93 protein-coding genes, 3 tRNA genes and 1 rRNA gene (1 of these 97 only partly in view) are annotated in these 85664 nt (G+C 70.2%); 54 read left to right on the top strand and 43 right to left on the bottom strand.

All coding sequences use genetic code 11. The annotated features are described in order from the left end of the window. Window positions 1-77, top strand: a 5S ribosomal RNA gene (gene rrf / locus J2754_RS10370); the annotation flags it as partial. A gap of 258 nt (window positions 78-335) precedes the next feature. Here the strand turns inward: rrf and ppk1 are convergent. Next, window positions 336-2885: a polyphosphate kinase 1 gene (gene ppk1, locus J2754_RS10365; protein WP_188879339.1), complete on the bottom strand. Its 2550-nt coding sequence runs from the start codon at window positions 2883-2885 to the stop codon at window positions 336-338. Between the two features lie 181 nt (window positions 2886-3066). Between ppk1 and J2754_RS10360 the strand changes: the two genes are divergently transcribed. Further along, window positions 3067-4116 carry a CNNM domain-containing protein gene (locus J2754_RS10360; RefSeq protein WP_211087361.1) on the top strand — a complete coding sequence of 350 codons (1050 nt, stop codon included), beginning with the start codon at window positions 3067-3069 and terminating at the stop codon, window positions 4114-4116. Between the two features lie 58 nt (window positions 4117-4174). Here J2754_RS10360 and J2754_RS10355 read toward each other — a convergent pair whose 3' ends face one another. Both J2754_RS10355 and J2754_RS10350 read right to left on the bottom strand, forming a co-directional pair. Then, the gene (locus tag J2754_RS10355) at window positions 4175-5590 is read right to left on the bottom strand and encodes a sensor histidine kinase (protein ID WP_211087360.1); all 1416 of its coding nucleotides are present in this window, start codon (window positions 5588-5590) and stop codon (window positions 4175-4177) included. 106 nt (window positions 5591-5696) lie between these two features. After that, window positions 5697-5885 carry an HVO_2922 family protein gene (locus J2754_RS10350; protein WP_188879342.1) on the bottom strand — a complete coding sequence of 63 codons (189 nt, stop codon included), beginning with the start codon at window positions 5883-5885 and terminating at the stop codon, window positions 5697-5699. A 260-nt stretch (window positions 5886-6145) separates the two neighbouring features. Between J2754_RS10350 and J2754_RS10345 the strand changes: the two genes are divergently transcribed. Genes J2754_RS10345 through J2754_RS10340 form a run of 3 tightly spaced genes read left to right on the top strand, consistent with a single transcriptional unit; the run spans window position 6146 to window position 7519 of the window. Continuing rightward, the gene (locus J2754_RS10345; RefSeq protein ID WP_188879343.1) at window positions 6146-6937 is read left to right on the top strand and encodes a DUF7260 family protein; all 792 of its coding nucleotides are present in this window, start codon (window positions 6146-6148) and stop codon (window positions 6935-6937) included. Further along, on the top strand, window positions 6937-7059 hold the full coding sequence (locus J2754_RS16465; protein ID WP_268238708.1) for a hypothetical protein: 123 nt from the start codon (window positions 6937-6939) through the stop codon (window positions 7057-7059). Before J2754_RS10345 ends, J2754_RS16465 begins: the two co-directional genes overlap by 1 nt. Before the next feature lie 58 nt (window positions 7060-7117). Next, window positions 7118-7519, top strand: a complete 402-nt coding sequence (locus J2754_RS10340) for a metal-dependent transcriptional regulator (protein ID WP_188879345.1) — start codon at window positions 7118-7120, stop codon at window positions 7517-7519. 46 nt (window positions 7520-7565) lie between these two features. Here the strand turns inward: J2754_RS10340 and J2754_RS10335 are convergent, their stop codons facing one another. The 3 genes from J2754_RS10335 to J2754_RS10325 form a co-directional block, all read right to left on the bottom strand. Further along, window positions 7566-7991: a GtrA family protein gene (locus J2754_RS10335; protein WP_211087359.1), complete on the bottom strand. Its 426-nt coding sequence runs from the start codon at window positions 7989-7991 to the stop codon at window positions 7566-7568. Next, a complete protein-coding gene (locus tag J2754_RS10330; protein ID WP_211087358.1) occupies window positions 7992-9419 on the bottom strand; it encodes a sulfatase in 1428 nt (475 codons plus the stop codon). Between the two features lie 188 nt (window positions 9420-9607). After that, window positions 9608-10720 (bottom strand): pyridoxal-phosphate-dependent aminotransferase family protein, encoded by a 1113-nt coding sequence (locus tag J2754_RS10325; protein WP_211087369.1) that lies wholly within the window; start codon window positions 10718-10720, stop codon window positions 9608-9610. Window positions 10721-10837: 117 nt separating this feature from the next. Here J2754_RS10325 and J2754_RS10320 point away from each other — a divergent pair, with 117 nt between their 5' ends. From J2754_RS10320 to J2754_RS10285, 8 genes are all read left to right on the top strand, one after another. Continuing rightward, the gene (locus J2754_RS10320; RefSeq protein ID WP_211087357.1) at window positions 10838-12646 is read left to right on the top strand and encodes a DUF7408 domain-containing protein; all 1809 of its coding nucleotides are present in this window, start codon (window positions 10838-10840) and stop codon (window positions 12644-12646) included. After that, complete coding sequence (locus J2754_RS10315) at window positions 12643-14991, top strand: VWA domain-containing protein (protein ID WP_211087356.1); 2349 nt, start codon at window positions 12643-12645, stop codon at window positions 14989-14991. Before J2754_RS10320 ends, J2754_RS10315 begins: the two co-directional genes overlap by 4 nt. Next, the gene (locus J2754_RS10310; protein ID WP_188879355.1) at window positions 14988-15587 is read left to right on the top strand and encodes a chromosome partitioning protein; all 600 of its coding nucleotides are present in this window, start codon (window positions 14988-14990) and stop codon (window positions 15585-15587) included. Before J2754_RS10315 ends, J2754_RS10310 begins: the two co-directional genes overlap by 4 nt. 2 nt (window positions 15588-15589) lie before the next feature. Then, complete coding sequence (locus J2754_RS10305; protein WP_211087355.1) at window positions 15590-16579, top strand: DUF7502 family protein; 990 nt, start codon at window positions 15590-15592, stop codon at window positions 16577-16579. Beyond that, the gene (locus tag J2754_RS10300) at window positions 16576-17541 is read left to right on the top strand and encodes an AAA family ATPase (RefSeq protein ID WP_211087354.1); all 966 of its coding nucleotides are present in this window, start codon (window positions 16576-16578) and stop codon (window positions 17539-17541) included. Before J2754_RS10305 ends, J2754_RS10300 begins: the two co-directional genes overlap by 4 nt. Further along, entirely contained in the window at window positions 17538-18416 is an 879-nt protein-coding gene (locus J2754_RS10295; protein WP_211087353.1) for a DUF58 domain-containing protein, read from the top strand. The genes J2754_RS10300 and J2754_RS10295 overlap by 4 nt, the downstream gene beginning before the upstream one ends. 115 nt (window positions 18417-18531) lie before the next feature. Next, window positions 18532-19329, top strand: coding sequence for a DUF7260 family protein (locus tag J2754_RS10290; RefSeq protein WP_211087352.1), 798 nt, complete (start codon window positions 18532-18534; stop codon window positions 19327-19329). Between the two features lie 107 nt (window positions 19330-19436). Beyond that, on the top strand, window positions 19437-20468 hold the full coding sequence (locus tag J2754_RS10285) for a DHH family phosphoesterase (protein WP_211087351.1): 1032 nt from the start codon (window positions 19437-19439) through the stop codon (window positions 20466-20468). 76 nt (window positions 20469-20544) lie between these two features. Here the strand turns inward: J2754_RS10285 and J2754_RS10280 are convergent, their stop codons facing one another. Together J2754_RS10280 and proB are read right to left on the bottom strand one after the other, a co-directional pair. Then, window positions 20545-21903 carry a glutamate-5-semialdehyde dehydrogenase gene (locus tag J2754_RS10280; protein ID WP_211087350.1) on the bottom strand — a complete coding sequence of 453 codons (1359 nt, stop codon included), beginning with the start codon at window positions 21901-21903 and terminating at the stop codon, window positions 20545-20547. Beyond that, window positions 21896-22738 carry a glutamate 5-kinase gene (gene proB, locus J2754_RS10275; RefSeq protein ID WP_211087349.1) on the bottom strand — a complete coding sequence of 281 codons (843 nt, stop codon included), beginning with the start codon at window positions 22736-22738 and terminating at the stop codon, window positions 21896-21898. Before proB ends, J2754_RS10280 begins: the two co-directional genes overlap by 8 nt. Window positions 22739-22879: 141 nt before the next feature. Here proB and J2754_RS10270 point away from each other — a divergent pair, with 141 nt between their 5' ends. Further along, the gene (locus J2754_RS10270) at window positions 22880-24142 is read left to right on the top strand and encodes an outer membrane protein assembly factor BamB family protein (protein WP_211087348.1); all 1263 of its coding nucleotides are present in this window, start codon (window positions 22880-22882) and stop codon (window positions 24140-24142) included. A gap of 146 nt (window positions 24143-24288) precedes the next feature. Then, a complete protein-coding gene (locus tag J2754_RS10265; protein WP_211087347.1) occupies window positions 24289-25482 on the top strand; it encodes an outer membrane protein assembly factor BamB family protein in 1194 nt (397 codons plus the stop codon). A gap of 9 nt (window positions 25483-25491) precedes the next feature. Here J2754_RS10265 and J2754_RS10260 read toward each other — a convergent pair whose 3' ends face one another. The 4 genes from J2754_RS10260 to J2754_RS16600 are packed head-to-tail and all read right to left on the bottom strand — an operon-like array spanning window position 25492 to window position 29338. Continuing rightward, window positions 25492-26502 (bottom strand): presenilin family intramembrane aspartyl protease PSH, encoded by a 1011-nt coding sequence (locus J2754_RS10260; RefSeq protein WP_188879365.1) that lies wholly within the window; start codon window positions 26500-26502, stop codon window positions 25492-25494. Window positions 26503-26538: 36 nt separating this feature from the next. Continuing rightward, complete coding sequence (locus J2754_RS10255) at window positions 26539-26763, bottom strand: H/ACA ribonucleoprotein complex subunit GAR1 (RefSeq protein WP_245332968.1); 225 nt, start codon at window positions 26761-26763, stop codon at window positions 26539-26541. Next, a complete protein-coding gene (srp19, locus tag J2754_RS10250) occupies window positions 26760-27041 on the bottom strand; it encodes a signal recognition particle subunit SRP19 (RefSeq protein ID WP_211087345.1) in 282 nt (93 codons plus the stop codon). Before srp19 ends, J2754_RS10255 begins: the two co-directional genes overlap by 4 nt. Window positions 27042-27094: 53 nt before the next feature. Beyond that, entirely contained in the window at window positions 27095-29338 is a 2244-nt protein-coding gene (locus J2754_RS16600; protein ID WP_211087344.1) for an ABC transporter substrate-binding protein, read from the bottom strand. Between the two features lie 59 nt (window positions 29339-29397). Between J2754_RS16600 and J2754_RS10240 the strand changes: the two genes are divergently transcribed. The 3 genes from J2754_RS10240 to J2754_RS10230 all read left to right on the top strand — a co-directional run bounded on the left by J2754_RS10240 (window position 29398) and on the right by J2754_RS10230 (window position 32709). Next, window positions 29398-30417, top strand: coding sequence for an iron chelate uptake ABC transporter family permease subunit (locus J2754_RS10240; protein WP_211087343.1), 1020 nt, complete (start codon window positions 29398-29400; stop codon window positions 30415-30417). Next, window positions 30418-31581 carry a heme ABC transporter ATP-binding protein gene (locus J2754_RS10235; RefSeq protein ID WP_211087342.1) on the top strand — a complete coding sequence of 388 codons (1164 nt, stop codon included), beginning with the start codon at window positions 30418-30420 and terminating at the stop codon, window positions 31579-31581. Window positions 31582-31650: 69 nt separating this feature from the next. Beyond that, entirely contained in the window at window positions 31651-32709 is a 1059-nt protein-coding gene (locus J2754_RS10230; protein ID WP_342590117.1) for a thermonuclease family protein, read from the top strand. Window positions 32710-33521: 812 nt separating this feature from the next. Here J2754_RS10230 and J2754_RS10225 read toward each other — a convergent pair. Continuing rightward, entirely contained in the window at window positions 33522-34766 is a 1245-nt protein-coding gene (locus J2754_RS10225) for an orc1/cdc6 family replication initiation protein (RefSeq protein WP_211087341.1), read from the bottom strand. Window positions 34767-35452: 686 nt separating this feature from the next. On the opposite strand from J2754_RS10225, the gene J2754_RS10220 reads away from it, so the two are divergent. Beyond that, window positions 35453-36121 (top strand): glycerophosphodiester phosphodiesterase, encoded by a 669-nt coding sequence (locus J2754_RS10220; protein WP_188879374.1) that lies wholly within the window; start codon window positions 35453-35455, stop codon window positions 36119-36121. A gap of 91 nt (window positions 36122-36212) precedes the next feature. Here the strand turns inward: J2754_RS10220 and J2754_RS10215 are convergent, their stop codons facing one another. The 3 genes from J2754_RS10215 to J2754_RS10205 form a co-directional block, all read right to left on the bottom strand. Further along, on the bottom strand, window positions 36213-37607 hold the full coding sequence (locus J2754_RS10215) for an NAD-dependent succinate-semialdehyde dehydrogenase (protein ID WP_211087340.1): 1395 nt from the start codon (window positions 37605-37607) through the stop codon (window positions 36213-36215). Between the two features lie 250 nt (window positions 37608-37857). Continuing rightward, window positions 37858-37930 (bottom strand) — tRNA-Thr (locus J2754_RS10210). Between the two features lie 232 nt (window positions 37931-38162). After that, entirely contained in the window at window positions 38163-39146 is a 984-nt protein-coding gene (locus tag J2754_RS10205) for a class I SAM-dependent methyltransferase (RefSeq protein ID WP_211087339.1), read from the bottom strand. A gap of 116 nt (window positions 39147-39262) precedes the next feature. Here J2754_RS10205 and dph5 point away from each other — a divergent pair, with 116 nt between their 5' ends. Next, entirely contained in the window at window positions 39263-40072 is an 810-nt protein-coding gene (dph5, locus tag J2754_RS10200; RefSeq protein WP_211087338.1) for a diphthine synthase, read from the top strand. Window positions 40073-40147: 75 nt separating this feature from the next. Further along, window positions 40148-40444 carry a helix-turn-helix transcriptional regulator gene (locus tag J2754_RS10195; protein WP_188879380.1) on the top strand — a complete coding sequence of 99 codons (297 nt, stop codon included), beginning with the start codon at window positions 40148-40150 and terminating at the stop codon, window positions 40442-40444. A gap of 30 nt (window positions 40445-40474) precedes the next feature. Here J2754_RS10195 and J2754_RS10190 read toward each other — a convergent pair whose 3' ends face one another. From J2754_RS10190 to J2754_RS10180, 3 genes are all read right to left on the bottom strand, one after another. Next, entirely contained in the window at window positions 40475-41260 is a 786-nt protein-coding gene (locus J2754_RS10190) for a VOC family protein (RefSeq protein WP_188879381.1), read from the bottom strand. 48 nt (window positions 41261-41308) lie between these two features. Then, window positions 41309-41836: a DUF8050 family protein gene (locus tag J2754_RS10185; RefSeq protein WP_483420143.1), complete on the bottom strand. Its 528-nt coding sequence runs from the start codon at window positions 41834-41836 to the stop codon at window positions 41309-41311. 84 nt (window positions 41837-41920) lie between these two features. Further along, window positions 41921-43036 (bottom strand): OBG GTPase family GTP-binding protein, encoded by a 1116-nt coding sequence (locus J2754_RS10180; protein ID WP_211087336.1) that lies wholly within the window; start codon window positions 43034-43036, stop codon window positions 41921-41923. 107 nt (window positions 43037-43143) lie between these two features. On the opposite strand from J2754_RS10180, the gene J2754_RS10175 reads away from it, so the two are divergent. Further along, window positions 43144-43344, top strand: coding sequence for a VNG_1110C family protein (locus J2754_RS10175; protein WP_188879386.1), 201 nt, complete (start codon window positions 43144-43146; stop codon window positions 43342-43344). Between the two features lie 73 nt (window positions 43345-43417). Next, the gene (locus J2754_RS10170) at window positions 43418-43897 is read left to right on the top strand and encodes a 50S ribosomal protein L11 (RefSeq protein WP_188879387.1); all 480 of its coding nucleotides are present in this window, start codon (window positions 43418-43420) and stop codon (window positions 43895-43897) included. Window positions 43898-44013: 116 nt separating this feature from the next. Here the strand turns inward: J2754_RS10170 and J2754_RS10165 are convergent, their stop codons facing one another. The 4 genes from J2754_RS10165 to J2754_RS10150 all read right to left on the bottom strand — a co-directional run bounded on the left by J2754_RS10165 (window position 44014) and on the right by J2754_RS10150 (window position 45701). After that, on the bottom strand, window positions 44014-44352 hold the full coding sequence (locus J2754_RS10165; protein ID WP_211087335.1) for a CHY zinc finger protein: 339 nt from the start codon (window positions 44350-44352) through the stop codon (window positions 44014-44016). Next, entirely contained in the window at window positions 44352-44966 is a 615-nt protein-coding gene (gene folE / locus J2754_RS10160; RefSeq protein WP_211087334.1) for a GTP cyclohydrolase I, read from the bottom strand. The genes J2754_RS10165 and folE overlap by 1 nt, the downstream gene beginning before the upstream one ends. A gap of 82 nt (window positions 44967-45048) precedes the next feature. Beyond that, window positions 45049-45330 (bottom strand): DUF7521 family protein, encoded by a 282-nt coding sequence (locus J2754_RS10155; protein ID WP_188879391.1) that lies wholly within the window; start codon window positions 45328-45330, stop codon window positions 45049-45051. Window positions 45331-45335: 5 nt separating this feature from the next. Continuing rightward, window positions 45336-45701: an ArsR/SmtB family transcription factor gene (locus tag J2754_RS10150; RefSeq protein WP_211087333.1), complete on the bottom strand. Its 366-nt coding sequence runs from the start codon at window positions 45699-45701 to the stop codon at window positions 45336-45338. A gap of 137 nt (window positions 45702-45838) precedes the next feature. Between J2754_RS10150 and J2754_RS10145 the strand changes: the two genes are divergently transcribed. Next, window positions 45839-47233 (top strand): MFS transporter, encoded by a 1395-nt coding sequence (locus tag J2754_RS10145; protein ID WP_211087332.1) that lies wholly within the window; start codon window positions 45839-45841, stop codon window positions 47231-47233. A gap of 29 nt (window positions 47234-47262) precedes the next feature. Further along, window positions 47263-47493, top strand: coding sequence for a DUF7120 family protein (locus tag J2754_RS10140; protein WP_188879396.1), 231 nt, complete (start codon window positions 47263-47265; stop codon window positions 47491-47493). Between the two features lie 65 nt (window positions 47494-47558). Here J2754_RS10140 and J2754_RS10135 read toward each other — a convergent pair whose 3' ends face one another. Together J2754_RS10135 and J2754_RS10130 are read right to left on the bottom strand one after the other, a co-directional pair. Further along, on the bottom strand, window positions 47559-48704 hold the full coding sequence (locus tag J2754_RS10135) for a pyridoxal phosphate-dependent aminotransferase (RefSeq protein ID WP_188879398.1): 1146 nt from the start codon (window positions 48702-48704) through the stop codon (window positions 47559-47561). Further along, complete coding sequence (locus tag J2754_RS10130; RefSeq protein ID WP_188879400.1) at window positions 48701-49192, bottom strand: Lrp/AsnC family transcriptional regulator; 492 nt, start codon at window positions 49190-49192, stop codon at window positions 48701-48703. The genes J2754_RS10135 and J2754_RS10130 overlap by 4 nt, the downstream gene beginning before the upstream one ends. Before the next feature lie 109 nt (window positions 49193-49301). Here J2754_RS10130 and J2754_RS10125 point away from each other — a divergent pair, with 109 nt between their 5' ends. Further along, window positions 49302-49607: a putative quinol monooxygenase gene (locus tag J2754_RS10125; RefSeq protein ID WP_211087331.1), complete on the top strand. Its 306-nt coding sequence runs from the start codon at window positions 49302-49304 to the stop codon at window positions 49605-49607. An 86-nt stretch (window positions 49608-49693) separates the two neighbouring features. On the opposite strand, the gene J2754_RS10120 is transcribed toward J2754_RS10125, so the two are convergent. After that, window positions 49694-50128, bottom strand: a complete 435-nt coding sequence (locus J2754_RS10120; protein WP_211087330.1) for a GNAT family N-acetyltransferase — start codon at window positions 50126-50128, stop codon at window positions 49694-49696. An 87-nt stretch (window positions 50129-50215) separates the two neighbouring features. On the opposite strand from J2754_RS10120, the gene J2754_RS10115 reads away from it, so the two are divergent. The 4 genes from J2754_RS10115 (at window position 50216) to J2754_RS10100 (ending at window position 54851) form a co-directional block, all read left to right on the top strand. After that, window positions 50216-50386 carry a DUF7837 family putative zinc-binding protein gene (locus J2754_RS10115; protein WP_188879406.1) on the top strand — a complete coding sequence of 57 codons (171 nt, stop codon included), beginning with the start codon at window positions 50216-50218 and terminating at the stop codon, window positions 50384-50386. 39 nt (window positions 50387-50425) lie between these two features. Beyond that, complete coding sequence (locus tag J2754_RS10110; RefSeq protein WP_211087329.1) at window positions 50426-52006, top strand: Hvo_1808 family surface protein; 1581 nt, start codon at window positions 50426-50428, stop codon at window positions 52004-52006. 232 nt (window positions 52007-52238) lie between these two features. Continuing rightward, a complete protein-coding gene (locus tag J2754_RS10105) occupies window positions 52239-54581 on the top strand; it encodes a glycoside hydrolase family 3 N-terminal domain-containing protein (RefSeq protein ID WP_211087328.1) in 2343 nt (780 codons plus the stop codon). Window positions 54582-54656: 75 nt separating this feature from the next. Next, complete coding sequence (locus tag J2754_RS10100) at window positions 54657-54851, top strand: cold-shock protein (RefSeq protein WP_211087327.1); 195 nt, start codon at window positions 54657-54659, stop codon at window positions 54849-54851. Between the two features lie 60 nt (window positions 54852-54911). On the opposite strand, the gene J2754_RS10095 is transcribed toward J2754_RS10100, so the two are convergent. After that, window positions 54912-55301, bottom strand: a complete 390-nt coding sequence (locus tag J2754_RS10095) for a hypothetical protein (RefSeq protein ID WP_211087326.1) — start codon at window positions 55299-55301, stop codon at window positions 54912-54914. Window positions 55302-55380: 79 nt separating this feature from the next. On the opposite strand from J2754_RS10095, the gene J2754_RS10090 reads away from it, so the two are divergent. Together J2754_RS10090 and J2754_RS10085 are read left to right on the top strand one after the other, a co-directional pair. Next, entirely contained in the window at window positions 55381-55830 is a 450-nt protein-coding gene (locus J2754_RS10090) for a DUF7964 domain-containing protein (RefSeq protein ID WP_211087325.1), read from the top strand. Window positions 55831-55865: 35 nt separating this feature from the next. Beyond that, on the top strand, window positions 55866-56240 hold the full coding sequence (locus tag J2754_RS10085) for a universal stress protein (protein WP_188879415.1): 375 nt from the start codon (window positions 55866-55868) through the stop codon (window positions 56238-56240). On the opposite strand, the gene J2754_RS10080 is transcribed toward J2754_RS10085, so the two are convergent. The 4 genes from J2754_RS10080 to J2754_RS10065 form a co-directional block, all read right to left on the bottom strand. Next, window positions 56241-56798 carry a sugar O-acetyltransferase gene (locus J2754_RS10080; protein WP_211087324.1) on the bottom strand — a complete coding sequence of 186 codons (558 nt, stop codon included), beginning with the start codon at window positions 56796-56798 and terminating at the stop codon, window positions 56241-56243. It abuts the gene before it with no gap. Between the two features lie 136 nt (window positions 56799-56934). Beyond that, the gene (msrB, locus tag J2754_RS10075; RefSeq protein WP_211087323.1) at window positions 56935-57357 is read right to left on the bottom strand and encodes a peptide-methionine (R)-S-oxide reductase MsrB; all 423 of its coding nucleotides are present in this window, start codon (window positions 57355-57357) and stop codon (window positions 56935-56937) included. Between the two features lie 84 nt (window positions 57358-57441). Beyond that, window positions 57442-58851: a hypothetical protein gene (locus J2754_RS10070; RefSeq protein WP_245332967.1), complete on the bottom strand. Its 1410-nt coding sequence runs from the start codon at window positions 58849-58851 to the stop codon at window positions 57442-57444. Next, window positions 58848-59666, bottom strand: coding sequence for an ABC transporter ATP-binding protein (locus J2754_RS10065; RefSeq protein WP_342590118.1), 819 nt, complete (start codon window positions 59664-59666; stop codon window positions 58848-58850). Before J2754_RS10065 ends, J2754_RS10070 begins: the two co-directional genes overlap by 4 nt. A gap of 136 nt (window positions 59667-59802) precedes the next feature. Between J2754_RS10065 and J2754_RS10060 the strand changes: the two genes are divergently transcribed. After that, the gene (locus tag J2754_RS10060) at window positions 59803-60096 is read left to right on the top strand and encodes a hypothetical protein (RefSeq protein WP_188879420.1); all 294 of its coding nucleotides are present in this window, start codon (window positions 59803-59805) and stop codon (window positions 60094-60096) included. 3 nt (window positions 60097-60099) lie between these two features. Here J2754_RS10060 and J2754_RS10055 read toward each other — a convergent pair whose 3' ends face one another. Next, window positions 60100-60762, bottom strand: coding sequence for a helix-turn-helix domain-containing protein (locus J2754_RS10055; protein ID WP_211087321.1), 663 nt, complete (start codon window positions 60760-60762; stop codon window positions 60100-60102). A gap of 95 nt (window positions 60763-60857) precedes the next feature. Here J2754_RS10055 and J2754_RS10050 point away from each other — a divergent pair, with 95 nt between their 5' ends. Both J2754_RS10050 and J2754_RS10045 read left to right on the top strand, forming a co-directional pair. Then, window positions 60858-61622, top strand: a complete 765-nt coding sequence (locus J2754_RS10050; protein WP_188879424.1) for an endonuclease/exonuclease/phosphatase family protein — start codon at window positions 60858-60860, stop codon at window positions 61620-61622. Between the two features lie 132 nt (window positions 61623-61754). Next, window positions 61755-63140: a dihydrolipoyl dehydrogenase gene (locus J2754_RS10045; protein ID WP_211087320.1), complete on the top strand. Its 1386-nt coding sequence runs from the start codon at window positions 61755-61757 to the stop codon at window positions 63138-63140. A 125-nt stretch (window positions 63141-63265) separates the two neighbouring features. On the opposite strand, the gene J2754_RS10040 is transcribed toward J2754_RS10045, so the two are convergent. The 9 genes from J2754_RS10040 to J2754_RS10000 form a co-directional block, all read right to left on the bottom strand. After that, the gene (locus J2754_RS10040; protein ID WP_211087319.1) at window positions 63266-63826 is read right to left on the bottom strand and encodes an FAD-dependent oxidoreductase; all 561 of its coding nucleotides are present in this window, start codon (window positions 63824-63826) and stop codon (window positions 63266-63268) included. Window positions 63827-63878: 52 nt separating this feature from the next. Next, window positions 63879-64358, bottom strand: a complete 480-nt coding sequence (locus J2754_RS10035; protein WP_188879434.1) for an SRPBCC family protein — start codon at window positions 64356-64358, stop codon at window positions 63879-63881. A 40-nt stretch (window positions 64359-64398) separates the two neighbouring features. Continuing rightward, window positions 64399-64794 carry a thioredoxin family protein gene (locus tag J2754_RS10030; protein WP_188879435.1) on the bottom strand — a complete coding sequence of 132 codons (396 nt, stop codon included), beginning with the start codon at window positions 64792-64794 and terminating at the stop codon, window positions 64399-64401. Further along, window positions 64791-65219 carry an HTH-type transcriptional regulator LrpA1 gene (gene lrpA1, locus J2754_RS10025; RefSeq protein ID WP_188879437.1) on the bottom strand — a complete coding sequence of 143 codons (429 nt, stop codon included), beginning with the start codon at window positions 65217-65219 and terminating at the stop codon, window positions 64791-64793. The genes J2754_RS10030 and lrpA1 overlap by 4 nt, the downstream gene beginning before the upstream one ends. Before the next feature lie 47 nt (window positions 65220-65266). Continuing rightward, window positions 65267-66199, bottom strand: coding sequence for a thiamine pyrophosphate-dependent enzyme (locus tag J2754_RS10020; RefSeq protein ID WP_211087318.1), 933 nt, complete (start codon window positions 66197-66199; stop codon window positions 65267-65269). A gap of 3 nt (window positions 66200-66202) precedes the next feature. Then, window positions 66203-68092 carry a 2-oxoacid:acceptor oxidoreductase subunit alpha gene (locus J2754_RS10015; RefSeq protein WP_211087317.1) on the bottom strand — a complete coding sequence of 630 codons (1890 nt, stop codon included), beginning with the start codon at window positions 68090-68092 and terminating at the stop codon, window positions 66203-66205. Between the two features lie 135 nt (window positions 68093-68227). Continuing rightward, on the bottom strand, window positions 68228-69268 hold the full coding sequence (locus J2754_RS10010) for an Mrp/NBP35 family ATP-binding protein (RefSeq protein ID WP_211087316.1): 1041 nt from the start codon (window positions 69266-69268) through the stop codon (window positions 68228-68230). A gap of 218 nt (window positions 69269-69486) precedes the next feature. Further along, window positions 69487-70677, bottom strand: a complete 1191-nt coding sequence (locus J2754_RS10005) for an ABC transporter substrate-binding protein (RefSeq protein ID WP_245332966.1) — start codon at window positions 70675-70677, stop codon at window positions 69487-69489. 49 nt (window positions 70678-70726) lie between these two features. Beyond that, window positions 70727-71653, bottom strand: a complete 927-nt coding sequence (locus tag J2754_RS10000) for an NAD(P)/FAD-dependent oxidoreductase (protein ID WP_211087315.1) — start codon at window positions 71651-71653, stop codon at window positions 70727-70729. Window positions 71654-71774: 121 nt separating this feature from the next. Here J2754_RS10000 and moaA point away from each other — a divergent pair, with 121 nt between their 5' ends. The 15 genes from moaA to rpsB all read left to right on the top strand — a co-directional run bounded on the left by moaA (window position 71775) and on the right by rpsB (window position 80346). Continuing rightward, window positions 71775-72761, top strand: coding sequence for a GTP 3',8-cyclase MoaA (gene moaA, locus J2754_RS09995; protein WP_211087314.1), 987 nt, complete (start codon window positions 71775-71777; stop codon window positions 72759-72761). Window positions 72762-72848: 87 nt separating this feature from the next. Then, the gene (locus J2754_RS09990; RefSeq protein WP_211087313.1) at window positions 72849-74156 is read left to right on the top strand and encodes an APC family permease; all 1308 of its coding nucleotides are present in this window, start codon (window positions 72849-72851) and stop codon (window positions 74154-74156) included. Between the two features lie 119 nt (window positions 74157-74275). Further along, window positions 74276-74359 (top strand) — tRNA-Ser (locus J2754_RS09985). Between the two features lie 20 nt (window positions 74360-74379). Next, entirely contained in the window at window positions 74380-74898 is a 519-nt protein-coding gene (locus tag J2754_RS09980; RefSeq protein WP_211087312.1) for a 30S ribosomal protein S13, read from the top strand. After that, on the top strand, window positions 74898-75416 hold the full coding sequence (locus J2754_RS09975; RefSeq protein WP_211087311.1) for a 30S ribosomal protein S4: 519 nt from the start codon (window positions 74898-74900) through the stop codon (window positions 75414-75416). The genes J2754_RS09980 and J2754_RS09975 overlap by 1 nt, the downstream gene beginning before the upstream one ends. 4 nt (window positions 75417-75420) lie before the next feature. After that, window positions 75421-75813, top strand: coding sequence for a 30S ribosomal protein S11 (locus J2754_RS09970; protein ID WP_188871777.1), 393 nt, complete (start codon window positions 75421-75423; stop codon window positions 75811-75813). 9 nt (window positions 75814-75822) lie between these two features. After that, window positions 75823-76569, top strand: a complete 747-nt coding sequence (locus J2754_RS09965; protein WP_211087310.1) for a DNA-directed RNA polymerase subunit D — start codon at window positions 75823-75825, stop codon at window positions 76567-76569. 147 nt (window positions 76570-76716) lie between these two features. After that, window positions 76717-76801 (top strand) — tRNA-Leu (locus tag J2754_RS09960). 36 nt (window positions 76802-76837) lie between these two features. Beyond that, window positions 76838-77191 carry a 50S ribosomal protein L18e gene (locus J2754_RS09955; protein ID WP_020221569.1) on the top strand — a complete coding sequence of 118 codons (354 nt, stop codon included), beginning with the start codon at window positions 76838-76840 and terminating at the stop codon, window positions 77189-77191. Continuing rightward, window positions 77188-77625: a 50S ribosomal protein L13 gene (locus J2754_RS09950; RefSeq protein WP_211087309.1), complete on the top strand. Its 438-nt coding sequence runs from the start codon at window positions 77188-77190 to the stop codon at window positions 77623-77625. The genes J2754_RS09955 and J2754_RS09950 overlap by 4 nt, the downstream gene beginning before the upstream one ends. Continuing rightward, entirely contained in the window at window positions 77619-78017 is a 399-nt protein-coding gene (locus J2754_RS09945; RefSeq protein ID WP_188879460.1) for a 30S ribosomal protein S9, read from the top strand. The genes J2754_RS09950 and J2754_RS09945 overlap by 7 nt, the downstream gene beginning before the upstream one ends. A gap of 10 nt (window positions 78018-78027) precedes the next feature. After that, a complete protein-coding gene (locus J2754_RS09940; RefSeq protein ID WP_188879462.1) occupies window positions 78028-78228 on the top strand; it encodes a DNA-directed RNA polymerase subunit N in 201 nt (66 codons plus the stop codon). After that, window positions 78228-78398 (top strand): DNA-directed RNA polymerase subunit K, encoded by a 171-nt coding sequence (locus tag J2754_RS09935; RefSeq protein WP_211087308.1) that lies wholly within the window; start codon window positions 78228-78230, stop codon window positions 78396-78398. Before J2754_RS09940 ends, J2754_RS09935 begins: the two co-directional genes overlap by 1 nt. Beyond that, a complete protein-coding gene (gene eno / locus J2754_RS09930) occupies window positions 78398-79597 on the top strand; it encodes a phosphopyruvate hydratase (RefSeq protein WP_188879466.1) in 1200 nt (399 codons plus the stop codon). Before J2754_RS09935 ends, eno begins: the two co-directional genes overlap by 1 nt. Next, a complete protein-coding gene (gene rpsB / locus J2754_RS09925) occupies window positions 79594-80346 on the top strand; it encodes a 30S ribosomal protein S2 (protein ID WP_188879467.1) in 753 nt (250 codons plus the stop codon). Before eno ends, rpsB begins: the two co-directional genes overlap by 4 nt. A 72-nt stretch (window positions 80347-80418) precedes the next feature. Here the strand turns inward: rpsB and J2754_RS09920 are convergent, their stop codons facing one another. Beyond that, entirely contained in the window at window positions 80419-81231 is an 813-nt protein-coding gene (locus J2754_RS09920) for a VOC family protein (protein ID WP_211087307.1), read from the bottom strand. A gap of 87 nt (window positions 81232-81318) precedes the next feature. On the opposite strand from J2754_RS09920, the gene mvk reads away from it, so the two are divergent. Together mvk and J2754_RS09910 are read left to right on the top strand one after the other, a co-directional pair. After that, window positions 81319-82302 carry a mevalonate kinase gene (mvk, locus tag J2754_RS09915; RefSeq protein WP_211087306.1) on the top strand — a complete coding sequence of 328 codons (984 nt, stop codon included), beginning with the start codon at window positions 81319-81321 and terminating at the stop codon, window positions 82300-82302. A gap of 49 nt (window positions 82303-82351) precedes the next feature. Next, window positions 82352-83086: an isopentenyl phosphate kinase gene (locus J2754_RS09910; protein ID WP_211087305.1), complete on the top strand. Its 735-nt coding sequence runs from the start codon at window positions 82352-82354 to the stop codon at window positions 83084-83086. Between the two features lie 12 nt (window positions 83087-83098). Here the strand turns inward: J2754_RS09910 and J2754_RS09905 are convergent, their stop codons facing one another. Next, complete coding sequence (locus J2754_RS09905) at window positions 83099-84058, bottom strand: AEC family transporter (protein WP_211087365.1); 960 nt, start codon at window positions 84056-84058, stop codon at window positions 83099-83101. Between the two features lie 211 nt (window positions 84059-84269). On the opposite strand from J2754_RS09905, the gene J2754_RS09900 reads away from it, so the two are divergent. Next, entirely contained in the window at window positions 84270-85592 is a 1323-nt protein-coding gene (locus J2754_RS09900) for an MBL fold metallo-hydrolase (protein WP_211087304.1), read from the top strand. Continuing rightward, window positions 85589-85664, top strand: the 5' end (the start) of a protein-coding gene (idsA3, locus tag J2754_RS09895) for a geranylfarnesyl diphosphate synthase (RefSeq protein WP_211087303.1). It continues 971 nt past the right edge of the window; only the first 76 of its 1047 coding nucleotides appear in the window; the start codon lies at window positions 85589-85591; the stop codon falls past the right edge of the window. The genes J2754_RS09900 and idsA3 overlap by 4 nt, the downstream gene beginning before the upstream one ends.

The raw sequence follows: 85664 nt of genomic DNA, 5'->3' as shown, positions 1-85664 counted from the left end.
ACGGAAGTTAAGCTCACCTGCGTATTGGGTAGTACTGGAGTGCGCGAGCCTCTGGGAACACCGATTCGCCGCCTCGCTATTCATAATCGGAGAGTCGGAGGGATGCTGGCGGATTCCGCCGACTCGTTCATTCGGTATTCGTTTGCCCGGAGAGCCATAGCGCTCTCGGCGGCGAGCGATCGCGGTCGGAACCGATCCTCGGGAGCGTGTGTCTTTCGAACCCCGGGTGACGGTTGGTTGTCCGTCACCTCGGGGCGGCGTAGTCGACGTCCGCCGAGCACCGACACCGGTCCGTCGCGTTCCGACTCGTGCTGATCGCGGCGCTCTCGTGGGTTCTACTCGTACTCGATGCGGAGGCGCTCGCGTGCACCTTCGCGCGTCTTGAAGTAGCGTCGGTCGCCGTCCGCCGTGCGGACCGCCCACCGGTACGTCTCGCTCTCGGGGCGGTACCAGTGGTCGGCCTGTCGCTCGAAGATCGAGTCGGCGTCGGTCTCGGGCCGCGTCGAGCGCGCCGCGTCGTTCGCAGCGTCGATGGCCTCGGCGTGGTCAGTGGCATGCTCCGTCGTCTCGACGACGCCGGTGTCAGGAGCGTGTCCCACGTCGTCCGGGTCCGCGACGGACGCGGTAGCGGCGGGTCCGTCGGCGCCGTCGAGTTCCCGGCTACCGTCGTCGACCGACGTCGCGTCCGGCCGCGTCTCGGGGGCCGGCTCGATCAGGAGCTCTCCGTCGATCAGCTCCTCGTCGACCTCGAACCCCGGGCCGTAGCCGCTCTCGACGGCGTCGGTGGCCGCTCGCATCAGCGTCTCTTGGAGGTCGCACACCGCTTCGTCCGCCCCCGGCGTGGCCTGTTCGTAGCTCCCGTCGCTCTGCATCACCCATCGACGGCGGTTGTCGCGCAGCGAGAGTTCGAGGATGAAGCGGAGTTGCGCGCGGAGCGCGGGGGTCTCGACGGGCGTGACGGCCTCGACGCGGTAGTCGAGGTTGCGGGTCATCCAGTCGGCCGAACCGATGTACCACTCCGGTTCGCCCGCGCCGTCTGCCGCGTGCGGGTCCGTAGACCGCGCCCCGTTCTCGAAGTAGAAGACGCGCGCGTGCTCGAGGAATCGCCCGACGATCGAGTGAACCGCGATGTTTTCGCTCACGTCGTCGAGCCCCGGCCGGAGCCGACAGATGTCGCGCACGATGAGGTCGATCTCGACCCCGGCCATCGAGGCCCGGTAGAGTTCCGCGACGATCTCCGGGTCCTCCAGTCCGTTCACCTTCGCCACGATCCGGGTCGGGCGACCGTTTCGGGCGTGTGCGGCCTCGCGGCGGATCATCTCGACGAACCGTTCGCGCATCGTGACGGGCGCGATCAGGAGTTTGCGGAACTGATCGTCGAGCGTTGGTCCCGTGAAGAAGTTGAAGACCTTCGTGAGGTCCTGACCGATGTCCCGGTCCGCGCTCAGCAACCCGAGGTCGGAGTACCCCTTGGCGGTCTGCGAGTGGTAGTTGCCCGTCCCGACGTGCGAGTAGAGCTGAACGCCGTCGGCCTCTTGGCGGACGACGAGCGCGGTCTTCGTGTGGGTCTTCAGCCCGACCGTCCCGTACGCGACGTGGATCCCCTCCTCTTCGAGGCGGCGGACCCACTCGAGGTTGTTCTTCTCGTCGAAGCGAGCCTTGAGCTCGACCATCACCGCGACCTGTTTGCCGTTGTCCGCGGCGTCAATGAGGCTCTGGATCACCTTCGAGTCGCTCGCCGTCCGGTAGATCGCCGCCTTCACCGCGAGGACGTTCGGATCGTTCGCCGCGGCGTCGAGGAAGCGTTGGACGGTCCCCTCGAAGGAGTGATAGGGGTGGTGGACGAGGATCTCGCCCTCGCGGATCTCCCGGAAGATGTCGAGTTCGTCGTCGGTCGCGTCGCCGGCCGACGGCCGGAGTCGGGGGTGTGGCTTCGGCGTCCACGGGTCGAGTTTGAGGTCCGGGCGGTCCAGCTCGGTGAGCTCGAAGAAGTCCTCGAAGTCGAGGGGGCCCTCGCGGTAGAAGACCTCGCGTTCGCTGACGTCGAGGTTCTCTTTGAGGATGTCGACGGCGCGCTCTGGCATGTCCGCGTCGACCTCGAGGCGGACGACGGTGGCGAACCGGCGCTGGTCGAGGACGTCCTCGATGATGTCGATGAGGTCCTCGGCCACCTCCTCGTTCCGTCTCACCTCGGCGTTGCGCGTCACCCGGAACTTCGAGACGTCGACGACGTCGAGGTCGGGAAGCAGGACGTCGAGGTTCGCCTCGATGACGTTCTCGATGAGGACGTATCGCCCGGTCGTGTTCGGGACGGCGACGAGCCGCGGTTGGTTCGACGGGATCTTGATCCGGGTGAACGTCTCCTCGCCGTCCGCCCCGCGCGAGAGGACGGCGAGAGAGAGCGAGAGATTGGAGATGAACGGGAACGGGTGAGCGGGGTCGAACGCGAGCGGCGTCAGCGTCGGGAGGATCGACTCCTCGAAGTGCGCTCGGAGCGCGTCGCGCTCGTCGTCCGCCAAGTCGTCGCAGTCGACGACTTCGATGCCCGCGTCCGCGAGCGCGGGGCGCAGCTCGGTCAGCCAGTAGTCGGACTGACGCTCGAAGAGCGGACGGGCGGTTTCGAGGACCTCCTCCCACTGCTCTTCGGGGGTGCGTCCGTCCGGCGTCGTCTCGGTCACGCCCGCGTCCATCTGTTGTTCGAGACCGCCGACGCGCTTCATGAAGAACTCGTCCGTGTTCTTCGTGAAGTACGCGAGAAAGCGCAAGCGTTCGAGCGGTGGGTTCCGCTCGTCCAGCGCCTCGCTCAACACGCGCTCTTGAAACGCCAACTCGGAGAGCTCCCGATTGAGATAGTACGTCGGGTCTGCTAGATCTGGCTCAGTCATCTCGTGCCTCGCGTCCATATCGCGACGGAACCGCGATAAACCCCCAGAATGTAGCGGTACGAGCGGATATATACCTCCCAGTACCCGGGTTTCGGTGAACGATCGGTCGGAAGAGGACGGGAGCGGACGCGGACGCGTCGGCCCCGATTTTTTTTGATCGCGTTCCCGGTACGTCCTCGTGATGACGCCCCCCGAGATCGTGATACGCCTCCTCGCCGGGGTCGGTCTCATCCTGGCGAACGGGTTCTTCGTGGCGATCGAGTTCGGGTTGACGCGCGCCCGCCAGTTCAGCGAGTCGGAGTTCGTCGACGGGAACCCCGCGCTCGAACGCGCGTGGGAGATGACCAACGATCTCGAGATCTATCTGACGACCTGTCAGGTCGGGATCACCGCCTCCAGTATCGCGGTCGGGATCGTCGCCGAGCCCGCGCTCGCCGCGCTCTTCGAGCCGTATTTCGCGGGGACGGGGCTCGCCTCGGTGGGCGCCGGGGCGATCCTCGCCTTCGCGATCATCAACCTCCTCCACCTGACGCACGGCGAGCAGACGCCGACCTACCTCGGCGTCGAGCGCTCGCGCACCGTCTGTCGCTACGGCGCGACGCCGCTCTACTGGTTCAACGCGCTCATCTCGCCGCTCATCACGCTCGGTGACGCAGTCGCCAAGGGGACGCTCCGGCTCTTCGGCGTCGAGATGACGGGCGCGTGGCTCGAAACCGAGGCGGACGTCCTGGAGTCGCGGGCGGACCTCCGCAATCGCCTCGACTCGCTTCTCGCACGCGGGGAGCTCCCCGAGGAGCGTCGCGAGGAGGTGCTGAGCGCGCTCGATGCGGACGAGCTCGAGATCAGCGAGATCATGGTGCCCGCGGCGGAGATCGTGGCGATCTCGGTGTCGGCGGACGTGGAGGAGAACCTCGATCGAATCCGCAGCAGCCCGCACACGCGGTTCCCCCTCGTCGGCGATGGCCTCGCGGACTTCCGCGGGATCGTCTACTCGCCGTCGATCATCGACCACTACGAGGGGCTGAAGGCGGGGACGACGTCGTTCGAGGAGATCGCGGCACCGCCGATGACGCTCGCCGCGGACACGAGCGTCAGCGACGCGTTCGATCAGTTCCAGGCCGAAGATCAGGAGATCGCGCTCGTCCTCCGCGGCGGGAGCGTCGTCGGCCTCCTCACCGCCACGGACGCGCTCGAAACCGTGATGGGGAACTTGGAGGACCCGCTCGACTGAGCCGGCTCCCGCCGTCGCCCCCCGTCGTCGTCCCGTTGCCGTCGCACCGCCCGGCGTGCTACGCGTCGCCGACGACGATCTCGAAGCGCGCGCCGCCGGCCGCGCTCTTCCGGGCGTCGATCGACCAGCCGTGGCCGTCGATGATCCGCTCGACGATCGCCAGCCCGAAGCCGCTCCCGCTCTTCGCGGTCGTATAGCCCTTCTCGAAGATCTGTTCGCGTTCGATCGCGGGGATCCCGGGACCGTCGTCCTCGACGTAGACGCCGCGGTCGTCCGCGAGGACACCGGCGGTGATGGTCACGTCGCTCGGGCCGTGCTCGGCGGCGTTCCGGATCAGGTTCTCGAAGGCCTCCATCACCCGCGCGGCGTCGCATTCGAGCCCGATGCTTCCCGTGACGTCGAGCGAACTCCCCGGCGCGTGGACGTTCTCGTAGCTCCCGGTGACGAGCTCCGCGAACTCGACGCGGGACCGCTCGCCGACCAGTTCGCCCGCGCGGGCGCGTTCGAGTAGGTCCTCGATCAGCACGTCCATGCGATCGAGCGCGGAGAGCACCGTTCCCAAGCGCTCGTGATCGTACTCGTTCGCCACGAGACGGACGTTCCCGTCCGCAACGTTCAGCGGATTCCGGAGGTCGTGCGCGACGGTGCCCGCGAACTCCTCCAGTTGGTCGACCTTCTCGACCAGCTCGCGCTGGTACACCTTCCGGTCGGTGACGTCGCGCGAGAGGCCGACGATCGACGTGACGGCTCCGGTGTCGTCCCTGATCGGACGACAGCGGGACTCGACCCAGAGCTGGACGGCCTCGGACTTGTCGACGCGGTACTCGACGACCTGCGGTTCGCCCGCGGACGCGTGCTCCATCGCCACCGTCACGCGCTCGATGTCTCCCTCGTGGACCCGATCCAGGAACGACGTCGGATCGTCGCGGAGGGTGTCGGTCGACTGGCCGAACAGCGCCTCGTGTCTGTCGTTGATGAACTGCAACTCGCTCCAATCCGCCGAGAACACCCACAGCGCCTGCTCGGTGACGGAGACGATCTCGCGGAGTCGTCGATCCGTCCGCTCGGCCCGGCGCTGCGCGCGGCGGTGATCAACGTAGGTGACGATCTTCCGCGCGAGCAGCGGCGCCTGGTTCCCCACGGCCTCTTGGATGACGTAGTCGGTGACGCCGGCCTCGATGCTCTCGCTGGCGACCGTCTCGTCGCCCGTCTCCGTGAAGAGCAGGAAGGGGAGGTCCGGGTACTCCTCGCGGACGTCGCGCAGGAACGCGACGCCGTTGGACGCCTCGAGGTGGTAATCCGAGAGGACGCAGTCGATCTGCGTGCCGTCGAGGATCGCCCGCCCCCCGGCCACCGTCTCGGTGGTGACGATGTCCAGTCGCGGCTCCTCCATGCGCAACTGGGTACTGAGCAGTTCTAGAAGCTGCGGATCGTCGTTCACGTACAGGACGGTGATCCGATCCTCGTCCGCCATGGTCGTCCTTTGGGGGAAAGCGAGGATAACCGTTCCCATGCGGCGTGACGCGAGCGCCGACGCCGCGCGGGATGACGCTCGGACGGGTCGAGCGCGCCAGTCTCCCCTACCCGTCGACGTCCACCACCTCGGCGTCGGGCGCGTTCCCTTTCACGCTCTCGATCCCTTGGGTCGCCTTCTGCCGGGAGGCGTATCCCTCGCCGGAGTCCGCGATGACGTTCCCGTTGTCGTGCACGAGTCGCCAGCGCCACTGTCCCGCCGCGTCCGTGTACACCTCGAAGGTCGCGTTGCTCATCGGTCCCACGTACCAACCCAGTCGGTAAAACGGTTCGGGGCCGGGTCGCCGCGCGCCGCGGCGACGCGCGGCCCGCACCCCGGTCGTTCGAACGCGCCGGATGACCGAAGTAATTATGTGTTTTTAGGACAGCCTAAAAATTATGTGTGGCACTGTCGCGGGGAGCGGGTCGACACGACGCGGCCGCGCCCCGACCGGCGAGGTGTTCCTCGCGAGGGAGCAACCCGACGACTGCGCGGGTGGCGGGTGAGCGCGTGCCGATGGACGAGACACACATCGAGCGCGCGCTGGCGCGAGTCCGGGGCGAACGCGAGCGCGTCGACGCCGAACGGACCGCCCTCGATCGCTTCCGGAAGGACGTCGAGTCGATCGAGCCGGCCGCCGCGACGCGGGCCGCGGCGGACGGCTCTGCGAACGCTGGGACCGCTGTCGCGGCTGGAACGCCGAACGAACCGGCGTCGTCCCCGGAGTGCCGTCGCGTCCGCGAGGCGTTCGTAGACACCGCCCACGACGCCGTTACGGCGCCGGACGAGGACCGTTCTGTCTCGGAGACGATGCGGGAGGAATTGGGCTGGGAGGTCGCGCGCGCCGTCTCGCCGGGGACGACGACGGCGTTCACGACCGGGATCAAGCGGGCGGTGCTGTCCGCCGTCGACGAGCGCCGCCGGGAGCTACGGACGCTCGCGGGCGCGCTCGACGTCGAAGCGCGGTCGCTCGACGAGAGCCGCGAGGCGATCGAGGGGGTCGCGGAGGCGCTCGTCCGGGCGGACGGGACGTCGCCGGCCTCGCTCGGCTTCGACGGCCTGCGTGAGCGCCACGACGCGCTCGCGGGCCACCGCGAGACGTGCGATCGGGTCGGCGAGGAGCGACAGGCGGTGCTCGCCCGCTCGACGAACCGGGGGCTCGTCGGCGTCGAACAGCGGGCCCTCGCCGCGACCCTCTACGAGCCGCTGTCCGTCGACTACCCCGCGTTGGCGACGGTCGCGCGACTCGACGCCGTGCTCGACGAGCGACAGCGAACCGTCCGCGACCACCTCCTCCGACGGGGATGATGGGGCGACGCCGCCGGAACGGGCGACTCTGGGCCGCGCTCTTCTGTCGGCTGTTCGGCGACGGTGAGCGCGACGGCGACGACGACGGGACGCCGGCAGCGACCGCGGGTGATGCCGAGTGAGTGCGATCGGCGCCGACGCGGCGCGTCGAGACCGAGCGATTCGATCGGGTGCGTGCACGTGACGGTCTCGACGCGCTATCTGCTGGCGGTGTACGAACTCGCGGAGACGACCGACGAGCGCGTCTCGACGACCGCGATCGCCGACGCCGTCGATCGCTCCCGACCGACGACGACGGAGGCGATCCAGCGCCTCGACGACCACGGCCTGGTCGATTACGAGGCGTATCAGGGCGTTCGGCTCACCGACGACGGCCGCGAGCGGGCGGCGTCGCTCCACGAGGAGTACGAGGTCCTCAACCGGTTCTTCGACGACGTCTTGGGCGTCGAGGGGGCGGCCGAGGAGGCGGCCGACCTCGTCGGGATCGTCAGTCCCACCGTCCTCGGACGCCTCGACGAGACCGTGATCGCACCCGTCGCGGACCGCACCGACGCCGAGGAGACGATGCAGTCGTCTGAGTGACCGACGGGACATCGTTCACGGCCGAGACCGCCGGCCCGGACACCCGTCAGACGCCGCGCCACGTCAGCCGCGTGTCGAGGACGTAGCGGTAGAGGCCGCTCACGAGGATGGCGACGACGTTCGCCCACAGGTAGGGAACGCCGTAGAGTTCGACGAGCGCGGCGAGAACGCCCAGTTGGATCGGGATCGCCGTCCCGCGAATGACGTTCGTCGTGAGGAGTCCACGGACGTACTCGCGCGGCGTGGTGTGGCGGTGGTCGCGGAACGTCCAGGCGTTGTTGAGGATGTACGTGAGGATGATCGTGCACTCGATGGCGACGGTCGCGCCGGCGAGGTAGTGCCAGGCGAGGACGTCGACGAGCAGCCACAGCAACGCCAACTGGACGCCGGCGGTGGCCGTGCCGACGGCGGCGAACCGGCGGAGGCGGACGGCGCGTGGCCCCTTCGTAAGCGCGCGGAGGAGCGCGCGCATCTATCGGTAGCCGAGTGCTTCGAGGTGCGCTTCGAGGTCCGCGTCGGCGTCGTCATCGCCGCCGTCGTTTGCCGTGTCGGTCGCCTCTTGGAGCGATGCGGCGTGGTCGTCGACGGCGGGGGCGAGTCGCTCGATCGCGTCGGCGGCCTCCGGGGTCGGGTCGCCGTGCAGGTCGTCCTGCTGATCGGGGTCCGTGGGCCGGTGGTAGAGCTCCGCGGTCTCGGCGTCGACGTTTCGGACGTACGTCCAGTCCCGATCGCGCGCGCTCACGAGCAGGTCGCCGTCGTCGAGCGAGCGCGGGATCGGTTGGCTCGTGACCTCCTCACCCCGGACGGCGACGGAGACAACCGGATCCGCGCGGGGCGACTCGCCGTCGGCGACCGCCGGGACGAGGGAGTCGCCGGTCCACGCGGGATCGGGGTCGGCGTCGAGGAGGTCCGCGACGGTCGGCGGGATCGCGTCGAGACCGACGTGCTCGGCGACGCGCCCGCCGTCGACGCCGGGGACGTCGACGACGAGCGGGACGTGGACGAGCTCGTCGTAGAGCTTCGGATAGTGGGCGAGGTGGCCGTGCTCTTGGAACTCCTCGCCGTGATCCCCGGCGACGACGACGGCGGTGTCGTCGTAGTGACCGGTCGCCGCGAGCGTCTCGCGCAGGCGGCCGATGCTGGCGTCGACCTGCCGGACCGCGGCCTGATAGAGCGTGCGGAGTTCCGCGAGGGTGCGCTCGTCGACGTCGAGGCCGAGGCCGGTGCGGACGTGCGCGTGGAGCATCCGGTGCGTCCCGACGCGGTCGCCGGACACTTCGCGGATGTAGCGCGGGGCGGGGACGTAGGGCGTGTGGGTGTCCATGTAATGGACCCAGCAGAAGAAGGGGTCGTCGGCGTCCGCGATGAACGACGTCGCGGCGTCCTCGACGGCGAAGAGCCGCGAGGCGTCGAGAAAGGGCCGGTCGTCGGCGTCGCCGGCGGTCCACGCCCGGAGGCGGCGGAGGGGCGACGTGGCGAGTTGGATCCACGCCTCGACGGTCGGGTGCGTCGCGAGATAGCGGTTGTATCGCCCGCTCCCGACGCCGGTGACGAACGCGTCGAACTCGTCGAAGCCGCCGTCGTATCCCCAGTGTTCGGTGAGGAATCCGTTCGCGGCGTTGAATCCGCCCGTGGCGACCCCCTCGTCGGCGAGCGTCGCAGCGAGCGTCGGCGACCCCGTGACGCCGATCGACCCGGTGTCGGCGAAGACGGGCCGCGAGGCGAGAAGCGACGGGAAGGAGAACGGCGTCCAGTTGCCGGTGGCGAACGCGCGCTCGAAGACGGTTCCGTGAGCGGCGAGATCGTCGAGAACCGGCGTATGCCGTCGGTCGTCGTACGGGCCGATCGCGTCGGCGCGCAGCGAGTCGACGGTGACGAGGAGGACGTTCGAGATGGACATGATCGACGGTCGGACGGCGCCGGCATCGAGGCCCACCGCCCCGATCCCCGCTCGCGTGATACGTTCGGCTACTCGACAAGCGAGTTTATACCGTCCGGTTTTCCCCGAGCGGGCGCGGGAGGCGTGCGCGCGACGGCGCTCGCGGGACGCGGCGCACGGCTACGAACGGGACGGCGGTGCGGGCGGCCTCAGAGGCCCGCGACGTCCTCGATGGCGTCCGTCAGCGCCCGGATGCTCTCGACGTCGTGCTCGCCCATGTGGCCGATCCGGAATGTCTTCTCGCCGAGCGCGGAGCCGTAGCCGTTCGAGAAGACGTAGTCGTACTCCTCCGACACCGCCTCGATGGTCGCAGCGACGTCGATGTCCGCCGTGTTCTCGATGCAGGAGACAGTCTGGGACTCGTAGCCGTCCTCGGGGAAGACGTCGAAGTGCTCCATCGCCCACTCGCGGGTGTACTCGCCCATCTCGCGGTGGCGCTCGCTGCGGGCCTCGTGGCCCTCGTCGAGCATGTGTTTCATCTGCTTGCGGTAGGCGAGCATCACGGGAATGGCGGGCGTCGAGTGCGTCTGCCCCTTCCGGTCGTAGTAGTCGAGCGAGCGCTGGAAGCCCCCGTACCACGACGCCTCGTCCTTCTCCAGCTCGCGCTCGTAGGCCGCGTCGCTGACGACGCAGACCGCGAGGCCGGGCGGCATGGCGAAGGCCTTCTGCGTCGAGGCGAAGATGACGTCGATGCCGTGCTCGTCGATGTCGACGTAGTCGCCGCCCAGCGCCGAGACGGCGTCGACGACGAAGTAGGTCTCCGGGTACTCCTTGAGGACATCGCCGATCTCCTCGATGGGGTTGCGAACGCCCGTCGAGGACTCGTTCATCACGCAGGTGACGACGTCGTAGTGTTTGTCCGTCGAGTCGAGGTGCGCGCGGATGTCCTCGGGCTTGATCGCCTCGCCCCACTCGTACTCCAGTCGATCGACGTTCTTCCCGAGTCGCTCGGCGACGTTCGCGTGGCGCTCGCTGAACGAGCCGCAGGTCGGCACGAGGATGTTCTCGTCGACGAGGTTGAGCGTCGAGGCCTCCCAGAACTCCGTGCCGGAGGCCGTGAGGACGATGACCTCGTTGTCCGTGCCGAGGAACTCCTTCGTGTCCTCGACGACGGTCGTGTAGAGATCGGTCATGCGGTCCATCCGGTGGCCGAACATCGGCTGGGCCATCTCGTCGATGACGTCCTCGCGGACTTCGGTCGGGCCGGGGATGTACAGCGTCTTGTCGGGATAATCGCCCGTGTATTCGCGTTTCTCGGTCACGAGATCCACCTAGTGACCGGAACTCCGGCGGCCCGGAGTATGGTAGTTGTGATTGGGGCGGACAGTGGCGACGCGGACAGTGGACACGCTCAATAGCCGGCAGGCCGACGTGTCCGTATGGCCCTCGCGGACGTCCTCCTCGCCCCGATGGGGTTGCTGGCGCTACTGGCCCTCCTGCCGGTCGTCGTCCTCTACCTCATCAAGCCCGATCCCGCCGAGCGGGATCTCCCGACGCTGCGCTTTCTCGTCGCGGGCGAGCGCGACGCGGAGACGCGAGCGCGTTTCGAGCGTCTCCGTCGCAACCTCCTCCTGTGTCTCCAACTGCTCGCGCTCGTCGCGATCGCGGTGGCGCTCGCCGCGCCGTACGTCACCGTTCCCGCGGACGCGACCGTCGAGCAGACCGTGCTCGTCGTCGACGCGAGCGCGAGCATGGCGACCCAGACAGACGGGTCGACGCGCTTCGCCCGCGCGGTCGCGGCCGCCCGCGCCGACGTCACGGAAACGACGTCGCTCGTCGTCGCCGGCGGCGGGAGTCGCGTCGAGCTCCGCCGCGGCGGATCGACGGCCGCACGCCGGAGCCTCGGAGACCTCCGGGTCACGGACGCCCCGTGCGATCTCCGGAGCGCGATCTCACAGGCGGCGGCGATCGCGGACGCCGACGCCCGAGTGGTCGTCTACAGCGACTTCGCGGGCGACTCGGAGTGGGCGGACGCGGTCGAGTCGGCGCGTGCGCGCGGGCTCGCGGTCGACCTCCGGCAGTTCGGCGGCGGCGGGGAGGCGAACGTCGGTATCGTCGAGCGGGCCTTCTCGGGGCAGAACGTCACGGTGTCCGTGAAGAACTACGCGGACGCGACCGTCCAGCGGACGCTGACGCTCGGCGAGCAGCGCCGGACATTGACGCTCGCGCCCGGCGACGTGCGGAGCGCGACGTTCGCCGTACCGGGCGGCGGCGGGACGCTCGCGTTGACGCCGGGCGACTCCTTTCCGACCGACGACGCCGTGCCGATCGGCGCGCCCGCCGATCCGACGATCGACGTCCTCCTGTTGACGAACGACGAGGACGAGTACCTGACGACGGCGCTCTCGGTCAACGATCAGGTGGCGCTGACGGTCGATCGGCCGCCGACGGCGATCGAGGGCACCTACGACGTCGTGATCTACGGCGGTCTCCAGCCCTCGCGTCTGCTCGAAGGCAACGTTCAGGCGGGGCGGGAGACGCTCGCGCGCGGCGGCGGCGTCGTCGTCCGCGCGCAGTCGTCGAACATGCCGGTCGAGAAGTACGGCGACCTGCTCCTCCTCGCCCCGAACGGGACGTCGCGGAACCCGACGCTCGCGCCGACCGCCGAGAGCGAACTGACTCGCGGGCTCTCCTTCCCGCCGCCCGAGCGCTATCTGACTGGGGGCCTCCGAGAGGGGCGGGCGCTCGTGGCGACGAGCGACGGCACGCCGCTCGTGGCGACCGCCGAGCGCGGCCCGGGCCGCATCCTCTACGACGGCTACCTGTCCGACGCCTCGGCGTTCAAGTACGACTACGAGTACCCCGTGTTCTGGAAGCGCGCGATCGCGCACCTCGCGGGCCGCGAGAGCCTCGCCGCGTCGAACCGCGAGACGGGGACGCGACTCGCCTTCGAGACGCCGACCGCGGTCGAGACGCCGACGGGGACGGTGAACGCGACGAGCGTGCGTCTCGACCGCGCGGGCTACTACGTCGTCGGCGACCGGCGCTACAGCGCGGCGCTGACGAGCGAGTCGGAGTCCGCCGTGGCGACGACGCCGCTCGACGCGCGGAGCGGTGACGACGCCGCGCCGCCGACGCGCACCGATCGGAGCCCCGTCCCGCGACCGCTCACGGGGTACGTCGCGCTCGCCGCGCTCCTCGTCTGTCTCGGTGAGCTCGTCTACCTCCGGCGGGAGGGCGATCTGTGACCGTCACGGTCGCCGGCGTCACCGCCGGGCTGACGACGCCGCTCGCGCTCCTCGCCGCGCCGGTCGCGCTCGTCGCGCTCTGGGGCATCGTCGCCTACCGGGCGGACGGCACGGCGTCGCGGCGGAGTCGTCTCACGCTATTGACCTCCCGGGCCGTGATCGTCGTCCTCCTCGTCGGCGCGGCGGCCGGGCCGTACACCGTGGCGAGCGCGGAGACCCCGGGCGACCCGCACGTGACGCTGCTGACCGACCGCTCCGACAGTATGAACGTCACGGAACCCGTAGACGGGCTCACGGATGCGATCGAACGGGAGGGCGTGCCGGTGACGACCGCGACGGTCGGCGAGGGCACCCGCTCGCGGATCGGCGACGGGGTCGCCGCGAACCTCCAGTCGAACGGCAGCGTCGTGGTCGTCTCCGACGGGCAGGTGACGGGCGGGCGGAGCCTCGCCGCCACCGCCGAGCTCGCCCGATCGCTGAACGCGACGATCAGCGCCGTCGACGTCACGCCGACGCGCACGGAGCGCCACGTCCGAGTGAGCGGTCCGGCGAAGACGAGCGTCGGCGTGGAGAACAGCTTCCTCGCCAGCGTCGACGGCGTCGAGACCGACGGCGACGTCGCGCTCCGCGTCACGGTCGACGGGACGGAGGTCGTCTCGCGGACGCTCGATGGCACCGGAACCGTCTCGTTCTCGCATACCTTCGAGACGACGGGCTCGCACCGCGTCACGGCGACGATCGATGGAGAGGACGTCTACGACGTCAACGACGCCTCTCGGCGCTCGGTGTCCGTCGTCGAGCGCCCCCGCGTGCTCTACGTCTCGCGGGGCGACTACCCGCTCCGGGACTACCTCGGGACGCTCTACGACGTCCAGACGGCCTCGTCGGTACCGTCGAACCTCGATCCCTACTACGCCGTCGTGGTACAGAACCTCGCGGCGGACGACCTGGGGAACACGGAGGCGCTCCAGCGCTTCGTCATCGACGGCGGCGGCCTCGTCGTCGCCGGCGGCGACCGCGCGTTCGAACACGGCGACTACGCGCAAAGCGCGTTCGGATCGATGCTCCCCGTGACGGCCGGGGCGGCCGGCGGGTCGAGCGCGAACGTCGTGCTCGCCGTCGACGTCTCAGGGAGCGCGCAGGGCGGTCTCGGCACCCAGAAGGCCATCGCGCTCGACGCCCTCTCGCAGCTCGGCGACTCGAATAGCGTCGGCGTCGTCGCGTTCAACAGTCAGGCGTACCGGATCGCGGACCTCCGGCCGCTCGGGGAGAGCCGCGCGGAGACGGCGACGCTGATCCGCCGGCTCACCGCGGGCGGCGCGACGGACATCGCCGCGGGACTGCGCGGCGCGGACGAACTGCTCGGCGAGGAGCGCGGCACCGTCATCCTCGTGAGCGACGGCTTCGCCGACCGGGAAGCGGCGGTACGCGCGGCGTCGGCGCTCGGCGACGCGGGCACGCGCGTCATCAGCGTCGGCGTCGGGGAGTCGACGGACGAGGGCACGCTCCGCGGGATCGCGGACGCCTCCGGCGGGACGTACTACCGGGCCGACGAGACGAACCGGCTCAGCCTCCAGTTCGGCGACGCCGCCCGCCGGTACCGCGGCTCGGGACTGACGGTCGTCGATCCGAACTCGTTCGTCACCGCGGGCGTCACGCTCCGCTCGAACCCCGGGCGGGCGAACGCCGTCTCGGTCAAGCCCGGCGCGGACTACCTCGTCGCCACGGCCGACGGGACGCCCGCCGTCGCGGCGTGGCGATACGGCCTCGGGCGCGTGCTCACGATCACGGCCCACGACGCCGACAGTAGCCTCGACGGCCTGCTCTCCCGGCCGGACTCGCTGCTCGTGACGAAATCGATCAACTACGCCATCGGCGATCCCGAGCGCAAGCGCGGCGGCGTCACGGACGTCGCGGACACGCGCGTCGGCGAGCCGACGACCGTCACCTACCGCGGGGCCGAGCGCCCGCGCGCCGACGGTCTCGACTTCCGCGCGGTCGGCGACGGCGTCTACCGCGCGACGGTGACGCCGAGCGAACCGGGGTACGAGAGCGTGCTCGGCGCGACGTACGCCACGAACTACCCCGCAGAGTACGGCGCGTTCGGGCCCGCACCCGCGCTCTCCGCGGCCGTCGACGCGACCGGCGGGCGGACCTTCGAGCCGGACGAGGCCGCCGCGATCGCGTCGTTCGCCCGCGAGCAGTCCACGCAGGTCCGCTCCGTCCGGACGGAGTGGGGGTGGCTCTGCCTCCTCGGCGCGCTCCTCGTCCTCACGGGCGAGATCGTCGTCCGCCGGCTGCTCGTCTACCGGGGTGCCGCGACGAACCGGGGTGGGCTGCCGTGACGGCGATCGGGAGCACGCTCAACGTCGCGCTCGTCGGGCTGCTCTGTCTCTCGATCGCCGGGACGGGCGGGGCGACGCTGTTCTTCCAGCACTCCGCGGCCGACCTCGCGGCGCAGAACGACCGCCTCGAAACGCAGAACGAGCAGCTCCGTGAGAACCTCAGCGAGACGCGCGCGGCGCTCGGCGAGACGCGCGAGCGCCTCCGATCGCTCAACGAGAGCGTCGAACGCGCCCGCGGCGATGTCGAGCAGGTCTCGGGCGAGCTCGAGGACACGGAGTCGCAGCTCTCGAACGTGCGCGATCAGCTCTCCGAGACGCGCGCCGACCTCCAGCAGGCGAACGCGCGCGTGAACACCCTCCGGAACGAAGTCGACGACCTGGAGGAGACGAACGAGGAGCTCGCGGACGAGAACGACGACCTCCGCGCGGAGAACCGGAACCTCCGGGCCGAGAACGAGGACCTCCGCGAGCGCGTCGAGGAGCTGAACGACCGCATCGACGCGCTGAACGACCAGATCGAGCGGCTCAACGACCGCATCGACGAACTGGAGAGCCAGCGGACGGCGCGGCTCCGCGCCCCCGCGGGGGCGACGTGACGATGGCCGCCGACGGACGCGACGAACCCAAGGCGGCGCGTGCTCCCGACACCGACACCGACACCGACACCGACACCGACGCGGACGGTGCCGATCGAGATCGCGCGGCGGCGAGCGACCGGCCGCGCGACGAGCGCGGTGAAGCGCGCGAGCGAATGGCCGCGGCCCTGCGCGCCGTCCGGCGCGAGGGCCGGAAGGTCGCGGCGATCTACGCGACGGTCGACGCCGTCCTCCTCGGACTCCTCGCGGACCTCGCGTGCGCGACGATCGCCGCCGTTCCGGCGCGCGTCGCGCTCCCGGCGGCCGCCCCGATCGCCGCGCTTCCCGTGCCGACACTCGCCGCGGCGGTCGTCGGCGCGCTCGTCTTCGCCACCGAGTACGGCTACCGGACGCGTCGGCCGCTCGTCGAGCAGTTCGAGGCCGCGAACCCCGGGGTACGCGAGGCGCTGCGGACCGCGCGCGACGCCGTTGACGCCGGCAGCGACACGCGGATGGCCGCACGCCTCTACGAGCGCGTGCTCGACGACCTCCGCGAGACGTCGAGCGTCGCGCTCCTCGACGCCCGCCGCGTCGCCGTCACGGTCGTCGCCGTCGTCGTCGTGAGCCTGCTCTGCGTTCACGCCGCGATCGCCGGCATCGCCTTCGACGTCGGCGGCGGCCCGGGTCCCGCGACCGCGGGTTCCGGCGGCGGTGGCGGAGGCGGTGGCGGCGGCACGAGCGACGAGTACGGCGGCCTGCAGAACGGCTCGGGCGTGCTCGGCGACCCGACGGACGCCCGAGCGGGCGACGACGCGCTCAACGCCTCCGTGGACGCGAGCGGCGGCGGCCCGGGCGGCGACGATCCCGAGTCGTACGACGCGGGCGGCTACACCGGTGGCTCCGACGCCGCGATCGAGAGCCAGCAGGCCGGCTACGACGACCCGACGGGGATCGAGGACGCCGAGCTGATCCGCGAGTACACCCTCCGAATCCGATCCAACCAGAGCCAATGACCGAGGACGACCCCGACATCGAGACCGACATCGACGAGCTCCAAGACCGAATCGACGCGGTCCGCGCGGAGATCGGGAAGCAGATCGTGGGCCAACGGGAGGTGATCGACCAACTGCTCGTCTGCGTGCTCGCGGACGGCAACGCCCTCCTGGAGAGCAACCCCGGGCTCGGCAAGACGTCGCTGGTCCGGGCGCTCGCGGCGGCGAGCGACCTCTCCTTCTCGCGCGTCCAGAACACTCCGGACCTGATGCCCTCCGACATCACGGGGACGGAGATCATCCGCGAGAGCGGGACGGGCCGCGAGTTCGTCTTCGAGGAGGGGCCGATCTTCGCCAACGTCGTCCTCGCCGACGAGATCAACCGCGCGACGCCGAAGACGCAGGCGGCGATGCTCGAAGCGATGCAGGAAAAGCAGGTGACGGCCGCGGGCGAGACGTACGCCCTCCCGGAGCCGTTCTTCGTGCTCGCCACGCAGAACCCGATCGATCAGGAGGGGACGTATCCGCTCCCGGAAGCGCAGACCGATCGCTTCCTGCTGAAGATCGTCGTCGACTATCCGGAGAGCGAAGCGGAGCGCGAGATCGTCCGACGCTACACGGGCGACGTCCGTCCCGACCCCGTCGAGCGCGTACTGACGGACGAGCAGATCCGGGCGATCCAGTCGCTCGTCCGCGGCGTGCCGATCGCGGACGACCTCCGCGATCGCGCGATCGACCTCGTTCGCGCGACCCGCGAGGCCGACGAGATCGAGTACGGCGCGAGCCCGCGGGCGAGCATGGGGCTCGTTCGGACCGCGAAGGCCCGCGCCTTCCTCGCCGGGCGCGCGCACGTGAGCTGGGACGACGTCGAGGCGATGGCCCGACCCGTGCTCCGCCACCGCATCCGGCTGGACTTCCGCGCGGAACGCGAGGGCGTGACGCCCGACGACGCCGTCGGTCGCCTACTGGACGAGCGCGAATGATCGACCCCGCCTTCCTCGACGAACTCGCGCGCTTCCGGGCGTCGCTTCGACGCGAGACGTCGGCGCGCCGGCAGGGCGAACAGCGCTCGCCGTACGCTGGCGAGGGGCTGACGTTCGCCGACTACCGTCGCTACGCGCCCGGCGACGACACCCGCCTCATCGACTGGCGGCTGTTCGCGCGCACCGAGGAGCTGTTCGTGAAGGTCTTCGAGGCCGAGCGCAACCTCACCGTCCACGTCCTCCTCGACGCGAGCGCGTCGATGGACTACGGCGACGGCGACGCGCGCAAGTTCGACTTCGGCGCGAAACTCGGCCTCGGCTTCGCCTATCTCGCCGCCGAGGAGCACAACGACTTCCGGTTCTCCCTCTTCCGCGAGCGCCCCGAGCGAATCGACGCGGGTCGCTCGACGCGGAGCGAACTCCTCGCGCTCGTCGATCGGCTGAACGACACCGCGCCAGCCGGCGAGACGGCGTTCGTCGACGCCCTCGACGACTACGCGGCGACGATCGGCTCGAAGTCCCTCGTGATCGTCGTCAGCGACCTCCTCGTCGACCCGGACGCCGTCGCGTCGGGCGTCGCCGCGCTCTCGCGCAACGACGTCGTCCTCCCGCAGGTGCTCTCGCCGGCCGAGCTCGACCCGGAGCCGACCGGCGACACGATCTTCCGCGACCTCGAAACGGGGGCGACGGAGCGGGCGTACTTCGGCGGGCGACGCACCACACAGTACCGCGAGCGCCTCGACGGGCACGTCGCCGCCGTCGCTCAGCGCGCCCGTGATCTGCGGGCCGACCACGCCCTGATCGACACCGGGCAGGACTTCTTCGACGCCTTCGCCGCGCTCCGAGCCGAGCCGGACGCGGCGGCGCGACGCTGAGACGGGACGGCGACGCGTGGCTCGCGCGGGCGCGAACCCACCCCTCGTGAGCGCTATTGAGACCGCTATACACCTCCTAGCAAGGTACTCGGGTGCCACCGTCGTCGCTGGGCGTATGGCGACGCTCGCAGACAGACGCGGGACGCGGGGCGGCCGAGAGCCGACCGGAGACGGGTTCGAGAGCGCGCGGCGGGCGATCGAGCGCGAACGCGAGGTCCTCGACGCCGAGCGCGACGCCTTCGGCGCGTTCGCCCGGCGCGTCGACGCGCTCGGGACGACCGACACCGCCGGCGACCCCTACGGCGGACTGCTCGCCGGCCGCGGCGACGGGCGGGCGAGCTCGGGGGTCCGCGAGGCGTACGCGGAGACGGTGATGGCCGTCCCGCACTACGACGCGGAGTACGGCGAGTCGTACCGCGAGCACCTCGCGGCGGAGTTCGGCCCCGCGCTCGCCGCCGCGCTCCGCGACGAGCCGGGACTCCCCGCCTTCCTCCAACAGCAGGTCGTCGCCGCGGCTCGCGACGCCGAGGAGAGCCGTGCGGCCGTCGTGGTGGCGCTCGATCGCGAGCGCGACGCCCTCGACTCCGCGGCGGCCGCCCTCGCCGATGTCGAGACGGAGCGCGCCGTCGTCGACTCCCGGCCCTTCGCCTCCTGCGAGCGGGCAGCGCTCGTCCGCCTGCGCGACGACCTCGACGACCTCGCGGCGCGCTGCGAGTCGCTCGCGGAACGCCGACAGGCGGGTGACCTCCGTCCGGAGCGACAGGTCCCCGCGTCGTTCGACGCACCGGGCTTCGAGGAGTACGTCTACGGCGAGACGGGGACGACGTACCCCGTCCTCTCGGCGATCGCGCGGGAGAGCGAGCGCGTCGAGCGAACGCGCGCGGCGGTCGATCGGGCGCTCGACTCGCGCTGACGGGCGAGCGACGAGTGACCGAGAGCCGGCGAGCGACCGCCGTCGCCCGCGCCCACACCGCCCGGCGGCCACCCACCACTATGCGTCCCGGCCGTGAACGAACCCGCATGACCGCCGCGGATCTCCGCGACCTGCTCGCCGAGGCGACGGACCTCACGATCGTCTGTCACAACAACCCGGACCCGGACTGCCTCGCGAGCGCGCTGGCGCTCGGGCGCATCGCCGCCGCGGCGGGGGTCGACGAGCGGCGCATCCTCTACAGCGGCGATATCTCCCACCAGCAGAACCGGGCGTTCGTCAACCTCCTCGACGTCGACCTCGCGTCGCTCGATCCGGCGACCGTCCTCGACCGCGAGACCGGATCGCTCCTCGCGTTCGTCGATCACGGCGTCCCGGGACGGAACAACCGCGTCCCGGAGGGCACGCCGGTCGACATCGTGATCGATCACCACCCCCACGAGGCGCTCGACGCGCGCTTCGTCGACCACCGCGAGGACGTCGGCGCGACGGCGACGATCCTCACCGAGTACGTCCGCGAGCTCGACGTCGAACTCGACGCGACGCTCGCCACCGCGCTCCTGTTCGCCATCCGCCGCGAGACGCTCGGTTTCCTCCGCGGCGTGACGCGCGCCGAGTACGAGGGCGCGGCGTTCCTCCACGAGCCGGCGGACGCCGATCTCCTGCGCCGTCTCGCCTCTCCCGCGGTCACCGGCGCGACCGCCGACGCCATCGCCACCGCGATCGAGAACCGCTCGATTCGCGGGTCGACCCTCCTCTCGAACGTCGGCCGGACGAGCGAGCGCGACGCCCTCCCGCAGGCCGCCGACTACCTCGCCACGCTCGAAGGCGTCGAGACCGCGGTCGTCTTCGGGATCGTGGACGAGCGCGTCCAGCTCAGCGCCCGCTCGACGGACTCCCGAGTGCACGTCGGGGACGCGCTCGCCGACGCCTTCGACGACGTCGGGAACGCCGGCGGCCACCGCGAGATGGCGGGCGGCGAGATCCCGCTCGGCATCTTCGCGGACCCCGCCGCCGACGGCGAGACCCTCTGCGATCTCGTCGAGACGGTCGTCGTCGCACGCCTCGCCGACGCATTCGGGCTGAGCGACGTCGAAGGCGAGGCGGAAACGGAGGAGTAGGGGCTCGGCCGGCGCGGCGCGAGGAGACGGCCGGGCGCGCTCGCTCCGCGGTGTTCGCGCGCCGTGCGGGACGACGCTACGAGTCGGACAGGTGTCCGGGCACCCACTCGCCGTCGAACTCCTCGTGGAGGAACGGCTTCGGGTTCTCGCCGGCGTAGGAGGCGACGAGCTGGCCGTCGCCTTCGAGGTAGTACTTGTAGGTGGTGAGCCCGTCGAGACCGACGGGACCGCGGGCGTGTATCTTGCCCGTGCTGATGCCGACCTCCGCGCCGAGGCCGTAGCGGTAGCCGTCGGCGAAGCGCGTCGAGGCGTTGTGGAAGACGCTCGCGGCGTCGACCCGGCGCATGAAGTCGCCGGCGCGATCGGCGTCGTCGGTCAGGATCGACTCGGTGTGCTTCGAGCCGTTGGCGTTGACGTGCGCGACCGCGTCGTCGAGCGAGTCGACAACCTTCACGGCGAGGACGAGGTCACCGTACTCCTGCGTCCAGTCGGCCTCGCGGGCGGGTGCGACGTCGACGTCAGTGTCGGCGTCGGCGGCGATCTCGCGGGTTCGGTCGTCGCCGCGGAGCTCGACGCCGGCGTCGTCGTAGCGCGCGAGCACGTCCGGGAGGAACTCGTCGGCGACCGACGCGTGGACGAGCAGCGTCTCGACGGCGTTGCAGACCGCGGGGTACTGGACCTTCGCGTCCAGGGCGACGTCCGCGGCCGTGTCGAGGTCGGCGTCGCGGTCGACGTAGACGTGACAGACGCCCTCCGTGTGCCCGAGGACGGGGATCTTCGTGTTGTCCTGGACGTATTGGACGAAGGCCGAGCTCCCGCGGGGCATCACGAGGTCGACGGACTCGTCCATCCCGAGGAGGGTGTCGACGTCCTCACGGGCCTCGATGAGCTGCGCCCAGCCGTCGGGCATCTCGTCGGTGGCGTCGCGGATGAGCTCGTAGAGGACGCGATTCGAGTGCGTCGCCTCGCTGCCGCCCTTGAGGATGACCGCGTTCCCGGACTTCAGGGCGAGCGCGGCGATCTGGACGAGCGCGTCCGGCCGGGACTCGAAGACGGTGGCGACGACGCCGATCGGGACGCCGACCTTGTAGAGTTCGAGCGCCTCGTCGAGCCGTCTGGCCTCCAGAGTCTCACCGAGCGGGTCGCGTTGGTCGGCGACGCTGCGCACCATCTCGGCGATGCTCTCGACCTTCGCGGCGTCGAGCGTCAGCCGATCGACGAACGACTGGGTGTAGTCCCCCGCCGCGAGTTTCTCCTCCGCCGCGGCGACGTCCGTCTCGTTCGCGTCGAGGATCTCGTCCGCGGCGTCCTCGATGGCGTCCGCGACGGCGCGGAGCGCGGCGCTCCGGTCGTCGTCGGAGACGTTCGCGAGGTCGAGCGCGGCCGCCTCGGCGGCCTCGACCTTCGTCTCGGTGGATGGCTCACTCTCACGCATCGTCGTCACCGTCGATCGGGAGGAATATCGTTCCCACGGGTTCGCCGCGGGCGACGCGTTCGAGGACGTCGGGGGCGTCCGAGGCCGCGATGATCGCGGGCGAGCCGTGTTCGGCGACCTGTCTCGCGCCCTGTACCTTCGTCCGGATGCCGCCGAAGGCGTCCGTCGAGCTGTCCTCGACGAGGTCCTGGATCTCGTCGTAGTTCTCTCCGACCGCCGCGACGCGTCGCGCCCCGTCGTCGCGCTTCGGGTTGCCGGTGTAGACGCCGCCGACGTCCGTGAGCGTCACGAGGAGGTCGACGTCGATGCCGACCGCGAGCGACGAGGAGAGCATGTCGTTGTCGCCGATGCGGATCTCCTCGGTGGCGACCGCGTCGTTCTCGTTCACGACCGGGACGACGCCCCACTCGAAGAGCGTCTCGATCGTGTTCTGGAGGTTCGTGTAGCGCTCGGGGTCCTCCAGGTCGTGTTGGGTGAGGAGGAGCTGGGCGACCTGCGTGTCGTAGCGCCCGAAGCTCTCCGTGTAGCGGTGCATCAGACGGCCCTGTCCGACCGTGGAGAGCGCCTGCGACTCCTCGACGGTCTCGCGGTCCTCGTCGATGTCGAGCATCCCGATCCCCGCGCCGACCGCGCCCGAGGAGACGAGGAGAACCTCCTTCCCGCGTTCGCGCAGCGCCGCGATGTCGTCGACGAGCTTGTCGAGCTTCGCGTCGTCGAGGTTCGAATCGTCATCCGTGAGCGAGTTCGTCCCCGCCTTCACGACGACGCGCTCGGCGTCCGCGGCGAGCCGGCGCGCCGTCGTCGCGTCCGGCCCGGTATCGACGGCGTTAGACACGCCCGCTCACCCCGGCGTCGGTGCGGTCCGTGTGCGTCATTACGTCGAACCACGCGCCGAAGCGCTCATACACCCTTTGGTTCCGCGCGTCGGCGCGTGCCGGCCGAAGACACTTACCCAATCCGGGTGAAGCGGGCGGACATGGAACGGCCCCGAACGCGACGCCGCGCCCTCCACGCGCTCGGTACCGGTCTCGTCGCGGCCCTCGCCGGCTGTCTCGACGGCGGAGGGAGCGAGGAGACGACGAGCACCGAGACGACGCGAACGACGTCCCGCGGCACCGGTGCGGGCATCGACGAGCGCGAGACCGCGACGCCGCCCGGCGAGCCCGCGCTCTCCCCGACGGGCGCGTGGCCGCGACCGCGCTTCGACGCCGCGAACACCGCCGCGAATCCCGACGGCGCGGGCCTGCGCGACGGCGAGCAGTACTGGCGACTCGACGCCGGGACCGCCGCCGTGCTCGCCGACGGCACGCTCTACAACACGTATCGGCGCGGGCAGGACCGCACCGACCTGACGCGGCGCGACCCGGCGACGATGGCCGTCTCGTCGCGCACGGCGCTCGTCGACTACGGCGTGGACGGGCCGCCCGTCGTCGGGGACGGCCGCGCGTACGTCTCGACCTTCGACGAGGTCATCTGTCTCGCCGCCGAGCGCGACGCCGTGCTGTGGCGCGGCCCGAAGATGGACGGGATCCAGTGTCCGCCGGCCCTCACGGACGGCGTCGTCTACGTCAACAGCGGCGGCTTCGAGCGGACGCCCGCACACCTCCGCGCGTTCGACGCCGCGGACGGCGCGGAGCGCTGGCGCTACGACACCGCCGCGGAGTCGAAGGGGACGCCCGCGGTCGCGGCCGGGACGGTGTACGTCGCGGCGCGCGACGGCCTCCACGCCGTCGATGCCGAAAGCGGCGAGCGGGTCTTCCGCCAGCCCGCGGTCTCCGAGCCGTGGTCGACGCCGGTCGCGGCGCACGGCGCGGTGTACGCGTTCGGCGGCGACGAGAACGAGTCGCTCGTCGCGGTGGATACGGCGAGCGGCGACATCCGGTGGCGGACGGCGCTCCCGCGGATGGGGAACGCCCCGCCGGTCGCGGACGCGTCGCATCTCTATGTCGGCACCGAGTCGGGGGTCGCGGCGCTCGATCCCGAGGACGGATCGGTCGCCGCGCGCCTCGGTGGCGGTGGCACGCCGGCGGCGCTCGCCGGCGACATCGTCTACGCGGCCGATCGCGGGACGCTCCGCGCGCTCGACCGCGAGGGGAGCGGCGAGCTGTGGTCGCACGAGACGGAGCGAGTGCAGGTGACGGACGTGCTCTCGCAGTCGATCCACGGCGTCACGCCCGTCGACGGCGGGGTGTACGTGCACGCCGCGGACGGCTTCCACGGTATCGGGCCGACGCGCTAGACGGGGGACTCAGAAGTAGGGGCCGAGACCGAGCGCCGAGACGAGCGAGAGCCCGGCGGCGAGCGGTCTCTCCCGGGTCAGGAAACCATTCGGTACCGGCCGTGCGCACCCGAAGACACTTGTCCGCGGCAACTGCAGGCAGATGCGTGACACGTCCCCGAACGCGACGCCGCGCCCTCCACGCGCTCGGTACCGGTCTCGCCGCGGCCCTCGCCGGCTGTGGTGGGGACGGCAGCCGGACGGACGAGAGTGGCTCAACTGGGCCTCCCGGGTCGCCCGCCCTCGATGCCGACGGGACGTGGCCGAGTCACCGGTACGACGCCACGAACGCCGCCGTCGTCGCGGACGGCACCGGCCTACTCGACATCGAGACGTACTGGATACTCGACGCGGGCGGCGTGCCTGTCGTCTCGGACGACGCGCTCTACAACTGGACACCCGATGCATCGCGGACGACACTCACGCAGCGGAGGCCGGGGACCGCCGCAGCGACCGGTCGGGTTTCTCTCGCCAGCGCTGGCGCGAAAGGCTCTCCGACGGTCGCCGACGGTGGTGTCTACGGAACGGATGCGGAACGGGCATACCGATTCGATATCACGGCTGATGCGACCCGATGGCGTGGCCCCACGATGCCCGGGATCGAGGTGCCGCCGACGGTCGCCGGCGGCGTCGTCTACGTCCGTACCGGCGGCGGTGAGCGTACCCACCCGCACCTTCGCGCGCTCGACGCCCAGTCGGGTGAAACGCGCTGGCGTCACGAGACCGCAGGGGAGACCGGTGCACCGATCGCCGTGTCGGACACCACCGTCTACCTCACGGACGGTGACGGACTGCACTCGCTCGATACGCGGAACGCTGAGACACGATGGCATCGCGCACTTTCAGGTGTCGGATGGAGCACACCGGTCGTGTCGCACGGCTCGGTGTACGTCGTCGACGACACTGCGGGCCTCGTCGCGTTCGACGCCGGGACGGGCGAGGAACGGTGGCGGGCGCTCGGCGAACGCGACATCGTCGACCCGCCCGTCGCCGCGGAGGACGCCGTACACGTCGGCGGCGATCGTCTCGTCTCACTCCATCCGAACGACGGGCGCGTCGTTACCGAATTCGAGGAGTCAGGAGACCCAGTCGGACGTCGCGGTGACACACTCTACGCCGTGGACGGGGACACGCTTCGGGCGTTCGACGTCGGCGACGGGCGCCAACGGTGGTGGTACGCGACGGGGTCAGCGACCGACGGAGACACGATCGTCCGCGGGATCCACGGCGTCACGCCTGTCGACAGCGCGGTGTACGTGCACGCCGCGGACGGACTCCACGGTATCGGGCCGACGCGCTAGACGGGAGAGCTAGAGGTAGGGCCCGAGGCCGAGCGCCGAGACGAGCGAGAGCCCGGAGGCGAGCGCGCCGACGAGGTAGCCGCCGATCGCGCCGCCGTTGAGGAGCGGGAGGCCGGCGTGCGCGCGGCCCTGCAGGACCATCCGCAGGAGGACGAGGAGGCCGAGCGTCGTGCCGACGATGGCGGTCGCGGCGGGGAGCGGGACGCCGGCGACGTGCGGGACGTCGGTGACGAAGAAGGCCGCGGAGGCGACCATCACGGTCGGCATCACGGCGTCCCCGAGGCCGATCATGATGCTGTCGCGGCCCTCCTCGCCGTGCGTCTCGGCCTCGCCCTCGCGCTCGCTGGCGGCCGTGCCCTCGTCGCTCTGTCCGTCGGCTTCCGCAGCCACGTCGTCGTCGCGCGCGGCGACCTCGGCGGCACGTTCGCGGAAGGAGTAGCCCCGGACGGTCGGGTAGACGAGGAGGACGGGGACTTTGAGCTCGACGACGCCGGAGGCGAGCGTGAGCATGTGTTCGGTGCCGTAGACGCTGATCGCGTCGTAGACGGCGAGCGCGCCGAGGAGGACGATCGCGGGGAGGACGCCGAAGCTGATGCCGAAGAGCGCGCCCGCGCCCGCGCCCATCACGACGCCCGCGAGGTCGATCACCCACCACTCCGGGTAGGCGTAGAGGGCGACGACGAGGACGCCGGCAGCGGCGTAGGGGAGGACGTTCACGCCGCCGACGACCACGCCGGGGAAGATGCCGACGACGTAGGCGGTGATCATCCCGCCCGTGAGGACGATGAAGGCCCGGAGAATGCGTTTGCCGCCGTACTTCAGGGCGACGAGGATGGCGGCCGTGGCGACGAGCAGGACGCCGACGTACACGACGCTGTTGACGGGGTTCTGGGGGTCCGGTACGGTCTGATAGCCCGCCTGCTTGAACGGCTCGACGAGCGCGAGCGCGCCGAGCTGGACGGCGAGGAAGGTGACGACGATGCCCGCGCAGGCGGCGAGCACGCCCTGTCGCTGAGTCATACCGGCGAAACCCGCGCCCGGTCCTTCGCCCTTTCGCTACCGGACGTAGAGTTTCGCGCCGAGGAGTTCCGCGGGCGTCGCGTCGTCTGGCGTCACCGCGAGATAGGGCTTCGAGACCGGCCCGAAGACGTCGACGACGCGCCCGACGTCGGTGAGTCGCTCGTCGACGACTTCCGCGCCGATGTCGGGATGTTCGTCGTCGGGACAGCGGACGATGGCCAGCCCCTGCGCGCTCCTGACGACGTCGCCGGCGCGCTTCATTCGCGGAGGGTGGCGACGTACGCGCCGACGGCCTGCAGGAGGTCGGACTTCCCGGCGTCGTCCGCGCCCTTCACGAGGACGCGCCCGGACTCCGTCCATCCCTGTCGGGGATAGGACTTCTCACGTTCGATGACGGCGTCGTAGCCGACCTGCCCGACGGCCTGCGCGATCTCGTCCACCGTCGGATCCTCGACGGCGAGCGAGCGCGGGACGCGGCGGCCCTCACGACGCGAGAGAGTGGCATCGAAGTAGGCGGGCCAGATGACGTTCTCGACCATACCGAGGCTAGTCGACGCCGTGGGTAAAACGTGTCGGAGGCGCGCGTCGCGCGTCAGCGCCGCCGCAACAGGTACGCGGCGAGCGCGAACGCCAGCGCCGCGACTGCTGGTCCGAAGCCGGGCGACGATCCCGACGACGTGCTCGTGGAGCTCGCGGTGCTCGTCACGGTCGACGTGGTCGTCTCGTTCGTCGTCGCGGTCGTGACCGTCGCGGTACCGTTGTGCGACTCCGACGACGTGCTCGTCGTCTCGTTCGCCGTCGTTTCGCTCGCGTTCTCCGCGGCCGTCGCGTTCGTCGACCCGATGGCGAACGCGGAGAAGCCGGGAGTCGTCGCCGCGTACGCGCTCCCGTTCAGATGCTCCGTCGGGAGCGCGCCCCACGACGCGTCGTGGTAGCGGTAGAGCGCGACATCCGAGGGTCCGGTGCCGTTCGGGAGGTCGACCGGCGCGACACGGAAGCGGATCGTCGCCTCGCTGACGTTCGCGTCGGAGACGCCGGTCGCGTTCAGGACGAAGTAGCGCATCGCGCTCGCGTTCGCAGCGTCGAGCGGAGCGGTCCCGTTCGGGGCCGCGCTCGTGGGATCACCGACGGAGAGCGTCAGGTTCCCGGGCCGCGCGTCGTTCGCGAGCGAAACGGTCGCGCCCGTGACGGCCGTCGTGTTCGCGGTAGCGTTCACAGTAGACGCGTTCGCGGTGGCGTTCGCAGCGGACGCGTTTGCGGTCGACGCGGTCACGTTGACGCTCAACGCGTTCTCCACGCCGAGCGTGGCGTTCGCGAAGTCCACGCTAACGTTGCCAGTCGCGTTGCGGACTGTCGCCGTGACGGACGCGTTCGCGCGGGTGACCGACACGGTGGTGTTCGGCGTCGCGTTCGTCGCGGAGGCCGTCGTCGTCGGAGTGACGATGTGGTCGTGGTCGTGAGAATCGCTGTCGAGCGGGCCACTAGACGGGACCGACGAGCCGGTGACGGCGTCCCACGCGTCCGGGTGGATCGCACGCGTGATGTTCTCGATGGCGTAGACGACGCGCGGGGCGGGCTGCGAGAGGTGATTCGCGTTCACTTTCACGACGTTCCCGTTCTGGTAGGCCGCCGTGTGCGTCACCGTCTGCGTCTGCGGGAGGAGGTCTTTCGCGTCCTTGGACTTCGTCGCGTCCGTGTACGTCCCGAGGAGCCAGTCGGGGTTCTGCTGGACGACGAACTCCTCGCTCGGACGGGGGTAGGACGTACTGAAGTCGCCGTCGAGCGCGATGTTATGCGCGCCCGCGAGACCCATGACGTCCGAGATGAATGAACCCGGACCCGGCGTGTAGCCCCCGGTCTGGGGGTAGTAGATCGTCGGCGTGTCGTCGGCGCGCTCGTGGACCGCCTCGACGGTGTTTAGGTGCTCCTCCATCAGATCGACGGTGTCGTCCGCCTCGTCGCACGTCCCGATCAGGTGCCCGACCAGTCTCGTTTTCGACTCGATGGCGTCGATGCTCGCCGCCTCGTCGAACTTGTAGACCGTGATTCCGGATTTGCGGAGCGTCGTGGCGGTCGAGTTCTCCTGAATGTTAGCGAGGAGGACGAGGTCGGGCGACTGCGCGATGACCCTCTCCGTCTTCGCTTTCCCCCTCGACCCCGTGACGGTCGGCTTCGCGCTCGCGTTGTCGAGGTACGAGGTGTAGGAGGAAATCCCGACGACGCGATCCTGCGCGTCGAGCTCCCAAACAGTCTGCGCAGTGCTCGCGCCGACGACGACGATGCGCTCCGGCGCGCCCTCGACCGTGACGCTCGTTCCCGTCGCGTCCGTCGAGGTGAACGGGTACGAACACGTCGAGGGGACCGTCGAATACGTCGTATTGGTGTCGGTCGTGCTGTCGTTCGTCGTGGTGGTGGTGGTGTCGTCCGTAGTAGTGGTGTCGTTGGTCGTCGTAGTGCTGCTCGTCGTGGTGGTGTCGTCCGCAGTCGTCGTAGTGGTGTCGTTCGTCGTCGTGGTGGTGGTGTCGTCCGCAGTCGTCGTAGTGGTGTCGTTCGTCGTCGTGGTATCGTTGGTCGTCGTCGTCGTGGTATCCGTCGTCGTGGTGGTGTTGTCCGTAGTAGTATCGTTGGTCGTCGTTGTCGTGGTATCCGTCGTCGTGGTCGTAGTGTCAGTAGTCGTCGTGGTGTCTGTCGTCGTTGTCGTGCTGTCGTTCGTCGCGGCCGTCGGGACGTCGATGGCCGACGGCGCGTCGTCCGGCGTCGCCGCGAGCGCTCCGCCGGTCGACCCGGCGAGCGCCGCGACGAGGACGAGCACGACGAGGAACGGTGCTCGGTTCACGTTCTCCCGTCACCGCCTGTTCAATAAGTATTTACCTACTGCAAGTCGACTTGTCACCGATGCCCCTGGGTCGGCTCCGCGTCGCAGCGTGGACGAGCGCCCTCGCCGTTCTGCTCGTCGCCGTCTGCGTCGCCGGGGCCGCGATGGGGACCATCGACATCCCGCCGCGATTCGTCGTCGCCAGCGTCCTCCACGCCGTCGGCGTCTCGACGGGCGTCAGCGTCCCCGACCCGTACCCCTTCGTCGTCATGGTCCTCCGAATGCCCCGCGTCGCCCTCGGCGCGGTGGTCGGCGCGGGCCTCGCCAGCGCGGGCGCCGTGATGCAGGGATTCTTCCGCAACCCCATGGCCGACCCCGCGATCATCGGCGTCTCCTCCGGCGCGGCCGCGGGCGCCGTGCTCGTCATCGCCGCCGGCGTCGCGCTCCCGCTCATCCTTCCGCTCGCGGCCTTCTGCGGCGCGCTCCTCGCCGCGTTCGGCGTCTACACCATCGCCACCGAAGGCGGCCGGACGCCCGTCGCCACACTCCTTCTCGCGGGCGTCGCCGTCCAGACCTTCCTCGGCGCGGTCGTCAGCCTCCTGCTCGTCCGCACCGACGATCACAGCCTCCGCGAGGCCATCGTCTGGCTGATGGGGAGCCTCCGCAACACGATGTGGAGCGAGGTCGCCGTCGCCCTCCCCGTCGTCCTCGTCGGCGTCGTCGTCCTGTTCGCCTACGCCCGCGACCTGAACGTCCTCCTGCTCTCCGAGGAGGACGCCCACGCGCTCGGCATCGAAGTCGAGCGCACCAAGCGCGTCCTCCTCGCCGTCTCGGCGGTCGTCACCGCGGCGTGCGTCGCGTTCGTCGGCATCATCGGTTTCGTCGGCCTCGTCGTCCCTCACGTCATGCGCCTCCTCGTCGGCCCCGACCATCGCATCCTTCTCCCGACGAGCGCACTCGCCGGCGGCGTCTTCCTCGTCGCCGTCGACACCGCGACGCGCCTCGGAGCGACCAGCCTCCCCGTCGGCGTCGCCACCGCGTTCGTCGGCGCGCCCTTCTTCCTCTACCTCCTCCGGAAACGCGAGGTGCACGAGCTCTAAATGGACGCGACCGACCTCGTAGTCTCTCTCGGCGGGGCGACGGTCCTCGACGGCGTCTCGCTCTCGGTCGAAGCGGGCGAGCTCGTCGGTCTCGTCGGACCGAACGGAGCGGGCAAGACCACGCTCCTGCGCACGCTCGCGGGCTACCTCACCCCGGACGCGGGGTCGGTGCGCGTCGACGGCGACGACGTCCACGCGCTCACGTCGAAGGCCGCGAGCCGCCGCGTCGCCGTCGTTCCCCAGTCGAGCGCGTTCTCCTTCGACTTCGCCGTCCACGACGTGGTCGCCATGGGTCGGCACCCGTATCGCTCGCGCCTGCGCCCCGCGGACGACGCGGACGGTGCGGCGCGCGTCGAGGCGGCGCTCGAACGCTGCGAGCTCACCGACCTCGCGGACCGACCGGTCACCGCGGTCAGCGGCGGGGAGCGCCGGCGCGTCCTCCTCGCCCGCGCGCTCGCGCAGGACACGCCCGTGACGCTCCTCGACGAACCCACCGCGGGGCTCGACGTCAACCATCAGATCCGCACGCTCGACCTGATCCGCGACCTCGTCGACGACGGACGGCGGGCCGTCGCCGCGATCCATGATCTCGGACTCGCCGCGCGCTACTGCGATCGCCTCGTCGTGCTCTCGGGGGGGTGCGTCCACGCCGCCGGCCCGCCGGCCGAGGTGGTGACCCGCGACGCGCTCCGCGACGCCTTCGACGCGACGACCGCCGTCGGCACCGATCCCGTGACCGGCACCCCCTCGGTCACGCCGCTCACGCATCCCGCGAATCGGGACGCGCACGTCCACGTCCTCGGTGCCGGCGACGCCGCCGTCGGACTCCTCGAACCGCTCGTCACCGCTGGCTATCGCGTCACCGTCGGCCCCGTCGTCGACGGCGGCCTCGATCACGAGGCCGCGCGTCGCCTCGATCGCCCCGCGGTGACGACGCCGCCCTTCGGGGCCGTGAGCGACGACGCGTTCGAGCGGGCCGCCGCGTACTGCCGGGGCGCCGACGTGGTAGTCGTCCCCGACGACGCGCGGGCCGTCGGTACGAACGCGCGCCTCGTAGCCGTCGCAGACGAAACCGTGATCGTCGACGACGCTCACGCGGCGGTCCGGGGTCTCGTCGCCGACGCGCTCCGCCGGTCGGGCACGACGTCGGCGTCGGCCGAGTGAGGTGGCGGCGGTGATCGGGGTCGTCCGAGCGGCCGAGGACGTTAAGGGACGAGGCCCGAAACGACCGCCGTGAGACGCGAAACCGGACTCGCGATCGCCCTCTGTCTGCTCTGCGTGCTGTCCGGGTGCGCGACGGGTGGCGCGGGCGGTGCGGGGACGACGGCGATCGGCGGGAACGCGAGCGAGGCGACGACCGCCGGCGCGGGCGACACCGGGAGCGGACCGTCGGAGGCGGAGAGTGCGGCGGCGTTCGCGGGGACGCTGAACGCCACCGTCGTCGACGTCGCGGACGGAGACACCGTCGACGTCCGCTTGGCCAACGGCACCGAGGAGACGATCCGACTGGTCGGCGTCGACACCCCTGAGGTGTGGGTGACGAACACGCCCGGGGAGTTCCGCGGGCTGGCGAACACGTCCGCGACCCGCGACTGCCTCCGCGGGTGGGGGCACGAGGCGAGCGACTACACGACCTCGCGGCTCGCGGGGGCGAACGTCACGCTCGCGTTCGACCCGAACACCGACCGTCGGGGGTACTACGGTCGTCTGCTCGCGTACGTGTACGTGAACGGGACGAACCACAACGCGGCGCTGATCGACCGGGGGCTCGCGCGCGTCTACGACGACAGCGACTTCTCGCGCGAGCCCGCGTTCCGGCGGGCCGAGACGGCCGCCTACGAGAACCGGACGGGCCTGTGGACGTGCGCGGCCACCGCGACGGGCGGGGCGAGCGGGGCGAACGCCGGCGCGACGGGCGGCGAAACGGGTCACGACGCGAACACTGCGACGAGTCGGACCGACGGCCCGATCACTGTCGACGTCCACGCCGACGCCGCGGGTCCGGACACCGAGAACCTGAACGACGAGTACGTTGTCCTGCGGAACGCGGGCGACGCGACGCTCGACCTCGGCGGAACGCGAGTGAGCGACGCCGCCGACCACGCGTACACGGTTCCCGACGGGGTGACGCTCGCACCCGACGCGTCCCTCAGGCTCCATACGGGCGCGGGCACTGACGGACGCGGCGACTACTACTGGAACGCCGGATGCCCCGTCTGGAACAACGGCGGCGACACGGTGACCGTCCGTGCCGCGAACGGCACAGTGCTCGCCACCCGCACGTACGAGTGACGCGTCGACGGCGCGGTCGAGGGGAGGGGGAGCGCGTTCGAGTCGGACGGTGCGAGTGAAGCGGGCGGTACGATCGTCGGGTGGTGTTGTGGCGCACACACCCCACCGTTGCAAGTGTTCTCGGGTCCGGGTCGCTCCGCGTCCGTGAGCGGTGTGGCGATCCGAGTCGACGGGGGGACACCACCGTTGCAAGTGTTTCGTGGATCAGCGACGGGTGAGACGAGCGGGTCTGCGATCCCCCACACACCACTGCTGCAAGTGTTTCGAGAAGCGGCGTGGGGGAGGGGGACGGGATCGATGACGGCGTCGCCGGTGGCTCCGTGTAGATCCACCATCGGTACCGTGTCGTCTCACGGGGCGTACAGCCGGTACGCGACGGTCCACGTGGGTAGAACGGAGGGACGCGCGGCAACGAGAACGCCGTCGAGACGAGGGGCCGTGACGACACGAACGCCACGACGACGCGATCCCGACTCTCCGCCTGACTCCCTCAGCCTCCCTTCTCGACCCTCCATCTTCCGTCCGGACCCTCTCTGTCGCCCTTCTTGACCCCCCCGTCTCGTCACGCGCTCTTTCCCTCGACTCACCCGAACTCTCCCTCTCACTTCTAGCTAGACGCTAGCTAGAGCTAGTAGTAGTAACAATTGATCCTATCACAAGGAATATTGGTACTCATAGTCGCGTCGGAGTGACTCGGATACGGACGAAAGACGAGCTACGCCGTTTCTTCGGGCCGTGCGCCGGTCGGTCTCGACGGGATACGTGGGTTGGGCGTCGCTCACCGCTCGGCGTCGCCGTACCGATCGGTCGCGTCAGGACGAGTCGATGAGGCCCTGTCGCACCGCGGCGCCGCGGAGTCGGTCGGTATCGAGGTTCCCGGTGATGGCGAGGCCGTCGAGCGTCGTGACAACCGCGTCGAGGTCGACGCCGAGCTCGTACTCGTAGTACGCGCCGCCGCTGCGTCCCTCGTTGCGCTCGTGGCGTTCGAGGATGCCGAGCATCACGAGGTCGGAGAGGTGGGCGTGGAGGCTCCGCATCGCCAGCGGGTCGTGATCCGTGCTCGTCGCCACGTCCTCGTAGCGATCGTAGATCGTCTGCCGACGGACCGGCATCTCCTCGCCGAACACCGTCAGCGCGGTGATCGTGTAGAGCGTGAGGTGGTCGTGGCTCGTCAGGTCCTTCATCGACTCCTCGATCTGGCGCTTCTCCAAGCGTGCTCGGGCGTTGCGGACGTGGTGTTCCGTGACGCTCTCGTCGCCGTTTCGCCGCGCGAGGTCGCCCGCCTCGAAGAGGAGGTCCAGCGCCTGTCTGGCGCTCCCGCGGTCTTGGGCGGCGAGCGCCGAGCAGAGGGGCACGACGTCGCTGGACAGCACGCCGTCCTCGAACGCGAGCGCCGAGCGCTTCTCCAGGATGTTCCGGAGTTCGTTCCCGTCGTACGGCGGGAAGTGGATCTCGCGCTCGCAGAGCGTGTCCTCGACGCGCGGATCGAGTTGTTCGCGGAACTTGAAGTCGTTCGAGATGCCGATGATTCCGACCTTCGCCTCGTGGAGGTTTTCGTTCGAGCGCGCCCGCGGGATCTGGTAGAGGAGGCTGTCGTCGTCGCCGATGTAGTCGATCTCGTCGAGGACGACGAGGATCGTCCCGCCGACGTTCTCCAACTCCGCCCAGAGCATGTCGTAGACCGCGTCTCGCGGGTACCCCGTCGTCGAGATCTCCTCGCCCTCCTCGCGGAGCTCGTTTACGAGGTTGACGGCGACGCGGTAGGAGGAGGTGAGGTGTTCGCAGTTGAGGTAGACGGTCGTGACGTCGAGGTCGTCGTAGCGCTCGGCGTCGCGTTCGAGGTGCGAGAGCAGGTATTTGGTAGCGACGGTCTTCCCGACGCCGGTCTTGCCGTAGAGGAAGATGTTCCGCGGTTGCTTGCCGTTGATCACCGGCTGGAAGTACGCCTTGTACTCCTCTAACTCCTCGTCGCGCTCCTCGATCCGCTCCGGCTGATAGTCATCGCGGAGCACGTCTTCGTCGTCGAAGATCGCGTGAGTCCGCTCGAACACCGTCATGCCACGACGGAATCACCCGGTCGGCTAAAACCCACCGATGCAACTGTTACAAGTGTCGCACTTGTTTCGTCCGTTCTCGACTCCCCGATTCGCTTCACCTCCGCCGTCCCTCGCTCCGTCCGTGCTTCCTCGCTTCATCTACCCTCCCACTCACTCACTCACTCACTCATTTCCCATCGATATACACACTCCCTCCCCTTCCCCCGGGCCCACTCGACCTATCCTGCCCCGCTCTACTCACTCTCTCCCACCGTACGTCCACCCCGCCCCCACCTCCACTCCCCGCGCCGAAACACTTGCAACGGTGGTGTGTGGGGGTGGTGTCTCGCCCGCGCCGCGACGTCAGCCCCTCCACCCGGTCGCCCCTTTTCGGTCCACCCTTCGATCTACTCCACTTCCCCTACCGTACCCCCGCCCCCATCCACCCGACCTCCCGAGAACACTTGCAGTAGTGGTGTGTGGGGGCCGCCGACCCGGCCGTCCTCACCCGATCGCGGCGGGGCGAACCGTAGCCGGTCCCGCGACTGTCCACCGTCCCGAGCACTCCCGAGTGCTCCCTATCGCTTCGGAGCGCTCCTAGTAACCGTCAACCGTCGCGGGCTACTCCCGACCGATATGCGCACCGCAATCTCCGTGTGTCCGTCCCGCGACCCCGATCACACCCGACCCGGAGCGCGCGTGCGCCCATGAGTGCCGTTCGGACCATCGCCCACCGCGGCTGCGCCGAGCAGTACCCGGAGAACACCGTCCACGCGATCCGACGAGTCGCCGCTCACGTCGACGCCGTCGAAGTCGACGTCCGCCGCTGTGCCAGCGGCGAGCTCGTCGTCGTCCACGACGCCACGATCGACCGCGTCGCGGACCGGTGTGGTCGCGTCGCCGACCTCACCTACGCCGACCTCGCCGATTGCGACGTCCTCGACACCGGCGACGGCGTCCCGACCCTCGAAGCCGTCTTCGACGCCGTCCCGTCGGACCTCGCGCTCAACGTCGAGCTGAAAGAGACCGGGCTCGCCGACGACGTCGCGGCGCTCGCGGGCGGGCACGATCACGACGTCCTCGTCTCCTCGTTCCTCGTCGACGCGCTCCACGAGAGTCGAGGCGTCGCGCCCGCTCTCGACCGCGCGCTCCTCTTCGACGACGACCGCGAGACGCCGCTCGACGTCGCCGCCGAAATCGAGTGCACCGCCGTCCACCCGTCCGTCGCGCGCTGTCTCGCCACCCCGATCGTCGAGCGCGCCCACGAACGCGGCTTCGACGTGAACGCCTGGACCGTCCGCACCGTCGCCGACGCCGAACGCCTCGCCGAACGCGGCGTCGACGGCATCATCGTCGACCGCCGCGATCTCCTCTAACGGACGGCTCCGCGAGCGGCGGGAAAACCGCACGCCCGCCGGCGTCTCCTCCGCTGACAGTCCGTCCTCCCGCGGGAGTCCGTCGCCCTCGCTACTCCCCGGCGGGCCCGTCCTCCGGCATCTCGGCGTCCTGCACCCAGATCGTCTTCCGATTGACGAACTCGTGGATGCCCATCTCGCCGAGCTCGCGCCCGTAGCCGGAGTCGCCGATGCCGCCGAACGGCAGGCGCGGATCCGACTTCGTGAGCTCGTTCACGAACACCGCACCGCTCTCGATTTCGCGGGCGACGCGCGTCCCGCGTTCGCGGTCCGCCGTCCAGACCGATCCCCCGAGCCCGAGGTCGGTATCGTTCGCAAGCGCGATCGCCCCGGCCTCGTCGGCGACCTCGAACACCGGCGCGACCGGCCCGAAGACCTCCTCGTCGGCGACCGCCGAGTCGCGCGGGACGTCCGTCAACACCGTCGGCGGATAGAAGAAGCCGTCCCGATCGAGGGGGTCGCCGCCGAGCTCGACGGTCGCGCCCGCCGCGACGCTCCGCTCCACCTGGTCGTGGAGGTCGTGCATGAGGTCCGCACGGGCCTGCGGGCCGAGGTCGACGTCGTCCGTCGGATCGCCGACGTCGAGGGCCGCCATCTCCGCGACGAAGGCGTCGACGAACTCGTCGTAGACGGCCTCGTGGACGATGAAGCGCTTCGCGGCGATGCAGGACTGTCCCGAGTTGATCGTCCGCGCACGCGCGCCGGTCTCGGCCGCCGCCGCGATGTCCGCGTCGTCGAAGACGACGAACGGATCGCTCCCGCCGAGTTCGAGAACGGTCTTCTTCAACTCCGCACCGGCGGTCTCCGCGACGGCTCGTCCCGCGTGCTCGCTTCCCGTGAGCGTCACGGCCTTCACGCGCTCGTCCTCGATCACGTCGTCCACGGCGTCCGAACCGACGAGGAGAGTCTGGAAGACGCCGTCCGGATAGCCGGCCTCGCGGAAGACGTCCTCGATGGCCGCGGCACAGCCCGGGACGTTCGAGGCGTGTTTGAGGAGCCCGACGTTCCCCGACGTGAGGTGCGGCGCGGCGAATCGGAACACCTGCCAGAACGGGAAGTTCCACGGCATCACGGCGAGGATCGGGCCGAGGGGCTCGTACGCGACGAACGAGTCGACGCCCGGCTCCGCCCCGATACGCTCGTCTTGGAGGTGTTCACTCGCGTGCTCGGCGTAGTAGTCGCACACCCACGCGCACTTCTCCACCTCCGAGCGCGCCGCCGCCAGCGGCTTGCCCATCTCCGTCGTCATGAGCTCCGCGTACTCGTCTCGGTTCTCCCGGAGCACGTCAGCCGCGTTCGCGAGCAGTTCTTCGCGCTCCGAGAGCGGCGCGTCGCGCCACGACGCGAACGTCTCCTCGGCCGTCGAGAGGGCCTCCTCGACGGCCGTCTCGTCGTCCGCCTCGATCGGATCGAGCGCCTCGCCGGTCGCCGGGTTCACGCGTTCCATGCGCGGGACAACGGCGTCCCGACAGTTGTAGATACGGGCTGGACGCGGTCCGTCGTCCACTCGGCCCGACCGGGCCGCGCCGGCCCCTCGGTCGTCGCCCGTCGTTTCGTCCGTGATACGCCCCGGGACGCGAACGGCGGCCCGATCTCCCGTCGCGTCGCTCAGGACGGTACGAGCGGCGATCGCCGATCGATGACCGAGCCGAAGAGTGAGATACGGACGTCGCTGCGAAGTCGGACGCCGAGAGGAGAGCCGGAGGAGGGATTTGAACCCTCGACCTATTCCTTACGAAGGAATCGCTCTGCCAGCTGAGCTACTCCGGCACACGTCGCCCGGGTCGGGCGCTCGTACTCATTCTCTCGTAGCCGCATGGGAGGAATAAGGCTTGCGAATCGGGGGCGGTCGGCGAGGACGTTCTCACGCTACGGGGTCGCACCGCGGCGGCTCCGCGCCCCGGCGCGCTCGCGTCACGTCGGTCCGAGCGGGGCGCTTCGCCCGTTTCGCTCCGCGTGGCCCGCGGGCTCACTGGGTTCCGCGCTCCCGTTTCGGCCCTACTCAGCTCCGCGTGAGTCGCACGTCGAGGCAGACGTTGTACTCGTGTGGCGCGTACGAGCGGACGGTGTGGCGCGTCTCGATCGTCACGTCGTACGCCGGCTCGGCGGCGTCGCGGATCGCGGCCTCGCCGGGCGCGTAGCGCTCGTCCTCGTGTTGAATGTCGTAGTAGTGGAGGACGCACTCCTCACCGGCGAGCGCGACAGCGGTGTCGAGGAACTCCTGTGCCGTGTGCGGGAGGTTCATCACGAGGCGCTCGGCCCACCCCGCGTAGTCGTCGGCGATCTCCCGGACGTCGCCCGCGTACGCGGTGATCCGGTCGGCCACGTCGTTGCGCTCGGCGTTCTCTCGGAGGTAGTCGATCGCGCGGTCGTTGATATCGGTGGCGACGACCTCGGCGCCCGCTCTCGCCATCGGAATCGCGTACGGGCCGACGCCGGCGAACATGTCGACGGCGCGTTCGCCGTCCGCGACCTGCTGGACGACGCGATGGCGCTCGGTGGCGAGGCGGGGGGAGAAGTACACCTCGGCGATGTCGAGGACGAACTCGCAGCCGTACTCGCGGTGGACGGTCTCCGTGCTCTCGCCGACGAGGACGTCCCAGTCGCGGACGCGCGTCTCGCCTTTCACCTTGGAGGCGCGGTTGACGACGGTCTCCGCGCGGACGTTCGACTCGACGATGGCGTCGGCGATCCGCGCGGCGCGCGCCGGGTCGTCCTCGTCGAGGATGACGACGTCGCCGAGGCGCTCGTACGACGGCTCGAACCCCAGTAGGTCGGCGGGCGACGTCGGCGTCTCGCGCTCGGGCACGTCGCGCTCGACGACCCGGAGGCCGTCCGGGACGGCGTCCTGACCGGTGACGGGGATGTAGAGCGCGCCGTCCTCGACGACGATGTCGAGCGACTCGTCGACGAGGTCGGCGTCGGCGAGTCGGCGGCGCGTCGCTTCGCCCTCCTCGGTCGGGACGCGGACGCAGGGCGCGTGCATACGTGGGACTGCGCGCCGTGCGGCCTTACGGCTGGCGTTTCGGCGGGCCGCGGGACCGTCGACCGACGACCGCGCGCAACGAAACCCGTATCCACGCCGCGGCCCCACGCGTACGCATGCTCACGTTCGTCGGACTCGGCCTCTACGACGAGTCCTCCATCACCGTCGAAGGACGCGAGGCGATCGCCGACGCGGACGCCGGCGCGGTCTTCGCGGAGTTCTACACGAGCCACCTCGTCGGCGCGGACGTCGCCGACATCGAGGCGTACCACGGCGTCGAGATCGACGTGCGGGATCGCGCGGGCGTCGAACAGCGCCCCGAGCCGATTCTCGACGCCGCCGAGTCGGGCGACGCCGTCTTCCTCACCGCCGGCGACACGATGATCTCGACGACCCACGTCGACCTCCGTCTGCGCGCGCACGAGCGCGGCGTCGAGACCCGCGTCGTCCACGCGCCGACGGCCGAATCAGCCGCCTCCAGTCTGACCGGGCTCCAGAACTACCGCTTCGGCAAGGCGACGACGCTCCCCTTCGAGTGGGCGCACGGCGCGGACGTCGTGCCCGGCTCGGTGATCGAGACCATCGAGGACAACCGATCCCGGGGATTGCACACGCTGTGCTATCTCGACATCAAGGTCGGCCGGGGTCCCGAGGGCCCCGACCCCGACTTCGAGGCGTACATGAGCGCGGACTACGCCGCGGATCTGCTCGCGGAGGCGTGGGATCCCGACGCGCTCGGCGTCGTCGTCGCACGCGCCGGGAGCCCCGACCCCGTGGTGCGTGCGGATCGGCTCTCCGCGCTCGCGGACGCCGACTTCGGCGGCCCGCTCCACATGCTGATCGTCCCCGGCGACCTCCACCACGTCGAGGCGGACGCCCTCCGCGGACTCGCCGGCGCGCCCGACGACCTCACGACGCCCGAGTGACGAGCGGGTGCGGGTCGGTCGACCCCGACCCGGATCACAATAAGTTGATAACACCTCCCGCAAAACTGGCAGCCGATGCGGACACTCCACGCCCTGCAACGTGAGATGCTCGTGCTGGTCGTCGACTACGGCGATCCGTGCGGGCAGGACATCAAACGGGAACTGGAGGCGTACCACGACGCCGAGATCAGAAGCGAGCAACTCTACCACCACCTCGACTCGCTCTGCGAACGCGGCTTCGTCGAAAAACGCCACGCCGACGGTCGGACGAACGCCTACGTCGTCACCGAGGCGGGGAGCCGCTGGCTCGAACGCCAGCGCCACTGGGTCGCCGAACACGTCGGCCCGGCCCCACTCGACGAAGGGAGCTAGTCGGTCGCCGATCGCCGGCCACCGCGACCGTCAGTCGTCCATCACGTCGGTGTCGGGCGTCACGACTTCGATCTCGTGACCGTCCTGATCCTTCGTGAACGCGTAGTTCCAGTCGCAGGACTCGGGGTCGCGGTACTCCGCGGCCTCGCGCTCCATCAGTTCGTCCCACGCCTCACCCAAGTCGTCGGCGCGCACCGCGAGGTGACCCCACCCGTCGGCGTCCTCGTAGCGGCGCCCGTCGTAGTTGTAGGTGAGTTCGACGGTCATCGCGCGCTCGCTCGCTCCCGCTGGCTTCATGAAGTAGTTGGCGAACGTATCGGACTCCCAGCGGCCGTCGGGCTCGTACCCGAACTTCCGCGTCCAGAAGCCGAGCGCCTCGTCGGCGTCCTCGACGCGGATCATCGTGTGATCGAGGCTCCACTTCTGACCGTGGTCGCGCTCGACGATCTCCACCTCGTGGCCGTCCGGATCCGTCACGAACGCGTAGGACCCCCCGCAGGATTCGGGGTCGCGGTAGTCCTCGACGCCCTCCTCCATCAGCTCCTCGTAGGCCGCCGCGACGTCCTCGACGCGCACGGCGATGTGGCCCCACGCGTCGCCCATGTCGTACTCGCTCGTGTCGTGATTGTACGTCAGCTCGAGGACGGCGTCCTCCTCCTGTCGGTCCTCGGGGCCGAGGTAGACGTTCGTGAACGTCTCGGCCTCCCAGCGGCCGTACTCGACGTAGTCGAGGTGGCCGGTGTACCAGTCGAGGGACTCCTCGAGGTCGCCGACGCGGATCATCACGTGATCGAGCACGTAGTCGCTCTCGCTCATGGCCGAGATGTGAATCGCGGAGGCGTTAAGCGTACCGGCGTCGGCGGATCAGGCCTCTGCCGGGCGGAGGTAGACGAGGCGTCGCAGGCCGTCCCGATAGCAGAGCAGGGCGACGGCCCAACAGAGCAGCGGCGCGACGGGGAGCACGAGGAGGTCCGAGCGCGACCCCGCGAGCCCGACCGCGTAGAGCAACTCGGCCCCGCCGCTCATGACGAGCAGGCCGGCGGTGACGCGGCGGTCCTCGCGGCCGACGAGCGCGAGCGCGGCGCTCCCGAGCGCACACGCGAAGAGGAACGCCCCGGTCGGCCACGCCTGTCGCCAGTAGGTGTCGACCACCGCCACCGCGAGGTAGCGCGGGAGGAGCATGAACCGCTCGCCGAGCGGACCGCTGAGCGGGCCGAGCCCGTACGCGAAGAACGCCCCGTACTGTACCCCGGCGCTTCCGGTCCAGCGGATGATCGTCCACGGGAGCGCGCCGACGACGCAGAGGAGGAGGAGGATACGAACGGCGCGGCGACGCGACATACGCGGCCTTCGGGCGCGCCCGTCGAGGGTTTTTCGGTCGGGGGAGACGATCGACGCGACCCTCGTCGTCGATCTCCCATTCTCGAACGCCCCGCCGCCGAACCGAACCGAACCGAACGAGACGGGTCGGGGCGTCTATCTGCGGACGATGAGCCGGAGGACGTCCTCGTCTTCGAGCCCGTGGTCGCGGCCGACCTGCTGGTCGTCGTGTTTCGCGGAGGGGCCGGTGACGCGCGCGAACCGGAAGCGCTCGTCCATGTCGCCGCCGAGCTTGTCGAGGGCGTCGTCGACCGTCTCGCCACGTCGGAGGATGAGCGGCTCGTCGTAGTCGACGCCGCGGCCCGGTTTGTCCATGTAGACCCTGATCAGGTCGAGTTCGTCCCAGAAGCGCTCCTTGAGGGCGTCGAGGCCCTTCTCCTCGTGTGCGCTGATGAAGACGGCGTCCTCCTCGGGATCGATGTCGCGCGCGCGGAGGTTCTCCTTCACCGTGTCGACGTACGACGGCTCGATGAGGTCGACCTTGTTGACGACGGTGAGCGAGGGGAGGTAGACGCGGTTGTCGAGGACGCCGTCGACGAGTTCGTCGACGTCCGGGTTGCCGCGGATCGTGACGTCCGCGTTCACGTACCCTTGCTCGCGCAGGACCTGTCGGACGGTGTCGTGATCGAGTTCGAGGTCGCCCGACGTGTTCACGTCGATGCCGCCCTTGATCTTCTTCGAGATGCGGACGTGGGGCGGTTCGGTGTCGAGGCGGATCTTGTTGTCGTAGAGCTCGTCGTAGAGCCGATCGTACTGGTCGATCTCGAAGGCGGAGAGGACGAAGACGATCAGGTCGGTCGAGCGGATGACGGAGAGGACTTCGCGCCCGCCGCCGCGCCCGCCCGCGGCGCCCTCGATGAGACCCGGGACGTCGAGGATCTGGATGTCCGCACCGCGGTATTTCAGCATCCCGGGGTTGACGTCGAGCGTGGTGAACTCGTACGCGCCGACTTCGCTGTCGGCGTTCGTGAGCGCGTTGACGAGCGTGGACTTGCCGACCGAGGGGAAGCCGACGAGCGCGACGGTCGCGTCGCCCTGCTGTTTGACGGAGTATCCGCCGCCGCCGCCGGAGCCGGCCTGCTGGGCTTCGAGCTTCTCCTTTTTCTCCGCGAGCTTCGCCTTCAGCCGGCCGATGTGCGCTTCCGTGGACTTGTTGTACGGAGTGTTCGCTATCTCCTCTTCGAGCTCCTCGATCTCCGCCTCCAGTCCCATTGGCCGAACGTGGGCCGTCTCGCCGGAAATCACTTTCGTCCGGGCGTCGCGCGCGTCTCTCACGATCTTCGACACGTTTATTCAGCAGCTCGGGAGACAGGATCGGTATGGGTGATCCGTCGCGCTACCGGGACAGCACGCAGATCGTCCTCCCGGCCGGGGCGCTCGACGGCCTCGACGCGCCGCTCGACGAGCGGTTCACCGTGACGCTGTTCGAGCGCGACGGCGTCGTTCGGATCATCGGGAGTCCGGTCGAGATCCGGGCCGCGAGTGATTACCTCGCCCGACAGGGCATCAGTCTCCCGTGAGGGGGCGGCCCGCGGGCCGCGGCGATCGCCGGCTTTCGAACGGTTTAAATCCGCCGCGCGATTGCGTCCACGCATGGCTGATACCATCGAAGTGCTCGTCCCCGGCGGGCAGGCCAACCCCGGCCCGCCCCTCGGCCCGGAGCTCGGTCCCACGCCCGTCGACGTGCAGGCGGTCGTCGAGGAGATCAACGACCAGACCGCGGCCTTCGACGGCACGGAAGTCCCCGTCACCGTCGAGTACGAGGAGGACGGCTCCTTCTCCATCGACGTCGGTGTCCCGCCGACGGCGGAGCTCATCAAGGACGAGGCCGGCTTCGAGACCGGGTCCGGCGAGCCCCAGAAGGACTTCGTCGCGGACCTCTCCATCGAGCAGCTGAAGTCCATCGCGGAGCAGAAGAAGTCCGACCTGCTCTCGTACGACACGAAGAACGCCGCGAAGGAAGTCGCGGGCACCTGCGCCTCTCTCGGCGTCACCATCGAGGGCGAGGACGCGCGCGGCTTCAAGGCCCGCGTCGACGACGGCGAGTTCGACGACGTACTGGCTGAGGCGTAAGCCGAAGTCAGTGCGAGCGGGACCTCCGGTCCCGCCTACGTTCTCGCCGAGGCCTGACGAGGCGAGTGCGGCCCCCCTTTCATTCACTTTCTCCGCTCGCAGAGCCGCCCGTGTCGCTATCGCTCGGCGAAGTACCTGCACCAGTGGCGTTTACAGCCGGGGTTGAACGCGTGGCCGCAGGACGGGCACGCGTCGTCGCAGTCGGCGTACTCGCGGACGGTGAGCGCCGCCCCGCAGGCCCCGCAGAGGACCGCCGGGTCGTCGAAGGCGTCGCGCGGGACCGCCCGGTGCTCGTGGTCGGCGACGGCGTCGTGGCAGGCGCGACAGGGATAGTAGGCGTCACAGCACGCCGCGCGGATGGCGATCACGTCGCGGGCGGCGTCGTAGTGCGCACAGCGGGTCTCGGGGCCGACGTCGAGGCCGCGGACGGTCGTCCCGGCGACCGTTCGCTGCATCAGTGCTCGGCGGCGATGGCGTCGCGGAACCGGTCGCGCTCGTCCGCGCTGAGGTCGCCCACGGTGGCCCGCGAGGTCGTCGTGGTGTGCGCCTCGACGCCGCGCATCGCCTCGCAGAGGTGGGTCGTGGAGAGTTCGACGGCGACGGCGTCGGCCGCGACGGCCTCATCGAGGCCCTCCGCGATGTCGCGGGTCAGACGCTCTTGGACGGTGAGCTTCCGGGACGCCCACTTGACGTAGCGCGCGAGCTTCGAGAGCCCGACGACTTCTCCGTCCGGTCGGTAGGCGACGTGTGCGACCCCGTGGAACGGAAGGAGGTGGTGTTCGCAGAGCGAGTAGACGGGGATTCCGGTCTTGACGACGAGGTCGTCGGTGTCGGCGTCGAAGGTCCGCATCGTCGGGCGCTCGTCCTCGCGGTAGCCGCGCGTGAGCTCCTCGTAGGCGGCGGGGACGCGACGCTCCCACGTCTCGACGAGTCCGTCGCGGCTGGGGTCCTCGCCGATGGCGTCGAGGAGGAGGCGGGTCGCGTGCGCGAGTTGGTCGCGGTCGACCGGGCCGTCGTGCTCGTCGTCCGTCTCGTCGCTCTCGTCGTGGGTGGGCGTTCCGTCGGTCATGTCCGTGGCGTCCGCGTTGTGCCGCGTTCGTCCTTCGCCGGTGAGAAGCCGTCGATTCCGGCACGGACGTGGCCAGTCCGGCTCAGTCCTCCACGTAGAGCGAGTAGAGGATGACGGCGAAGCCGACGCCGGTGAACCCGCTCTCGATGACGAGCGCGAGCATCGGGTCGACGTGGAGGAGCGTGTCAACGAAGCCGGCGAAGAGCGCACCGAGGGTGACGACGCCGAAGCCGAGCGCGAGCAGGCGGATCGAGCGCGAGTGCGTGCGGATCGACGCCTCGTAGGCGAAGTACGTGATCGCACCCCCGAGGAGGAGCGTCACCGTCTTCAGGATCGTCACGAGGGTCGCGAGTCCGATTCCCATCGGGGTCACGTCTCCTTTTGCACCTCCGCCCAGATGTCCGCGAGGCGTTCGGAGGGGCCGCGCGCGGGTCGCTCGACGTCGAAGTCGAGGTCGTGGTCGTCGTCGAACGCGACTTCGAGGGAGTCGAACGCCGCCCGATAGCGCGAGCGGTGTCTGCCGTCCGATCGGACCTCCGTCTCCTCGTCGACGAGCGTCGCGTCGGTGAGCAGTTCGAGTTTCCTGTAAGTCGTCGAGAGTGGCACGTCGCACGCCTCCGAGAGTTCGTTCGCCGTCATTGGTTCTTCGAGCGCATCGAGGAAGGCCCGACAGTCCGCGTCGTTGAGCGCATCCAGAACGCGCGCGAGGTCGAGGTCGTCGTCGGATGCACTCATGCTGTCCCCGTGCGGGTCGTCACCGGGCGTATGCGCTCGACCCTTAGATATCGTCCGGTTCGCGCTGCCGCGGTCGCAACCGACTTGCCGCCGGCGCTTGCACGGCGCGGTATGCACGACCGGGACGGGGGACCGCGGTGAGCGACCCCGAGGCGACGAGCGCGGACGCGGGCGGCGAATCCGACGGTGATGCGCCCACCGGACTCGATCGGCCGCGGCGCGCGCTCGCCACCGTGATCGCCATCGTCTTCATCGACCTCCTCGGGTTCGGCATCATCATCCCCATCCTCCCCTACTACGTCCGGAGCTTCGGGGTGAGCGACGTCTACATCGGCCTGCTCGCGGCGTCGTACTCGCTGTTGCAGTTCGTCTTCGCGCCGCTTCTCGGTCGCCTCAGCGACGAGCACGGCCGCCGGCCGGTGCTGATGCTCTCGGTCGCCGGGAGCGCCGTCGCGTGGACCGTGTTCGGCCTCGGCGCGGAGTTCGAGGCCCTGTTCGGCGTCGCGGGCGGCGTGGGCGCCCTCTTCGTCGCGCGGATGATCGCCGGCGCGATGGGGGGGAACGTCGCCACCGCACAGGCGTACATCGCGGACGTCACGACGCGGGAGGAGCGCGCGGGGGCGCTCGGCCTCATCGGCGCGGCCTTCGGCCTCGGCTTCGTCTTCGGACCGGCGCTCGGCGGCCTCCTCGCTAGCGACCCCGTCGTCGCCGAGGCCCGCGCGGCTTTCCCCGCGTTCGTCCCCGCGACGCGGTTCAGCCTCCCGAGCTTCGCCGCCGCGGGTCTCTCCGCTTTGGCTTGCGTCGCCGCGTACGCCTTCCTCCCGGAGCCCGCGCGTCACCGCGGCTCCGCGCGCCGCACCGGTGTCGTCTCGGGCTTCCTCGGGGCCGCGCGCTCGGCGGCGCTGCGCCCGTACGTCGCGACCTTCCTCCTCGTCTCGGTCGCGTTCTCCGGGATTCAGGTCGTCTTCGTCCCGTTCGCGGCCGACACCTTCGACTACGGGGAGGCCGAGACGGCGCTCCTCCTCACGTACATCGGCGTGCTCGGCGTGGTGAATCAGGCGGTCGTCGTCGGACGGCTCTCCCGTCGGTACCGCGACGACGCGCTCGCCGTCGTCGGCGCGCTCGCGCTCGTCGGTTCGCTCGCCGCCGTCCCGTTCACCCCGGTCATCGGCGAGGCCGTCGTCCCGCCGTCCCTGCTCGCCGGCGCGCCACCGTGGTTCACGCCCGCGTTGGTCGCCCTCCTCGTCGTCCTCGCGGTGCTCTCGTTCGGGAACGGCCTGTTGAACGTCGCCCTCTCGACGCTCGTCTCCGCGGCCGCGCCGCCGGACGAGCAGGGCGCGGCGTTCGGTATCACGCAGAGCGCGGGGAGCCTCGGACGGACCGTCGGGCCGCCGGCGATGACCGCGCTCTACGTCGTCTCGCCGTGGCCGCCCTTCGTCCTCGGCGCCGTCCTCGCCGTGGGCGTCGTGGCCGTCCTCGTCGGCACCGTCTACGGGAACGCGGGCGACGCGAGCGCCGGGCCGCAGGGTTGAAACGTCCCGCGCGGAAACCACCCCCCACGATGCCTACCGCCGAAGTCGACCTCCCGAGCGATCTCGAAGTCGAAATCGACCGCCTCGTCGACGATGGCGAGTTCTTCAACCGCAAGGAGGCGGTCGAAGAGCTCCTCTCGACGGGGTTGAACGTCTACGACGCCACGTCGGGGAGCGACGAGGAGGCCGAGATGGGGGAGTTCGAGGCGGACATGCGCGAGACGAGCGAGCGCTCGCTCGGCGACGAATACGAGTTCTGATCGGTTCGCGTCGCGCTCACCGGATTTTCCGGATCGGCCGTCGCCGCGACGGTTCGCGCCCGCGCTCAGCGGTGCTCGGCGAGGAAGTCCTCGATGCGGTTCGTGGCCTCGCGGAGCTCGGGGAGCGATCGCGCGTACGAGACGCGGACGTGACCCTCGCCGCCGTCGCCGAAGACGCGCCCGGGGACCACGGCGACCTCCGCCTCGCGGAGGAGCTCCTCCGCGAACCGCTCGTCGTCGCCGGGGACCGACGGGAAGACGTAGAACGCCCCGCGCGCCTCGAAGCACTCCAGACCCATCTCCCGAAAGCGCGAGAGCACGAAGCGCCGACGCCGGTCGTACTGTTCGCGCATGTCGACGACGGCGTCGTCGCAGGAGTGCAGGGCTTCGAGCGCCGCGGCCTGCGCGGTCGTCGGCGCGGAGAGCATCGTGTACTGATGGATGCGGTTCATCCCGTCGATGACCTCGGGGGGACCCATCGCGTACCCCAATCGGAGGCCGGTCATCGCGTACGCCTTCGAGAAGCCGTTGAAGACGACGGTGCGCTCGCGCATCCCCGGCTGGGTGGCGATGCTGTCGTGTTCGCCCTCGTAGGTGAGCGCCGCGTACACCTCGTCCGAGAGGACGAAGAGGTCGTGTTCGCGCGCGAACGTCGCGACCTCCGCGAACCCCGAGGCGTCCATCACCGCGCCCGTCGGATTGTTGGGGTAGCAGAGCACGAGGAGGTCGGCGCGCTCCGCGCCGGCGCGCTCCAAGGCGTCGTACGTGAGTCGAAACTCGTCCTCGGCCCGCGTCGGCACGCGGAGGACCTCCCCGCCGGCGAACGAGGCGTCCGGTCCGTAGGAGATGTAGGCGGGTTCGGCGACCGCGACGACGTCGCCGGGGTCGACGAGCGCGCGCATGGCGAGGTCCATCGCCTCGCTGACGCCCGTCGTGACGAGGATCTCCTCGTCCGCGTCGTACTCGTGCCCGTAGCGCGTCACGTGGGCCTCGATGGCCTCGCGGAGGTCGCGCCGGCCGCGATTCGACGTGTAGGAGGTCTGTCCGCGCTCCAGGGCGTCGATGGCGGCCTTCCGGGCGGGCCACGGCGCGCTGAAGTCGGGTTCGCCGACGCCGAGCGAGACGACGTCGTCCATCTCCTCGGCGATCTCGAAGAACCGCCGGATGCCCGACGGCGGCGTTCGCTCCGCGCGCTCGGAGAGGCGGCTCATGGGGAGTACGAGAGCCGGTCGTCCGTCTCGCCGTCGTCGAACTCGATCCCGTCGTCCTTGTAGGTCTCCATGACGTAGTGCGTGACCGTCTGGGTCACCTCGGGGATCGGGGCGATCTCCTCGGAGACGAAGCGCGACACCGCGTTCATCGTGTCGGCGCGGACCTCCAGGGCGAAGTCGTAGTCGCCGCTGACGAGCTGGAACGCCGTCACCTCGGGGAACTTGGCGATGCGACGGGAGATGTCCTCGTATCCCGTCTCGCGGTCGAGCTCGACGTTCAACTCGACTTTCGCCTCGACGATTCCGTCGTCGAGCGCCGCCCAGTCCACGACCGCGGTGTAGCCGCGCACGACCCCGGCGTTTTCGAGGGCCTCGACGTGCGCCTCGACGTCCTCCGGGGTGAGGTCGAGTTGTCGGGCGACGTCCTCCGCCGTGTACCGGGCGTCCTCGCACAGGAGGTCGAGGACGCGTCTGCGCTCGTCGTCCATACTCGCCCGCACGTCGCGTCCGTTCTTAGTGCTGTCCCTCCGGACTCGGTGACGGCTACGACTACCGCCACCCGACGGCTTTTGCGGTGGGTCGTCCTAGGCGCCCGTGATGATCGTCGTGCACGCGACCTTCCCGATCGACCCGGATCACCGCGAGGAAGCGCTCGACCTCGCCCGCGACGTCGTCGCGGCGTCCACCGAGGAACCCGGCGTCATCGACTATCACGCCGCGGTCGACGTCGAGGACGAGACCGTCCTCCGGTTCGTCGAACGCTACGAGGACGCCGCGGCCGTCGAGGCCCACGAGGAGAGCGAGCACTTCCAGGCGTTCGTCGCCGGCCTCTCCGACGTCCTTGCGGGCGACCCCGAGGCGACCCGCTTCGCGGTCGACTCCGCGACCGACGTCGAACTCTGAGACGCGGGGATCGGGTATCGGATCCGTCCCGGCGGCGAGCGCGGCGGCAGACGATCCGCGGCCCGGCGACCGGTTCGCGTGGCCCCCTACTCGTCGAGCGGACGCTCCATCGTGACGTGCGGGATCCCCGCCTCGTCGAAGACGCCGCCGACCCGCTCGTAACCTCGCGCGGCGTAGAAGCCCGCGGCGCTCGTCTGGGCGTCGAGGACCGCGCGGTCGTGTCCCGCCTCGCGGGCGCGGGCCTCGGCCGCGTCCATCAGGCGCGCGCCCCATCCCTCGCCGCGGTGGGTGTCGCGGACGGCGACGCGCTCGATCTTCGCCGCGCCCGACTCGGCCGTCCGGTAGCGTGCGGTGCCGACGGCCGCGCCGTCGACACGGGCGAGGAAGTGCGTCGCCTCGGCCTCGTGGTCGTCCACCTCGACCGACGCCGGGACGCCCTGTTCGTCGACGAAGACGGCGTATCGGACCGCGAGCGCCTCGCGGAACGCCGCCGCCGTCTCGACCACCTCCACGCCGTGCATACCCGCGGGCAGGCGACCGCCACGGAAGACCCTTCCCCTCCCCGCCGAACAGTTATGGCCGTTCGGTGACTCGTATTCGATACGGGAATGACTGACGCCGACGGTGCCGACGGGACCGACGGGGCGCTGGGTCGCTGTCCGGAGTGCGGGGCCGACGTCCCCGCGACCGCGGTGCTCATCGAGTACGAGGACGACGACGGCGAGGCCGCGTACGCCGCCTGTCCGTCGTGCGATACCGTCGTGAAGCCGCGCTCGTAACCCACAGGGACTTTGCCGGGCCGCCCGAAGAACCGGTAGATGCGCACACGACTGCGAACGCTTCTCGTCGTCGTTCTCCTCGTCGCGTCGAGCGCGGCGACGGCGAACGCGACAGCCGCCGGCGCGTCGGGCGTCGATCGGGGGAGCGCGAGCGCGAGCGCGACTGCGCCCGCGACCGACACTCCCGCGCCCGCACAGGCCGACGACGCGACCGACTCGAACCGATCTATCGGCTACGTCGACGGCTATCGGTACGACACCGCGATCGACGTCGATCAGTCCGACGGGCTGAGCGACGCGGAGATCCGCGCGTACGTCCGGCGGACGATGGCGCGCGTCGAACGCCTCCGCGGGCACGACTTCGAGACGCCGGTCCCCGTGAACGTCATGTCGCGGGACGCGTACCGCGCGAACCGATCGAACGCGCCGACGAACGCGACGTACGCGCGGTGGAACCAACAGGTGTGGGAGGCCGCCCTGATCGTCGGCGACGAGACGAACCTTTCCTCGGCGACGTCCTCGTACTACTCGAACAGCGTCCAAGGGTTCTACTCGCCGAGCGACGACGCCATCGAGATCATCGTCCCCTCCGGGAAGCGGGCGTACATCGACCGGGCGACGCTCGCCCACGAGCTGACCCACGCCCTCCAAGATCAGACCTACGACCTCGGTGCGGCGAAGTACGGCGGCGAGACGCAGGACGCGCAACTCGCCACGAGCGGGCTCATCGAGGGCGAGGCTCGATACGTCCAGCGACAGTACACCCGGCGCTGTACGAACGGGACGTGGCGCTGCGTCGCCACGCCGTCGAGCGACGATTCGTCGTCCGACTCCCTGGCGTCGACCGACCCGTCGCCCCCTCAGAGCCTGCAGTACACGCTCTACTTCCCGTACGCGAGCGGGCCGGGATACGTCAACGAGCTTATCGAGCGCGGCGGCTGGGCGGCTGTCGACGCCGCGTGGCGCGACCCGCCGACCACGACGAGCGAGGTCATCCACGGTGACGCCCCCGCGGTGACGGACGTCGCCGTCGATCGCGACGCGGCGACGAACGGCTGGCGGACGTATCCGAGCGTCGGCGTGAACGGGACGGACACGCTCGGCGAGGCCTCGATATTCATGGGGCTCTGGTGGCAGAGCGCGCGCTACGACGCGGGCGTCGTGCCGACGGACATCCGCGCGGACGACGGCTATCGGACGTTCCGCTACGCCGCGCCGGCCTCGGCGGGGTGGGCGGGCGACGCGGTGCTCCCCTACCGGAACGGCGACGCGGACGGCTTCGTCTGGAAGACCGCGTGGGAGACCGAGACCGACGCGGGCGACTTCGCGGCCGGCTACGTCGCGGCGCTGAAGGCGCACGGCGCGACCCGCGAGGACGGCGTCTGGATCGTCTCCGGGGACGACGGCTATCGGGGCGCGTACCGCGTCGTGCACGCGAACGAGACGGTGACGGTTGTGAACGGCCCGGACGTCGCCGCGGTGAACGACATCCGTCCGTCGCTCGCGGGCAGCGAGAGCTCCCCGGGGACGTCCGGCGGCTCGTCGCCCGGGTTCGGCCTCCTCGCGGGCGCGCTCGCGCTCCTCGGCGCGCTCCTCGTCGTCCTCGTGCGACGCCGGTGACGCCGGCTCGCCCGGCCGCCGTCGGACGGACGACCTGAACGCGGACGAGACCGTGGCCTGACTCTTTGAGCGCCCCGTAGCGAACGCGTTCGCGACGCGCGAGTCGACGACGACACGAACACGACGCTCGCCGACTGGCCGTCACCGGCGCGCCGCCGCGGTATCTTTGACTATCGTTACGTACATAGATAGTAATGTTTTTACATCACGTACGATCAATTCGCGGTGAAACATGTCGGAAAAGATCACGCATTCGCGTCGACGGTTCCTCCAGGCGACGGGCGCGCTCGGTGCGGCCGCCGTCGCCGGCGGCTCCGAGGGGGTCAGTGCCCGGGAGATGCAGGCGTACGGGGACGGATCGCGACCAGCGCCACCGGAGACGGACGTCGAGGCGATCCTCGCGGAGATGAGCGTCGAGGAGAAGATCGGGCAGATGATCCAGGCGAACGTCTCGACGGTCGACGCGAGCGAGATCGCGTCGCTGTTCACCGACTACCACGTCGGTTCGCTCCTCACCGGCTCGGCCTACCCGCCGTCGCGCGATCCCGTCGAACTCGCCAAGGGCGTCAACGCCCTCCAGGAGTACGCGATCGGCGAGGGAAACGGCGTCCCGTTCGTCTACGGCCTCGACACCGTCCACGGGAACGTCACCGTCGAGGGGGCGACGGCGTTCCCGCACAACGTCGGGATGGGCGCGACGCGGGACCCCGAGCTGATGGCGACTGCGGCGAGACACACCGGTGACTCGGCGTCCGCGATCGGCGCGCACTGGGGGTTCGCCCCGACGAGCGGGATCGCCCGCGACCCCCGCTGGGGACGCTTCTACGAGACGCTCTCCGAGGACCCGCACCTGACGGGCGAGCTCGGCGCGGCGGCCGTTCGCGGCCTCCAGGAGGGCGACGCGGAACACGGCGGCGTCGCCGCGAGCGTGAAGCACTTCGCCGCGTACAGCGAGCCGCAGAACGGCGACGACCGCAGTCCCGCCCGCATCCCGGTCCGCGACCTCGTGGAGAACCACTTCGTCCCCCATCACATGGGTCTCCAGGAGGAGCCCCTCACGGTGATGATCAACAGCGGCTCCGTCAACGGCGTCCCCGCCCACGCCTCCTCGTGGCTCCTCACCGACGTCCTGCGCGACCGGATGGGGTTCGAGGGCCTCGCCGTCTCCGACTGGAACGACTTCCACCGGATGGTCGAGATGCACGAGTACGCCCCCGACCTCCGGGCGGCCGTGAAGGCGGGCGTCAACGCCGGCGTCGACATGGCGATGCTCTCCGACCTGACGCACGTCGAGGAGTTCTACACGGCGCTTCGCGGCCTCGTCGAGGCCGGCGAGGTATCCGAGTCGCGCATCGACGAGGCCGCGCGGCGCTCGCTCGAACTGAAGGCCGAACTCGGCCTCCTCGACGACCCGTACGTCGACCCGACGCGCGCCCCGGACGTCGTCGGCGGCGCGAAGGACGCCGCCCGCGAGGCCGTCCGCGAGTCCCTCACCCTCCTGAAGAACGAGGGCGACGCGCTCCCGCTCGCCCCGACGCAGAACGTCGTGCTCGCCGGCCCGAACGTCGACGACGTCCGCGCGCAGTGCGGCGGGTGGACCATCGGCTGGCAGGGCCTCCACGCCGACGACGCGAAACCGTGGGCGACGACCATCGCGGAGGGCGTCCGCTCCCGGGCCATCGGCGGCGTCGCCGTCCACGAGACCGGCTACGCGTTCAACCGCTGGAGCGACGACGAGTGGTCGCTCGACGCCGAGACGAAGGCCGCGATCGTCGCGGACGCGAAGACCGCCGACCGCGTCGTCCTCGTCCTCGGCGAGGGACCGTACGCCGAGGGGTTCGGGAACACGGACGAACTCGCCCTCCCGGCCGCCCAGCGCGAGCTCGTGGACGCCGTGGCCGACCTCGACACGGAGGTCGTCGGTCTCCTCGTCGCCGGCCGGCCGCGCGGGACGAGCGAGACGCTCGCCAAGCTCGACGCCTTCGTGATGGCGTACTATCCGGGGAGCGCCGGCGGCGCCGTCGCGGACGTCCTCTACGGCGACGCCGACCCCGGCGGACGCCTCGCCTTCCGCTGGCCGGACGGCGTCGGGCAAGTGCCGAACTACTACAACCAGTACCACCCCGCGAAGGACAACGCGGACGCGCTCTTCGAGTTCGGCGCGGGGCAGAGTTACACGGAGTTCGCGTTCTCCGACCTCACCGTCTCGCCGTCCACGGTCGCGGACGCCGCGAGCGCGGGCACCGCGACGGCGAGCGTGACCGTGACGAACACCGGCGACCGGACGGGCACCGCGCTTGCCGAGGCCTGCTACACGGAGGCGTACGGCTCCGTCCAGTACCCGCGGCGCAAACGCCTCGGTTCCGAGAAGGTCGAACTCGCGCCCGGGCGCTCGCGGCGCGTGACGGTCGAGTTCCCGCTCGCCGCGCTCGCCGTCGTCCCCGGCGAGGTACCGGGGGACGCCGATCCGGTCGTCGAGGCCGGCGACTTCACCGTCGAACTCGGCGGGGAGACGACGACGCTCACGATCGCCGAGACCGTCCCGCTCGATCCGACGCCCGGCGCGAGCCGGTGAGCGCCGCGGGCTGACACCCGTGCTATCGGGCGCCGCGCAAGCCTCATGGTCGCGTCCGTCCTACTCTCGTCCGTAATGGCACGCGGAACGGTTGACTTCTTCAACCAAACTGGCGGTTACGGATTCATCGAGACTGACGACGCGGACGAGGACGTCTTCTTCCACATGGAAGACGTCGGCGGCGCGGACCTCACCGAGGGCGAGGAGATCGAGTTCGACATCGAGGCGGCCCAGAAGGGCCCGCGCGCGACGAACGTCACGCGTGTCTAATCCCGGCACGAACGAGCGAACGCGTTTTTTCGAGCGAGTACGCGCGAGCGAAGCGGACGCTCACGTCCCCGAGCGGGTGACGTGTCCGTCGAGGCGGTGTGCGGCCGCGAGCAGGAGGCCGAGGAGGCCGCCGGCGAGCGTCCAGACCCCGGCGACGACGAGCGACGCGTCGAGCGCCGTCCACGCGAGCCCGGCCGCGCCGAGTCCGCAGAGCGTGCCGCCCGCGAGGAGCGGCGTGGAGCCGTCGGCGCGTCCCACCGCCCAGCGCGCGATCGGTACGAGGAGCGCGCCGAGCGTCACGCCGAGTCCGAGGCCGAGCGCGACGCCGACGCCGACCGCGCTCGCCGCGTCCGCCGCGTCGAGGAATGCCGCGGCCGCCCCGGCGCCCACGCCGACGCCCGCGCCGAGCGCGATCCCGACCCCGATCGACCGCCGGCCGTCGAGTGACACGGCCGAGAGGGCGTCCGCCGGTCGCATAAAGCCGCCCGGAACCGCCCGGCTCTTCTTCCTCCGACGCGTCCCGTGAGCCATGGCGATGGACTCACTGCCGTCTCGACCGCTCACGATCGCGGAGGGGCGCGCGCTCCACCGCAGCGACGCCTTCCGGATGGTCGCGCCGGCGAGCGCGCACACCGCCCGCGGCGAGGACGAACGCCTCGTCTCCGCGCTCGTCCTCGTGCGCGACAGGAGCGTGCAGGGCGTCGGCTACGACCTCGGTACGGACGAGTGGACGGTCGTCTACAGCGAGTCGTTCGAGGCCGCGGACGACGGAGAGCGGGCCGCCGCCGACGGCCTCGTCACGGCCGCGGAGGAGCACGCGCAGGCGGCGAACGAGGCGCTGCGGGAGTGGGCGGGCCACGAGGACCGGGAGTTCGAGGCCGTCGAGGACTCAGCGGTCGAGGCCGAAGCGGGCGAGAGCGAGCGCGCCCGCGCGCTCTTCGAGCGGTACCGCGCCGTGACCGACGCGGACGCGGAGTGACGTGGCTTTTTGCCGGCGGCGCTTGAGGACCCCGTATGACGCGTTTCCTCGTCGCCACCGACTCCGTCCACACGACCGCGGCCGCCTGCGACTACCTCGGTCCCCGGCTCGACGCCGGCGACTCCGTTCGCGTCGTCGGCGTCACCGAGGACGGCTCGCGCGACGCCGGCGACGCCGTGAACGTCGCGTCGGCGCGCCTCACGACGCCGACCGTCGAGACCGCGGTCCGCGACGGCGAGGCCGTCGACGAGATCCGGGAGGAACTCGAACGGGGCGGCGTCGACGAACTCGTCGTCGGCGCGCACGAACCCGGTCCCGGCGCGGAGTCCGGCCTCGGCCGGACCGCGCGCGCGCTCGTCGGCCGCGTCGAGGTCCCCTGCGTGGTGTTGCCGCCCGTCGGGCTGGAGTAGCTACTCGATCTCCGTCGCGACGCGCGCCGGGTTCCCGCGCACGACGACGCCCTCCGGGACGTCCTCGGTGACGACGGCTCCCGACGCGACGACGCTGTCGTCGCCGATACTCACGCCCGGGTTCACGACGGCGCGCCCGCCGAGCCACACCCGATCCCCGATCGCCACCGGTTCCCCGTACTCCTCGCCGGCGGCGCGCTCGGCCGGGTCCAGCGGATGCGTCGCCGTGTAGACGTGGGCGCCCGGCCCGAGCAGGCAGTCGTCCCCGATCTCGACCCGGCAGACGTCGAGGATCACGCAGTCGACGTTCGCGTAGAAGCCGTCGCCGACGTGGACGTGCTCGCCGTAGTCGCAGTGGAACGGCGGCTCGATGGACACGTCCTCGCCGACGGAGCCGAGCAGCCTTTCGAGGATCTCGTGTCGCTCGCCGTCGGCGCCCGGGGCGGTGTCGTCGTAGCGCGCGGTCAACTCTCGCGCCCGCTCGCGCGCCGCGACCAGCTCGGGATCGCTCGGGTCGTACCGCTCGCCGGCCACCATCTTCTCCCGTTCACTCGTCACGTCCGGGAGTCGACGCGCACGACGATAGGGGTGGCGGGTCACCGCGGCGTCCCGCTCCGGTCGCCGCCGCGTTCGTCGTGGCGGCACCGACGTCCTCACGGGTCGCGCCACGCCCGCTCGGTTCTCCGGCGCTTTCCTACCGGTCGGCGTCGCCGTCCTCGTCCGCGAAGTCGAGCGCGCAGGAGTTGATGCAGTAGCGTTCGCCGGTCTCCGTCGGGCCGTCTTGGAAGACGTGACCGAGGTGGCCGCCGCAGTTCGCACAGACGACTTCGGTGCGAACCATCCCGTGGCTGGTGTCCTTTCGGCGCTCGACGCTGCCCTCGATGGCGTCGTCGAAGCTCGGCCACCCCGATCCCTCGCCGTCGAACTTCGTCTCGGAGTCGAAGAGCGCGGCGTCGCAGCCCGCACAGCGGTAGACGCCGTCGTCGTCCTTGCCGATGAACTCGCCGGTGAACTTCGCTTCCGTCCCCCGCTCGCGGAGGACGCGGTACTCCTCGTCGTCGAGGCGTTCTCGCCACTCGGCGTCGCTCTGCGGGAGGTCCCCCTCGGCGTCACTCATACGCGATCGAAGGGGCGCCGCGGCTTTAGGGGTGACGACGGCTCGGGACGACGGCTCGTGTCGAGGCGAGGGCGACCCGGGCGGTCACTCCCGATAGCGTTCGCGCCAGCGCGGCACGGCGCGGCCGTAGAGGACGTGACCGACGCCGGCGAGCGCGAGCCCCGCGACGACGAGCGCCGCGGCCAGCGGCGCGCTCAGCGGTGCGGCGACGAAGCCGACGACGAGTACCGGAACGAGCGGGAGGGCGACGCCGAGCGTGAAGCCCGCGAACAACACGGTGTCGAAGAGGAACTCGTTCGGCCGGGTACCGGCGAGCGCGACCGTGAGGCCGAACAGGTAGGCCTGCAGACCGACGCAGAGCGCGAGGCCGGCGAGCGCGTCGAGGGGGGCGGTGCCACGCCAGAGCGCGGCGGCGGCGTAGCACGCCACCCCGGTCGGGAGACCGAGCACCGCGAAGGCGCGGCGCTTCGCGTCGAAGACCGCGCTCGTATCGATCGGGAGCGTCGCGTACGTCGTCGGGTCGTCGAACTGCGTGAGCCAGTTGTACGTCGTGAACGCCGTCAGCCCGAGGATCGACCCGAACGCGACGCCGGGGAGGACGCGGAGGCCGACGACGGACTCGGCGAGGGAGACGAGGAAGGCGCTCACGGCCACCAGGATGCCCGCGGAGAGGAGCACCTTCCAGTAGCCGCCGGCGGAGCGCGAGACGTCCAGCATCGTCTTGACGAAGACCGGGTCGTCCCACGCGGGGACGCGGCGCCGCCACGCGCGGTAGGCGTTCTCGGCGGTGCGCGCCGGCGGTTCGTGCTCCGGGTCGTAGGCGAGCGCGGCGACGGCGAGGAGACAGAGCGGCGGGACGGCGGCCGCGACGGCGCTCGTGAAGCCGGGCGCGACGAAGAGCGCGTAGGGCGTCGCCGCCGCGACCGGGAGACCCGCGACGGCCGCCGCACCGATCGCGCACGCGACGAGCGCGGCGACGACCTTGCCGGGGCGGCCGCGGGTGGCGAGCGACACCGCCGCGACCGTCGCGCAGAGGCCGAGACCGAACGTCCAGACGAGCGTCAGCCAGAGGAGCGCGAGCTCGGCGAGCGGGAGGAGCGGCGCGAACGCGACCGCGAGCGGCAGGAGGAGGAGGACGGCGTAGTAGCCGACGTCCTTCAGGAGGAAGAGCCCGAGGAGCCGGCGCTGGCGCAGCGGGAGCGTGTGCGCGCTGAAGACGACGAGCGTCGTCTCGCCCAAGAGCCCGCGCATCGCGTCGCGGCCGACGAGGCCGACCGTGCCCGTCTGGAGGCCGAAGAGCGCGACGAGGACGTGCGCGCCCGCGACGACCGTCTCCGTCCCCGTGCCGGTCGTCCCGAGCGCCCACGCGGTCAGCCCGCCGACGAGCGCGACGAAGACGGGGAACGCGGCGAAGCGACGCCCGCCGAACAGCCGACTGTGGAGTCGCCACTCCTCGCGGACCATCGCCGCGAGCACCGCGCGGTCGGCGCTCATCGCCCCGCGTCCGCGTCGGCGTTCGACTCCGCACCGGCGTCCGCGTCCGCACCCGCGTTCACATCCGTGTCGCGGCCCGCGCCCGCGTCAGCCCCGACGCTCGCGTCCGCACCGACCTCGCGGAGGAAGACGTCGAGCAGTCGGTCGCCGTCGAGCGCCGCCGGGCGGCGCGTCGCCACCAGCTCACCCTCGTGGACGATCCCGACCCGATCGCAGAGGTCGGCCGCGACGTCGATGTCGTGCGTCGAGAGGAAGACCGTGTTCCCGGCGTCTCGATACTCCCGGAGGAAGCGTTTTACGGCCTCCTGCACGATCGGGTCGAGGTTCGCCAGCGGCTCGTCGATGAAGACGAGGTCGGGGTCGTGGAGGAACGCCGCGGTGATCATCACCTTCTGCTGTTGGCCCCGCGAGAGGTCGGTGTGCATCGTGTCAAGCTTCGCCCCGTAGGCGAGCCGGTCGGCCCACGTCTCGACGCGCTCGTTCACCGTCGCGGCGTCGAGGTCGCGCACCGACCCGACGAAGTCGAAGTACTCGCGCGGCGTCATGAAGCTCGGCGGGGACTCCTGCTCGGGGAGGATCCCGACGCGCTCGCGGACGCCGATCGGATCGGCGGCGGGATCGACGCCGAGGACGGACGCCGTGCCCGCGTCGGGGCGGAGTTGGCCGGTGAGGATCCGGATCGTGGTGCTCTTGCCCGCGCCGTTCGGTCCGAGGAGACCGAACAGCTCGCCGGCGGGGACGTCGAGCGTCAGCCCCGCGAGCGCCGTGAGGTCGCCGTACGACTTGCGGAGATCCGCGGTGGCGATCGCGTTCACGTCACCGGCGTCGCCCGCCGCCGGCAAATAGCCTCGCGTCGCGGCGACGGCGAGGAGACGGCGAGAGGACGGCGCGGCGACGCCACCGCCCGCCGCGGTGGGCACGTTTTTGTCCGCGCCGCGCGGATCACGACCCATGTCGCTCCCCGGTCCCGCCGCGTTCGCCCGCCGCTGTCTCGCGTCGCTCGTCCGTCGCCCCGCGGACGCGCTCGCGCCGTACCTCCACGAGTCCTACTCGGAGCGTCCGACGCTGAGCGAGGAGTGGCTGACGATCACCGCGGGCGCGGGCTCGTCCGTCGTCGTCGCCGCCACGACCGCTCTCGCGCTCGCGCTCAGCGCGGCCTACGCGCTCCTGTACGTCGGGCTTCGGGTGCTTCGACGCGGCGTGAGCCGTGTCGGTGCGGGCGCGCGATCCCGACTCGGGCGCTGATCGTCAGCCGGGAGGGTCGACGCAGTCGACGGCGTCGCGCGCGAGGGACTCCAGCCCGCGGCGCAACCGCTCGGAGGCGGCCTGCCGGGAGACGTCGAGCGCCCCGGCGACGTCCGCCAGCGTCGCCTCACGCGGGACCGAGAAGTAGCCGGCGTCGACCGCCGCAGCCAGCGTCTCGCGTTGCTTTCGCGTCAGTCGCTCCGCCTCCGCGTCGCGGCTCGCCCCGAGGGAGCGGGTCGTGACGTCGATGCCGACGTCGACGAGCGCCTCGCGGAACGCGACGAGCGCGTCCCGGTCGGGGAACCGGAGACGGAACGACGCGTACTCCGGGGTCGCGCCGACGTCGAGGACGGGCGCGCCGACGTCGAGCGCGGTCTCGTAGACCGACGGCGTCGACGGCGCGAGTTGGACCCGATACAGTCGCTGGTCGCCACCGACGTCGTCGCCGTCGTCGAGACAGTTGATCCGCGCGGTGTCGTCGGCCGACGCGAGCGCGTCCGCGAAGCGATCGAGCTCCCGACCCCTCGCCCACACGAACAACACCGGACGGCTCGGATCCGCCGCCATCGTCGCCTCCACCTCGACCGTCGTTGAGGGGGCGGCGGCCAACGCCGTGACGAGCGAGAGGTCCGCACAGTGGAGGTGTAACGTGGCGACGAGCGTCATCGCTGTCCGTAGGCCGTTGACGAATAAGAGCCCGCGGATCGACGCTCGTCGTTCGTCTCAACCTTTTTTACCCGCCGCGCGCGAACGCTGTGGTGATGGATCCCGTGCGCGCCATGACGTACAACGTCCGCGTCGACACCCCAGAGGACGGCGAGGACGGCTGGCCGTACCGGCGCGACGCGGTCGCCGGGACGATCCGCTATCACGATCCGGACGTCCTCGGCCTCCAAGAGCTCCTCGCCGGTCAGCTCGCGGACGTCCGCGAACGCCTCGATCGATACCGGTTCGTCGGGCGCTCGCGCGGCGCCGGCGAGGCGACCGACGAGTACGTCCCCGTCGGCTACGCCCACGACCGCTTCGAGCTCGTCGAGTCCGAGACCTTCTGGCTCTCCGAGACGCCGACCGTCGCCGGGAGCGTCGGCTGGGACGCCGCCCACCCTCGCGTCTGTACGTCCGCGCGCCTCCGCGAGCGCGCGAGCGGCGAGCAGTTCGTCGTCTACTGCATCCACCTCGACCACGAGGGCCGGACGGCCCGCAAGCGCGGCGCCGAACTCGTCCGGGCGCGCGTCGCCGCGAGCGACGCCCCGGCGATCGTCCTCGGCGACTTCAACTGCGAGGCGGGCGACCCCGCCCACGACGCCCTCACCGAGTCGCTCCGCGATTCGCGCGCCGCCGCGACGTACGACCACGGCCCGAACACCACGCGCAACGATTATCGAACCCTCCACGCCGACTGGACGATCGACCACGTCCTCCTCAGCGACGCGTGGGCCGTCGACGCCCGCGCCGTCTGTAGCGATCAGTACGCCAACGGGCGCTATCCCTCCGATCACCTCCCCGTCGTCGTCGACCTCTCCTGAACGCCGTCCCCCCTCCACCCTCGTCCTCTCCCCCCGCTCGCGCCTCTCGGTTCGGTCGGCGCTCGCTTCGGGCGGGGGCGGCGCGCTCGACGTCTCCGAAGCTATTCCCCGCCGGCGGTCGAAGCGCCGCGTATGCAGGACTTCGATCTCGTCGTCGTCGGCTCGGGCTCCGGACTGGACGTCGCCTCGGTCGCCGCTCGGCAGGGACAGGACGTCGCCGTCGTCGAGGACGGCCCGCTCGGCGGTACGTGTCTCAATCGCGGCTGCGTCCCCTCGAAGATGCTCGTCCACCGCGCCGACGTGAAACGCGGCGTCGACACCGCGGACGAGTTCGGCATCGACGCCACCGTCGAGGACGTCGACTTCTCGGGGATGGTCGCGGAGGTCTCCGACCACGTCGATCGGGACAGCGCGTCGATCCGCCGCGGGATCGAGGCCTCAGAGAACCACACGCTCTTCGACGACACCGGTCGGTTCGTCGACGAGCGCACCCTCGCGGTCGGCGACGAGACGATCCGCGGCGAGGCGGTCGTCGTCGCCGCCGGCACCCGACCGGCGATCCCGGACGTCGAGGGCATCGAGGACGTCGACTACTGGACAAGCACCGAGGCGCTCCGCGCCGACGCGCCCCCCGAGCACCTCGTGATCGTCGGCGGCGGCTACGTCGCCGCGGAGCTCGCCCACTACTTCGGGACGTTCGGAAGCGACGTGACCATCGTCGGTCGCCGCGGCGCGCTCCTCCCCGGCGAGGACCCCGCGATCGCCCGGCACTTCACCGAGCGCTACGAGCGGCGCTTCGACGTTCGGACGGGCTTCGAGGCGAGCGCGGTCCGCGAGACCGGCGACGGGATCGCGCTCGACGCCGAGGCCGTCGATGGCGACGACGCCGCGACCGTCCGCGGCGATCAGCTCCTCGTCGCCGCCGGCCGCGTCCCGAACACGGATCGCCTCGACGCCGCGGCGGGCGGGATCGAGACGACGGACAGAGGGTACGTGGCGACGAACCGCTACCTCGAAACGAGCGCGGAGAACGTCTGGGCGCTCGGCGACGTCGTCGGGCGCTACCCCTACAAGCACGCCGCGAATCACGAGGCGAGCACGGTCATCGCGAACGCGCTCCGCGACGAACGCGACGCCGTCGACTACACCGCGATGCCCCACGCCGTCTTCGCGGACCCCCAAGTCGCCGCCGTCGGCGTCACGGAGGCCGACCTCCGCGCCGAGTCGCGCGAGTATCGCGTCGGCGGCTACGAGTACGCCGACACCGCGATGGGCTCGGCGATGGGCGACCCGCCCGGCTTCGTCAAGGTCCTCGTCGCGCCCGACGGCGAGATCCTCGGGACGCACGTCGTCGGCCCCCACGCCTCCCAACTCGTCCACGAGGTCTGCGTGGCGATGCGGGCCGGGAGCGGCACCGTCGCCGACATCCGCGACACGATCCACGTCCACCCCGCGCTCAACGAGGTCGTCGCACGCGCCTTCGGCGGCCGGTTCAGCGACCCCGACGAGCGCCGATAACGACGCGGTCCACGCTCACTCTCCCACCGATCGTGCTGACGCTCGCCGGGAGCTTCTTCACCGTCTACAACCTCCGTCTTTTGCTCGCCTGACGGCACCGAACGACGTCCACGCCCCGTCCCGCCTCAGACGTCGGCGGGCGTGTCGAAGTCGTGGTAATGCTCGCCCTTCTCCTTCGTGAGGATGTTGAGCGCGGCGGCGGCGCCGTCGCCCGCGGAGATGACGGCCTGCCACTCCTCGGCGCGCACCATCGCGCCCGTCGCGTACGCGTCGTCGACGCTCGTCTCCATCGTCACGTCGACGTCCACGACGTCCTCGTCCGTGAAGTCGCACCCCAGCTCCTCGGCGAGGTCGCGGTTCGCCCCGGTCGCCAACACGAGGTAGTCCGCGGTGTGCTCCTCGCCCGCGGTGACGACGAACCCCTCCTCGTCCGCCTCGACCGCCGTGACTTCCGTCTCCTCGTGGAGCGTGACGCCGTGGTCGGCGGTCGCCTGCTCGCGCGCCCGGTCGAGGAAGACGTCGCCGTCCATCGAGCGGATGCCGAGGTAGTTGAACAGGTGGGCCTTGTGCATCCACGTCGCGTCGGTGTCGAACGCGACGGCGTCTAGCCCGTTCTTCGACGCGAACAGCGCGGTGCTGAGGCCGGCGGGACCGCCACCGACGACGATGACGTCCGTCTCTGCCATGTCGCGACGTGCGTTCGCATACCGGATAAGCGTTCCCGCCGGGACGGCCCGCCTACTCGACGTGCGCCGGGAGGCGGCGGTGACGGTACCGGAAGAAGGCATCGAGGCCGACCTTCGCCGCCTCGTCCGCGACCGGCGCGAGCGGCCCCGTCGGCGTCCGATAGCGCACCCGGTCGCGACAGCGCGTGCGCTCGCCGTCCGCGTAGAAGAGGTGGGTGTGTTCCCACTCCGGGAACGGCCCCTCGGTCATGACGTCGCGGAAGTACGCGACGCCGTCGCCGCGTTTCCGCTCGACGATCTCTGACGTCCACGCCTGCCGGGGGCCCACGCCGAAGGGGCGGACCGAGAGCTCGACCCGCGATCCCGGATCGAGGACGTCCGGGTCGGGCTCGCCGTCGGGTCCCGTGACGCGCTCGACGCGCATGTTCACCCACGAGGGCGTGAGCGCGACCAGCCCGCCGACGCCCGAGTGGAACGACCACACTCGATCGAGCGGCGCACGCACCCACGACTCGCGTTCGTAAACGGCCATGTGGTGCGTACGGGCGGGGAGTGGAAAACCACTCGGGTCGCTAGCGGTACTCATCGGGGAGGACGTCGCGGTTCGCATCGAGGTGCTCGGCGAGAAACGCGAAGACGGCGTCGGTGCCCTGGAACCCCTCGGCGAGGCGGCCGACGAGCTCGCCATCGACGAAGAGGAGGAGCGTCGGGACCGAGCGGATATCGTAGTCGTCGACGACGTCGAGGTCGCGTTGGGGGTTGCACGTGGCGACGGCGACGCCCGAGGCCTTCGCCACCGCGCCGACGATCGGCTCGATGGCGTCGCAGAGCGTACAGCCCGGCCGGTAGACGTCGACGAGCGCGACGTCGTTGGCGGCGACGAAGGCGTCGATGTCCGCACCGGTCTCCACCGCGACCGGCGTCGTCGGCGTATCGGATCGCTCGGCGAGGGTGCGTGCGTCGCTCACTTCAGGCGCTCCTGCAGGAACGAGGGGTGGGCGGCCGTCACGCCGTCGATGTCGAGGATGTCCTCGCTGATGACGTCGCCGAGAGCGTTCCCGTCCTCGGCGCGGACCTCCGCCATCAGCATGTGGTCGCCGGAGGAGGTGTAGAGCGATCGGATGGAGTCGAGATCCTTCAACGCGCGCGTCGCCTCGACGTACCGCTCGGACTCGACGTCGATGCCGACCATGGCGATGGACTGCCCGGAGAGCTTCTTCGGATCCACCTCCGCCGAGTAGCCAACGATGACGCCCGCCTCCTCCAGTTCGTTCACGTACTTCCGGACGGTCGGCTTCGAGACGTCGGCCCGCTCGGCCAACTCCGCGTACGAGGCCTGCGCGTCCTCCTCCAGCGCCGCGAGTATCCGTTTCTCGGTCGAATCACTGCTCACGCAGTATCGTTTGGTACCGCGGAAAAAATATCTTCCGAATCCGAAGATCAGGCGTGCCGGTCGATGAAGTCGTAGGAGCGCTCCCACTCTCCGTCTTCGAAGTAGCGCTCCGCGAGGCTTCCCTCCGGCATGTCGCCGCGCGCGCGCTTCTCCTCCTGGTAGGAGGGACGTTCGTCGTCGACGAAGTAGCGACCGGTGAGGACGGTCCCCTCGTAGAGGGCGTTCTCCGTCTCGTACATCGCCTCCTGGGCGGCCTGCCGGTCGTGAACGTCGTGACCGTACTCTTCGGAGTCCTGGATGTCGACGTACGGGACGTACTGCTTCGCGTCCTTGTTCCACGTCGGACACTGCGTGAGGAAGTCGACGTGGCTGAAGCCGTCGTGCTGGACGGCCTCTTTGATGATCTCCTTCGCCTGGTTCGGGTTGACCGCAGCCGTCCGGGCGACGTAGGACGAACCGGCCGTCAGGCTCAGCGAGAGCGGACGCAGCGGCGTCTTCGCGTTGCCGTTCGGCTGGGTCTTGGACTTGTGGCCCTTCGGGGAGGTCGGCGAGGTCTGGCCCTTCGTCAGGCCGAAGACCTCGTTGTTGAACACGATGTACGTCATGTCGTGGTTCTCCCGGGCCGTGTGGATGAAGTGGTTCCCGCCGATGCCGTAGCCGTCGCCGTCACCGCCCGCCGCGATGACCTCGACGCCGTCGTTCGCGAGCTTCGCCGCGCGGGCGACCGGCAGCGAGCGGCCGTGGATCGTGTGGAACCCGTAGCTGTCGAAGTAGCTGTTGAGCTTCCCCGAGCAGCCGATCCCCGTCGCGAGGAGGATCTCCTCCGGGTTCTTCCCGAGCTCCGACATCGCGCCCTTCAGGGCCTTCAGCACACCGTAGTCACCACAGCCCGGACACCACGTGGGCTGGGGCTCGATGCTGGGCGTGAACTCGTCCTGTTCTACCTCTCGTTCCTCGCCGATTGCGCTAAACGCACTCATGATTTAATCACTACCTGCCGCGGCTTCGAACCGCGTGTTCGAGGAGAGCTCCTCGCCGCTCCCGTGTTCTTCGACCGCCTCGACGATCTCGGCGGGTTCGAACGGGTTGCCGTCGTACTTCAGGAGCGAGGAGAGCTTCTCGCCGTACTGCCCGAGGTTCTTCTGGATCACGCCGTGGAACTGCGCCGTCGAGGACATCTCGACGACGAGCACGTCGTCCACGCTCTCGATGAACTCCGTCAGGAGGTCCGTCGGGAAGGGTGCCATCTCGGAGACGCTGAGCCCCTTGACCGGGTGGCCGTCGGCGTTCAGACGCTCGACGGCCTCCTCGACGGTGCCCGACTGGCTGCCCCAGGAGATGACGCCGTAGTCGGCGGACTCGTCGCCGTAGACCTCCTGGCGCTCGTCGGCGTCGAGGGCCTCGCGGATCGCCGCGAGCTTCTCGTTACGCCGATCGACCTGCGCCTTCCGGTTCGAGGGGCTCTCGCTGATGTGCCCCTCGGGGGTGTGCTCGTTCCCGGTGGCGAGATACCGCCCGCCCTTCTGCCCGGGGATGGAGCGCGGACTGACGCCGTCTTCGCCCTCGTGCTGGAAGCGGTGATAGATCCCCGTCTCGCCGTGGGGCTGGTCCTTCAGCTCCTCCTCCGTGAGGACGCTCCCGAGGTCCGGGTTGGGCTCCTCGTCGAAGGTGCTCTTCGGGACGTTCCGGTGTTCCCCGGAGAGCTTCTGGTCGTAGATGACCATGACCGGGATCTGGTAGTCGTAGGCGATCTGGAACGCCGTCCGCGTCTGCTCGTAACACTCCACCGGGTCGGAGGGCGCGAACACCACGCGGTGGCTGTCGCCCTGACTCGTGTAGAGGACGTGTTCGAGGTCAGCCTGCTCGGGCTTCGTCGGCATCCCCGTGGAGGGGCCGGCCCGCATCGACTCGACGAGCACGAGCGGCGTCTCGGTCATCTCCGCGAGACCGAGGGGTTCGCTCATCAGCGAGAAGCCACCGCCGGAGGACCCGGACATGGCCTTCACGCCGGCGTGCGAGGCGCCGACGGCGAGCGCCGCCGCCGCGATCTCGTCCTCGACCTGCTCGCTGATACCGCCGACCTCGGGCATCAGGTTCGTGAGGATGGTGAAGACGTCCGTCCAGGGCGTCATCGGGTAGCCCGCGATGAACCGACACCCCTCGTCGAGGGCGCCGTACGCGATCCCGTGGCTCCCGGAGACGAGGACCTGTTCCTCGTCGTGCTCGCCGGTCGGGACGGTGACGTCGTGGGCGTCCGCGTCGTACTCCTCCTGGACGTGCTCGAAGGCGTCGTGGAGCACGTTCAGGTTCGCCTCCAGGATGTCGCCGCCCATCGCTTCGCCCATCAGATCCTCGATGTACGTGGTGTCGAGGCCGGTGAGCGCGGCGGTGACGCCGACGCCGGCGGTGTTCCGCATGATCTCGCGGCCGTGCTCCTTGGCGATGCCGCGGAGGTCGACGTCGTAGACGTGCCAGTCGTTCTCCTCGACCCGCCGGTCGAAGTTCTCGATCTCGTCCGTGTCGAGGAGCCCGGAGTCGTAGACGATGACCCCGCCCTCGCGGAGCTCGTCGAGGTTCTCGGCGAGGGGCTTGACCTCCTCCTCACCGTAGTAGGCGTTCTCCTTCGGGTTCCGGGCGAACGAGTCGCCGAGCGCGACGAGGAAGTTGTAGCCGTCGCCCCGGGACGTGACCTCCTCCGACGATGCGCGGATCTCCACGTACGTGTGGCCGCCGCGGATGCGCGAGGGGTAGTGCCGGTGAGTGAATACGTTGAGCCCCGAGCGCATCAGAGCTTTTGCGAAGTTCTGGCTCGTCGAGTCGATTCCGTCACCGGAACCGCCCGCGATTCGCCAGATGAGTTCGTCGTCAGTCATAGTGTATATCCTGGCCCCCTGCGTGGGACGCTAGGAAAATTTTCGCACGGCACTCACTAAATCGTTTGCTATCCATTACCAAGGAAAAATTATGAAAGATACCCTCTCGGCGAGATCCGCCGCTAGCCGACGCCGTCAGTCCAGCGCCCGGCGGTTGAGGATCCCGGCCATATCGGCCGCGTTACCGGCGAGGTCGCGGAACGACGCGCCGACGTCGCTCTCCTCGTCGAGCGCGACCGGCGCGCCCCGGTCCCCGCCCGCGCGGACGGAGGGATCGAGCGGGATCGCGCCGAGGAAGGGGAGGTCGTTCTCCGCGGCGAACGCCTCGCCGCCACCGCTCCCGAAGACGTCGTGTTCGGACCCGCAGTCGGGACAGACGAACGTGCTCATGTTCTCGACGATTCCGAGCACGGGCGTGTCGTGGGTGCCGAACATCTCCAGGCCCTTCTGCGCGTCGTCGATCGCCACGTCCTGCGGCGTCGTCACGACCACCGCGCCCGTCACCGGCATCGTCTGGAGGACGGTGAGTTGCGTGTCGCCCGTCCCCGGCGGGAGGTCGATGACGAGGTAGTCGAGGTAGCCCCACTCGACGTCCTCGACGAGCTGGGTGAGGACCTTATGCACCATCGGGCCGCGCCAGATCACGGGGTCGTCCTCCCCGCCCGTCAGGAAGGCCATGCTCATCAGCTTCACTCCGAACTTCTCCGGGGGGATGAGCGTCTCCTCCTCGGTGGCCTGCGGGGCCTCGTCCGCCGACACCATCCGCGGGACGTTCGGCCCGTAGACGTCGGCGTCGAAGAGCCCGACTCGCGCCCCGCGATCCGAGAGCGCCGCCGCGAGGTTCACGGCGACCGTCGATTTCCCGACGCCGCCCTTCCCGGACGCCACCGCGATGACGTTCTTCACGTTCGGGAGGACGTCGTCCTCGGCGCCCGAATCCTGCTCGGGGTGGTAGGCCGAGAGCTCCGGTTCGAGGCCGAGGTCGCGGATCGCTTCGCGGACCCGATCGGCGATCGTCGACTCCGCCGGCGAGTACGGCGTCCCGAGGGCGAGCGAGACGTGCGCGACGCCGTCCTCGACCGACACCTCGTTGACGAGCCCCGCGGTGACGATGTCCTCACCGAGGTCCGGATCCGCGACACCGCCCAGCGCCTCCTCGACGTCCGCTTCGTTCATGGGGCCGTTAGGCGCCGTCGCGTGAATAAGGGTTGTGACGCCCGGTCGCGCCGCCGCTTTCGGGAGTCTGGTCGATAGACTACGTCGAGGTCGGGCGCGCGACTCCCGGTGGCCGTCGTCAGCCCGAACGGCGAGGACTCCTCGCCGTTCGAGACGACGGTATCGAGACCGCGACGCGCCGCGAAGGCGCCGGCGGTCGCGATCGCTCGTGTCCGCTCTCAGAGCTCACCGTTGACGACGTCCGCCACGCGCTGACGGTCGAAGAGGCGCTCGTCCTCGGGGACTTCGTCGATGGAGCCCGGCCATTCGCCGAACTCCTCGGGGTAGAGTTGCTTCGCGGTGGCTTCCGCGGAGAAGAGGTCCACGATGGGGCCCATGCGCTTCCCGCCGGTGCGGACGAAGTTCCCCTCCTGCACCGCGCGAAGCGTCCCGACCGTCTCGTGGCTCTGCGCGCTCTGGATCATCTGCTCGAACTCCGCCTCGCTCCGGTAAGAGAGGTCACCGATACAGCCGATGTAGTCGGGGTCGAGTTCGAGAAGCTCCTCGTAGCCGATTGCGGCGTTCGGAACGTACTCGCCCGCCGGGAGCGCGTCTTCGACGCCGAGCAGACGGAGGCTCCGCGTATCGTTACGCGGCGCGTAGACGTTCGCCGCATGGAACTTCCCGTCGTCGGGGGCGAACTGGAAGTTGAACGCCGCGACGGTCGGCGTCTCATCGGGGACGCGCGACCGGATCGTCGCGTACACCTCCTCCTTGAGGTCGACCCACGCCTCGTACTGCTGGCGCCGCTGGAAGATCTCCGCGGCCTTCTCGAACGCCTCGTAGAGCGAGTAGTAGGGGTCCCGTCCCCCGTAGGGAAAACGGATGAACGAGCCGAGGATCGGGCCGACGTTCGCCTCGATCTCGTCGAGGTCGCCCTCGTCCCACCCGGAGTAGCGCTTGAGCAGTCGCGGGTCCATGAGGTGGACATCGGCGTCGATCTCGTAGAGCACCTCCTTGTCGTAGCTCCCGCTCTCGCCGTCGGTGCCGAACGTGAGGACGTCGTCGGCGTCGAACTCGACCCCGGGGAGGGCGTCGTAGTAGTCGAGGGAGATGCGATTGAACGACGCGACCGCTTTCGGCGGAATGCCGAACCCCATCGCGAGATCCATCCAGACGCCGGGGATGGTGGCGTACGTCTCGGGCAGGTCGTCGAACGTCCCGGTCCCGCCGGGTCGGACCGTCACCTCGTAGGGGTCGACGTCCTCCGTCGTCGCGCCGTCGCTGGTCGCCTCGGCCGTCGCGGTCGCGTCCGGCTCGCGACGGCTCGAACTGCACCCGGCGAGCAATCCGCCGCCGAGAACGGCGCTCCCGCCCTTGATAGCGTCCCGTCGCGTCGGTGCGTGGTTGGTGTCGCTTCCGCACCCCATGATTTTAGGCTAGCCTAAAACACTATAGGTGTTTCTGTGACACTCGTTCTCACTCGATCGCGCCGAGCCCACGCTCACGAGCGTATACGTCGATGACGTCGTCGTCCAGTGTCGCGAGGAGCGCCTCGTCGTCGAGGTGCGCGGCGAGTCGACGCTGTCCGCGTTTCGTGCGCGCCTCTATCGCTGCGTCGTCGAGGCGAGCGGCCGCGACGAGCGTGAGTTCGCGCTCGCGGACGCGCTCGACGCGCTCCGCGTCCATCCCGTGCTCGCCGTCCGGGAGGCGGTGATAGTCGAACCACTCGTCCCAGTCGCGCTCCTCCTCCCAGTCGTCGTCCGCGTCCGGTATCCGGCGCAACCAGTCTTTGTGCGGGAGTGCGGCCTCCCAGTAACCGAACTCGCGGCGCGCCCCGTGGACGAGCCGCCGGCCGACGCGCATCCCGTCCGCGGCCGCGAGCAGGACCTGATCACCCCGGCCCGCCAATCCCCCGGCCACGGAGAGCCCATCGATGGGCGTCCGCCCGTCCGCGTCCGCGTACGTGCCGTCGAAGCGCTGGTGTGTCCCCGTCTCGCGAACGTGCGTGGAGAACATCGCCACCTCGTCGTCGAGGCCGCGGAGGTAGTCCGCGTCGAGAGGTGTGGCCGCGACGACGCGCTCGCTCGCCACGGTGCGCCCCGCCGCGGTCTCGATCCGGAACCCGCCCTCGGAGTCCGTGACGTCCGCGACGCGCTCGCGCACGAGGCGCGCGTCCGCCGTCTCGACGTGCGCGCGGAGGAGTGCGCGAAGCGTCGGCACGTCGATGCCCGCCGGAAACCCCGGGTAGGTCTCGACGTACGCACAGCGTTCGATCGAGGCGTCGCCGCCGTCGAAAACGACGGTATCGAGGCCGTCACGTGCGGTGCAGAGCGCCGCCGCACAGCCGGCGGGCCCGCAGCCGACCACGGCCACGTCGACGGACGATTCGGTCCCGTTTCCCATGCGTTTCTTAGGCGGACCTAAAAGCATAAGCGGTTCGCAACGCCGGCGCGCGCACCGGGACATAGCGCGCACCGCCGCCCCTACCCGCGTCCTTATCCGTCCGGACGTGCCATATCCCCGCATGCTCGAGGATGGGTTCGGTCGCGAAGTGACCGGGGTCCGGGTCTCGCTGACGGACCGCTGTAACTTCGACTGCGTCTACTGCCACAACGAGGGGCTCGGCGACACCCGCGGCCCGATGGCGGCGCGCGACCACGAGATGAGCGCGGACGACGTCGTCCGCTTCCTCGACGTCGTCGAGGGGTTCGGCGTCGACGCCGTGAAGTTCACGGGCGGCGAGCCGATGCTTCGCGACGACCTCGAGGAGATCGTCCGCCGGACGCCCGACTCGATGGAGGTCTCGCTCACCACGAACGGCACCTTCCTCCCGGAGCGCGCCGACGCGCTCGTCGAGGCCGGCCTCGATCGCGTGAACGTCTCGCAGGACGCACTCGACGAGGAGGCGTTCCGCGAAGTCACTCAATCCGGCGCGTACGGCCGGGTCATCGAGGGCGTCAAGGCCGCCGTCGAGGCCGGTCTCGACCCCGTGAAGCTCAACATGGTGCTCTTCGAGGAGACGAAGGGGTACGTCCCGGAGATGGTCGACTACGTCGCCGAGAACGACGGGCTCCAGCTCCAGCTCATCGAGTTCATGCCCGAACTGGTGGGAAAGCCCGAGTGGGCGGTCGACATCGACGCCGTCCACGACTGGCTCGCGGGGCGGGCCGACCGGGTCGAGAGCCGGGAGATGCACGACCGCAAGCGCTACTGGGTCGACGGCGGGATGATCGAGATCGTCGACCCCGTCGGCAACGAGGAGTTCTGCGCGAACTGCCATCGCGTGCGCGTGACACACGAAGGATACTTGAAGGGGTGTCTGAACCGCAACGACGACCTGCGCTCGATGGGCGAGATGACGCGCGGGGAGATCGCATCGACGTTCCGCGAGACCGTGCGGAACCGCGTCCCCTATTACGGCGAGTACATGATCGAGGACGGCGACGGCGGGTGGACGGTGAACGAGGAGTACATCGACGCGCCCGCGGACGTCCCGATCGCGGACGACTAGGTCGGCGCCCCGCCGGACGACCGCCTCCGCCGTTTCGCACCCCCGACGACCCCGGGTTCTTTGGTGTCCGCCGACGCGTCGGCGAGTATGGGCGAGACGATCGGCTTCTCCGAGTCCGTGTCGCTCGCCGTCGGCGGAATGGTCGGGGGCGGCATCTTCGCCGTTCTCGGCGTCGTCGCGGCGAACGCGCGCACGGCCGCGTGGCTGGCGTTCGTTGCGTCGGGCGCGCTCGCGCTCTGTGCGGGCTACTCCTTCGTCCGCCTGATCGCGGAGAGCGACGACGCCGTCGCCAGTCCGGTCGACCACGTCGCGGAGTTCACCGGGAAGCGGTGGCTCGCCGGCGTGATCGGGTGGGTGTTCACGTTCGGCTACGTCGGCACGATGGCGATGTACGCCTACGCCTTCGGGAGTTACGCGCTCCAGCTCGTCGGTGTCGAGACCGTCCTCGGCATACCCGCGCGACCGCTCGTGTCCGCGCTCGGCGTCGTCGCCTTCGTCGGCCTGAACGTCGTCGGCGCGCGGGCCTCGGGCCGGGCGGAGGACGCGCTCGTCGCCACGAAGGTCGCCATCCTGCTCGTCGTCGGCGTCGCCGGCGTCTACTACGGCTACACGCAGGGCACCCTCCGGAGCGGGCTCCACCACGTCGGCGGCGGCGTCGTCTCCGCGGCCGCCCTCTCGTTCGTCGCCTTCGAGGGGTGGGAGCTCCTCACCTTCGACCTCGACAGCATCGAGGACCCGGAAGCGACGGTCCGGAAGGCGATCTACGTGAGCATCGTGTTCACGACGCTCCTCTACGTGCTCGTCGCCGTCGTCACGACGAACCTGCTCTCCGCGGAGACGATCGCCGCACACGCCGAGACGGCGCTCGCGTACGCAGCGCGTCCGGTCTTCCACGAGGTCGGCTTCGCCCTGATCGCCGTCGCCGCCGTGCTCTCGACGGCCTCGGCGCTGAACGCGACGCTGTTCTCCGCCGCCCGCCTCAGCCAGCAGGTCGCGGACGCCGCGCACAACGTCCCCAAGACTGGCGATGACGAGCGTGTGGCAGCGTCGGTCGGCCACCAGCGGAGCGCGGACCCGGGGACGGAGTCGCCCGTGCGTGCGCTTCTCGTTCTCGGGACGCTCACGGCAGTTCTCACCGTCTACGGGAGCCTCCAGTCGATCACGAGTTTCGCCTCGGGGGCGTTCATCAGTATCTTCGGCGTGATCTCGGCCGTCGCGTACACCAGACGCGACTCGCTCGTGAGCGCGGTCGTTCCGGCCGTCGGCGCGCTCGGCGCCGCCGTCGCGCTGATCGCGCTCTTCTGGCACCTCCACCGCACCGATCCCGACGTGCTCGCCACCGTCGCGACCATCTGGGCGGTCGTCCTCGCCGTCTACTGGCTCCCCCGTCGCTAGCTCACACGGTTCCGGCGTTTCGTGATAGTTAAGTAGGGTCGGGGGCTCGGTGTGAGTGTAGTCACTGTAGGGACGCCGGGTCCCGAGTCCGCTGAGGGCGACAGTAAACCACCGAGCGGGTCGTGGTAGCCTAGCCTGGTCAAGGCGCAGGGTTGCTAACTCTGTGGCTCACCGCCTCCGGGGTTCAAATCCCCGCCACGACGCCTCTCCACACGAGACAATCATGAGCGAAGAACAACAAGAGGAGCCGGACGAGGAGGAGGAGGACATCCGATACTTCGTCCGGATCGGGCAGACGGACCTCGACGGGACGAAGACCGTCGAGCGTGCCCTCTCCGAGATGGACGGCATCGGCCGCCGGGTCTCCCGCGTGGTCGCCGCCAACGCCGACGTGGATCGAACAGCCACGCTCGGCCGTCTCGACGACGAGCCCATCGAGCGCATCGTCGAGGCCGTGGAGAACTTCGCCGACGAAGCTCCAGAATGGCTGGCGAACCGCCGGAACGACTTCTACACCGGCGAGACAGAACACATCACGGGTAACGACGTTTCCCTCACACGGAATCAGGACGTCAATCGGATGCGAATGATCCGATCCTACAAGGGCGTGCGCCACGAGCGCGGACAGAAGGTCCGCGGTCAGCGCACGAAGTCCACCGGACGTACCGAGGGCACCATCGGTGTCAACGTCGAGGCCCTGCAAGAAGAGATGGAAGAAGAAGCCGAGGGGGAGGGTGAATAATGGCGCTTCCCGGTGAGAACACCAAGTTCTACGAGACGCCGAACCACCCCTATCAGGGCGAGCGGATCGCCGAGGAGTCCGATCTCCTCAGCCGCTACGGCCTGAAGAACAAACAGGAGCTCTGGCGCGCGCAGTCCGAACTGCGCTCCTACCGCCGCGAGGCTCGCGAGCTCCTCGGTCGCGTGACCGAGGAGGGCGACGAGGGCGAGGAGTTCGTCGCCCGCCTCCGGCGCTACGGGATCCTCGGTGACGCGGACGAGCTGGACGCGGTCCTCTCGCTCGACGTCACCGACGTCCTCGAACGCCGCCTCCAGACGGTCGCCTACCGCAAGGGGCTGGCGAACACGCCGCAGCAGGCGCGGCAGTTCGTCACCCACGGCCACGTCATCGTCGGCGAGAGCCGCGTGACCGCGCCGTCGCGGAAGGTCGCAGTCGCCGAGGAGGACGACGTCGCGTTCGACGAGACGAGCCCGCTGGACGACGAGCTCCACCCGGCTCGCGCCGACAACCAGGAGTAATCCAATGGCAGAGAACGAAGCCGACGACAAGTGGGGCATCGCACACGTGCACGCCTCGTTCAACAACACGCTGCTCACCGTCACCGACGAGACGGGCGCCGAGACGCTGGCCAAGTCCAGCGGCGGTGCCGTGGTGAAGCAGAACCGTGACGAGGCCTCGCCGTACGCCGCGATGCAGATGGCCGAACAGCTCGCCGAAGACCTCAAAGAGCAGGGTATCGAGGGCGTGCACGTCCGCGTGCGCGGCCCCGGTGGCAACCTCCAGCGCAGCCCGGGTCCGGGCGCGCAGGCCACGATCCGAGCGCTCGCTCGCGCGGGCCTCGAGATCGGCCGCATCGAGGACGTCACCCCGATCCCCCACGACGGGACCCGCCCGCCGAAGAACAGCGGATACTAACCACACCACATGGCAACGGACTTCGACGTCGAATTCATCGAAGACACGGAGCGCGAGGCGCGCTTCCTCGTCAGAGGGATCACGCCCGCGTTCGCCAACGGCATCCGCCGGGCCATCCTCGCGGACGTCCCGACGCTCTCCATCGATACGGTGCGGTTCGTGGAGAACTCGAGCGTCCTGTTCGACGAGGTGCTCGCCCTCCGCATGGGGCTCGTTCCGCTGACGACCCCCGAGGGCGAGTTCGACGAGGACGACACCGTCACCCTGGCCATCGACGTGGAGGGACCGGCCACCGCGTACAGCGGCGACCTGGTCTCGCCGGACCCACAGGTCGAACCCGCCGACGAGAACATCCCCCTCATCGAGCTGAAGGACGGACAGCGTCTGGAGGCCGAGGCCGAGGCGAAGCTCGGCCGGGGACGCGATCACGCGAAGTTCCAGGGCGGTGTGGCCGTCGGCTACCGGCACCTCCAGCACGTCGAGGTCGGTGACGACGCCTCGGAGTACGGTGAAGACGAAGCGCAGATCGTTCGCGGTGTCATCGAGGACGGCGACGAGCTCGTCGCCACCTCCGAATTCGATCACGACCTCACGAACCGGTATCCGGGGAAGGAGGTCACGGTCGAGGACGTCCCGAACGCCTTCGTCTTCCACGTCGAGTCCGACGGGTCGATGCCCGTCGACGAACTGGTCCTCCGTGCCGTGGGCACGCTGTCCACGCGCGCGGACGAACTACGCGAGAAGGTCAGTCTGTAAGACGATACATGTCCCGCCACCCCACGCCGACGGACGCCGGCCGCACGCGAGTAGCGTCGGCCACGCCCGCGGCGGGGATCGAAAGTCCCTTTACGGGGCGGCGGGAACCATGTGTTGTCGGTAAGACCGCGCCTTCTCAGTGGGCGTGCAGGGATAGCCAAGTTTGGCCAAAGGCGCAGCGTTCAGGGCGCTGTCTCGTAGGAGTTCGCAGGTTCAAATCCTGCTCCCTGCACTCCACACCCCTATACTCTCATCAGGAGCCAGAAGCATGAGCAAGACGAGCCCGAGACTCAGTAGTCTCATCGCCCAACTCAAGTCCGTCGCCCGCGATTCGGGTGCGGACGTGTGGCATGACGTCGCAGACCGGCTGGAGAAGCCGCGATCGACGCACGCTGAGGTGAATCTGAGTCGCATCGAACGGTACGCGAACGAGGACGAAACGGTCGTCGTCCCGGGCAAGGTGCTCGGTTCGGGCGCCCTCCGGAAGTCCGTGACCGTCGCCGCGGTGGACTTTTCGTCCAGCGCGGAGACGAAGATCGAGCACGCGGACGGCGACGTCGTCCAGCTAGCACAGGCAGTCGAACAAAACCCCGAAGGATCCAACGTCCGGGTGATCCGATGAGCGCCGCAGAGTTCGACGCGGACGTCGTCGTCGACGCCCGTGACTGCATCATGGGCCGCGTCGCATCGAACGTCGCGGAGCTCGCGCTCGACGGCCAGACGGTGGCCGTCGTCAACGCGGAGGACGCGGTCATCACGGGCACCGAGGAAGACGTCCTCGGGACGTACCGCAAGCGCGCCGAGCTCGGCTCGGACAGCGGGCCGTACTACCCCAAACGCCCCGACCGCATCTTCAAGCGCGCCGTGCGCGGGATGCTCCCGTACAAGACGGACCGCGGGCGCGAGGCGTTCGAGAACGTCCGCCTCTACGTCGGAAACCAGTTCGACGAGGAGGGCGAGGTGCTTGATGGCACCTCGCTCGATCGCCTCTCGAACATCAAGTTCGTCTCCCTCGGCGAGATCTCCGAGGAACTGGGTGCTAACAAGACATGGTAACCAACACGAGCGGCAAGAAGAAGACGGCCGTCGCCCGCGCGACGGTCACCGAAGGCGAGGGTCGCGTGCGAATCAACTCGACGCCCGTCGAGCTCGTCGATCCCGAGATGTCGCGTCTCAAGATGCTGGAGCCGTTCCGCATCGCGGGCGAGGACATCCGCGACGAGATCGACGTCGACGTCAGCGTGAGCGGCGGCGGCTACGCCGGTCAGGCCGACGCCGTCCGCACCGCCATCGCGCGCGGCATCGTCGAGTTCCGCAACGACGCCGAGCTCCGCGATGCGTTCATGGAGTTCGACCGTCAGCTCCTCGTCAACGACGCGCGGCGTAAGGAGCCGAAGAAGTGGGGCGGGCCCGGTGCGCGGGCGCGCTACCAGAAGTCCTACCGCTGAGGGATCGATCATGATGGTACCAGTCCGGTGTTTCACGTGCGGCACCGTCATCGGTGAACACTGGGAGGAGTTCAAGGCGCGCGCGGCGAGCAAGGAGGGCGACGAGGATCCCGCAGCGGTCCTCGACGACCTCGGCCTCGACAGACACTGCTGTCGGCGCATGTTCGTCTCGCACCAGGACCTCGTCGACGTGGTCTCACCCTACCAGTAATGCCCGAGTTCAACCGCTACGAGAAAGCACGCATCATCGGGGCGCGAGCGCTCCAGGTCTCCTACGGCGCGCCCGTACTGGTCGACACCGACCAGACGGAGCCGATCCTGATCGCCGCCGAGGAGTACGACGCGAACGCGCTTCCGTTCACCGTCCGGAGGGAACAGTAATGACACGCATCGAAACGGTTCGCCTGCGCGCGGTCCTCGACTCGCGCGGCAACAAGACCGTGGAAGCGGACGTGCTCACCGAGTCCGGCGGCTTCGGCCGCGCGGCCGCGCCCTCCGGGGCGTCCACCGGTGAGTACGAAGCCATCGAGCTGCCCGTGAACGAGGCCATCGCGGCGGCCCGCGAGCACGCCGTCCCCCGACTCGAAGGGCGCGTCTACGCCGGCGATCAGCGCGAGGTCGACGAGACCCTGCGCGCGGCCGACGGCACCGCGGACTTCTCGGAGATCGGCGCGAACTCAGCGGTCGCCATCAGCATGGCGGCCTCCAAGGCCGGGGCGGACGTCCTCGGCGCACCGCTCTACCAGCACCTCGGCGGCGCCTTCCGGGGCGGGAACTTCCCGATTCCCCTGGGGAACGTCGTCGGTGGTGGCGAGCACGCCCAGGAGGCCACGGCGATCCAGGAGTTCCTGAGCGCACCCGTCGGCGCGCCGAGCGTGAAGGACGCGGTCTTCGCGAACGCGCGGGTCCACGGCGAGATCGGCTCGCTGCTGGAGGAGCGCGGTACGCCCGCAGCGAAGGGCGACGAGGGCGCGTGGGCCCCCTCGATCTCGGACGCGGAAGCGTTCGAGCTCGTCGAGGAGGCCGTCGAGACGGTCGCGGACGACGTCGGCTTCGACATCAAGTTCGGTCTCGACATGGCGGCGGCAGAGACCTTCGAGGACGGTGAGTACGTCTACGGTGACGAGGTCCGCTCTACCGAGGAGCAGATCGACTACGTCGCCGGACTGGTCGACGAGTACGACCTCGCGTACGTCGAGGACCCGCTCGACGAGGACGCCTACGAGGCGTTCGCGGACCTCACCGACCGCGTCGGCTCGCAGACGCTGATCTGCGGCGACGATCTGTTCGTCACGAACGTCGAGCGCCTCGAAGCGGGGATCGACGTCGATGCGGCGAACAGCATCCTCATCAAGCCGAACCAGATCGGCACTCTCAGCGACGCCTTCGACGCCATCGAACTCGCCACCCGGAACGGCTACGAGACGGTCGTCAGCCATCGGAGCGGCGAGACGGAGGACACGACGATCGCACACCTCGCCGTCGCGACCGACGCCCCGTTCATCAAGACGGGCGCGGTCGGAGGCGAGCGCACTGCCAAGCTGAACGAACTCATCCGCATCGCGGACGAGGCACTATGAGCGAGCACGAAGACAGCGAGGCCGAACTCGAGGACGCCCCCGAGGCGGACGCGGAGTCCGAGGCGACCGACGTCGAGGTCGACGTCGAGGCGGACGCCGCCGACGACGCCGACGCCACGGAGGCCCCCGAGCCGGCCGCAGGGACGGAAGACGTAATGCCAGACGAGGACGCCGACCTCCTCATCCCGGTCGAGGATTACCTCGCCGCGGGTGTCCACATCGGCACACAGCAGAAGACGAAGGACATGGAGCGGTTCATCCACCGCGTGCGGACGGATGGCCTCTACGTCCTCGACGTCTCGCGCACGGACGAGCGCATCCGCACGGCCGCGGACTTCCTCGCCAACTACGACCCCGAGCAGGTCCTCGTGACCTCCTCGCGTCAGTACGGTCGCTTCCCCGCGGAGAAGTTCGCGGACGCGGTCGGTGCGCGCGCCCGGACGGGTCGCTTCATCCCGGGGACGCTGACGAACCCGCAGTACGACGGCTACATCGAGCCGGACGTGCTGGTCGTCACGGACCCGATCGGCGACAGCCAGGCGGTCAAGGAAGCGATCACGGTCGGCATCCCGGTCATCGCGATGTGCGACTCGAACAACTCCACGAGCAACGTCGACCTCGTCGTTCCGACGAACAACAAGGGTCGACGCGCGCTCTCGGTCGTCTACTGGCTGCTCGCGAACGAGGTCCTCGACAAGCGCGGCGCCGAGCCGTCCTACAGCCTCGAGGACTTCGAGAGCGAGATCTAACGCCGACGACTCTTCCTTTCGAAGACTCCCGGTCGAGAGTGGCGACGCTGTCGCGCGTGTCCGCGTCGGTCGTCAGCGCTCGAGGACGCCGAGTCGGGTGTCGAAGCCGTCGACGAAGCGGACGCGCTTGCCGAAGAGGGTGCGCCCGCCGTGGAGCGGGTGGTGGGCGGCGGCGTCGGAGACGTCCCCGCTGAGGAGGACGGTCGCAGGGCAGGCCCCGAAGCGCTCGACGCGCTCGCGGACGGGGCCGCCGCTCGGTTCGCAAAGGACGACGTCTTGGCCGGGGAAGGCCGCGAGGTCGCCGAACGTGTCGTCGTCGTCGCGCTCGGGTGCGGGGAGTCGATAGAGATCGGTGAAACGCGCGATCGCGCCGTCGAGGTCGTCGACGGCGACGACGACGCGGCCGATCCCGGAGAGCGGCGACCCGTAGAGGGCGCTGTCGGGAACGCGGTACTCGCGCGGTGTCCGATCGGAGACGACGAAGGGGAGCGGGGAGTCGGGACCGCCGAGGAAGCCGACGTCCCACTCGGCGACGCCGCGGTCGGTCTCGCGGCGCTCGCGCAGGGGGCCCCGGACGGTGACGTCGTGGCTGATCGCGCGCTGGAGTTCGCTGTGGACGCTCCCGGCGTCGACGCCCCACGCGCAGGGGCCGGCGCCGGCGGCGACGAACGCGGGCCAGTGGCCGTCGTCCGGATCGATGTCGGCGCCGGCGGGAGCGAGGAGTTCGAGCGCGGAGCCGTCGGGGAGGACGATCATCGCGGTCTCCGTCCCGGTCTCGGCGTGCTCGCCGCCGTACTGGGGGGCGAAGCCGGCGTTCTCGAAGCGCTCGACGAGCGCGTCGAGGTCGGGGGCGACGAACGGCACGTGGTCGATGACGGGTCGCATACCGCCGCTTGGCCGCCGTCGGGCATAGGTGGCGTGACCGGCCCCGAAGCGAAAGGGTACTTACGCGCGGCCGCCGCGTGTTCGGGTATGCCGACGAGTTCGAGCGCCCCGGGGAAGGTGTACCTCTTCGGGGAGCACGCGGTCGTCTACGGCGAGCCCGCGGTGCCCTGTGCGATCGAGCGGCGCGCGACGGTGACGGTCGCGGAGCGCGGCGACGACCGACAGCGCGTGAGCGCGGCGGACCTCACGCTCGACGGGTTCACCGTCGAGTACGGGGCGAGCGACGACGCACCCGACGTGGACGTGCCGACGCCGCTCGTCGAGGCCGCGATGGGGTACGTTGACGCCGCGATGGCGACGGCGCGGGACGCGGCTGACCGCCCGGACGCCGGCCTCGACGTCACGATCGAGAGCGACATCCCGCTGGGCGCGGGACTGGGGTCCTCGGCCGCGGTCGTCGTCGCGGCGATCGACGCCGCGACGCGTGAGCTCGGCGTCGATCTCGCCCCGGAGGCGATCGCCGAGCGCGCGTACGAGGTCGAGCGGGACGTGCAGAGCGGCGAGGCCTCGCGGGCGGACACCTTCTGCTCGGCGGTGGGCGGAGCCGTCCGCGTCGAGGGGTCGGACTGCCGGACGCTGGCGACGCCCGATCTCCCGTTCGTCGTGGGGTACGACGGGACGAGCCACGACACGGGCAAACTCGTCGCGGGCGTGCGCGCGCTCCGCGAGGAGTACGACTTCGCGCGCGACACCGTCGCCTCCATCGGCGACCTCGTTCGCCGGGGTGAGGAGGCGCTCCGCGAGGGCGACGTCGCCGAACTCGGGCGACTGATGGACGTGAACCACGGGCTGCTCGCGGCGCTCGGCGTCTCCGCGCGCTCGCTCGACGAGATGGTCTGGGCGGCCCGAGAGGGCGGCGCGGCGGGCGCGAAGCTGACCGGCGCGGGCGGCGGCGGCTGTATCGTCGCGCTCGACGACGGCGCGGGCGCGGAGACCGCACTCTCGCTCACGCCGGCGTGCGACGAGTCGTTCCGCGCCGAGCTCGCCACTGACGGGGTGCGCGCCGAATGAGCGGCGTCGAGCGCGCTGTCCCGCACTCGCCGCGTCGGGGGGGATCGCCGTGACCGTCGTCCTGAAACTCGGCGGGAGCGTCGTCACCGAGAAGGACACGCCCGACACCGTCGACGGTCCCGCGCTCGCGGACGCCGCGGACGCGATCGCCGCGTCGGGGGTCGACGACCTCGTCCTCGTCCACGGCGGGGGGTCGTTCGGTCACCCCCACGCGGCCGCCTACGGCGTGTCACGGACCGACGGGACGCGCGAGGCGACGGCGATCAGGGAGATTCACGGGGCGATGCGGACGCTGAACGACGCCGTCTGTGACGCGCTCTGCGAGCGCGGCGTGTCCGCCGTCCCCCACCACCCCCACTCCGCGGGCGTCCGGGACGCGGACGGGACGCTCTCGCTTTCGGTGGACGCCGTCGCCGCGAAACGCGACGAGGGGTTCGTCCCGGTGCTCCACGGCGACGTCGTGACGCACGTCGGCGCGGGCGCGACGGTCGTGAGCGGCGACGAGCTCGTCGTCGCGCTCGCGGACGGCCTCGACGCCGAACGGGTCGGCGTCTGCTCGACCGTCTCCGGGGTGTTGGACGACGAGGGGGCGGTCATCCCCGCGATCGAGAACTACGCGGACGTCGAGCGCTACCTCGGCGGAAGCGACGACACAGACGTCACGGGCGGCATGGCCGCGAAGGTCCGCGCGCTCCTCGGGCTCCGCGCGCCCGCGTCCGTCTTCGGCCCCGACGCCGTCGGCGACTTCCTCGACGGCGAGACGCCGGGGACGGTGATCCGCTAAGGGCGACAGCGCTCAGAAGAGGAGCCCCTGCCGGATCGCGGCGACGAGGCCGGTGAGGACGACGACGCTCGCCACCGTCGTGACGAAGATGACGGTGCTCATGTACTCGGCGACGTCGACGGCCTCGTCGGCGCTCGCGCTCCGATAGGCGATGACGAGCGCGAGCGGCGTCACGGCGGCCGGCGTCGCACATTCGAGGACGAAGACGTTGGCGACCGCCGGGTTCGTGAATCCGACGGCGAGCGCGATCACGACCCCGACGAGCGGCGCGACGCCGAGTTTGAGGGCGGCGGGGAGCGCCGTCGGACGGAGGTGACCGAGGTCGACGTCGGCGAGCTGGATGCCGACGACGGTGAGCATGAGTGGAACGGCGGCCGAACCGACGCTGTCGACCGTCGTCATGAACGTCCCATCGACGGGGGGGACGAGGCCGAGGACGCGGACGAGCGCCGCGGCGGCGACGGCGTAGACGAGCGGGAGGCGGACGACCTCGCGGAGGGCGCTCGTCGCGCCGGCGGCGTCCCCCTCGCGCGCGGAGACGACGTAGACGCCGAGGGTGTAGAGGACGACGCTTTGGACGGTGAGGAAGACGGTCGCGGTGGTCCGCCCGAGGTCGCCGAAGACGAACGCGGAGAGCGGGATCCCGACGAACCCGGAGTTGGGGAACGCGCTGGCGAGCACGACGCCGGAGAACAGCGTCTCGGGGACGTCGAGGAGGTGGCCGGCGGCGAACGCGAGCGCCATGAGCCCGAGGAGGTAGGCGACAACGGCGACGACGAGGGAGACGACCGCGTCCCCGCCGAGGGTCGTCGTGGCGATGCCGTGGAAGACGAGCGCCGGGAGGAAGAAGTTGAGCGCGACGGTGTTGAGCGGGCCGACGGCGACGTCGGTGGCGCGTCCGATGGCGTAGCCGACGGCGGCGATGGCGACAATCGGGAGGATCGCCGACACGAACGCACCGAGGAGCGTCACGGGCGTCTCACCGCCGCTCGGGCGGCGTCGATGCGGGTCGCGTTGGGAGAGCGGCACACGCCGACCCGTACCGGACGCCGGCGCAAAGCCCCTTCCGAAACGCGCCGCCGAGAGACGGGACCGCACCGGCCGGTGACCCCGGCGCTTTTGTCGCGGTCGGTCCTACGCACTGACGGTAGCGAGACGCTCGCGCCGGACGAGGAGCACCCGAATGGACATCCAAATCGCGGCGGTCGGGGGGTACGAGGAGGTCGGCCGGAACATGACGGCGGTCCGTGTCGGGGACGACGTCGTCGTCTTCGACATGGGCCTCGACGTCGCGCCGGTCGTCCGCGAGGGGATCGACGTCGAGCACGCCGGGCGACGCGAACTGATCGACGCCGGTGCGATTCCGGACGATAGCGTCGTCGCCGACCTCGACGGAGAGGTGTGTGCGATCGTCTTCTCGCACGGCCATCTCGATCACGTCGGGGCGGCCGGCGTCCTCGCGGAGCGCTACGACGCCCCGCTGATCGCGTCACCGTTCACGATGGAGATCCTGAAGGGCGAACTCGATCCAGGATACGACGGCGACCTCGTGACGATGGCGGCCGGGGAGGTGACGGCGCTCGGTGACGACCTCGACTTGGAGTTCGTCCACGTCACGCACTCGACCGTCGGCGCGGTGAACCCCGTGTTACACACCCCCGAGGGCGCGGTCGTCTACGGACTCGACAAACGCCTCGATCACGACCCCGTCCTCGAACCACCGATCGACATGGCGCGTTTCGCCGAGCTCGGCGAGGCGGGGGTCCTCGCGTACGTCGAGGACTGCACGAACGCGGGTCGTTCGGGTCGCACGCCCGGCGAGGCCGTCGCCCGCGCCCGCGTCCGTGACGTCCTCGGGAGCGTCGCGGACGCGCCGGGCGTGATCGTCGCCTCGACGTTCGCCAGTCACGTCGCGCGCGTCTCCGGCGTCGTCGAGACCGCCCGTGAGATCGGACGAGAACCGATCCTCCTCGGGCGATCGATGGCGACCTACGCGCGGACGGCCGCGCACTTCGACTATCCGGGCTTCGGGGACGTCGAGGCGCACGGGACGCGGGTCGGTATCGAGCGTGCCCTCCGTCGCGTCCGTACCGAGGGCCGCGACTCGTTTCTGCTGCTCGCCACCGGCCATCAGGGCGAGCCGAACGCCGTCCTCCCGCGCCTCGCCCGCGGGGACGGCGCCCTCGCTCTCGGGGCGGACGACGTCGTCGTGTTCGGCGCTCGCGTGATCCCCGACCCGATCAACCGCCGGCAGCGGGCGACGCTCGATCGCCGGCTGGCTCGGCGCGGCACCGAGGTGCACGAGGACGTCCACGTCTCCGGTCACCTCAGTGCCGCGGGCCACCGCCGGATGCGCCGCACGCTCGAACCCCGTACCCTTATCCCTGCCCACCAGTCAGTAGGAGGTATCGAACGGTACGTCGCCCTCGCCGAAGCCGACGGATACGAGCGCGGCGAAGACGTCCACGTCGCTCGAAACGGAACCATCATCCAACTCTCGTCATGAACCAGAACACGCGCGAAGACACGGTGCTGTCCGCCATCGAGGACCGACGCGAACGCGTCAACGACGCGATCG

The sequence above is a fragment of the Halarchaeum nitratireducens genome (genome assembly GCF_017874695.1).
Taxonomy (GTDB): Archaea; Halobacteriota; Halobacteria; order Halobacteriales; family Halobacteriaceae; genus Halarchaeum; species Halarchaeum nitratireducens.
Note: the sequence above shows the minus strand (reverse complement) of the source record. Positions and strands in the feature narration are given on the sequence as shown.

Bases quoted from the DNA above. Each gene is read 5' to 3' on its own strand.
- ppk1 (WP_188879339.1), bottom strand. From the start codon at position 2,885: ATGACTGAGCCAGATCTAGCAGACCCGACGTACTATCTCAATCGGGAG.
- J2754_RS10360 (WP_211087361.1), top strand. From the start codon at position 3,067: ATGACGCCCCCCGAGATCGTGATACGCCTCCTCGCCGGGGTCGGTCTC.
- J2754_RS10355 (WP_211087360.1), bottom strand. From the start codon at position 5,590: ATGGCGGACGAGGATCGGATCACCGTCCTGTACGTGAACGACGATCCG.
- J2754_RS10350 (WP_188879342.1), bottom strand. From the start codon at position 5,885: ATGAGCAACGCGACCTTCGAGGTGTACACGGACGCGGCGGGACAGTGG.
- J2754_RS10345 (WP_188879343.1), top strand. From the start codon at position 6,146: ATGGACGAGACACACATCGAGCGCGCGCTGGCGCGAGTCCGGGGCGAA.
- J2754_RS16465 (WP_268238708.1), top strand. From the start codon at position 6,937: ATGGGGCGACGCCGCCGGAACGGGCGACTCTGGGCCGCGCTCTTCTGT.
- J2754_RS10335 (WP_211087359.1), bottom strand. From the start codon at position 7,991: ATGCGCGCGCTCCTCCGCGCGCTTACGAAGGGGCCACGCGCCGTCCGC.
- J2754_RS10330 (WP_211087358.1), bottom strand. From the start codon at position 9,419: ATGTCCATCTCGAACGTCCTCCTCGTCACCGTCGACTCGCTGCGCGCC.
- J2754_RS10320 (WP_211087357.1), top strand. From the start codon at position 10,838: ATGGCCCTCGCGGACGTCCTCCTCGCCCCGATGGGGTTGCTGGCGCTA.
- J2754_RS10305 (WP_211087355.1), top strand. From the start codon at position 15,590: ATGGCCGCCGACGGACGCGACGAACCCAAGGCGGCGCGTGCTCCCGAC.
- J2754_RS10300 (WP_211087354.1), top strand. From the start codon at position 16,576: ATGACCGAGGACGACCCCGACATCGAGACCGACATCGACGAGCTCCAA.
- J2754_RS10295 (WP_211087353.1), top strand. From the start codon at position 17,538: ATGATCGACCCCGCCTTCCTCGACGAACTCGCGCGCTTCCGGGCGTCG.
- J2754_RS10290 (WP_211087352.1), top strand. From the start codon at position 18,532: ATGGCGACGCTCGCAGACAGACGCGGGACGCGGGGCGGCCGAGAGCCG.
- J2754_RS10285 (WP_211087351.1), top strand. From the start codon at position 19,437: ATGACCGCCGCGGATCTCCGCGACCTGCTCGCCGAGGCGACGGACCTC.
- J2754_RS10280 (WP_211087350.1), bottom strand. From the start codon at position 21,903: ATGCGTGAGAGTGAGCCATCCACCGAGACGAAGGTCGAGGCCGCCGAG.
- J2754_RS10270 (WP_211087348.1), top strand. From the start codon at position 22,880: ATGGAACGGCCCCGAACGCGACGCCGCGCCCTCCACGCGCTCGGTACC.
- J2754_RS10260 (WP_188879365.1), bottom strand. From the start codon at position 26,502: ATGACTCAGCGACAGGGCGTGCTCGCCGCCTGCGCGGGCATCGTCGTC.
- J2754_RS10255 (WP_245332968.1), bottom strand. From the start codon at position 26,763: ATGAAGCGCGCCGGCGACGTCGTCAGGAGCGCGCAGGGGCTGGCCATC.
- srp19 (WP_211087345.1), bottom strand. From the start codon at position 27,041: ATGGTCGAGAACGTCATCTGGCCCGCCTACTTCGATGCCACTCTCTCG.
- J2754_RS10240 (WP_211087343.1), top strand. From the start codon at position 29,398: ATGCCCCTGGGTCGGCTCCGCGTCGCAGCGTGGACGAGCGCCCTCGCC.
- J2754_RS10235 (WP_211087342.1), top strand. From the start codon at position 30,418: ATGGACGCGACCGACCTCGTAGTCTCTCTCGGCGGGGCGACGGTCCTC.
- J2754_RS10225 (WP_211087341.1), bottom strand. From the start codon at position 34,766: ATGACGGTGTTCGAGCGGACTCACGCGATCTTCGACGACGAAGACGTG.
- J2754_RS10220 (WP_188879374.1), top strand. From the start codon at position 35,453: ATGAGTGCCGTTCGGACCATCGCCCACCGCGGCTGCGCCGAGCAGTAC.
- J2754_RS10215 (WP_211087340.1), bottom strand. From the start codon at position 37,607: ATGGAACGCGTGAACCCGGCGACCGGCGAGGCGCTCGATCCGATCGAG.
- J2754_RS10205 (WP_211087339.1), bottom strand. From the start codon at position 39,146: ATGCACGCGCCCTGCGTCCGCGTCCCGACCGAGGAGGGCGAAGCGACG.
- dph5 (WP_211087338.1), top strand. From the start codon at position 39,263: ATGCTCACGTTCGTCGGACTCGGCCTCTACGACGAGTCCTCCATCACC.
- J2754_RS10195 (WP_188879380.1), top strand. From the start codon at position 40,148: ATGCGGACACTCCACGCCCTGCAACGTGAGATGCTCGTGCTGGTCGTC.
- J2754_RS10190 (WP_188879381.1), bottom strand. From the start codon at position 41,260: ATGAGCGAGAGCGACTACGTGCTCGATCACGTGATGATCCGCGTCGGC.
- J2754_RS10180 (WP_211087336.1), bottom strand. From the start codon at position 43,036: ATGGGACTGGAGGCGGAGATCGAGGAGCTCGAAGAGGAGATAGCGAAC.
- J2754_RS10175 (WP_188879386.1), top strand. From the start codon at position 43,144: ATGGGTGATCCGTCGCGCTACCGGGACAGCACGCAGATCGTCCTCCCG.
- J2754_RS10170 (WP_188879387.1), top strand. From the start codon at position 43,418: ATGGCTGATACCATCGAAGTGCTCGTCCCCGGCGGGCAGGCCAACCCC.
- J2754_RS10165 (WP_211087335.1), bottom strand. From the start codon at position 44,352: ATGCAGCGAACGGTCGCCGGGACGACCGTCCGCGGCCTCGACGTCGGC.
- folE (WP_211087334.1), bottom strand. From the start codon at position 44,966: ATGACCGACGGAACGCCCACCCACGACGAGAGCGACGAGACGGACGAC.
- J2754_RS10155 (WP_188879391.1), bottom strand. From the start codon at position 45,330: ATGGGAATCGGACTCGCGACCCTCGTGACGATCCTGAAGACGGTGACG.
- J2754_RS10150 (WP_211087333.1), bottom strand. From the start codon at position 45,701: ATGAGTGCATCCGACGACGACCTCGACCTCGCGCGCGTTCTGGATGCG.
- J2754_RS10140 (WP_188879396.1), top strand. From the start codon at position 47,263: ATGCCTACCGCCGAAGTCGACCTCCCGAGCGATCTCGAAGTCGAAATC.
- J2754_RS10135 (WP_188879398.1), bottom strand. From the start codon at position 48,704: ATGAGCCGCCTCTCCGAGCGCGCGGAGCGAACGCCGCCGTCGGGCATC.
- J2754_RS10130 (WP_188879400.1), bottom strand. From the start codon at position 49,192: ATGGACGACGAGCGCAGACGCGTCCTCGACCTCCTGTGCGAGGACGCC.
- J2754_RS10125 (WP_211087331.1), top strand. From the start codon at position 49,302: ATGATCGTCGTGCACGCGACCTTCCCGATCGACCCGGATCACCGCGAG.
- J2754_RS10120 (WP_211087330.1), bottom strand. From the start codon at position 50,128: ATGCACGGCGTGGAGGTGGTCGAGACGGCGGCGGCGTTCCGCGAGGCG.
- J2754_RS10115 (WP_188879406.1), top strand. From the start codon at position 50,216: ATGACTGACGCCGACGGTGCCGACGGGACCGACGGGGCGCTGGGTCGC.
- J2754_RS10110 (WP_211087329.1), top strand. From the start codon at position 50,426: ATGCGCACACGACTGCGAACGCTTCTCGTCGTCGTTCTCCTCGTCGCG.
- J2754_RS10105 (WP_211087328.1), top strand. From the start codon at position 52,239: ATGTCGGAAAAGATCACGCATTCGCGTCGACGGTTCCTCCAGGCGACG.
- J2754_RS10100 (WP_211087327.1), top strand. From the start codon at position 54,657: ATGGCACGCGGAACGGTTGACTTCTTCAACCAAACTGGCGGTTACGGA.
- J2754_RS10090 (WP_211087325.1), top strand. From the start codon at position 55,381: ATGGCGATGGACTCACTGCCGTCTCGACCGCTCACGATCGCGGAGGGG.
- J2754_RS10085 (WP_188879415.1), top strand. From the start codon at position 55,866: ATGACGCGTTTCCTCGTCGCCACCGACTCCGTCCACACGACCGCGGCC.
- msrB (WP_211087323.1), bottom strand. From the start codon at position 57,357: ATGAGTGACGCCGAGGGGGACCTCCCGCAGAGCGACGCCGAGTGGCGA.
- J2754_RS10070 (WP_245332967.1), bottom strand. From the start codon at position 58,851: ATGAGCGCCGACCGCGCGGTGCTCGCGGCGATGGTCCGCGAGGAGTGG.
- J2754_RS10060 (WP_188879420.1), top strand. From the start codon at position 59,803: ATGTCGCTCCCCGGTCCCGCCGCGTTCGCCCGCCGCTGTCTCGCGTCG.
- J2754_RS10055 (WP_211087321.1), bottom strand. From the start codon at position 60,762: ATGACGCTCGTCGCCACGTTACACCTCCACTGTGCGGACCTCTCGCTC.
- J2754_RS10050 (WP_188879424.1), top strand. From the start codon at position 60,858: ATGGATCCCGTGCGCGCCATGACGTACAACGTCCGCGTCGACACCCCA.
- J2754_RS10045 (WP_211087320.1), top strand. From the start codon at position 61,755: ATGCAGGACTTCGATCTCGTCGTCGTCGGCTCGGGCTCCGGACTGGAC.
- J2754_RS10040 (WP_211087319.1), bottom strand. From the start codon at position 63,826: ATGGCAGAGACGGACGTCATCGTCGTCGGTGGCGGTCCCGCCGGCCTC.
- J2754_RS10035 (WP_188879434.1), bottom strand. From the start codon at position 64,358: ATGGCCGTTTACGAACGCGAGTCGTGGGTGCGTGCGCCGCTCGATCGA.
- J2754_RS10020 (WP_211087318.1), bottom strand. From the start codon at position 66,199: ATGAGTGCGTTTAGCGCAATCGGCGAGGAACGAGAGGTAGAACAGGAC.
- J2754_RS10015 (WP_211087317.1), bottom strand. From the start codon at position 68,092: ATGACTGACGACGAACTCATCTGGCGAATCGCGGGCGGTTCCGGTGAC.
- J2754_RS10010 (WP_211087316.1), bottom strand. From the start codon at position 69,268: ATGAACGAAGCGGACGTCGAGGAGGCGCTGGGCGGTGTCGCGGATCCG.
- J2754_RS10005 (WP_245332966.1), bottom strand. From the start codon at position 70,677: ATGGGGTGCGGAAGCGACACCAACCACGCACCGACGCGACGGGACGCT.
- J2754_RS10000 (WP_211087315.1), bottom strand. From the start codon at position 71,653: ATGGGAAACGGGACCGAATCGTCCGTCGACGTGGCCGTGGTCGGCTGC.
- moaA (WP_211087314.1), top strand. From the start codon at position 71,775: ATGCTCGAGGATGGGTTCGGTCGCGAAGTGACCGGGGTCCGGGTCTCG.
- J2754_RS09990 (WP_211087313.1), top strand. From the start codon at position 72,849: ATGGGCGAGACGATCGGCTTCTCCGAGTCCGTGTCGCTCGCCGTCGGC.
- J2754_RS09980 (WP_211087312.1), top strand. From the start codon at position 74,380: ATGAGCGAAGAACAACAAGAGGAGCCGGACGAGGAGGAGGAGGACATC.
- J2754_RS09975 (WP_211087311.1), top strand. From the start codon at position 74,898: ATGGCGCTTCCCGGTGAGAACACCAAGTTCTACGAGACGCCGAACCAC.
- J2754_RS09970 (WP_188871777.1), top strand. From the start codon at position 75,421: ATGGCAGAGAACGAAGCCGACGACAAGTGGGGCATCGCACACGTGCAC.
- J2754_RS09965 (WP_211087310.1), top strand. From the start codon at position 75,823: ATGGCAACGGACTTCGACGTCGAATTCATCGAAGACACGGAGCGCGAG.
- J2754_RS09955 (WP_020221569.1), top strand. From the start codon at position 76,838: ATGAGCAAGACGAGCCCGAGACTCAGTAGTCTCATCGCCCAACTCAAG.
- J2754_RS09950 (WP_211087309.1), top strand. From the start codon at position 77,188: ATGAGCGCCGCAGAGTTCGACGCGGACGTCGTCGTCGACGCCCGTGAC.
- J2754_RS09945 (WP_188879460.1), top strand. From the start codon at position 77,619: ATGGTAACCAACACGAGCGGCAAGAAGAAGACGGCCGTCGCCCGCGCG.
- J2754_RS09940 (WP_188879462.1), top strand. From the start codon at position 78,028: ATGATGGTACCAGTCCGGTGTTTCACGTGCGGCACCGTCATCGGTGAA.
- J2754_RS09935 (WP_211087308.1), top strand. From the start codon at position 78,228: ATGCCCGAGTTCAACCGCTACGAGAAAGCACGCATCATCGGGGCGCGA.
- eno (WP_188879466.1), top strand. From the start codon at position 78,398: ATGACACGCATCGAAACGGTTCGCCTGCGCGCGGTCCTCGACTCGCGC.
- rpsB (WP_188879467.1), top strand. From the start codon at position 79,594: ATGAGCGAGCACGAAGACAGCGAGGCCGAACTCGAGGACGCCCCCGAG.
- J2754_RS09920 (WP_211087307.1), bottom strand. From the start codon at position 81,231: ATGCGACCCGTCATCGACCACGTGCCGTTCGTCGCCCCCGACCTCGAC.
- mvk (WP_211087306.1), top strand. From the start codon at position 81,319: ATGCCGACGAGTTCGAGCGCCCCGGGGAAGGTGTACCTCTTCGGGGAG.
- J2754_RS09900 (WP_211087304.1), top strand. From the start codon at position 84,270: ATGGACATCCAAATCGCGGCGGTCGGGGGGTACGAGGAGGTCGGCCGG.